The organism is Qipengyuania sp. MTN3-11 (assembly GCF_042851825.1).
Lineage (GTDB): Bacteria > Pseudomonadota > Alphaproteobacteria > Sphingomonadales > Sphingomonadaceae > Qipengyuania.
This window is the reverse complement of record NZ_BTGM01000002.1, coordinates 544644-653476: the sequence shown is the minus strand read 5'-3', so window position 1 is coordinate 653476 and position 108833 is coordinate 544644. Positions and strand designations below refer to the sequence as shown.

Below are 108833 nucleotides of genomic sequence, written 5' to 3'. Positions count from 1 at the left end.
CGACCGGTCTCCCGTCGAGGATAATCCCGATCTCGCCGCGTCCTATCGCATGGATCTCGGGGATGATGCGTCTGTTGCGACTGCTCTCGAACAGGTCAGGAACGACTTTGGATCTGAAATTGCCGCTTGCATTCACCTCGCCGCATATTTCGACGTTACTGGTGAGCCCAATCCTCTCTACGAGAAGGTCAATGTCGAGGGTTCACGCCGACTGATCACGGCGCTGCAGGCCTTCGACATCGAGCAGTTCATTTATGCAAGCTCCATGCTTGTTCACGAGCCCAAACAGCTGCCCGACGAGCGTATCGACGAATCCAGTCCGCTTGGACCGACCTGGCCTTACCCTCAATCGAAAGCCGATGCGGAACAGGTGCTGCGCGAGAACCGTGGCGACATTCCGGTTGTATTCCTGCGATTTGCCGGGGTTTACGACGACGAGGGGCACTCCGCCTTTCTCGCCGAACAGATTGCCGGTGTCTATGAGCACCGCGTGTCGGCGCATTTGTATCCGGGGATGCTGTGCGCTGCGCAGTCGGCACTGCATCTTGACGATCTGACCAAGGCGGTCGAGCAGACTATCGCTCATCGCACTGACCTGGAGGGCGAGACGCCGATACTTGTCGGAGAGCCCGAAACGCTTGGATACGCCGAGATTCAGGACATCGTTCATTGCCAGATCCACGGCGAGGAATGGACGACAGTGCGCATTCCAAAAAGCGTGGCGAAACTCGGCACGTGGATCGAGGAAGAAGTCCTCGGTCATGACGGATTCGTCAAGCAATGGATGGTCGATGACGCAAACGCTCACTACATTCTCGATATCTCCCGCGCCCGGAAACTGCTGGGGTGGGAGCCAGAGCACTCGCTCCGCGAAACGCTTCCGACAATCATCGACGCGTTGAAAGCCGACCCGCAGGACTGGTATGAAACGAACAAGCTGAACACGTCCCGCGTGGCCTGGCATCCAAAGAGTTCGGATGCAGCGAAGACCGAACCGGCGCGACTACCATCGCATGACACAGACATGGCTCATGATGGGCACCAGATGGACGGCAACATGCACGACATGGACGGCCCCCAGCGCGGTACCCGCTGGACGCAGTTCGCTGTCATCGGGCTTGGCCTGTGGCTTGCTGCAAGTCCTGGTGTTTATGACGTCGTATCCGCCGATACTGCGCGTGCTTCGGTCGTAGCGGTCACTCTCGAGCGGGGTTTGCCGTCGATCGAATGGCGGGCCAATGCTCTTGCCCTAAGCGATATGCTGAGCGGGATCGCATTGATGATCTTCGGTGCGATGTCGCTTTCGAAGCGCACTGCCTGGTTGGGGCAGTGGGCGACGGCCTTTGTCGGCATCTGGCTGCTTTTCGCGCCCTTGTTCTTCTGGAGTCCGAGCGCGGCGCAATATCTGACCAATCTCCTGGTCGGTACATTGGCGATCGCATTTTCGGTGCTGGTGCCAATGATGCCCGGCATGAGCATGGAAGGGATGATGGACGAGAAGTCCATCCCGCCCGGGTGGACCTACAGTCCCTCGACCGATGCCCAGCGATTCCCGATCGTGGCGATGGGCATCATCGGCCTTCTGATATCGCGCATGCTTACCTCCTACCAGCTTGGCCATATCGATGTGGCGTGGGAGCCGTTTTTCTCCGGATCGCTTGGCGATCCCAAGAACGGCACCGAGGAAATCATCACGTCGGATGTATCCAAGGCCTGGCCGATCCCGGATGCAGGACTAGGAGCGGTCAGCTATGTGCTCGAGATCCTGATGGCGGTCATGGGAACCCGCACGCGCTGGCGCACGATGCCGTGGATGGTTACCTTCTTCGGCATTCTGGTCATTCCGCTCGGTGTGGTCAGTATCTATTTCGTGATCATTCAGCCGATAATGATCGGGACGTGGAGTACGCCGGCTCTGATTGCTGCGCTTGCGATGCTCATCATGATCCCGTTCTCGCTCGATGAAGTCATCGCCATGGGACAGTATCTCTACTGGTCGAAAAAGGAAGGCAAATCACTCGTTCGCACCTTCTTCAAGGGCGGCGCAGTGTCGAACGGTGAAATCGACGATACCGACTATATGACCGACGCGCGTTCGATCTGGAACAACACGGTGCGCGGCGTGACCTTCCCCTGGACCCTGGTGGCCAGCACGGCTTTGGGAGCCTGGCTGATGCTGACAAGGATCACGCTTGGCAGCGAGGGGGCGATGGCCAACAGCGATCACGTGGTGGGTGCTTTGGTGATTACGGTGGCAATCATCGCGACCGCGGAAGTCGCGCGCGCCCTGCGCTTCATCAACGCTGCGTTCGGTGCCTGGCTGGTCGCAGCGCCATTCATCCTTGCGGGGGCTTCGTCTGCCGGGACGGTGGCCTCGGTTGGGGTCGGACTGCTCTTGATCGGACTGAGCCTGCCTCGCGGTAAGCGAAGCGGTGAGCATTATGCGGGCTGGGACCGGTTTGTCGTATGACCGGTTGACCCGAGCAAAGCGGCTCTGGCGTTCTTTCTTGAGGAACAGCGTCAAGCCGAGTTCGAACCCGCATTTTTCTCAGAGCATCGCTAGAAATGCGCCCTGAGTTCCCACAAGATAAGTAGGAGTAATTACATGACCCTTTCCATTGGCTCGACAGCCCCCGATTTCGCAGCCCAGACCACACAAGGAAACATTCACTTCCATGATTGGATGGGTGACAGCTGGGCAATCCTCTTTTCCCATCCCAAGGCATTTACACCGGTTTGCACGACCGAGCTTGGTTATATGGCCGGGCTTGGCGAGGAATTTGCCAAACGCGACACCAAGATTATTGGCCTTTCGGTCGACAGCAGCCAGGATAATCGCGATTGGCTTCCCGATATCGAGGAGGTGAGTGGAAATAAGGTCGACTATCCCGTGGTCGGCGACAGCGACCTTCAGGTCGCCAAGCTTTATAATATGCTGCCGGAAGATGAAGCGGGTAATGCGGAGGGGCGAACCGCAGCCGATAACGCCACCGTCCGCGCTGTCTATATCATCGGGCCAGACAAGAAAATTCGCGCCATGCTGCTTTATCCGATGAGCAGCGGGCGGAATTTCGATGAAGTGCTCCGGCTGCTGGACTCGGTGCAACTCACCGAACGCAAGGGTGTAGCGACACCGGTTAATTGGCAGAAGGGTGATGACGTGATCATTCCGCCTTCCTTGTCGGACGAAGATGCGAAAGCCAAATATCCCGATGGCTGGGACGAAAAGAAACCGTATTTGCGTGTGATCCAAGAACCGATCGACTAATTGCGCGAGCAGGTTGCCAGCAATTGCATGTCGGCGTGAACATAGCACGCTCATGCTAGGATTTGAGCGCGTCGCCACACCTGCGAGTGGATCTATCTGTTCGATATATAGATTGGCAAGAAGCGTAAGCGATTAGGTGTACGGTAAAACCAAATCCGGTCTCGATCGGTTTTCTCCTCGTTAATCGAATGGCGGCCCCACCTCCCCCTGAACCCTGCGGATCGCAGGTGTCCCGGGGCCGTTCAGGAACCCCGCGCTTGACCCAACCCTGGCGCGGGGTTCCGTCTTTCAGGTACAATAGCTGTTGAGCGCGGCTATGTTGGCCAAAGGACTGCGGTGCCCGCCGAGCTTGGACACCTCAGCTGCGTGACGGGCTTGAGGAGCTGCCAGTGTGACGCAATTGACCTCGACCTTCAATTGGTGGAGGGCTATGCCACATCGGCGAAATACAAAGAACCCTCGCGTGGGAAGCCTCTGTTCGAAAGAGTACTATGGCAGACCTATTTAACGAACTCGTATGGGTAAGGGCCGTCCGTGGTTGCTAGTCGCTTCATGGCCAAACCGACTCATGCTGTCGAACCAATAGCTTTGCACGACGGCAAGACGACCGTTGTGAGCGTCATAAGCAGTTCGGCTGCTGTTTTGGCAGCTTGCTCTTGCTGCATTCTACCGATGGTGCTGGTTGCCGCCGGGCTGAGTGCGGGCTTGAGCAGTGTTTTGGCGCCTCTGGGCTCGCTTCATTGGCCAATGACCGCGTTTTCGATGATTGCGGTGGCGGCTAGTTGGCTCATTGTTCTGCGCAAACATCGGCACACGAGTCATTGCCACTCCCAGGTCGCAGTTAGATGGCTCAAGAACCGTCAGATAATTATGCTCCTGGTTGCAACCGTGATGAGCTTCATCGCGGCCGCCTGGGGCTATTTCGAGCCAACTCTCATGAAAGCATTTATGTAATCCGAGGTTCTGAGAGAACGACACTCGGACTGGCTCCTTTTACTGCGATAGCGAAACTTTGCGGGGGCCTATAAAGCGCCACCGGACAATGAGGGTTCAGACGATCTTCTGCGCGCAACGTCCTACAGACAAATGCGCCTTGGCAATGTTCGAGGGGAAGCATTTTCGGAATCGAGCGAAAAAAAAGCGGTCTTAATTGCGACAGGTTCAAAAAAGCTCCCCAATCCCGAAGGACTCCAATTCGATTATCATCCCGATGTGGTTCTGATGATAGCCTCCCGGTTCGATCAAATGATTGGGAATGCGGATAGCGCGCAATAGCCCGCACATGGCTCCGCGGTGGCCAAGGCAATCCAACCTATCCCTGCGGTGATTTCCCGCCGAGCTCGTGCAGTCGCTCGACAGCATCTTCAGAGCAATTTCCGCATTTCAGATTGGTAGGCACGGCCACGTCGATTTTTTCAAGGTAGGGCAGGTCCAGCACGGCCCTGATCTGCTGAAATTCGAAAAAGTGAGACATCGCCATTCAAGCGGGGGTTGCGTTTGCCTGCCTGTATGATCGTCGAGACGCGCCCCCCTGCACAATCAAGCGCAGGATAGACCAGCGTGTCTTCCGGTAGGCCAAACAGCTTTCGCGGACGGCCCTGAAGGGATCGCGGGTTGGCCATTTTCGAGGTTTTCCAGCTTTTTAGCCCTGCGCGTTTGTCCATGCGCCCATGGAGCCCAGATAGACGTCGAGGTGTTTGAAGCCTTGGCTTGCGAGCCAGCCCGCTGCTACGCTCGCCCTCATGCCGCTGGCGCACATCAAGGTGTAATGACGGTCGCGATCGAGCTCTTTCCAGCGGGTGTTGAGCTCGCCGACATAGACATGTTCGGATTCATCGATGCTGCCTTGCTGCCGTTCGTCAAGGGCGCGCACGTCGAGCAAGGTCCAATCTTCGCTGTCCTCAGCGAGCCTGCGTGCGACTTCCTCGGTGTCGATCATGGCAATACTTTGCATCGCTTTGCCCTGTGCGGCGGCTGGGATCACGCCGACATAACCGCCGACAATATTATCGAGACCAATGCGCACCAAATGCGCCATAGCTTGAGCGAGCTCGTCTTGTTCGGAAGCGATTAGGGCTATCGTGTCGCCTTCGCTGATGAACCACCCGGCAAAGGCGGGTATCATTCCCACTGGAAGGCACACGGCACCCTGCATATGACCGGCGGCATAGGCGAGCGGCTCGCGTACATCGACCAGGTGATCGGCGCCGCTCTCGCCGAGGTCTTCCAGCCCCAGAAGCCTTGGCCGCATGACTCGCGGCGCGGCATTGGCGCCTTCGAGATTGAGCCGCTCCATTAGCCGAAAATAAGGTGGCTGGTAATGATGCTCTTCTACCTTCGCCTTGATGAACTCGTCGCGGTCAGCAATGCGCAGCCGCGGGTTGTTGCGCCGCTCATGGCCGATTGTCGAGAATTCCCGGTCTGCCATTCCGGACCCGCAAACCGATCCGGCACCGTGCGCCGGGTATATGATCGTCTGGTCACCCAGAGCGCAAATCTTTTGCAATGAATCGTACAGGAGGCCCGCGACCTCCCGCGCGCGCTCGGGATAGAAATCGGTGCGTCCGACGTCGCCCACGAAGAGCGCATCGCCGGTGAACACGCCGACCGGTCCTTCGGGATAATCGTCGTCGTGAAGGACGAAGGCGAGATGATCGTCGGTGTGACCGGGGGTTTCGAGCACTTCGACCCTGATCTTACCGATCTCGAAAACATCGCCCTCTCGCGCGGTGTCGGCGAACACAACCTCATCCGCAGGGTTTGGACCGTGCAGAACCCGGGCACCGGTCATTTTGGCTAGTACCGGCGATCCCGTGATGAGATCCTCATTCCTGTGCGTTTCGAAGATATGCGTGATCTCCAGCCCTTCGGCGCGGGCTCGCTCGAGATATATCTCGCAGTCGCGGCGCGGATCGATGACCGCTGCTTTGCCCTGCGAACCGATCAGATAGGAAAGGTGCGAAAGGCCGGGGGTCTTTATCTTCTCGAGCAGCATATCTTACCTCGTTGTTGGAATGTTTCCGCAAGTCCGCATCGATCTAGTCGATCCCGAGTTCGGCCTTGAGCGCCGAGACGTTCTCGAAGCGGTCTTCTTCTGGCCGGGCGATAGCGGGCTTGGCGTTGATCCAGGTGTTCTCGCAGACGAATTCGAGCATGGCTGCCGCGAGGTCGGCGTGCCTGCAGCGAAAGCAACCCTCAGCAAGGCGCTCGTCGGTAATCACGGCCTCACCCGTATAGGGTTCGTCGAGGAGCCAGCCCGGTCGCGCTGCCGTCCATTCCAGGCCTTCCGCGCGCTCCAGAAGGTCTTCCATGGCGCGCATCTGTTCGAGAATATTGTGCAAGGCTGGTCTTGCTGTGAGCTCGAACCATGCAGGAACGCTGGGCTGCGGCTCTACAAACGCCGCCGATATCACGACGATCCGGGAAATGCCGGTTGCCGACATCGCTTCCACCAGCTTGCGGGTTCCCTCCGTATAAAGCGGAGGCGGATCGATCGCCGTCGATGGACCAAACCCTATACCGAGTGCGGAAATGACCGCACGACAATCTTCGAGCTCGCTGCTGAAGTCGTCATTGAGTACGTCGCACTGGAAGTACTCGACATTGTCGACCCGGTCTGATGGTTCGGGCAAGGAATTTTCGAACGCTCGCACCGCGATGCCCTCGCGGACCGCATGTCGCAGTATTTCAGTGCCGGTCTTTCCTCCGGCACCGAAGACCGCAATGGGTGCTGTATCGTTCATTCTGAAGTCTTTCACCTCCAACAGCAAACTGTGCTGCCGGAACTCTCTTCACTCTCTGTTGAATCGGGGATGTCCGCTGTCATCGGGGGACGGCGATCGAAGCCGCCGTCCCCTTAAGGTTTTCAAGCATCGTCGCAGCGGACATAACCGCGATAGCCAAGTTCATCCTTGGCTCCGGGCGGCACCACGATGATTTCCTGTGCTTGAAGGCCGGCATTACCCTCTTCATCGATCAGCCTCGTCGTGACCAGAAGTTCCCCGCTCGTAAAGCGGTCGGGTCCATCAGCGCTTAGAGGAATTATTTTGCCATTCAATTTGATGAAAGCTTCACTGTCAGGCTGATAAACGAACGTTGGAAACCCCACTTCGGTAAGCCGATACACGCAACGACCGGCGGTTCCTCCTATGGCCTGGATGTCAGCGTCGGACATAGTTTCCGGTTTCACAATAGCCGTCGCCACATTTTGTAAGGCCTGCGATGCCGGTTCGATTGGGACCGGCGTCGGAGCGGGATCGAGCTGCGCTTCACGGTCATTTCCGATTGCAGTGTTCTGATTGCAGCCGGAAAGCGCGATAGCCACTCCGACCGCGAAGACGGACCAATTCTTCATTGCGCTTCTCCTTCGCTTGCTTGCGGTTCCGTCACATCCGACTGAGGTGCTGCGGCAGTTGGCGCCGTCAGACCATTGGGAAGCCGTTCAGTCGTTCTTACGCCGTTTTCCTCGATGTCCTCGATCAGATATTTCATCTGCGCGATCTCGCGGCGCTGGGCGAGGATGATGTCATGCGCGAGCTTGCGAACGCGTGGATCACGAATATGCGCCCGTTCGCTGGTCATGATCGCGATCGAGTGGTGCGGGATCATCGCGGCCATATATTCTTCGTCATCGATCGTCGTCTGACTGCGTACCAGCCACAGGGCGAGCGCAAATACTACCGCGGCCACGCCTAAAATTATGAAGTTTTTCATGCGGTCCTTGTACATGCCCCACATGAAGAGCAGCATGACCACCATCATCATCGCGCCCATGACGAACATCATCCAGAAGCGCGTCTCGCTCCAGAAGAAATGATCGGCATCGTATGCGTTCGCATACATGAGAAAGAACATGAGAACGGTGGAGGTCGAGACCATGGCCATAAACCGCCAGTAGTTGCCGCCCCCTCCTTTCGCATGATCGGAATGTTTGTCTTGTTGCATCTTCAATCCTCCTGCTTGCTCATGGTTTGATATACATATTGGGCGGTACAGCTGATCATGAGGAATCCGGTGAGGGCGGCAATCCCAGAGATGGCCCGCATGTGGCCGGCGGGAAGGATGTCTCCCAGCCCCACGGTTGAGATCGTGATCAGCGCGAAATAGTAATAATCCATCCAGCTATCGATGACGTCCTTCTCCAGACCGCCGAAGCCCCAAACGGATGCGAGATACATGCCGCCCGCGAAAATCCCGGCGATCACCAAATGGCTAAGAAGAACAAGGCTGGAGCCCGCAAGGAGGCGCAAGTGCCGCGGATCCCGCCCCGGCGGAGACACCGCCTTCGCGCCTCGGAGCATCCACATGTGAAGGTAGAGCGAGATCGCGAACAGCGCGAAACCGAGGAGGAGCGCCGCGATCACAGGGCTATCCAGCCCAGAGCTTTCGCGCCCATCCACAGGCCCATGCCGATCATGAACAGGTTCTCGGTCAGCGAGACGAAGCCGAGCGGCACGTTGCTGTTTCCACCGACGCAGGCGCATTTAAGCTCACGCTTGTCGACATAGACCGCCTTGAACACGCTCACCGCACCGACCGTGCCGATGAAGAGCGAGACCGGGACGGAGATGATGGGCAACGCATGTGCGACCATCAGGATGCCAGCCAAGGCCTCCCCGAATGGATAGACAAATCCGTAGCGAACCCAACGCCTGGCAAGCAGATCATAATTCAAGAACATGGTCGAGAAGCTACGCACATCCTGCAGCTTCTGGATGGCGAGCAGCGCCATCGACAGGCTGACGAACCATTCGATCGCCTGGATGGTGAAGATGCTCTCGAACACATACCAGCTGATCGCCAGACCGAGCAGGAATGCAACGCCGAAGATCGCGATCACCGGCTGGTAGCTGGTCTCGCCCTCCTTCTGCACCGACTTGCCGAGCTGCTCGCGCAGATCGTCGTAACCGCCGATCCGCTCGCCGCCGATGAAGGTCTGCGGCGTGGTCTCGACGCCATGCTCTTCCTTGAAAGCGTCGGTTTGTTCGCGTGTCTCGAGATGGTGGTCGTCGATTTCGAAGCCTTCGCGCTTCAACAGATCCACGGTCTTGAGCCCGTAGGGACAGACATGGTCGGGCATGACCATGCGATAGACGGTTGCGATCTTCGGTTTTGGTGTTCGCCTCTTCATCTTTTCGCTTTCTCGAACAGGTCGACTAGTTCGCTGAACTTCTGCTGTTGCTCGTTCTCGTCCCCGCTGGCGATCGCCTCGGCTACGCAAAGGTTCGCATGACGCTTCAAAATCTCACTTTCGGCTCGCCCCAGCGCGGCTTTGACCGCCTGAATCTGGGTCAGGATGTCCACGCAGTAACGATCATTCTCGACCATCTGGGCAACACCGCGCACCTGCCCTTCGACGCGGCGCAACCGGTTCACGATTTTCCCAACGTTATGCTGCATTAAATTCGCCTCTTTGCGGCAATCGGTTGCACGCCCTACCTATACGTTCCGGGGGTATAAATATTCGCGGCGGGGAGAGTTCCGTGAACCTTGTCCCAACCGGGTTTTCCCTTCCGCGATTTACCATTGCTCTCCAGCGAGCCGTAGACCCCGTGCAGGACCATTGCGACGCCACCGGAGAACGGCTCGTGGGTCGGTATCTTGATGTAGCTGTAAGCGGCGAGCGAAGTAACCAGTGCGCCGACTGTAAGGAAAAGCGGAAATAGCGGTCCAGCGGGTTCGGCAATCTGGCCAGTCAGTGCGAAGATACCGGCGCCGATCATGACGCCGGTTCCCATCGCGACGCCGCCCAGCAATGTTATCGAGGCCGCACTCTCGTTATGTTGATCGTCGCCATCTGTCTGCAAGTCTTTCCCCTGTCGATGTCCTCCCGTCCGAGAAACATCACGCCAGACAGTACGTTGCGTAGCGCCTCACCCCTCAAAAAGTTTCGACATGGTGCGCGCCTGCCCCAGGGGGCGGTTTGGCAAGATAGGGAGTCCGCTTTTCGCGAGGCTTCTCTCAGCACAAGGTGCGTCGATAGGAGGCGACGCGTATCGCCAGGGTGGCCCACTGTGAATTTTCTCTAGCAGGTCTCGCGAGAGGTAACTGGCCCTGTTCGATCAATCTGACGTGCCCAGCAGCCGGATTAAGCTCGACCGGGGGATCGATTGCGCAAATGTGCCTGCGCTTCGCGCACGTCGAGCTCACGCGTGCTGTTTCCGATACGTAACATCAGGCGCGCGGTACCTCCCTCCACGAGGTAGACAGGATCAGCGCTCCTTTCAGCAATGACCCGGCATACCGTCTTCTCTGTCATTTCGTGAAAACGGCAATGGACCAAAGCGCATGCGTGACCGCCGAAACCATCCTTCACGAGGTCCATCACAAGGCGCTCGAACCCATCCCGATTGGCATGTTTGAGTGTCTGCATATCGGCTTCAATGCCAGTGATGTTCCCATCGTCTCCAACCCCGATAAGCAGTGTTCCGCCCTCATGGTTGAGAAAGCCGGCAACCGTTTTGAGTACGACCTGCTGGAGTGACCGGTTGACCCGGTTCTCACGCCTGTCCCACCGCAAGGACGATTTGAATTCCAATCGCTCGCCCTCGCCGCGTGCGATAAGAAGCGGCAATTCCTCGTCGAGTTCGCGTTCGAGAAAAAGTACCTTGGACTGAGCTCGCGCCAACCGCATGTGATACATGCCAAATCCCAGACCAAGGGCGCCGCCGATCACCGCGTAGATGGCGCTCATGGGAAGCATTTCGAACGCGAAAGCACTGACCAGCCGGCCGATCATGAACTCAATGGCAGTATTGCTGCCGGTGTCATGCGACGGACCGAACTCGTACCAGAAGACGAGCGTGGTTACCGGATGGAGGATCGTGATGCCGAGGACAGCACCAACGACCGCATGGGCGGTCAGCGTTCGACCGCTCTGTGAAGGCTTTGTCCTGTAGATCGCGCATTCCCTTTTTTCGTTTTTTCAGGCTACCGGGCTAATGGCTTCGCGTGCAAAACGTCTTGTCCCGCGAAGGGCATCGGGAAATCAGACCGAATTACCAGTTCGTCTCCGGAAATACCGATAGAGCGGAACCGCGATGAGTGCGATGTACCAGCCATAGAGAAAGCTCCCCACCGCTCCGGCGAGGAACCCGCGCGGCGTTAGCCATTCGAACCATGGCAGTAAGGGAGCCCAGGCTTCGTGCATGTGAAAGCGCTCTGGTGCGAGGACTCCGAAGGCAATGCAGAGGAGATAGCTGACAAGCAGGAACACGCTGAGCGTCCAGCCCCACGCGAATATCGAGCTCTTGATTGATCCTTTTACCATCGCATTTCTCCCACTTCGTGCGTGCTTAAATCATACAATTGGACGGGTCCGGGGCGGTGGGGGCAGCCAGCCCCGGACCCTGCGAGAATTCGATAGGCTTCTTACCGCCTGTCCCGGTTTTACCGGGTTCTGTGTCGCTTCCCGCAAATAATCTTCATCACCTTCATCCCTTTCACGGTGACGCATGGTGTGGCTCCACACATTCACGGAAAGGACGCGAAGACGCTCCGTCCGGCTGAACCAAAGGCGATGACCTCATAGGGCTGGATCCGGTTTCCGGCCTCCATGCCGGGCGATCCCAGAGGCATTCCCGGAACCGCTAGACCGGCAACGCCGTCGGGCCGCTCGCGCAAAAGCTTGGCGACGGCTTCTGCAGGCACGTGACCTTCGATGATGTATCCATCGACCTCCATCGTATGGCATGACCATAACTCTTGGGGTACGCCCCGCGCGGTCTTGATCGCCGCCATGTCGTTGCTATCGACCGATGCCACCTTCGCGTTCATCCCGTCTTCGACATGGCCTGCCCAGTTGAGACAGCACCCACATCCTGGATCCCGGAACATCGTATAGGTCGCTGCCTGAGCCACGTTCGAACAGGCTGCCAGCACGAGCAAGGCCGCGCCGCTAATCGATCGCCGGAACAGGGCAGGCTTTTTCCAGATCATTGTGCAATTCCTTTCTTGTATCCGCGCCATAGCGAGATCGTCCCGGTTGCCGTCGGGAACCGGTGGAGCAGGCATGGCTCGGTGAAGACTTCGGCGAACAGTTTTTCGACTTCGCCGTCGGCGCTGGGCTGCGTGTCGCTTATGCCGTCAAGAGACTGGACGGTCGCCCGGAAGAGGCTCCGCATGAGTGGGCTCTCCTGCTTCATATAATCGGAGATCAACACGGTTCCGCCTGGCACGAGCAAGCTTTCGATGGTTTCCAGGATTGCCTGCTTCTTGCGCAAGGGAACCTGGTGAAGGACGAGGCTGCTGACGATCTTGTTCGGCTGCCACCCTGCGGGTAGCTTGAGGCTTTCGAGAAAGCCATTGTGCCATTTCACGAGATCGGCTCCCGCTCCAAACTTGCGCCGCGCAAGCGCGAGCGCCTCCGGGTCGGGTTCGACACCGATCAGACCCGCTTCCGGACAATCCGTCATCAAGGCCTTGAGAAGAGTGCCGGTTCCGCTGCCAACATCGATCACCCGGTCGCCGGGGACAAGGTGCAGCTCTTCGACAATCTTTTGGCGCCAGAGATGTTCGCGGGTGAACAGACCGATCGCCCGGTCGTAAAGCGGCGTCAGAAAGCTCTTGCCAAGAAGAGGCGTAAATTCGCCGTGATCTTCAGGTGCGATGATATTGCTCACGAAATGGCTCCCATTCATCCCGGGTTCGACCCGATTCTGACAGACCCGTCTCGATTACGTATGGTGGTGGACATTCCCTCAAAAAAAGAAGTTTAAGGGATTGTGCAGGCGAGCGCGTATAGGACACGTGCAACCCACAGGAGTTTTTCGGATGCGTGACAATCACTCTCTTGATGCGGTGCTCGGAACCCTTTCCGCCACCGCCGCCAACGAGGTCCCCGCCGACTTCATGGATGGCGTTTGGCAGCGCGCCGGACAGCTTGGCGAAATCGCCGACCGACGCCGCCGGACGGCCCTTTTCGTCGGTCTGTTCGTCGTCGGGCTTGGAGCTGGCGCCGGAACGAGCGGTTGGCCCGGCGGCTATGGCACGTCTTCCGCCTCATTTGGCGAGAGTCTTATCCTCGGCGAACAGCTGTCCCCATCGGCGCTCCTCCATGTGGAGCAATAGGGTTTGAAGACGACGCATATCGTTCTCGCGGTGCTTCTCGCAGCACTTGCAGGATGCCTCGGCGCGATTGCCGCGGATCGCTGGGCCAATCACGAGGCCGGCTCCGGCCTCCACGATTTCGTGCACGACGAACTCACCCTGACGGCCGACCAGGAGCAGCGTCTCGATGCGCTCGAGGCCCGTTTCGCTGTCGAAAGGGCACGGCTCGAAGGATCGGCGCGCGCAGCCAATGCCCGGCTCGCCCAGGCGATGGAAAATGAGCATGAGTACGGTCCCGAGGTCTCGGCCGCGATCGACGAGGTGCATGCGCGTATGGGCGATCTGCAGAAGGCAACGGTGCGGCATGTCTTCGACATGCGCGAAATTCTCGAACCCGAGCAGCAACGCCAGTTCGATCGCAAGGTCTCCGACGCCCTGACCCGCGACCCACGCGACTGAAGCGCCATGTCGGGGGCGGGCGACAATCCGGACGAGGCCCTTGTCTCGCAGGTGAGGGCCGGTAACAAGCGGGCTTTCAGCAAGCTCGTCGAGCATGAAACCGGTCGGCTTCTCGCGCTCGCGACACGCATGCTTTCCTCTCCTTCTCAGGCGGAGGACGTTGTTCAGGACAGCCTCGCTTCGGTGTGGCTGACGCGCCATCGGCTCGATCCGGACAAGCCGATCGGACCCTATCTGACAACCGTCGTCCTCAACCGCTGCCGGGACCGTTTGCGCAGGCGCAAGGTCGCAGGCTTTTTCGGACTGTCGGGCGATGCCGAACTCCATTCCATCGCCGACGATTTGCCGGGTCCTGAAACGTCGGCCGTTTCCAGGGAAGAGCTCAATCTCGTTCAGGCCGAGATCGCGCGAATGCCTGTAAGGCTGCGCGAAGCCATCGTGCTCGTGACCATCGAGGGGCGTAGCCAGGCCGAGGCGGCCGATCTTCTCGGAACGACCGAAAAGGCGATCGAAACCCGCGTATACCGCGCGCGCAACAGGCTGAAGGAGCGCTTCGAAAAACTTTGAGGGGTTGGGTGGGCGCGCGCGTAAGTAACGGTAAACGCCACGTCAGGAGCCCTTTATGATCGCCGTCAATCGACGCAAGTTTCTCGGAGCCGGAGCAGGAGGAATGGGTCTGCTCGGCCTTGCCGGGGCGATGCCTGCTTGGGCACGCGGCGCGGACATCCTCGCAGGTAACGCCCGCAAGGGGCTGGACGAGATATCCGGCCCCAATATCGACCTCACCGTTGCCCGATCGGCCTTCGCGACCGGCAACAGGCGCGGCGGCGCGATCGCCGTCAACGGCACTATCCCTGGTCCGCTGTTGCGTTTGCAGGAAGGCACGACCGTCCGGCTCAATGTCCATAACCAGCTCGAGGAAGATACTTCGATCCACTGGCACGGTCTGCTCGTGCCGTTTCAGCTCGATGGAGTGCCCGGCGTAAGCTTCCCCGGTGTCAAACCGGGAGAGACCTTCACCGCCGAGTTTCCGGTTCGCCAATCGGGCACTTACTGGTGGCACTCGCATAGCGGCCTGCAGGAACAGGCCGGGCATTACGGCGCGATCGTGGTCGATCCCGCCGGACCCGATCCGGTTCAGGCCGACCGCGAATATATCGTGGTGCTGAGCGAATTCAGCGAAATGTCGCCCCACACGATTTTCGACAAGCTCAAGAAGGGCGAAGGCTACTTCAACTACAACCAGAACACCTGGACCGACGATTACCCGCTTTCGGGCGAGGATCGCCGGATGTGGGCGAAAATGCGCATGATGCCGACGGACATCCTCGACGTGTCGAGCGCGGCTTATACCTATCTTCTGAACGGCCATGGCCCGCTCGACAATCTGGAATACCTCTTCCGCCCGGGCGAACGCGTGCGGCTGCGCTTCATCAATGCCGGCGCCATGACCTTCTTCAATATTCGCATTCCCGGCCTGCCGATGACCATCGTTCAGGCGGACGGGCAGAACGTCGAGCCGGTTGAGGTCGACGAGTTCCAGATCGGTGTGGCCGAGACATACGACGTCGTCGTGACGCCGGGCGCGCAACAGGCCTACACGCTGGTCGCGGAGTCGATGGACCGCTCGGGCATGGGTATTGCCACACTCGCGAGCGCACCCGGCGCTCGCGCAGCCATTCCGCCGCTGCGCGATCCGCCGCTTCTGACCATGGCCGACATGGGCATGAGCGGCATGGACCACGGCTCGTCTGGCGATGCCGGCATGTCGGGCATGGACCACGGAAGTGGCGGCGACATGGCGGGGATGGATCATGGTTCGTCCGGCCAATCCGAGATGGCAGGCATGGCCGGAATGTCGGGGATGCAGATGCGCGACACCTCGCTTCTGCCGCCCGATGTGAAGGTCGGTCCCGGTCTCGACATGGTCTCGATGAACCCGGTCGACCGTATGGGCGATCCCGGCATCGGTCTCGCCGATGTGCCGCATCGCACGCTCGACTATCGCAAGCTGCGCGCTCTGACGCCGCACCGCGAGGGCCGCACGCCGTCACGGCGAATGGAAATTCATCTGACCGGAAATATGGAGCGCTACATGTGGTCGTTCGACGGCAAGAAGTTCTCCGCCGTCTCCGACGAGCCGATCCGTTTCGCCTATAACGAGCGCGTGCGCGTGAAGCTCGTCAACGACACGATGATGGCGCATCCGATCCACTTGCACGGGCACTTCTTCGAGCTGGTCAATGGCGCGCCGGCCGATCGTCAACCGCTCAAGCACACGGTCATCCTGCAACCGGGTGGCAGCGCGCAGTTCGATTTGACGGCGGACGAGCCGGGCGACTGGGCCTTCCACTGTCACCTTCTCTACCACATGCATGCCGGGATGTTTCAGATCGTCACGGTCGCCAATCCCGACGGGAGCGAAGCATGAAAATTCGTATTGCCAGCCTGCTCGTATCGGTCGCAGCCGGCTCAGTTCTCGCCTTGCCCGCGGCGGCACAGCATGCCGGTCATTCGCCGGCGGAACCGCAGCAAAGCGCCGAGGCGCAGGCTGACGCGAAGACAAAGTGCGAGCAAGAAGCCGAGCGCCATCGCGCGATGGGGCATCCGGTAGCAGATGGAGCATGCGAACCGGCTGCTCAGCCTGAAGCCGCCATGGACCGCTCGCAGATGGATCATTCAACCATGGATCATGGTGCGATGACCGCTCAGGATGGTCATTCTGGCATGACAATGCCTGTGGACGCTGCCCGTCCACAGGCATCGCCCGAAAGTCATGAAGGAATGGATCACGGCTCGATGCCGCAGGGCAAGCCCGCCGAAGGCGCGATGGATCATTCGCAGATGAATCACGGCGAGATGGGTCAGGCGGAGGCCAGTTCGTCGATGGACCATGGGCAGATGGATCACAGCCAGATGAACCATGGGGAGACGCCTTCGCAGGACAGGCAGGGCATGGACCATTCGGCGATGCAGATGGGCTCGGACGATGATATCCCGCTGCTGCCGCCTCCTCCAGAAGCAGGGAGCGGCCCAGCGCGCGCGGCGGTCGCCATCTGGGGCGAGGAAGCCATGAACGAAGCGCGCCGCGAGCTTGTCCGCGAGACCGACGGAGGAATGCGCTTCTGGTTTCAGGGCGACCGGCTCGAGTACCGCGCCCGCGAGGGGAAGGATGGATATCTGTGGGACATCCAGGGATATTATGGCGGCGACATCGACAAATTCTGGTTCAAGTCCGAGGGTGAGGGCAGCTTCGGCGAACCCATAGAAGGCGCCGAGGTCCAGGCGCTCTGGAGCCGCGCCATTGCGCCCTTCTTCGATTTCCAGGCGGGTGTTCGCCAGGACCTGACCGGTCCGGAACGCACGCACGCGGTTATCGGTATCCAAGGGATCGCGCCTTACCAGTTCGAGGTCGATGCCGCGGCCTTCGTCTCCACCAAGGGCGATGTGACGGCGCGTTTTGAGGGCGAACTTGATCAGCGCATCACGCAGCGATTGATCCTTCAACCGCGTGCCGAAATCGCACTTTCCGCTCAGGATATTCCCGAACTCGGCATTGGCGCGGGCCTCGACCGGATCGAGGCAGGTCTGCGTCTTCGCTACGAGTTCGCACGCGAATTCGCGCCCTATGTCGGCGTTTCCCAGGAATGGCGCATCGGCGACAGCGCGGATTTTGCGCGGGCCGCCGGAGAGGATCCGAGCGTCACCAATTATGTCGTCGGTGTGCGATTCTGGTTCTGAAATCTCAAAAAGGATAGAACTTCCATGACCAAGACTTTGACACGCATCGCGGCGACTGCGCTTGTTGCCACGCTGATACCGCTGCCAGCCTTCGCGCAGCAGATGGACCACTCTTCCCATGCGAACCATCAGATGCACGCGATGGACGCTTCGGCGGACGATGTCGCGGGCGCTGAAGAAACCCTCAAGGCCTATCGCACCGCTCTTGAAGCGCGCGACGCGCAGGCAATGCGCGCGCTCTTCGCCGAGGACTCGGCGATCTTCGAGAATGGCAAGGCCGAAGGAAGCTTTGCCAATTACATGGAGCACCATTTGGGCCCCGAGCTCGACGCGATTGTGAGCTTCACCTTTACCGACCCCACGCTGACCGTCACCCGGATGGGGCACATGGCCCATGCCTATGAGACGTATGGCTATCGCATCGAACTTAGCGATGGCCGGGTGATCGAGCGCGACGGCGTGGCGACATCGGTGCTTGCTCACGATGCGGACGGGTGGAGAATCGTCCAGTACCATTCCTCGTCGCGCGCGCCGCGCAACTGATTACGGCTTTCGAAGAGGTAGCACCGGTTGGCAACGCCGTCGCTGAAGCTGCGCCTGCATGTGCTCGGCAGCAAGATCCACAAATGGCTGGCGATTTTCGTCGGTGTCCAGGTTCTCTTGTGGATGGGAACCGGCGCCCTCATGTCGTTTCTCGACCTGGAAGAAGTTCGCTCCGAACATGTCGTTTCGCGTGAACAAGAGGCGCTGCCCGCCGATGCCCCGCTCCCGGCCTGGGTCGCAAACGACGGTACTCTTGCAGCGGTAACGACACGTTCGCTCGACGGCGATGCCGTGACCGAGGTCCGCAAGGTTGACGGTAGCGTGAGCCTCCACGATCCGGTGACTGGGCGTAAACTCTCCCCCATCTCGGCGGCAACGGCAAAATCCATCGCCTTGCGCGCATGGACCGGGCCGCGCACGACCATCGAGGCCGCACGGATCGTCGATGACCCCATCGGAACCGAGTTTCGCGGCCCTTTTCCGGCCTGGCAGGTCACCTATGCTGACGAGGCTTCGACGCGCATCTACATCGATGCCGCCAGCGGCACGCTCGGGGCGGCGCGTAGTGATACATGGCGCCTGTTCGATTTCATCTGGGGCCTCCACATCATGGATTGGACCGAGCGCGATCGCATCAACAGTTGGTGGCTGCTCCTGTTCGGTATTGGCGGCACGATCATAGCCCTGTCGGGTTTCGTCCTGCTGGCGAACCGGATGCCGAGGCTGCGCCGCCGCGCAAAGAAGAGCAAGCTCGCCTGAGCCCATGGGGCTAATGTGCGTGGGCGAACGCCTTACCCCCGTTCGCCAGGCCGAACGGGGCCAGGAGCCGACTGCGTTCGACGATCGCGATGGTGCCGCCATCAGACGTGATACGGCGGACGCACATCTGTCGCGCCAATACCATCAAATTAATGTGAGGGGCAGGCGACTGCGGTGCGTATCAGGCACATAGGTCGCACTTTAACTGCAGGGTCGGGAGACATACGAGACATGAAAGCCCCCTCATTTCTGGCGCTGCTCGCCGCAAGCCTGCTCTTCGTCGGACCCGTTCAGGCTCATGGCGACGAAAAGCACGGCGAAGAGGCGAGCGCCGCACCTGCTGTCACCAATGGCGATGCGCCCGACCAGGCGGCCATGGCGCAGATGGGCGAGACTGCGGATGCTGGCGAATCCTCCGGCGCGCACGATCAAGCGGGCGGAGGTCATGACGATGCCGGTGGCCATGCGAATGAGGGCGAAGCCGGCGTCATGGCCGTACTGAAGAAGCTGCATCCGGCAACGATCCACTTCCCGATCGCCTTGTTTCTCATGGCTGCGGCCACCGAATTGTTCGTGATGCGCCGGAAAGGAGCGGGCCTGGAAAGTGCGGTGCGCGTGCTCATCTACGGCGGAGCGATCGGCGCGGTCGTCGCAGTTCTGTTCGGATGGATCCACACCGGCCTTTGGTTCGGCGGCGATACCGTCATGCAGGTCCATCGATGGAACGGGATGCTGATCGCGGTCCTCGGTATTGCGATGGCCTATCTCGCAAGCAGGCCAAGCCAAAGCCGTACGTGGTTGCGCGCATCTATCTTCTCCATGGCGGCACTCGTTCTCGTACAGGGCTTCCTTGGCGGCGAGCTCGCGCATGGACCGGACCATCTTGGCGTTTCGTGGCTCTGAAGGAGTTGAATAACATGCGAATTCTGAAATCGAACACCGCGATAGCATTTCTCGCGACCGCGCCATTGACGTTCGCTCTCGCCGCTTGTGACCAAGCGCAGGAGAGCACACCGGCTGCTGAGGTTTCGCCTATGGGCGGAACTGCGGTGATGCCTGGCACGGCACCCGAGGCGGGTCTTGCAGACCCGGCAACCTCTCCCTCCGAAAATGAGGCAGCGGCCGCACGTCAGGACGCTCTTTCGACAATTGGCGCCGCCACGCCTGCGTCACGGCGCGCTGTCCCGCCCGCATCACGCGCAACTGCCACACCCGCAGCGCCAGCAGCGCGCACGCAACCCGCGAGCGAAGCGACCCCGCCCGCCGATCCCCATGCGGGCCATGACATGTCCTCGATGGCCGATCACGACATGGAAGGTATGTGATCGGACGCGTTTCCCGGTGACACGGCTATTCAGGAGATACCCTCGGCAGGAAATCGCAACGAACATCGCAAGATCAGGAAAGGACGGCCCCGCCTCCCCCCGAAGCCCTGCGGGTCGCAGGTGCCCCCAAGGGGTCGTTCAGGAACCCCGCGTGAAGACCAACCCGCGCGGGGTTCCGTTTGCCCGGCTTCGCTGTCGCCGTGCCAGGCGCATCCCGGCAGGGCTTTGTGCTATGTGAGCAGCGTGCAGACGATCGCCTCGATGGTTATGAAAGGAACCGCATATGTCGGAAACGGGAAAAGCCGTTGCGCTGTCGCGCTGGGAAGACGAAGGCGGGGCACTACCCTGCGGGCCGCAGGAAGCGCTCGCTGCCGATTGCGAAAAATGGGATATTCCGCCGCTTTCCGATGCCGAGATCATCCAATTGCGCATCAGGGTGATCGCGCTCGAGAACATGGTGCTCGGCCTTCTGTCGAAGGCCAGCGCCGATCAGCTTGCAGCAATCGAAGAAATCGCGGACTTCATATCCCCGCGTGCCGATGCAAAGCCGCATCCGCTTACCTTGCACGCTGCCACGCAAATGGAGCATTTTGTGGAGCGCGCCCGCCGGTTTCGCGAGGAGTAATAGTCAAGTCTCGTCCTGGCCTTCTAATGCGTCGGGAGAACGAAGCCGCTCCGCATTCGCTTTCGGGCACCCGTACCCGGTCCGGCAGGCAACTTTCGGAACCCTCATCGTCAAGCTGTGTTGAATAATTCGACCGTTATTGATGGGTTGATTTTCGTGCTGACCGCATCGCGAGCGTTTGGCATTTGCCCGACCGTCTCGGAGGCGCTGAGTGGCACAGAGTGCTCCGGTAGACTGTTTTCGCCCCTAGGGGAAGAATGACATCAACGGATAGGTCGCGGCATTCCCTCGGGCGAATGATCCCGTTCCCGGGGAGCCGCGCCGGTCAGCCGCCGATAGCAAGAGGATGGAGATTGATGATGAACAGCTTCCAAAAAGGTCTTGGGCTCGGAACCCTAGGCACTTTGCTGCTCATCGGCGCGGTCGCGCTAATCGTCGTGCTTACGGGCGCGTATAATATCGCTGCCGATGATCGGCATTACCCGATTACGGAGTGGGCGCTTGACACCTCGATGACGAATTCTGTCGAAACCCGGGCGAGCAACCTGAACGCTCCAGAATTTACGCAAGCGATGGTCGAGGCCGGCGCGGGCGATTACAAAGCCATGTGCGCGCACTGTCACGGGGGTGTCGGCGAAGGACGAGCGCAATGGAGTTCCGGTATGCTTCCCCATCCTCCCGCGCTGGCAAACGCCGCGAAGAGTTGGTCGGACGAAGAAGTATTCTGGCTGGTAAAACACGGCGTGAAGGCGTCGGGCATGCCTGCCTTTGGAGGCACGCACGAGGATCGCGCTCTCTGGAATATCACAGCTTTCGTCAAGAACATGCCGCAAATGAGCGAAGAACGATACGCCACCCTCGGATCGGCCGACGGTCATTAGCGAGTTTTGGGGGGCGTGCCGGTATGGACTGCGCATGCGACCCCTCCCTTCCTTGTTCAAACTAGGGCTATCTCGATGCCACCCATTCATCCCGCGATCGTTCACTATCCCATCGCGCTAGGAGTGGTTTCGGTGCTTGCCGAAACGGCTGCACTGGTGTTTGGCGTACCTTCCCTCGCCCCCTTAGCCTACTGGACGATAGCAATTGCCGCCTTGGGCGCGATCCTGGCGGCGGGGGCCGGCTATTGGGACATGAACCGCGACGAACTTGCGCGCGAGACACATGAACTTGTCCATCTCCACCTCAAATCCGGCCTGATTCTGATGATAGCCCTCATCATTGCCGCCGCGTGGCGCTGGTCGCTAAGCTCACCATCGTTTTTCTATCTCCTCTTTGCTTGGGCGATTGTGGCTGGCTTAGCTGTTCAGGCCTGGCTTGGCGGCGAGATCGTCTACTCGCACGGGGGAGGGGTTGCTGCCGCGAACCAGGGAACTGCATCGCCCGAAGAGGCCAAGCGGCCATCGCGTCGGTTCTATCGATGGATAAAAGGCCGCGATTTGAAGAGCAACGGAGACGACCACGCGGCGTAGCGCAATCCTTCACTTCGAAAGTCTGTATAGGAGCTAGTAGAAGAACCGCGAGCGATGTGCGATGCTCCGATATGGTCCCATGGTTCCGCGAGCGCCTATTGCCTAGGCAGGGTAGGCCAGAGCCATGATGCAGCCATAGAGCGTCTGAGAAGCGACGGTCGCGATCGGGGTCAGCTTCCCGTAGTGCAAACCGAAAGCTCCGGGGGGCTCGAGCCGCTGTCCGGGTCCCGGAGCATCGTATTCCGTTACCATTCGCGGATGAATTATCGGCAATGTCGGTAAAAACACGGCGACCAGAAACAGTCCGTGGGCTATGCCGAGCAACGCGCCAACCCACCATTCGGATGTTGCGAGGGCGGAAAAAAGCAGCGCATAGAAGAAGGCGAACAGCCATCCGCCGACAAGATAAAGGAGATATCCGAAGATCATGGCGCGCCGCCGATCGCTCACGACAAACGTTCCGAACAGGAAAGGGAGGCTTAGCCGGGAAAAGCCGAAAAGCTGGGCCCCTTCGAGCACACTGGTCATGACTGCGGTGGCGACGAGGCCCCACGCGGCTACTACCACCCAATTGGCGGCTACCTCTTGAAGAATTTCATTCAACTGTTGCTCATCCCTGCACCATGGATTGCCCTAACAGCATGGAGAAGAGCTGCGTGGGACAAGCCCTGCGGCATATTGCCCAGCATGTGTCCGGTTTCCGGATCGTATTCCTCGGACCATAAGCCCAAATCCCCGGCGGCACCGATGAGCGTTTGCAACCTTGTTACTGCCTCTTCCATCCTGCCGGCCATGGCAAGATATTCGACGGCCCAGAAGCAACACGCCACGAAGGCACCTTCTAAAGATCCGTGACCGTCGATCGCCGGATCGTAACGCCAGACGAAGGGACCCTTTGCCAGTTCGGCATCGATCCTCTCGAATGTAGCCACCATGTGAGGATGATCCGCTTTAATTATTCCGATCTTGGGAAGGAGCAAGACGCTGGCATCGAGATGCTCGCGTCCCAAGGCACCTGTAAAAGCCTGCCGCTTCTCATTCCAACCGGAGACACAAACCACTTTCTCGAGGGCGGCGCGTTCCGCATGCACCGCGTTCCGATTGATCTCCAGGGGGCTACGGTCCGAAAGCCACAGGGCACTGTCCAAGGCCACCCAGCACATCGCTTTCGAATACAGGTGATGTAAGCGACCCTGCCGCATTTCCCAGATGCCGTTGTCAGGCTCTCTCCAACGACGACAGACTGTTTCCACGAAGCCACGCAACCGTCGCGCTTCCGAGACCCCGAACGTACCACCGTGTTCGACAAGCGAGCGCGCGGCCAGAATTACCGAGCCATAGCTATCGAGCTGAACCTGCCCACTGGCCCCATTTCCGATCCGCACCGGGCCCGAGTTCCGGTACCCTTCCAATTGGGATACTTCCTGCTCTTTGAGGTCGCTGCGACCAAAAATATCGTAGACGGGGCGCAAATCGGGCTTGTCTTGCTCGGTCGCGTGCATGAGCCAGTTGAAATAGCCCGATGCTTCGTTCTTGAAGCCATATTGAATGAACGCCGACAGCACGAAATAGGCATCGCGCATCCAGCAATAGCGGTAATCCCAATTTCGCTTTGCGCCTATCCATTCGGGCAGCGACGTCGTCGGCGCGGCCGCGACCGCCCCGGTCTCGCGGCTCGTCAGCAATCGTAGCGCCACGAGACTACGCTTGACGTCCTCGTTGAACCGGCCGCGCAACTCGGCTTGCGAAAGCCAGGCGCTCCACCAATCGTGCGCGGCGTTCTTCTTGGTTTCGCATTCTGGGCCGAGACCCGGAATTGCGCCGACATCGCGTCGGCAAAAAGAGAGCGAGAAATAACGCTTTTCACCAGCATTGAGTTGTTCGCTTCCGCATACCTGACGATCGTCGGCCTCAGAGACGGAAAAGTCGTTACGGAAGAGAATCAGATCGGCCCTGTGCTGGCATGCCCAGGCGTTTCTGCCCCGCCGTTGGAGCTGGGGGTCACGTCCAAAGCCCGGTCTGGGCTCGAAACTGAAGGCAACCTTGGGGCAACCCGATTCCACTTCCACTATGCGCAGCAATTCGCGCTCGGGTTCGATCGGACCTCCTAAGCCTTCCGTGCGCAGGGCCAGGAAGTCTGTCACGGAAAAGGAGGCGGCTTCCTGAATAAAGCGAGTCCGAAGAATGGGGGTATCGTCGAGGTATTCTTGCTCGACGGTCCAATCTCCTTCTGCCCCAATCCGGAACCGCCCGCCCCAGCGACCGAGAACGCCCGAAAACAAGGGAGGGTCGGCGATATTGGGCAGACAAAGCCAGTCAACGCTTCCCGATCTGGAAACCAGAGCGCATGCCTGCATGTCTCCGATGAGGGCATACTCACCTATGGGCGGGAAAAATGAAGGTTCGTCCGAACCCTTCATCTGGGTCGCCATAAGCCCCCGACGGCTGCCACCAGCGCCATGATACCACCGCCGATGGCAAGAGGAAGGCGGTTCTTGGTGATCCAAAGCTGGCTGCTGCTCTTCCTAGCCTTCGCGCCGAAAGACCCGTGCGCACCGTGATCTCCCTTCACGGGCTCGTAAAGATTGTCCTTGCGATCCGGTGAGACGGGTTGATCGGTTTGCTGTCCGTCGATTGCAGTTCTGGCGAGATACCGGTCCATCAGTGGCGACGCTAGCCGGTCGCCCCAGATTGCCTGAAGTGTCGGCCATCCCAGCCTGACTTCCTTTCGACCCGACGTCGAAGCGAAATGTATCGCCTCTGCGGCTATCTCGGGTTGGTAAGGAGGGCTCGCCGGTTTCGGCCGCATGGGCATGCTTGTCCTGATCCAGTCGAATTGCGGCGTATTAACTCCCGGCAACTGTACCATGCTCATCCGGACCTTCGACCCGGCATGAAAAAGCTCGGCCCGGACCGAGTCGTGAAAACCCTGGATCGCGTGCTTTGCGCCGCAATAGGCTGATTGGAGAGGAATCCCGCGATAGGCGAGCGCGCTTCCGACCAGTACGATCGAACCGCGGTTGCGCGGCATCATGCGGCGAAGGGCGGCGAAGGTTCCATGGACTTGGCCGAGATAGGTGACCCGTGTAACCCTCTCGAAGTCTTCGAGGGACATTTCGGCAAAAGGCGACAAGACGCCGGCGAACGCGGCGTTGATCCAGATGTCGATCGGACCCAGGCTTTGCTCGATCCTTTCCGCCGCTTGCTCCACGGCCTGTGCATCGGCAACATCGCATGGGCATACCAGCGCGTGCCCGCCAGCGGCTTCGACATCCTTCCGGGCACCCTCAAGTCCATCTATGCCTCGTGCGATGAGGCCGACGCTCGTCCCTTCCTGCGCGAACCGTCGGACGGTGGCCCGCCCCACGCCTGCCGAGGCGCCCGTTACGACAACAACTTTTCGTTCGTTCGGTATTTTCTTCATGTTCGACTAAAGCTCTCCCCTTGCGGCAAGTTCCGCGATCCGGTCACCCGTGCGGCAGGCAAGGGCCTGAATTGTCAGGGACGGGTTTACTCCGCCGGAAGTGGGAAAAACCGATCCGTCGCACACCCAAAGGTTGGGAATATCCCAACTGCGACAGTCCGCGTTGACCACGCTTGTGGCGGGATCCTCACCCATTCTCGCCGTGCCCATGAGGTGCGCCGTCTCCTCTTCGTTTCGCCAGCGCTCGGTCACGCCTACGGCCTCGAGCGCCCGGTCCATGAAATCTAGGGCGTGAGTACGCATCGCCCGTTCGTTGTCCCCGAAGCCGAAGGTGACGCGCGCGATCGGCAGGCCATAGCGATCGGTCTGCTCGGACAGGGACACGCGGTTCCGCTCATAGGGCAACACTTCGCCCACCATCTTGAGACCGACCGCGTGATTGTATCGGGACATTTCCTCAAGGAGGCCGGCCCCCCACTTGCCTTTCGCCGAGACGGTTCGGGCCCAGTCGGCAGGCAAGGGTCCGGGCGCCATGTAACACCAGCCGCCGTGATAGTCCTTCCCGCGATCCTCATAGTTCCAGTGCTCGGTAAGGGCCAGGCTCGGGGGCGCCTTGTAGGAGCGGATTTCATCCCCAGAGTATCCGAAAACGGATTGATTGAGGTGCACCATCAGGTTCTTGCCGACCATGCCGGAAGAGTTGGCGAGGCCGTCGGGAAATTCCGAACTGGAGGAATTAAGCAGCAGACGGGGCGTCTCGATCGTATAACCGGCAACCACCACGTTCCGGGCACACTGGAAACGCCACTGGCCGTTGCGGAAGTAATGGACACCGGTCGCGCGACCGTTCTTGGTTTCTACCCGTCCGGCCATTGCCAGATCGCGGATTTCAGCGCCTGCAGCGAGCGCCCTTGGAAGCCAGGTATTGAGCACCGATTGCTTGGCATTCGTCGTGCAGCCCGAAGCGCAGAAGCCGCGATAGACACACGGATGTGCTTTTCCCCGCGGCGCCGACAAAGTCGCAATGGGCGTCTCCGACCACGCGATACCCAGTTTCTCCGCCCCGCGGGCAAGGTATCTGGCTGGCGCGTTGAGCGGATGCGCGCGATACGGATAGCGGGGCCGGTGCGGCCCCCATGGGTAACGAACCGGACCTGAGATGCACAGCGCCTCTTCCGCCTCGCGATAGTAGCGCCACATCTCGCGCCACTCGAGCGGCCAGTCGGCACCGTAGCCCAGCTTCGTTCGGCTCTTGAACCATTCGGGACGAAAGCGCAGCGATACCATCATGTAATGAACGGTCGATCCGCCAACGGCCTTCCCCGAATTGTTCGCGCCAAGGTGGATGGGATTGTCACCGTCGACGATCCGATCGTCGGTCCAGTAGAGCTTGGTCTGCTCCTGTTCGTCAGAGGCAAAATCCTCCAGCGGTCGCCAATAGGCTCCGGCATCCATTGCTATGACCGAGAACCCTGCTTCCGCCAGCTTGCAAGCGAGCGTCCCGCCGCCCGCGCCGGTACCAACAATGACGAAATCGACTGCGTCCTCGCCATAGTCGCGCATGGGCACCCAGCCGTCATGCGTGAACACGTCGGGTGCTCTACCGTTTAACGCGCGGGGCTGCTCTTGCGGATTATCGCTCATGGTCTTGGGAAAGAGCGTGAGACGGACCTGTGGGAGCATGCTCGGTGGCTTCCCACGGATCGTGTCTGTTTTCGGTGAGCCGGACGTACCCGCGCGGCGATGCCGGTCCGCCAAATCCCATCGCGCTCCACAGCGAAGGCTGGGCCCAGTGGGAGGAGACCAGATCAGGGAGCAGACGCCACTTCCAGAACAGCTCGGGTGAAAGGTTTCCCCAGAGCACAGAACGCACCTTGCCGCTTTCAACGGCGTACAGAATCTCGTCCGCCTGGTCGGGCTCGATCCTCGCAAACCCGCAATTGAATCGCAGCCTTGCTTCGTCCTCGATCGCGTCGAGACCGCGACGCCAGCATTCCGCCGTGCGAGGCGATGTATTCGGGCGGTAGCCATCGCCTTCGTCTTCGGCGATCTTGCGCACGATCATCGCCAAAGTGTTTGTCGCAGGTCGATCTGGAGGATCCGGACAAACGCGCGCCACGATCACGCGAAGCGTTGCCAACTGGGTATCGCCGAGGACATTCTCGGCAATTGCAAGCGCGAGCCGCTTGTTGATGACGTCTCGGGTGCGCTCGTTCCAGCTCGGCGTATCGCGCTTGGCAAGCACGTCGTAGGCAGAAAATGCATCAGCCACGGGAGAACCTGTGGATCAGCAACAGGGCTCCCAACCCGGCGATCGCGAGGCCGGTGAAGGCGGGTGGCACGGCAACCGGGGGGCCGGCCAGGAGATTCTGCCTCCAGTTCTTCCAGCCGCCCATATTTCTGGACACGCCATAGGCGTGAAAAGCCGTGCCCAGCAGACCTAGCGCCGCCGTCGCTGCGAGCGAAGCGGTGGTTACCCAGTGCACGCGTCCGGTAAGTGCAGTTCGGGCCAGAGCGAGTGCGGCGATTGGAGGGATTGCAACCGGCAGCCACATCGCGGGATTGTGGTAGGCACCGCGAAAGTGCAGCAGCGCGGCCTCTCCGGCGGTTCCGGCAAGGCCCAGAGCCGTGAAACCGGCGAGCGCACGCCCTGACTGCAAGGGCACGGGGCCGAGGGCCGACGCTCCGGAACTCAGCGCGCGCGCGGCCGCACCCAGTGCGCCTACAAAAACCAAAGCTGCAGGCGCTCCGATTGGTGCCTGGTAGAAGAAATTGCCGAGGCTGAAGCCGCCCGGTTGTTTGGCGATATTGTACACGTGAAAGCCCAGGCCGGCGGCTCCGACACCCACGCTGGCGGCGTGAGCGCCGCTCGTCCATGAGCCGACTGCGCCAGTTCTGGCACCGCGCGCTGCTAGAGTGCCATCGTGAACGATGGAGAGCGCCGAAGCCCCGAGCGGCAAGAACATCGCTTTGTTGGCGAAGGAACCACGATAATGTTCGATCGCGGAATCGGACAACACCGAGCCTGCGACCAGGGTCGCGCCTCCGGCGATCCATTGCGCGGCGCGATGGGTGACATCGCCGGACATCAATCGTCCGCGAAGACCTTGCTCATCACCTGTTTGGCCGCGCCTGCGAGCATGCCGGTCTCGTTCGGATCGCCTTTCATCGCGCTGGTCATGAAAGCCTTCGCCTGCTCGAACTTGATATGCGGAGGAAGCGGCGGAACCTCAGGGTCGGTTTTCACCTCGAGCACACATGGACGTCCGGCCGACAATGCCTCTTCCCAAGCAGGGCTCAGCCTCTCGGGATCATCGACGAAAATCCCCTTCAGTCCGATCAGTTCGGCAAACTTGTGATAGGGAACGTCCGGAACGCGCTGCGTCATCTCGGCCTTGGGATTGCCTTCCATCACCCGCTGCTCCCAGGTGACCTGATTGAGATCCTCGTTGTTGAGCACGCAGACAACGAAGGTCTGGTTGGCCCATCTCTGGTGATATTTGGCGACGGTGATCAGTTCGGCCATGTTGTTCATCTGCATCGCGCCGTCGCCCACCATGGCGACCACCGGCCGGTCGGGATGGGCGAATTTGGCAGCGATCGCGTACGGTACGCCCGCGCCCATGGAGGCAAGACCGCCCGAGAGCGAGCCCATCATGCCGCGACGCATATAGAGATCGCGCGCATACCAATTCGCGCAGGAGCCGGAATCGCTTGTAAGTATGGCGCGATCGGGAAGCCGCGGCGACAACTCGGTGAAGACGCGTTGCGGGTTGACCGGGTTGGCATCAACCATCGCACGATCGTGCAGGGTTTCTTCCCAGTCCTTTTTCCAACTGGCGATATCGTCGCGCCAGTCGGTGTCGGTTTTCTGCTCGAGCAGCGGAAGCAGTACTTCGATCGTCTGAGCGACATCCCCCTGCAAGTTAACGTCGTGCGGAAAGCGAATCGAGAGCATCTCGGGCTCGATATCCACCTGAACGCCTCGCGCCTGCCCCTCTTTCGGCAGGAACTCCGAGTAGGGAAAGCCCGAACCCAGTGTCAGCAGGGTATCGCATCCCATCATCAGGTCGTAGCTCGGCTTCGTGCCGAGCAATCCGATCGATCCGGTCACCCATGGCAGGTCGTCGGGCAACACATCCTTGCCGAGCAGCGCCTTCGCCGCGCCGGCGCCAAGACGATCCGCGATGGAAATGACCTCGTCGGTCGCGCCCTTGCAGCCGGCACCCACGAGCATGGCAACTTTCTTGCCCGAATTGAGAACTTCGGCTGCACGTTGCAGATCTTCCCGCGCGGGCACGATCTTCGGCCTGGAGTACCCCACACCTGAGAAGACCGCCCCGTGCTTGCGAGGTGGATCTACCATTTCTTCTTCCTGCAGATCGTTGGGAAGCACGAGCGCGGTCACACGGTTGTTTCCCTTGGCAATCCGAACCGCGCGATCGACCAGGTGGCGCACCTGCGCCGGAACCATGGCATAGCCGGTGAACGCGCCCGCCACGTCCTTGAACATCGATGTCATGTCGAGTTCCTGCTGATAGTGCGCGCCCACCGCCGTGCGCGCCTGCTGTCCGACGATAGCCAGCACCGGCATATGGTCGAGCCGCGCATCGTAGAGACCGGTCAGAAGGTGCGAGGCGCCCGGTCCGGAAGTCGCCAGACACACCCCGAGTTCGCCGGTGAATTTCGCATGAGCCGAGGCCATGAACGCAGCCATTTCCTCATGTCTTGCCTGAACGAACTCGAATTTGTCCTTCATCGCGTCGAGTGCGCCTACGAGGCCATTGATGCCGTCCCCCGGGTAGCCGAAGATGCGGCGGACGCCCCACTCGTGAAGGCGTTCCCAGACAAAATGCGATACCGACTGTGCCATAGTTTCTCCTGAGCCAAGTGCCATCCGCCGCCTTTCGGAAACGAAACGTGTCCAATTAGAGTTCCGAGATACCGAATGTTTTCAATAACACGGGAGCAGCATTATGAACGCGATCGGTCGGAGACGCTGGGTCATCGCCGAGGGTTATATTCCTGGAACCAGCATGGTGGGTGCCGATCAGGCGCTTGTCAGCCACGAGACCGCCTGCATTCTCAATACGGGCGGCACCGCCGCTAAGATACAAGTCACCCTGTTCTTCACCGATCGCGATCCGGCAGGGCCATATCCGATCGAGGTCGGCGCCCGCCGGACACGGCACATGCGCTTCAATGACCTGACCGACCCGGAACCGGTGCCGCGCGATACGAGCTATGCCAGCGTCATCGAAAGCGACGTGCCGATCGTGGTCCAGCATACCCGACTTGACAGTCGAGCGGCCGAAATCGCGCTTCTATCGACAATGGCCTTCCCCGTCGATTAGACGCTGGTCCCGATCGGGAGACGATCTTCATGCACGAACAGGTCGGGTGAAAGCGCTTCGAGGTTCGGCACACCGTACTGGCCGAGTTCGTTCACCATCTCGGAGCGGAGCAGCTCGATTGCCCGGCTGACGCCCGCTGCTCCGTGGGCGCAAAGACCGTAAAGCATGGCGCGTCCGGACAGCACCGCGTCCGCTCCGAGCGCCCGCGCCTTGAGGATGTCGCTTCCCCGGCGAACGCCGCCGGAGATATAGAGCGCGATCCGATCTTTGGCGATCTCTTTCGCGCGCGGCAAGAGATCGAGCGGCGAAATGGCCCAATCGGCCTGCCTGCCGCCATGCCCGCCAAGGATCACCCCGTCCACGCCATGATCGATCGCGCGCGTTACATCTTCAAGGTTGAGCACCCCTTTCAGAAAAAGAGGCTTTCGCCAGCGCTCGCGGATCTTGGCAAAATCCTCCCAGCTGAGTGATTTCCGCATCCGATCGCGTATCCAGTTCGCGCTATCGAAGAAGGAGCGCTGGTCCTTCGGCACGAAGTCGATCACATTTTGGAACACCGGGAACCCGCGGGAGAATGTCGTCGCCAGCCAGCGCGGATGGCATGCAGCGTCGACAAGTGCCGAAAGATTGGGAAACCCGCCGGCTGTGCGGTTTCGCTCGTCCCATTCTCGCTGCCCGAAGATTTGCGCGTTGCTGGTGAGCACCAGAGCTTCGCAACCCGCCCGTTCCGCGCGATCCACCAGTTCCTGCCAGATCTCGTCGCCGCCGAAGACATAGAGCTGCCACCAGTGTCTCAGCCCCGGCACTGCCGCGACATTTTCCATCCTGCTGTTCGACATGGTGCTCTGGATGAAAGGAATGCCGGCATCGGCAGTCGCTTGTGCGAGCGCGATGTCAGCATTGCGCTTGAAAATTCCGTTCAGGCCGGTTGGCGCAATTGCGAGAGGAAGCGGTGCGGTACGGCCCAGAATGTTCGCGGAGACGTCGCGGCACGTCTCGTCGGCAAGCGTGAATGGCATGGCCCGCCATTGGGCAAAAGCTTGGCGCTCCCTTGCCAGCGTGGCTTCTTGTCCCGCACCGCCTTCGAGATATTCAAGGACGAACCGGGGCATGAGTTTGTGCGTTCGTGCGCGAAGATCCGCGACCGACCGGACCCGCGCCAATTTCCTGCCGGTATAATGGGTCCGCCGGGGAGACGACCCGACTTGGGCAAAGGACCCCTCTGCTTTCTTCCGATCGTTCAGGTCGATCTCCCAAGTACCTGTCCTATTGAACCCCGGAACTTTGCGTCTCGTTGTCGGAAACGCGCCAGACGGTATTGCCGACATCGTCTGCAACCAGCAGCCCGCCGCGTCCATCGAGCGCAACCCCGACAGGTCGACCGTAAGCCTCGCCATCGGCACTGAGAAACCCGGTAAGGATATCGTAGACTGGCCCGCTGGGACGTCCTTCGGCAAAGGGGACGAACACGACTTTGTAACCGCTCGGCGGCTTGCGGTTCCACGATCCGTGCTGACCAACGAAAGCGCCTTTAAGGTCGAGCGGTGCCGCGCTGGAGGGTTCTGTGAAAGCCAGACCCAACGAAGCGGTGTGGGGGCCGAGCGCGTAATCGGGAATCAAGGCCCGAGCGACAAGATCGGGACGCTGTGGTTCGACCCGTTCATCGACATGATCGCCCCAATAGGAATAGGGCCAGCCATAAAAGCCGCCATCTTGGACCGCAGTCATGTAGTCGGGAGGGACGTCGGAACCAAGCTCGTCGCGCTCGTTGACGGTAACCCATAGCCTTCCGCCGACTGGTTCGAACGCCATACCGACAGGATTGCGCAATCCACTGGCGAAAAGCCGCTCGGCCTTGGTCCGCAGATCGATCTCGCGTATTTCGGCGCGCCCCATCTCGTGTTCTTGCCCGTATTCAGCGATGTTGCTCGCCGAACCAATGGCGACATACAGTTTCGTGTCGTCGGGACTCACGGCGAGGCTGCGTGTCCAATGCTGGTTGTATCGCCCGGCGGGAAGCGCCGCGATTTGTTCGCCCTGCTTGCTGATGCTTTCGGCCCCCGTCTCATAGTCGAAACGCAAAACTGCATCGGTATTTGCGACATAGAGATTGGACCCGACGAGCGCCATCCCGAATGGCGAGTTGAGACCGGTGATGAAAGGCACCTGCATGTCGGCCACTCCGTCAGCGTCCGTGTCGCGCAGCAATGTGATGCGGTTTGCGCTTGGTACGGCCGAGCCCGCTTTTTTCATGAACAGTTTCATGAAGAAGCCTTTGATCCCCTGTCCCAGTTCCGGTTGCGGCGGGGCGGCGGATTCCGCCACGAGCACATCGCCATTGGGCAGGACGTGGAGCCAGCGGGGGTGCTCCAGACCGCGGGCAAACGCAGTGACCGAAAGCCCCTGCGCCGGAACGGGTGCAAGGCCGCGTGGCCAACCGGTCGCAGGCGCGACATCGAAAGTCGGCAGGAGGTTCTCCGCAGGTTCGGCGATCTGCGGGGTGGAACCGCTTGCTGCCTCAACTGGTAAGTCGGCCACGTGACCGCAGCCCGCAAGAGCAATCGATCCGAGGAAAGTTGCAAGAGCAGTCAGTCGCATGGAAGTTCCTTATGGGCAACGGCTTCGGATGGGCCGCGCACGGCGTGTTCGTAACCCGGACGCGCAAAAGTGAACAATCCGTAGCGCATGGCACCGGTTCGATAGGCAAGCATCAACCTGGGTAGACTGAGCGCGAAGCTTCTGTTGCGGGTCTCGCTACTGGCGACCAGGTGCCGGTAGGAACGATCGGTTGCGAGCCGCTTCAGGAGCCTCATCAGGCAGATGTCCCAGGTTCGGCGGACCTGATCGCTTAGGTCCTCAAAGGAAATTAAGCCGAAACCGGCGCGCCGGCCGAATTGTTCATACTCCTCTTGCGTCCCCATCCCGGGAAGGTGTCCTTCGCGACAGATCGGTTTGAGCAAGTGCCGGACTTCCCATTTGTGGGCGCTGCCCGATGCCAACCAGGCGCAGACCACCAGCCTGCCGCCGGGTCTGATCACGCGGAAGGCTTCGTCGAAGCATCGCTGCTTGTCCGGCATATGCTCTGTGCTCTCGATAGCATAGGCGCCATCGAAAGAGCGTTCGGTGAGATTGTTCCGTAGCCAGTCGCGTAGGATGAACCGGACACTTCCTGTCCGCTGCGCCGCGCGGGCATATTGTCGGCGCGAGATTGTCAGGCCCGTTACGTCCACGCCAAAAGACGAGGCGAGACGCTGGGCTGTCGCGCCGTAGCCGCATCCGATGTCGCACAAACGGTGCCCGGCTTCCGGAGCCAATCGCTCTGCGACCAGGTCGACCAGGGCGTTCGATGCTTCGCGCGTCGCTTCATCGCCAGAGCGCCAATAGCCGTGATGCACGTGTTCGCCCCAGATTTCGCGATAGACGCGATCGAGTTCGTCGTAGTGACCAGAGACATCGCTCAACTGTGGTCGGGAACGGGGAACTATCATCACCTGTTCCAATCCCTTGATAAGGGTACTCGTTCCTGAACTATCGAAACGGGATAAAATGGTGCCTGTAGGGCAGCGGACGCGGCGCGGAGTGGAATGGCTGAATGAGCAAGCGACTGATCACCCGTTACCTCGCCGGCATCGTCAAACGAGGCACGCTCACTGTGCGTTTCGCCGACGGTTCGAGCGAAGAATTCGGTACGCCTTGCGAAGCCTACCCCGATGTGACCATCCGCTTTCTCGACCGCAAGGTTTCGCGGGACATACTGCTCGATCCGCGGTTGGGTGCAGCGGAGGCGTTCATGGAGGGGCGTCTGGTTGTCGAGCGCAGCGGGATCATGGAACTAGTAGAACTGTTGCGGGCCAATACTCCCTGGGATCGCGGAGGATCGATCGGTACGCCAAGCCTCCTGCGGCGTTGGCGCAACCGAGCTGCCTTCGCGCTCGAGTCGGTGAATTCGCGGATCGGGTCGCGGCGCAACGTGGCGCATCATTACGATATCGGGAACAGGTTCTATCAATTGATGCTCGATGCCGAGCACATGCAGTATAGCTGCGCCTATTGGGACGATGGCGTCGAAACATTGACCGGCGCGCAGGAGGCCAAACTTGCTCATATCGCGGCGAAGCTTGTGTTGGCGCCGGGGCAAGAGGTTCTCGACATTGGCTGCGGCTGGGGCGGGATGGCGATCTATCTGGCGCAAAGAATGGATTTGCGCGTCACGGGCATCACGCTCAGCGAGGAGCAACTCGATCTCGCTCGAACCCGCGCCGAGAGCGCGGGCGTCTCCGGCCGGGTGAAGTTCGAACTGGTCGATTACCGCGACCTCGCCGCCCGGGGCGAGCGCTACGATCGGATTGTCTCGGTTGGTATGTTCGAGCATGTCGGACGTCCGCAATTCGAAACGTTCTTCCGCTGCTGCGCCAATATGCTCGCGGACGACGGGGTAATGCTGCTGCACACGATAGGTCGGATCGGGACGCCGGGTACAACCGATGCCTTCACCCGCAAATACATTTTTCCCGGCGGATACATCCCCGCACTATCCGAAACGGTCGCGGCGAGCGAAAAATACCGCCTTATCGCCAGTGACGTCGAGATGTTGCGGTTACATTATGCCAGGACCCTGCGGGCCTGGTATGCCAATTGTGAAGCCAATCGCGATCACATCGAGGCGATGTTCGACGCACGATTCTACCGCATGTGGACCTTCTATCTCGCAGGAGCCACGGCGGCCTTCGAACATGGCGGCATGTGCAATTTTCAAATTCAATATTGTCGCGACCGGAGAACTCTACCATGGACGCGCGGATACATCGGCCAAGCCGAAGAAGAATTGCGGTGCGCGCGAGGTAAGCATTCGGTGCGCGCGTAAGTGAGGCTTATGGACTTGAATTCGAAATGATGCAGGCCTGGCGGAGACAGCCGGCCTCTAATTTTCGTATCGGTGGTCATCCGGTGCCACAGTGACGGTGCAGTCTATCATCAGCCGTATCGAGCGCAAGGCACATACCAGCAAAGCGAGTTCCTCCTCGGAGCGGCAAAAATGATTCTCCGCGTTCCCGGGTTCGACGAGCATGCCGATCAGGACAGACTCATCAGCGCTTGGATAGCAGTCTGCGCCGACAATGAGGGGCCGCTTCATGGCCGCCTCGAAGATGGTCATGAGGCTATCGAAAGCCGGGGCAAGAATCTCAAGACGGTAGTCGGCTAGAGTTTGGTATAGACGAGGCTGGCGCGCCAAGCCACTCTTCTTAGCAGCTTCCCAGCACCGGATCGCCTCCACGATCATGCGTTGTGAAATCTCGAACGTTCCATCGGAACCTGCGCGAGACATACGCGAGACCTTTCAGGTTCTGGCTTGCCAATAAAAAGGAGCATACGACCGACGCCGGTTTTTCGTGCCGGACAGGTAGGCGCGCCGATCACTCGACCAGTGAACTCCTTTGGCCTTGGAAGTCGGCGTCAACCAACCTTATAAGCAGGCAGGGATTGCATCTTTCGCTTGCCTAGGACGAACTCCTTGATGGCTCAAGTGCGCCCGGCCGATAAAAGGCACGTCGAGGCTTTTGTTTAGCCTTCAATTTACCCGGCATGTACTCATGATTTTGCAACTGGGTCATATACTTCGAGATTCAGGGCATGTAATTTTATCACCAGTAAGGGGTGACGGCCCAATATTCGTAAGCGCGGGTTTGGTAATCGCGGTCGTAGACGGTGTCGCGTTCGCTGTCCTTGTAGCTCGGCGCTTCCTTCAATCGATCTTCAGTAACGTCGAGATGATAGCCACCTAGTTCGGAATCGTATTCAAACTTTTCCCAAGGCAAGCTATGCAGTTCACCGCCCATGCCGAGAAAGCTGCCGACCGAAATTTCAACATCGCGCGCCTGACCGCTACGCTTTTCGATAAGCACACGTTCGACAGTGCCAATTTTATCGCCATTCGCCCCGTAGACCGCCGTTCCTTCGACACGATCGCTGCCGATCAGAGCGCTGCTTCGAACATTTTCATTCGGCATAGTGAGAGCTCCTCTTTCTGTAACCGTTAAAGTGACTTGCGCTGAATCCTACAACGCTCGAGCCGCGGAAATAGTTTCCCCATCGTCTCGCTGATGTGGTCTTCGTCCCTGACTGGCTAGGCGGCCCATGACATGTCCTCGATGGCCGATCACGACATGGAAGGTATGTGATCGGACGCGTTTCCCGGTGACACGGCTATTCAGGAGATATCCTCGGCAGGAAATCGCAACGAACATCGCAAGATCAGGAAAGGACGGCCCCGCCTCCCCCCGAAGCCCTGCGGGTCGCAGGTGCCCCCAAGGGGTCGTTCAGGAACCCCGCGTGAAGACCAACCCGCGCGGGGTTCCGTTTGCCCGGCTTCGCTGTCGCCGTGCCAGGCGCATCCCGGTAGGGCTTTGTGTTATGTGAGCAGCGTGCAGACGATCGCCTCGTTGGTTATGAAAGGAACCGCATATGTCGGAAACGGGAAAAGCCGGGGCGCTGTCGCGCTGGGAAGACGAAGGCGGGGCATTGCCCTGCGGGCCGCAGGAAGCGCTCGCTGCCGATTGCGAGAAATGGGATATTCCGCCACTTTCCGATGCCGAGATCATCCAATTGCGCATCAGGGTGATCGCCCTTGAGAACATGGTGCTCGGCCTTCTGTCGAAGGCCAGCGCCGATCAGCTTGCAGCAATCGAAGAAATCGCGGAATTCATATCCCCGCGTGCCGATGCAAAGCCGCATCCGCTTACCCTGCATGCCGCCACCCAGATGGAGCACTTCGTCGAGCGCGCCCGGCGGCTTCGCGAGCAACCCACCGCTGATTGAGCGACGCTTGACCGGGCCACGAATGCTGGCCTTCCTCGCCGCGGCCCGACCGATGATCCGAAAAGAGTGCGATGGACCTCGATACGCTTCTCATGCGCTATTTTGGCACTGCCGATCCTGGAGCGGTTGGCGCAGAAACCTTGGCCTCGGGGATCGAGCGATGCCAGGTCGATCTCGGTCTGGAGCAGGACCGGGGAAAACGCTTTGCCCTGTGCGCCATGCTCTACCTGCTCGGGTCTGCCCCCGACCTCGACGTGGCCTTCGAGAACGAGGAAGACCGGGAAGCAGCCCGCAACTTCATGGATTTCCTGGCGGCATCGGAAGTCAATGAGGTAAGCTGATTGCAGCAGGGTCTTGGCACCTTCAGACCCGCACCCGATACCCATCCGGCTTTCTTCGCGAACAGTCCTGAACCAGGTCAGCTGAGGAGCCGCAACCCGTTCCTTTCCGGCCGTGTTGGCGGCTTCGCCGCCTGCCCGCACCACCCGTCATGAACGGGTTTCCCTTCGGCCCTTCAGGCCTGCGGTGCAGTCCTCCCATGCCCTGCTTCTTCTGAATGTTCGCAAGCCGGAGATGGTCTCCGGTTTGAGGAACTGAAGGAACTTATCTCATGACCAATATCGCAATCCTCACCGGCCGTATCGCCCGCGATCCGGACACCCGCGAAACCAAGGGCGGAACCAGCGTTACCGGGATCACTGTCGTCACCGATCGTCCCGCGCGGGACAAGGACGGCAAGACCTACAAGGACGAGAACGGCTACACCGCCAAGGACAGCGAATTCCACCGTGTGACCTGCTTCAACGGCCTTGCTAAGACCGTCGGTCAGTATTGCTCGAAAGGCCAGCTGGTCTCGGTCCAGGGCCGTATCCACTACACGCAGTGGGAAGACCAGGACGGTGTGACGCGGTATGGCTCGGAGATCCTTGCCGACAAGGTCGATTTCCTCTCGCGGGCCAATGGCGGCGACAACCAGGACGCTCCTCCGATCGACTGATCCGGCGCCATCGAACCAGCCAAAGGAGGCTCTGCCGGAAACGGCAGGGCCTCTTTCGCTGTTCACACGTCCTTCCGCTCGTTCTTCTCTCCGGGGAATAGCCAGGCGCTGCCCGGAGGGCCCGACCCATTATGGCAGCGATCATCTGAAACGGTCGTTTGAGGTGGACTGGATTGGCCTGGCTTACCGCATTTCCAGCATGATGGTCCCGCGCCGCCCGCATCAAGGACGGCAGGGGCCCCACCATTTTGTCCGCCGCCGGATTGCATCCGGCACCGGACAAAACCGTTTCCCCCTGCGCCGCTTCGCGGTCGCCCTGTCAGGCGATCCTGTGACCCGGTCTGCCCGGGCCCATCGGCCAACCTCCTGTCGTCTCGCGACAGATTTCAGGAGGATTATCATGACCTATTTCACGAAATGCACACTGCCTTCGCGCAATTATTTCGAGGCTCTGGAAACAGCTGAGCAACGGTCCTTGCACAGCTTCTTCGACCAGCATGTTATCGAGGATGACGAACTCGGATATCGCGCGGTCGACGAAGGCGATTACAACGCGCTGCCCCCGCATCTTGCGATCCGGGTCGTTCATACCGTCCATGGCGGAATGCTCGACGAATTCTGAGACATTCGGCAGGGCAGGGGCCAGCAGCGGTTCCTGCCCTTTTCTCGTGTTTCCGTAGCTGAGCGCTAGGGTCAAGATGTCGATCCAGAAGAAACCGGCGTTTCTCCGAATATCAGCCTGGCCCACGGGCCTTCGGGATATGTCGAGCGGGGCTGGGGACGCACTCTGTCCCGCGCATCTGGCGATGCGCTCCTGAGGGTGCGGCATTATGCGTTCCGGGGCCCCGCACGCACTTGCGAACCGGCAGCGGGTCGGGCGAGCGGGAAGCTACGGCCGCGACAGGCCCCGCTTGCCTTGCTTCCCACAGGCCCTTGGCCGCTGCCTCTATCGCAGGTGCGGCATCTTTTTCGGACCTTTCGGCATTGCAGCCGAAAGTCTGCCGAGCGGCGCAATAGCGTCGGGCCCTGCACGGATGCCGCCCTTCCTCGATGCTGCCGAGCTCATGATCGGTAGGGGCGACAAATCCGAACGCAGCATCGTGTCGCTCCCCCCATCGCCAAGGCATGCGCCATCACCCTCCGCAATCAGCGGCAGTTAGCCGCAGCCACCCGAGCCTCTTGGAGCTAACCCCATGCCCGCCGTTCCCGATCCGGTCCGTCCCCGCTACCTGCGCACCCCAGATGCCGCGGTGCATCTGGGGCTTTCGCCGCGCACGCTCGAAAAGCACCGATGCTATGGAACAGGGCCGGTCTACCACAAGCTCGGCGGTCGCATCGTTTATCGGCCCGAAGATCTCGACGCCTGGGCCGAGCAGGGCTTGCGCCATTCGACCAGCGATCCGGGCAAGGGCGTCGTTCATCCTGCCAAGCGGATCGACGGCTACACCGGTCCGGTCCGGCGCTGAGGCGATACCATGCGCTCCTTGAAGACATCGGACGGCGGGGCCGGACAGCTCGACCTGTTCGTCGGCGCGGGCAGCGACATCGCCGCGCGCGATGCGCAGGATCTGATGGCCTGGCCTTTCTTCAGCCTCGCCAAGACAAAACGCGTGAAGCCGATCGACTTTCGCATGGGCGAGGTCGCCATTCTGGTCGAAGCGACCGCCGAACATGGCATGGCCACCATCTGGGACGCCGATGTACTGATCTGGGTAGCGAGCCAGATCGTCGAGCCGTTCACCACTCTGCCGCAGGTCGATCCTGGCGCGCAAATCCTGCTCTCGGTGCGAAGCTGGCCAAAGGTTCGCCAGGTCTTTGCGCTGATCGATGCGATCGAGGACGTTGGCATCGATCCCTGCGATGTAGCTCCCGACCACTGGCATCATGTCCACAACAGGCTGGCAGGGGGCATGCAAGTACGTTCCTATTCCCCTGCGCGCCATCGCGACTGGCTGCGGCGGCGAAAGCTGCAATCATGAGGCGGCGCACCGCCTTTCTGGCAGGCATGGTCGCGGCAGCGACACTGGCCAGCATCGCAATCCCGCTCTCGCGACTTTTGGTCTGGAACGTGACGGCCAGCGTGCCGGTTGGACTGTACTCAATCGGCGGAAAGACCGGTCTCCAGAGGGGCGACCGCGTCGCGATCGATCCTGCTTTCAGGCTGCAGAAATACCTCGCCTCGCGCGGCTATCTTCCTGCGGGCGTTCCGCTCATCAAGGAGGTTGCGGCGCTTGGCGGGGATACGGTCTGCCGGCGCGACCTGCTCATCGAGATCAATGGGACACCTGCGGGCTCGGCGCGTCGGCGCGACAGCCTTGGACGCGAACTGCCCGTCTGGAAAGGATGCCGGACTATCGCTGCGGATGAACTGTTCGTGATGAACAGGCGCGCCCCCGGCAGCTTTGACGGGCGTTATTTCGGCCCGGTCGCACGCGCCGATGTCATCGGGCGCGCGCGGCCCGTCTGGACCAACGAAGCGGGCGACGGGGACTATGTCCTGCTCGCCTCGCCCGCCGACTTTCCCATTCCCAACGTAAATGATGGAGACGCACAATGACCTGTATCGGCACTTTTGCAGCCACACCCGACGGCTTTGAAGGGCGGCTGCAAACCCTGACCATCGACGCACCGCTGACCCTGGTCCGGGACGCTACGAAGACTGGCTTGCCGGACGGCGTTCGCTGCCACTCGAAACGCGCCGCTATGTCGCCCGGATTGCGCCGCTGTTGCAGTCCGAGCGCATGTTTGCGGCGGCGCCTCTACAAGCCGGGAATGTTCCGGCTGGCGCCTTGCAGCCTCCCGGCGCAGCGCGAAAAGAGTTGGACGAGGTGGCTATGCCCGGCCCCGCGGCGAACCCCTTCGCGCGACCGGAACAAGCCGCGCACGATCTATTCGCGCCCGTCTCGACGGCTTCCTCCCAATGAAAGCGAGCCTCGCACCTTCGCGCAGCCATGCGTTCCCTGGCGAAAGCGGGCGAAGGACGGGAGACCTTGCGGTCCTTCCGGAGACAGCACGGCTATCTCTTCTGGCGTGGAGCTTCGGGATTCCCCTGTCGCGAGATCGATGGTGGTGTATTCCGTCGCGATTGCTTCCCGCGGGATCGGGCGGGACGTGAATTGCGGCGAAATGCTCTCGTCGTAGAGGAAGCCCCGGCGCGCCTGCTGCGCGATTCCCAGCGCCGCCCGTCTTATTCCGGGCCTCGTGGCGACGACGAGCGCTTCGCCGCCGCCGAGCCAGGCGAACGCATCGACATCGTCGGGGAGGGTGGTGACTTGCCGCGCGTCCGTTCCTCCCGCGCTGTCCGCCAGCCAGACCTGGTTCGACCCTTCGATCCGTTTGAGATAGGCGATCGATTGTCCGTCTGGCGACCAGCGCGGCGTGTTGACCTTGGCCCAGCCCGCGGTGACCGACGGAAATTCGCGCAGCCGAAAATCGTCACGGAGATATTCACCGCCCCGATCGAGCTCCCGCGGTGCCTGGCTCCTGTCGAGCGGCATGACCACCAGCCGCTGGCAATAGCCGTTGGTCTCGGCATTGCCGCGCCGCACGGCGAATGCAATCTGCTTCATATCTGGCGAGAGACCGAAGGCGCTTGGCGTTTCGTTGGGATCCGCTCGCCCGATATCGGCAAGTTGCACCAGGTCTTCCGCCGTCATGCCGCGCTTGCCTCGAAGCCCCGGGCTGCTTTCGAAAGCCTCGCAGGGGTCGGCAAGCGACCGGGGCGGCTCGGCGACGGGAATGATCGAGAAGGACAGGGCAGCAGCCAGGAAACCCATCACCAGTGCCTCCTGATACCGAAGGCGATGAAGCGGCCGATTGGCGAATAATTGGTCGAATCATACGGTGTGTCGTTCGGCCCGGTAATGGCGATGACCTCGGGCTCGTCATCGAAGACGTTCTGGATGGTAAGCGAAACCTCCAGGCCCGGATCCCTGTCCGCGCCTTCGATAATCTCGTAACTGAATCCGAGATCGAGAGTTGCGCTCGGTGCAATCCGGCTTTCTTCGGCAAATCGTCGATCTCTCAAGGCTCCGGTGTAGTTGAGCGCGGCATTCGCCTTGAACGCGCCCGTTTCGTAGCGGGCGGTCCCCCGGGCGCGGATGCGAGGAGGATTGAACACTGTTCCCGAAAGCTGCACCTTGGGGAGCGCGGCGGTCAGCTGCTGGTCGCTGTCGAGCCAGCTGCCGGCGAGCTCGAGCGACATGGAATCGTCGCCGCGCAGCCTGCGGGTCCATGAGATGCGCGCATCGATGCCTTCGATCTGCTGGACCGCGACGTTGATATTCCGGTTGTCGACCAGGGCGACCACGTTGGCAGCATCGTATTGCGAGCCGGAAAAGTTCTGCAGACCCAACTGGGCTCCGGAGATGAGTCCCGCCAGCAGGTCGGCCTGCGGCGAGAAATCGATCAGGCTGGCGAAACCAGGATCGCGGAAGGCAGCGGCAATCGATCCGGCAATCGGCTGCACGACCCTGTCGCTGTAGCGAATATCGTACCATGTTGCCGAAACGAGCAGGCCGGGGACGCCGGCCGGCTCAAGCTCGACCCCGGCGGTCCAGCTGCGTGCACGTTCGGACTGGATATCCGGATTGCCGCCGCTGGTGAACAGGACGGTGTCCGGACCGGAGCCCGCGCCAAAAGCTACAGCGGGGAGCAGGAATGCCTGATAGGGCGTAAACTGCTGAAACAGCGTGGGCGCCTTGAAGGACCGCGACCAGCTTGCCCGGAAGGTCAGCCCGGCGACAGGCGAATAGATCGCACCGAGGCGCGGCGTGGCCAGCTGATCGAGGTCCGGGTAGTCCTCATAGCGCAGCGCGGCCGAGAGACTGAGCCGTTCGATCCCGGAAATATCATTGCTGCCCGAAATGATGGGGAGAAAGAGCTCCCCGTAAGCGAACCGGCTGCGCCGGGTGATATCGAAGGCCGCCGAGGGACTGGCATTGATTTCCCGCGAGAAGTCGAGACGATTGTTGCGAAATCCGGCGCCTACCGCAAGCCTGGCGGCCCCGCCGGGAAGCGTGAACAACGGACCCTCGGCACCGATCTCTCCCGAAGCGATGGCGTTGCAGAAGCAGCCTGTCGTGACCGTTTCCGCGCCATTTTGCGTGGAATTTGTCTGGAAATGCGTTCGATCGCGCCCGAACACGCCAAGCGCCGTCGCCATCCAACCCGAGCCGAGCTCGATCTCGAGCGAAGGGGCAAAAGTGATCGCTTCGACATCCGGCTCGGACACGAACCGCGCCGCCGGCGTGCCGCTGACGATTCTTGAGCTACGTGTGGAATAGAGCGCATCGAGGCGCGCGGTCACACCGGACGCGACCATCTGGTGCCCGGAAAAGATTGCCGCGTGGCGACGCTGCGAAGGATACAGCGAGGTCTCGGGATCGAGCGATGCCGCATAGGAGCGCTGGCGCGCAGCGATCCTGGAGTTGTTGGAAAAGTCGTAGGCGAGCAGGAAACCGCCACTGCTCCAGCGCGTGCCTCCGACGATGTCAGCCTGCTGGCGGAAGTAGCCCCCGTCGGTGCTCGCTCCAATCTGCCCCGAAGTGGTGATGCCTTCGAAGTCTCGCCGCAGAACGACATTGACGACCCCTCCCACGGCGTCCGAGCCGTAAATAGCCGATGCCCCGTCCGGTACGATTTCGATCCGGTCCACCGCAGGCAGGGGTATGGCGGAGATATCGACACCCTGGAGCGCCGAATCGTATGGCAGGCGGTGACCATTGAGGAGGGTCAGCGTGGCGTCTGGACCAAGGCCCCGCAAATTGGCGCTCGACGCCGAGTTGACATTGCTGTTCGCATTGCCCGCACCGAAGCCGATCCCCGGGTTTTGACCCCCTGAGAAATTCTGCGGCAGCGAGCGGATCGCTTCCCCGAGATCGACTTGACCTGCTTCCACGATGGCCTCTCCATCGAGCGAAATGACCTCGCCGACCACCCGCGCGCCGCGAATGCGGGTACCCGTGACGACTATGGTGTTTCCTTCATTCTCGCCCTGCGAGGCTTCCGTGTCGTCGGGTGCGGGGCCGGGCTGTTCGCCCGCCTGTGCACGAAGCGGCGTGGCAAATACGACGAGAGCCGTCCCCGCGAGGAGGGCTGGCAGCCCCCTTGATTTCAGCATCATCCTGATCTCCCTGTTCAATCGCGACGTGCCGCTCTGGCTTCGCCGTTGCAGGGGTTGACGCATGGATGGGCCGGCACCCTAGTTGCACATGAAATTAAATTGACCGGGACTCAGACGTCCTCGGCGGCCAGCTCGCGCCGCAGGTGAGCGAGAGCTCTCGTCATGTGGTATTCGACCGTCGACAACCCGACACCGAGTTCGAGATGAATTTCCCTGTAGGATTTCTTCTCGAAGCGGCTCATCGCGAACACCCGGGCGGTCTTCGCCGGGAGTTCGGCCAGCGCTTCCTCGAGAAGCTGTTTGGTCTCCGCCGCGTGTAACCGGTCTTCCTGGCAAGGTAGACTGGTGCCATCGCCATTCTCGGTGAGCGACAGGGTCACGATCCGGCAGCGACTCCTCCGGGCGAAGTCGATTGCCAGGTTCCTCGCGATACAATGCAGGAAACCGCCCGGATTGCGCAGTTCATTCAGTTGCGCGCTCCCAGCGGCACGCAGGAAGACCTCCTGCGCAAGATCGCTGGCGTGCTCGTGACCGACCTTGCGCTTCAGGTAAGCCAGCACTCCGGCACGCTCATCCCGGTAGAGAGCTTCGAGCAGGCGGCTGCGCGGAAGCGATGCCCGTGTGGTTTGCGGTGACGAGGGCGAGGAAAGCGATTGTGTAGCGTGGTGCCGGGATCCGGCAGCGAAATCGGTCATGCTCAGCGGGAGCAGGCGACCGCACTCGTCGGCTCGTCAGCATGAGCCGGATGCGGAGTCCAGGTCTTTGCCGCCGTTCGGGACGCCGCGACGTCCCTTGACCGGATCGGCCGCCGGGCCTTGGCCGGACCGGCGTGCATGATGTCTGGCGGAACTGTCCACGCGTCCGTTGCCAGCAATTCGGTGCGCGCCAACCAATCGTGCCCAAACGCGATTGATCATGCAAGGCGCTACTACTCCATACCGGAGGTGTCCGCAGGCAAGCTCTGCGCGTCCGACCTTCTTCGAAACGTCGTGCCCGCATCACCATTTCTGGGGAGGCGGCTGCCCGGATAGGAGAATGCCGGGCGCAAAACCGTTGCGGTAGCAGGACCATCGAAAGGAGGGGCTCCATGGTCCGCATCCCCGAATGGCAAAGGCGCTTCGACGGTTTCGATTTTTCGGACTTCGCGCAGGAATTCCTGCGGCGCAATCCGGACTATCGTGCCCAGTTCGCCCGCTTCCGCCGTGCGGGTGACGGCAAAACGCAAGCTCTCGCCAGCCGGCGAAGCGCGCGTTCATGGGGCCTCGAATTTCCTCGTGGATCCCGCATCCGGAGCCGATGTCTGTCCGGCATTATGGCGCCCCGAAGACAATCCGAGCGTCGTTGTGGTCGCATCTTCAGCCGTGTGTCGGACGGAGCTCGCGTCCGCGTTTCACATGCGATCGCTGCTGGTTGAAGCGGAAGCCGGCGCAGATCGGCACCTGGTGCTGGCGGGAAAACACACGCGCCACCGTCTCGTGGTGACCCCGCCGGCCGCTCGCGATGGCTATATCGTCCCGGCCGATCACTCGATGTCCGTTCGACTGGCGGCGCTCAGCGCGCTTCATGAGCATCCGCGCAGTCGGCAGGCCATTGCAGCTCGCGCTGCGCTGACACCCTCACCCTATCTCAGACATCGGCTGGTTCTCCTGCTCGCGATTCTCGACAGGCTCGACCCAGCTTCAGGTGAACCCGCAACGGTTCGGCAGATCGCGCGCGATCTGACCTTTCCCGGTCGGGATTACGATCGCGCGATTGAATGGAAGTCATCTTCCGACCGGCGCCAGACCCAGCGTCTTGTCGCCGAAGCGCGGCGCATGACAACGACGGGCTATCGTGATCTCCTGAGCGGCTCCACGCGGCTGGCCTCGCGCACTGAGCGCTGCGACGGAAGCGATGAGGGCCGCGATTAGCAATCGACCGGAGGCCCTTTCGAAGGGCGTGGGCATTCCCGCTACTTTCCAATCTTACTGTTTAAGCTATCGTTTTCTGCGGTGCCGGGTCTTGTGTTCGGTATCGCCACAAACCGAACCTTCAGGGGGGCGCGCAACAGCAACTGCCGGTGCCGATGGCATGGAACCATTGGTGAGGCATACAGCAGGCGATCGAGCGGCGGTGTGTTGGATTGCACCCTCGTCGGTCGAACAGGCCGGACTATGTATGCCTACTTCGCAGAGGAGTTCGCTACTGAACTCATAAATGTACAATCGGACACCGAACTGAGTGGGGCTCTTGCCGAGGTATCGCGGCGCCTCGGTTTCGACCATTTTGCCCTTAGTCTCGAATTGCGCTCGGGATCGCGCGAGGCGCCGGGCTTGCTTCTGCACGATTATCCCGATGAGTGGGCAAAGGTCTATGTGGCGTTTGATCTGGCGGGCCAGGATCCCGTCCGGCGCGCTTGCGACAAGAGTTTTATCGGCTTTGCATGGGATATGCTGGAGGAGATGATTCCGCTTACCCGCGGGGACCGGCAGATGCTCGCCGTCGGGAAGGAATGCGGAATCGGCGACGGCTATACAGTGCCACGACACCTGCCCGGGCTCGCGCGCGGAACTTGCACCTTTGCCGTGTGTCCGGACAGGGATCTGCCCCGTTGTCGCCTGGCCCTTGCCGAGATCGTCGGCACGCTCGCGCTCAGTTGCGCCCTTGCCCTTGGTCCCTCTCGTAGCACGGAAACCGTTCCCGTGCTTAGCGATCGCCAGCGCGAGTGTCTGTTGTGGACCGCGCGCGGCAAGACCGCCGCCGAGACCGCGATCATACTGGGTATCGGCACCGAAACCGTCATCCAGCATCTCAAAATGGCCCGCGAACGCTATCAGGTTCATTGCAAGCAGTCGCTCGTGGTCGCAGCTCTTTTCGATGGGCTGATCGGATTTGCCGACATTATCCGGTGGCGAGACACGGGCTGAATTCCGCCCATGCAGTTGGGACGCTTCGCAATTCCGCGGAAGCTTACATCCCCTGTTCTTGGTATGTCGAAGCGGAACCAGATCGATCAGTTGCTACCTGTCTTTTCAATCACAGGCAGCAACAATGCAGAACCATACCAGTCCCGCCGATCCGGTGCTCCGGACCATGTTCGCGGCCCGTAAGCGGGTCTTCGTCGATCTCCTCAAATGGGATGTCCCCGTGCTCGAAGGAGTCTACGAAATCGACCAGTTCGATACGAGCGAAGCGTCCTATGTCATTCTCACCGATGACAAGGACAGTCACCGCGCATCTGCGCGGCTGCTCAAGACCGACAGGGCGCATATTCTCGGCGAGCTGTTTCCATCTCTTTGCGATGGCCCCGTCCCGGTGCGCGAGGACTTTCGCGAGATCACCCGCTTCTGCATCGAGCCGACACTCTCGCGTCTGGAACGCCGGGCCGCGCGGGACGAACTTGTAACCGCGCTCGCGGATCACGCGCTGATCGCCGGAATCGCCGCGTATACCGCGGTCGCTACGCCGAACTGGTTCCGCCAGATTGCGAAATTTGGCTGGCGATGCCGTGCGCTCGGACCCGGCAGCCGAATCGGCGGTGAAAACCTTATCGCGCTCCAGATCGATATCGATGCGGGCACGCCTGCGGATCTCGCCTGCGGTGGTGTCTACCGCCAGGGATCCTATCGCGTGGCCGACTACCAGCTGGAGATCGCGGCATGACTGGGGCAGCGCATTCGCCCTGGCTCGACCAGATCAGAAAGCAGGGTTATTGCATCATCCCCAACGCTCTGCCGAGTGCAATCCTCGCAGCGCTCGATACGGACCTCCAGCAGACCTACGCAAAGACGCCTTTCGGTGATGGCGAGTTCTATGGCTACAAGACGAAGCGGTTTGGGAGTTTGCTGCGCCGCTCGCGCTGGGCGGGAGACCTGGTCCTTCAACCACTCATCCTCGCGCTTGCCCGTGAAATTCTGGGCAAAGCCTGCGAACGCATCCAGCTAAATGTCGCGCAGGCGATTGCAGTCCATCCCGGCGAGATTGAGCAGTTCCCGCATTGCGACCACGACATGTGGGCAGGGGAGAAGGGCACGCATGAATATCTGCTCAATGTCATGTGGCCCCTGACCGAATTTACGGCGTCCAACGGCGCGACGCGAATATATCCCGGCACCCACAGGCAGAAAATTGAATCGCTAGACCAGCTCGGCACGCCAATCGCGGCCGAGTGTCAGCCTGGCGATGCCATTTGCTTTCTCGGATCGACGGTGCACGGAGCGGGACCTAATCTGACCAGGCACGTGCGCCGTGCGGTGGTGATCGGTTACAGTCTTGGCTGGCTCAAGCCCTACGAGAATCTTTGGCTCGCCTATCCGCCAGAAGTCGCGCGGGAATTTCCCGCAGAACTTGCCGAGCTTGCGGGCTATTGTCAGCACCGGCCCAATCTTGGCAATTACGAAGGCCAGTGCCCATCTATCTTGCTGCGCGACGATATTGCCGAGTTTCCGCGGGCGACCGATGCGCTTCGCGACGACCAGAAAGCCGCGGTGCGCGAATTTGCCGAGGCGCAGCGCGGCGAAAAGTGAGCCCTGCCCACGTCCTTGAGCCCACCTATCAACGCCTCAAGCGTGCGCTGATGGAGGGAACCTGGGCCAATGGGGCCAAGCTCGAGGCAATGCGGCTTGCCGACGATTTCGGCGTCAGCATGACACCGGTGAGGGACAGCCTGAACCAGCTGGTTGGCGAGGGGCTGGTCGACCTCACCCCTGGCGACGGCTTTCGGGTGCCGGTTCTGACCGAACAGGGTTTGCGGGATGTCCTCCGCGTAAATGCGGTTTTGCTTGAAACAGCGAGCGATGAAGTTTGGCGAATCCCGAACGCGCGCGATCTCGAAGACTGGCCTGACGATTATGCTGGCCGCATGGCAGCGGTGTTTTTGGTACTTGCAGCCGGGTCGGGCAACCGGTGCCTGGCGGTCCTGATCGATCGGATCAGTGATCGGCTGCACCGGGTCCGGATCCATGAACCCGACGTATTGCCCGACGCTGCAGAAATCCTCGCTGAAATCGAGGCGAGTCTGCGAGGCTCGCGTAACGAACGGCTGCGCGCCTTGCGGCGTTACCATCGCAGATGCGAGGAGCGGGTTCCGCAATTGGTCAGTCGCCTGTCGGGATAGTTTTCCGAAACTCAATTCTGTGCCGCTTTCAACGTGCCCATCGAACCGAATGCACCGCCGCCCCGAGATCGTTCGTCAGAACCGAGCCATTGTAGGTTCGTCCCCATCCGAGAATGGGAAGATAGCGCGCAAGCAGGCTGGGCTCGGCCATAGCTTCGACTACTCCTGCAGCGCTTTATGACTGGGGTTCCATCAAGCGAAAGATCAGCATTCCGGCCAGCATAGCCATCACGAAGACTGCTGCCTTTGCAGGCTCGATGACGAGCGCTGCAAAGCCCGGCCCGGGACACAGGCCTGCAATCCCCCAACCGGTGCCGAACAGCGCCGCGCCGCCGATCAGGCGGGGGGTCAGGTCGGTCCGGTCGGGAAGAGCGAATGTCGTGCCAATCAAAGGCTGCGCCATGCGCGCCTGAATCCGCCAGGCGATCGCCATCACGATAACCGCGCCGCCCATCACAAACGCGAGGGTGGGGTCCCAGTCCCCGAATATGTCGAGAAAGCCGCGCACACGCGCTGGGTCGACCATGCCGCCCAGTGCCAGCCCGGCACCGAACAGGCTGCCTGACAGGAGAGCCACTAGCCACGAGCGGGTCATGACAGCACTTCCAGCCCCAATGCATTCATGATGGCGACGGTTGCGATACCAGCTGCCATGAAGGTTGCCGTGGCGACGATCGAGCGCTGCGAAAGCCGGCTGACACCGCATACGCCGTGGCCGCTGGTGCAGCCGCTGCCGATGCGCGTGCCGATGCCGACCAGGAGGCCCGCCGCCACAAGTGGAAGGTACCCGGCAAAGCTGGCCTCGATACCGCCGGTAGTCCAGGCAACCAGCAAGGCGCCGAGTGGCAGGCCTACAACAAACGCCCACGCACCGGACCGGGGCATACCGTCCCCGCTGATACCGAAGGCGCGCGCGGCGATGCCGGACACGCCGGCAATTCGTCCTGCACCCAGCAACATCAGCGCGGCGGCCAGGCCGATCAGCACTCCACCAAGCAATCCGGCGAGCGGGGCGGCATCGGGAAATCCGGGAAGCATCACAGCTTGTTGACCGGCATCTTGAGGTAAGACGTGCCGTCGCTTTCGGGCGGCGGCAGATGGCCGCCGCGCATATTCACCTGGATGGCGGGCAGGATCAGGCGCGGCATTTCCAATGTCGCATCGCGCTGGGTGCGCATCTCGACGAACTGGTCCTCATCCACATCTTCGTGAAGATGCACATTGGCTGTGCGCTGCGCGAGCATGGTGGTCTCCCATACGAATTCCGTGCGATTGGGCGCCTTGTAATCATGGCACAGGAACACCCGCGTCTTGTCCGGCAGGCGCATCAGCCGGCGGACCGAGCGGTACAGCTTGCGCGCATTGCCGCCCGGAAAATCGGCCCGGGCGGAGCCATAATCGGGCATGAACATCGTATCGCCGATAAAGGCCGCATCGCCGATGATATAGGCCATGTCCGCTGGGGTATGGCCGGGCACGTGAAGAGCGATCAGCGGAATATCGCCGATCATCAACGCGTCGCCATCTTCCATCAGCCGGTCGAATTGCGATCCGTCACGCTCGAAATCGGTGCCTTCGTTGAACACCTTGCCGAACACGCCCTGCACGGTCACAATTTCGCGGCCGATGGCCAGTTCGCCGCCCAGCTTTTCCTGCAGATAGGGCGCGGCGGAAAGGTGATCGGCATGGGCGTGAGTTTCCAGGACCCAGTCGACGGTCAGACCTGCATCGCGCGCATAGTCGATAATTTCGTCCGCCGCTTCCAGGCTGGTGCGGCCCGAAGGCTGATCGAAATCCCAGACGCTGTCGATAATGGCCGCGCGCTTGGTCTGATCGTCGCTGACCACATAGGTCGCGGTAAAGGTCGGCTCGTGGAAGAAAGCCTTGACGTGCGGTGCTCGCAGATCGCCCGCAAGCACATCGTTCACCTGTTCGATGGCCTTTTCGATATTCGTGTCGTCGCTCATAGTGTTTCTCCGGCGTCGCCGCTCGGCTGGGGGGATTGGCCAAGCTCGGGGCAAAAGATGTCGTGCAGCAATTCGAGAACCCGCTGCGCATTCGGGTCGCACACACGGTAGAACACCGATTGGGCATCCTTGCGGGTCGCGACGAGATCGTCTTCGCGCAATTTTGCGAGGTGTTGCGACAGGGCGGACTGGCTCAGCCCGACGCTCTGCGCCAGATCGCCGACGGACAGCTCGCCAGCCTCGGCAAGGAAGCAAAGAACGAGCAGGCGCGACTCGTTGGCCATCAATTTCAGCAGGCGGCTGGCCTCGCCGGCCTGCCGCGTGAAATCCGTATCTGGAGACCCATTGTGGCTCATGATTTGCTCCGTTAGTATTCACTAATTTATAATAATCTAATGTATTTTCAAGAGGGAGGGGTATCCGCCTCGCTTCGGTAGGGAAGTCATTTTCTGCAACCGACCATCTGTGTTCACGGGGGCGCTTCGTGCGACACGATTTTTCGATGGCGGCGTCGGAACCCGTAGCCACTCCAGCTTCATTGACCGGGCAGGAGAATCGATATGAACTACGATTTGATGGTAATCGGTACGGGGACGGCAGCCATGGTTTGCGCCCTGCGCGTTGCGAAGGCGGGTTGGAAAGTCGCGGTTATCGACGAGAAGCCATTCGGTGGCACCTGCGCGCTACGCGGCTGCGATCCCAAGAAAATGCTGGTGGCCGACGCAGAAGTGATCGACGCGAAACAGCGCATGACAGGTCACGGGGTGAAGGGGGATCTGCGCATCGATTGGCCCGACCTTATCCGGTTCAAACGCAGCTTTACCGACCCTGTGCCTGAAAAGCACGAGCGGCGGTATGAAGAGGCCGGCATCGTGACCTTGCATGGTACGGCAAAATTCACCGGGCCAAATCAGCTCTCCGTAGGCGACTATGAAATCGAATACCGCAAAATCCTGATCGCGTCGGGAGCCAGACCGATACCTCTAGCCATCCCAGGCGAAGAGCACCTGATCGACAATGAGGGCTTTCTCGAACTGCCTTCGCTGCCGAAGCGCATCGTTCTGGTCGGGGGCGGATATATCGCTGCCGAGTTTTCCCATATCGCTGCCCGTGCGGGAGCCGAGGTCACGATCCTTCAGCGGGGACCGCGCATGTTGACGCAGTTCGAACCCGAACTTGTGAACTGGCTCATGGATGCGTTCGACCGGATCGGTGTGCGAGTGATTACCGATACGGCGGTCGATGCCATTCGAAGATCGGGCGGAAAATATGTGGTTCATGCGAATGGCAAGGGCGGCCCGATCGAAGTCGTCGCCGATCTTGTCGTTCATGCGGCAGGACGGGCTCCCGCCATCGAGCGGCTCGATCTCGAAAAGGCCGGGATCGCAGCCGAACATGGAAAGCCGAAGCTGAACAAATTTCTGCAGAGCGTAAGCAATCCGGCCGTCTACGCTGCCGGAGATGCTGCCTCGAACGGGCCGCCACTCACCCCCGTTTCCAGCCATGATGCAAAAGTTGTCGCGGCCAATCTAGTCGAAGGCAATCACCGCGAACCCGATTACAAAGGGGCGCCGAGCGTGGCCTTCACTCTTCCGCCTATCGCCCGCGTTGGCCTCACCGAGGCAGAGGCGAATGAGGCGGGGCTGAGATTCCGGACAAAGTGCGAGCGGACCTCTCAGTGGTTCACCGCCAGGCGGGTCGCCGAACCTGTCTACGGGCACAAGACACTAATCGAAGAGGAGACAGGGACAATACTGGGCGCGCACCTCGTCGGACCCGGCGCAGACCAGGCCATCAATATTTTCGGACTGGCGATCCGCCATGGGCTCACCGCGGACGATCTGAAGACTACAATGTTCGCCTATCCAACCGGCGCGTCTGACATCGGATACATGGTCTAGGGCCGAGCGGTCTCCAGCATGTCGATGACTGCACAGTCGGGCACATGACCGCCCGAACACTGCTCGACGGTAGCGGTAAGATGCCGTTCCAGGCGAGTGAGATCGTCGATCTTGCGCCGTACTTCTTCGAGGTGATGAATTGCAATCTCGCGCACTTCGTCGCAGCATGCTTCGGCAGGACCGCCCAGGTCCAGAAGTGTCCGCACCTCCTTCGGCGCAAAGCCTAGCTCGCGCGCCCGCTTGATGAATTTGAGCGTGCGGAGGTGCCCATCGTCGAAAACCCGGTGTCCGCCTGCTGTACGATCCGGCGCACCGAGCATTCCGATCTTCTCGAAATACCGGATCGTCTCGATATGGACGCCCGTCTTGCGCGCCAATTCACCTATCGACAGGCGGCCCACGCCGAATCTCCTTGAACCTATATCTACTACAGGACGTACATACAGTTCGAATCGAGCGGAGGCAAAGATGACCGAGCAGGCTGTCCAATACGGTGAGGCGAAAAGCGTAAGCGATCGCGGGGTTGCTGGCGTTGGAATGCTGGCGAGTGCAGGGGCGCTTCTCTCTGCGGCTGCCTGCTGCGTCCTGCCGTTGGTCCTCGTTGCTGTCGGGCTCGGTGCTGGCGGGCTCGCATGGTTTGTTCCCTACCACTTGCCGCTCACAATCGCAGCCTTCCTAATCGTGGCCTTTGGGTGGTTCCTTCACGTGCGCCAACTGCGCATCTGCAGTGCTGATGGCTGTGAGAAACCTGCTCGCAGCAGCGCTGCGCGACTGACATTGCTGATTGCCACCGCGATGATCGTCCTGTCTGCGCTATGGGGCTTTATTGAACAACCGCTGATGCGTGCGCTTGGAGGAGCCTGATGCAGATTGTTTCGACGATCACGTGCCCCCATTGCCAAGCGGCCACCACCGAAACCATGCCGACCAACGCATGCTGGTTCTTTTATGAATGCCAGCATTGCCGGAAAAGACTGCAGCCATTGGCAGGAGACTGTTGTGTATTCTGCTCTTATGGCGATGCCCCATGCCCCCCGATTCAGGAAGCGTGGGAAGATGGTGACGGTGCTACCTGCTGTCTACCGCAGTAGTGGTGGTCGCATCACGCAAGACACACACGAGATGCTTGTTCCAGTCATTAAGGGCATTGCGTTTTTCGTCTTTCCAATCGTGGCGCTGGTAAACTCCCGCCACGCCCGCACGTGAACCGCTTACATGGTTCAATACCGCCTCGGTAACCTCGAACCTTACACCTAAGCGCTGGAAATTCGTTGCGAGCGTCCGCCGCAAGTCATGAAGGCGCCAGGGAGGCAAAGGTTCGCCTTCGGCTTCCTCGATGGCGCTATCCAGCTTCATCTTGCCTTTATGGTAGCCGGTGAAGCCCGCTCCACTTGCAGTCGCAAACACTCTGCCCTTGCGCGGCCATTTCCCTCCACCTGCCAACCGATCGAGCTCGATCATGGCGAGTTCGTTCAATGGAATGGTGTTGAACTCTCTGTTTTTCGTGCGCCGGCCGGGCAGGGTCCATAGTCTTTCTGCTCTGTCGAGCTCCTGCCAGTGCATCCCGCAAACCTCTTCGCGGCGCTGTCCGGTCAAAATCAATAAGCGGACAATCGGCCCGAAACAGGGATGGCATTCGGGCGTGGCATACCAGATCATGCGCAGCTCCTTGTCAGAAAGCCAGCGATCCCGCGGCCTTACCGGCGGCGGCGTCTCCATGCCCTCAATCGGACTGCGATCGAGATCGCCGCGACTGATAGCCCAGCGGAACAGACGGCGCATCACTGCAAATACGTTCCGGCGATTGGCGACCTGCTCTTCCGGCATCTGGTCGAGAACGGATACGATATCTGCCCTGGTGATCGAAGGCAGCGGCTTCTTGCGTAGAACCGGCTCAAGATGAAGCCTGACCACTCGTTCGACCAGACGTCTCCATCCCTCGCCTTTGCAGGAATGGGTGAAATGCCGCGCGTAATTGTCGAAGGCGAGATCGACGGCCTCACGGCGCCTCTGCTTTTCAGCCTCCACTGGATCGACGCCTTGGCCGACGAGCAAGAGAAGGCGTTCGGCTTCCGAGCGGGCCGTCGTAGGTGTCCACGGAGACCCATGTGCGCCGATCGTATAACGCCGTGCGATTGTCTCGCGCCCGCCCATCCTGAATTGAAGGACGTAAGAGATATTTCCTGAAGGCGTAATCTTGGCGCCAAAACCTTTGAGATCAGTGTCCCAAACGAATTGGCTCGAGCTGCTAGCCTCGAGCGCATCTATCGATTTTTTCGTGATTTTTCCTGTTGCCATCCGGAACCTCGTGTCCTTCTTCTGGCAATCACCGGGTAATCACGCAAGCGGAAAAAGGAGCGAAATGGAGGCAATGCCAGCGTAGGAGGATTCAGCTAAGTACATTGTTTTACAAGGATTTCGCACTTTAGCGTCGTCTAAATCTAAAGTACCAGACCTCGTGGCCCATCTGGGTGCGGGCCTTGTGTTCGTAGCGCGTCTCGCACCAGCCCGAGGGCCGGTTCTCCCAGCTCCCCCGCCCCTCGACCAGCCATTCGAACTCGTCCGTGAAACGCCGCATCACCATCAGCGCGTGGCGCAGATAGACGGGGTGATCGGTGCCGAATCGGAACTCGCCGCCCGGCTTCAGCTTGTCCGCGAACATCCGCACCGGCCCATCGTTCATCATCCGGCGCTTGGCGTGCTTGTTCTTGGGCCAGGGGTCGGGATGGAGAAGGTAGAGCATACTCAGCGCGCCATCGGGCACCCGCGCGAGCGCCTGCAGGGCATCGCCATGGACCAGGCGCACATTGGCCAGCCGCTGCTCTTCGATATGCGCGAGACACTGGGCGACGCCGTTGAGATAGGGCTCGGCCCCGATGAAGCCGTGATCGGGCAAGAGGTCGGCGCGATGGGCGAGGTGCTCGCCCCCGCCGAAGCCGATCTCGAAATGGAGAGGGAGGGGCCGGCCGAACAGCCGCTCGGCCGTCACCGGGCCTTCCTCGGGCACCGCTATCTGCGGCAGCAGCGCGTCCACCAGGTTCTGCTGGTGCGCGCGCAGCGGCTTGCCCTGGCTGCGCCCGTAGAGCCGGCCGAGCGTGGTCGGATCGCCTTCCTTGAATGCCGTCATGGCGCGCCCCGTAGCGCTAACCGGCGACGGCCGTCCAGATGCCGTAGAGGCTGGTGGCGGTCAGCACCACGCCCACGAGGATCAGCATGACCTTGGGGCTGAAACGCTTCGCGGCGATGGCGCCGAAGGGAGCGGCGACGATGCCGCCGATCAGGAGACCGGCGGTCGCTCCCGCGAGATCGACGATGCCGAGATGGAAAATGAAGGTCGCCGAGATCGCCACGGTCAGAAAGAACTCGACCGTGTTGACCGTGCCCACCACCTTGCGCGGTTCCGCGCCCTGGATCAGCAGATTGCTGGTCACCACCGGCCCCCATCCGCCACCGCCCGCCGCGTCTAGAAAGCCGCCGAGCAGTCCCAGCGGTGCCACGTGCTTGGCGGCGCGCAGCTTGGGCGGATAGAGCAGTCCGCGCACCAGAAGGTAGATGCCGATCCCTGTCAGATAGGCGAGAACGAAGGGCTTGACCGCCGCGGCATCGATCGAGCTCAGCAGATAAGCGCCCGTGACGCCGCCCACGACTCCCGGCACCAGCAGGCGGAAAAACAGCGCACGGTCGATATTTCCGTTCAGCAGATGGCTGATGCCCGACGTCGCGGTGGTGAAGCATTCGACCACGTGGACGCGCTGCGATGCGAGCGCCGGGGGCACCCCCAGCATGCCGACCAGCAGCGTGTTGGTGATTACCCCGAAGGCCATTCCCAGCGCACCGTCGACGATCTGCGCGGCGAAACCGACCAGAATGAAGGGGAGCAACCCCGTAAGATCGACGCCGAACACTTCCATGCCGAAAGATCGCCTTTTGCAGGTTGCCCCTCGCAAATACGGCGATTCGCTTTAGTCCGCGAGCGAAATCCGTCGCTCGCCAAAGCAGATCGCCCGGAAGCCTGTGGCCTCCGGGCGATCCTACCGGCCCCGTCCGGTGAAGATTCGGGTCAGGCGGCCTGCGCCTCCTCGCCGGGATCGCGCAGGACGTAGCCGCGGCCCCACACGGTCTCGATGTAATTCTCGCCGCCGCAGGCATGGCTCAATTTCTTGCGCAGCTTGCAGATGAACACGTCGATGATCTTGAGTTCGGGCTCATCCATCCCGCCGTAGAGGTGGTTGAGGAACATTTCCTTGGTCAGCGTGGTGCCCTTGCGGAGCGAAAGCAGCTCGAGCATCGCATATTCCTTGCCGGTCAGATGCACCCGCGCGCCATCGACCTCGACGGTCTTGGCGTCGAGGTTCACCGCCAGCTTGCCGGTGCGGATGACCGACTGGCTGTGGCCCTTGGACCGGCGCACCACCGCGTGGATGCGCGCCACCAGCTCGTCGCGGTGGAAGGGCTTGGTCACGTAGTCGTCGGCGCCGAAGCCGAAGCTGCGGATCTTGGAATCCATCTCGGCGATGCCCGACAGGATCAGCACCGGGGTCTGCACCTTGGCGACGCGCAATTTCTTGAGCACGTCGTAACCATGCATGTCCGGCAGGTTGAGATCGAGCAGGATGATATCGTAATCGTAGAGCTTGCCGAGGTCCAAACCCTCTTCGCCAAGATCGGTCGAATAGACGTTGAACCCTTCGGTGGTGAGCATGAGCTCGATCGCCTTGGCGGTGGTCGGCTCGTCTTCGATCAGCAATACGCGCATCGGTTTTCCCCTGTTGGCCCCGACAGTTACCCCCGGCAACATTCCGGTAAGGAACGTTGCGCATCATTAACCACAAGACATCTGAAGGGAAAAGGTTAACGGAGGGTAAAGCCCGCCATTGCTTTTTGCCTGTTGCAGGCGGGACTCACCTCGTTCACGCCGATACACCCGCGGCTGGCGGCGGACAGCTGGCACTGGATGGATTCACTGCCAGAATTTCGCCTCGTGATCCGCAGGGGCCTGCGACACGGCGGAGCCTTCCTCCCGCAGGGCGTATTTCAGACTGCTGCCCAGGATCAGCGCCGACAGCGCGGTGATCGCGATGGCCCAGAACCAGTGCGGCAGGAACAGCGCCTGCTCGATCGCTCCGGTGTCGGAGAGCATCGGCCGGCCGCCGATGATCGCGCTTTCGCTGAAGAGGTAATGCCAGTCGCGCAGCATGCTCAGCCCGGCCAGTACGCCGAGGAACTGCAGTGCGAACCGCGCAAACCCGTCTCTACCCCGCCAGGCGATCGCGCCGATCCCGGCGGCCACCAGCGGCAGCACGATCAGCCCCGTCGCCGATCGCACCCAGATCAGGACCGACAGGAGGATGGCCCCGGCAAGCGTGTACAGGGCAGGGCGCCACAGCCGGTGGCGGGCGGACGCGAGGATCAGCAGCGCGCCCACCACCACCGGGCCCAGCGGACCGCCGGCGCCCACCAGCGCCTGCGACAGGCGGCCGGGCTCGCCGTAGGAATGGCTTTCCGCGATGCCCGATCCGTCGGGCAGCAGGATCAGCCGCTCGAATTCCCACCCCGCCGCCATCGCTGCGACGCCGTGCCCCATCTCGTGGAACCACGTGGTCAGGATGGCGAAGGGATAGAGCAGATAATTGCCGAGCGGCAGCTGCGGCAGGAACAGCACCAGCGCCGCGGCGATGATCAGGCGGCCGACCTGTTCCGACTGGGTGGAAGGGCGCGGGACCTTCGCCATCGCTGCCGGTCAGACATCCGGACCGGAGACGCCGAGCGCCCCGGGCGATCCGCGATGGCCGACTGGGTCAGACATCGAGGTTCGCGACATTGAGAGCATTGTCCTGGATGAACTCGCGGCGCGGTTCGACCACGTCGCCCATCAGCCGGGTGAAGATCTCGTCGGTAACGTCGGCATCCTCGACCTTGACCTGCAGCAGGGCGCGATTTTCCGGATCGAGCGTGGTTTCCCACAATTGCTCGGCATTCATCTCGCCAAGGCCCTTGTAGCGCTGGATCGAGAGGCCCTTGCGACCCGCCGCCAGGACCGCGGCGAGCAACTGGGTCGGCCGGGAGATGGCGTCCTCGTCGCTTGCGGCGGGGGCATCGTCGCCCTCGGGCGTCTCGGTGTCCGCATCGGCTTCGGCGGCGGCCGAGGCCTTCACCAGCCGCGCGGGAACGGCGTAGGATTCCGCCTGTTCGGCGGCCAGGCGATGCAGCTTGCGCGCCTCTGCGCTGTCGAGGAACTTGGCCTCGATCTCGTGCACGTCGGTGACGCCGCGCCACAGCCGTTCGAACAGGACCGCCTCCGATCCGTCGTCGCGCAGCCGCGCCGACCAGCGGGCCTCCGGATCGCCGGCCTGCATCCGGCGCGCCGCCAGTTCGAGCGCTTCGAGCCGGGCGGACCGATCGAGGGCGGGGTCGAGCGCGCCCGCGAGCGCCATCTGCTCGACGATCGCGGGATCGTATTTGCGCGGCACGAAGGCGACGAGGTTGCGGATGCGCAGCGCATGCGCGACCAGTTCGCGCACCGCGCGTTCGGGCAGGCTGCCCTCGGCGCTCTCCAGCGTGCGACCCTGGAGGCCGGCATCGACGAGGTAGCGGTCGAGCGCCGCCTGGTCCTTGAGATAGACCTCGCTGCGCCCCTTGCTCACCTTGAACAGCGGCGGCTGGGCGATGAACAGGTGCCCGGCCTTGACGATCTCGGGCATCTGGCGGTGGAAGAAGGTCAGCAGCAGCGTGCGGATGTGTGCGCCGTCGACGTCGGCGTCGGTCATGATCACGATCTTGTGATAGCGCAGCTTTTCCAGGTTGAACTCGTCGCGCAGGCCCGTGCCCATCGCCTGGATCAGCGTGCCGACTTCCTTGGACGAGATGATCCGGTCGAAGCGCGCGCGCTCGACGTTGAGGATCTTGCCCTTGAGCGGAAGGATCGCCTGGATCTTGCGGTCGCGGCCCTGTTTGGCCGAACCGCCGGCGGAATCGCCCTCGACCAGGAAGAGTTCGCAATTGGCGGGGTTGCGGTCCTGGCAGTCGGCGAGCTTGCCGGGCAGCGAGGCGACGCTCATCGCCCCCTTGCGGCTCATCTCGCGCGCCCGGCGGGCCGCCTCGCGCGCTGCGGCGGCGTCGATCACCTTCTGGATGATCGCCTTGGCATCGTTGGGGTTCTCTTCCAGCCATTCGCCCATCTTCTCGCCCATCAGCGATTCGAGCGGCTGGCGAACCTCGGAACTCACCAGCTTGTCCTTGGTTTGCGATCCGAACTTGGGATCGGGCAGCTTGACCGAGACGATCGCGGTCAGGCCCTCGCGCATGTCCTCGCCCGAAAGGCTGACCTTCTCCTTCTTCATCATGCCCGAAGCCGCGGCGTAATTGTTGAGCGTCCGGGTCAGCGCGGCACGGAAGGCGGCGAGGTGCGTGCCGCCGTCGCGCTGGGGGATGTTGTTGGTGAAGGTGAGGACGTTCTCGTAATAGCTGTCGTTCCACTCGAGCGCGACGTCGATGCCGATCCCGTCCTTCTCCGCCGAGACCGAGATCGGCTCGCCGACCAGCGCCTGCTTGTTGCGGTCGAGATAGCGGACGAAGGCGGCGATCCCGCCCTCGTAGAACAGATCGTGCTCCAGGGGCTCCTCGTGCCGCTTGTCGCGCAGCAGGATGCGCACGCCCGAATTGAGGAAGGCGAGCTCGCGATAGCGGTGCTCGAGCTTGTCGAAATCGAACTCGGTGACGTTCTTGAAGGTCTCCTCGGACGCCTTGAAGGTCACCCGGGTGCCTTTCTTCAGGCCGTTATCGTCGCCGTTGGAGGCGACCGGCGGGGCATCGCCGACGACACGCAGCGATTCGACCGCATCGCCGTTCTCGAAGCGCATCCAGTGCTCCTTGCCATCGCGCCAGATCACCAGCTCCAGCCATTCGGATAGCGCGTTGACCACCGACACGCCGACCCCGTGGAGCCCGCCCGATACCTTGTAGGCGTTGTCGTCGCTGGTGTTCTCGAACTTCCCGCCCGCGTGGAGCTGGGTCATGATGACCTCGGCCGCCGACACGCCTTCTTCCTTGTGCATGTCGACCGGGATACCGCGGCCGTTGTCTTCCACCGAGACGCTGCCGTCGGGATTGAGCTCGATCAGCACCAGGTCGCAATGGCCGGCCAGCGCTTCGTCGATGGCGTTGTCGCTGACCTCGAACACCATGTGGTGGAGGCCCGAGCCGTCGTCGGTATCCCCGATGTACATGCCCGGGCGCTTGCGGACCGCGTCCAGCCCCTTGAGGACCTTGATCGAATCCGCGCCGTATTCGCCGCGCCGCTTGGTGTCGGGAGCGCCGTTTTCAGGCGTCTCGGTGCTGTTCTCGTCCATGGCGATTATATAGGGTTTCGCGGCTCGAATGCCAAAGAATCCCGCGGGTTTTTCCCCGGGGCCGAGGATCGGGCGGCTGTGCCCGCAATCGGTTGATTTCGCCGGGGATGAGGCCCATCGCCGGGCTTGCATGCTTTCGATCCTCGACATCTTCCGCATCGGCATCGGCCCGTCCTCCTCGCACACGGTCGGGCCGATGCGGATCGCCCGCACCTTCGTCCGGGCGCTGGCCAAGGGGGGCATGCTGGAGCGGACTTCGCGCATCGCGGTCGAGCTGCAGGGGTCGCTGGCGCTGACCGGGGTCGGCCACGGCACGGTGGACGCGACCATGCTCGGCCTCGCCGGCTTCCGCCCCGACCGCACCGACCCCGACGAGGCGGCGGAGGCGCTCGCGGAAATCGCCGCATCCGGACGTCTGCCGCTCGGCGGCGAGGTGCTCATCGGTTTCGATCGCGCCCGCGACATCGATCTCGCCGGACACATCATCCCCGATCTTCACCCCAACGGCATGCGGCTCGCCGCGCGCGATGCGGACGGCGAGACCCTGTTCGAGCGCACCTATTTCTCGACCGGCGGCGGCTTCGTCGCCTCCGAGGCGCAGCTTCGGCGCAAGCCCGAGAACGACAGGGTGAATGCCGGAACCCGGGTCCCGTACAATTTCGGATCGGCCGCCGAGCTGCTCTCCGCCTCGGAGCGGACCGGGCTCGCGATCGCCGATCTCGTCCTTGCCAACGAGGATGCCTTTCGCCCGCGCGAGGAAACGCTCGAAGGGATCGACCGGATCGCCGCGGCGATGGACCAGTGCATCGACCGCGGCTTGTCGCAGCGCGGCGTCCTGCCCGGTGGCCTCAAGGTCGCGCGCCGCGCCCCCGATCTGTGGGACAAGCTGTCCGCCAGCCCGCAATCGAACGAGCGCGAGCAATTGTTCGACTGGCTCAATTGCTATGCCATGGCGGTGAACGAGGAGAACGCCGCCGGCGGCCGGGTCGTCACCGCGCCCACCAACGGCGCGGCGGGGATCATCCCGGCGGTGATCCGCTTCTACTGCGTGACCGGCGAGGAAGAGGCCTGCCGCGACAAGCGCCGCACTTTCCTTCTGACGGCGGGGGCAATCGGCCTGCTCTACAAGCAGCGGGCGAGCATCTCGGGCGCGGAAATGGGCTGCCAGGGCGAGGTCGGCGTGGCCTGCTCGATGGCGGCCGGCGGGCTCGCCGCGCTGTGGGGCGCGACGAGCGTGCAGATCGCCAGCGCGGCGGAGATCGGCATGGAGCACAATCTCGGGCTCACCTGCGATCCGGTCGGCGGACTGGTCCAGGTGCCCTGCATCGAGCGCAACGCCATCGGCGCGGTCAAGGCGGTCAACGCCGCGCGCCTGGCGCTTCACCGGACCGGTGCGGAAAGCCTCGTCAGCCTCGACCAGGTGATCGAGACCATGCGCCAGACCGGGCTCGACATGAGCACCAAATACAAGGAAACCAGCCAGGGAGGATTGGCTGTGAACGTGATCGAGTGCTGATGCTGTTCGCCGTGGTGCTGGTGGTCTCGGGCGCGCTCGTCGCCGGCGCGGCCTGGGGCATCTACGGCAAGCTGCCGAAGCGTCTCGAAGGCTTCCTCGTCGCGCTCGCCGGGGGCGCCCTGCTGCTGTCGGTGACGAGCGAGCTGATCGAGCCGTCGATCCAGAAAAGCAGCGTGTTCCATGCCATGCTCGGGGTGGCGGCCGGCGCGGTTGTCTTCGCCATCGCGGATTACTGGATCGACGAGAAATGGGGTTCCGATTCGGGAGGCGGACTGCTCGCCGCGATCACGCTCGACGGGATTCCCGAAAACCTCGCGCTCGGTGTGGCACTGATCGGGGCGGGCGGGCTGGAAGTCGCAGCGCTCGCCGGCTCGATCCTGCTATCGAACCTGCCCGAAGCGGCAGGCGGTGCGCGGGCGATGGCCGAGGGCCGGCATTCGAAGGGCAAGGTAATCGCGCTTTGGGCCGGGACCGCGGCGCTGCTGTCGGCCGCCGCCATCGCCGGCAATCTCCTGCTGTCGGGAGTGGGCGAGGGGACGCTGGCGGTGATCCGCTGCTTCGCCGCCGGCGCCGTGGTCGCCAGCCTCGCGACCGAAGTCTTTCCCCAGGCCTTTCGCGAGGACAGCCACCTTGCCGGCGTCGCCACCGCGCTGGGGGTGATCCTGGCCCTGGTGCTCGGCCACCTCGGCGGCGGGTAGGGCTCGACAGAGCGGCAGGCCGCGATAGGGTGACGCGATGAACGCACCCACGCCCGCGGACCTCGCCCGGCCTTTCGGCTCCTACCACGACATCCTCGCCCGCTGGGCGCGATCGCAGCCCGATGCTCTCGCTCTGCAGGACGAAGCGGGCGCGCTGACATGGGCCGAATTCCACGACCGGATCGAGCGGATCGCCGCCCGGCTGGCCGCGGACGGGCTCGAACGCGGACAGGCGGTGGCGATCCTCGGCACCAGTTCCATCGCCTATGCGCTGGTGTTCCTCGCCGCGGTCCGCGCCGGGGGCGTCGCCGCGCCGCTGACCACCAGCGCCAGCGCGGAACAATTGGCAGCGATGGCGGCGGACAGCGGGGCGCGGCACATCTTCGTCGACCGGGCCAAACTCGCCGAACTCGGCGAGGACTGTTTTGCCGGCATGGACCGGATCGTCCTCGACGAGGCGCTGGATGACTGGATGGCACCCGCCGGCTCGCGCGCCCCGGCGCATGCGCCCGAGCCCGGCGATCCGTTCAACATCATCTATTCCTCGGGCACCACCGGCACGCCCAAGGGGATCGTCCATTCGCACCGGATGCGCTGGCGGCAGTTCGCTTTCACCGCGGCGAGCTGGCTGGAAGCGGAGCTCCCGGTGCGCTCGCTCGCCTCGACCCCGCTCTATTCGAACACCACCATGGTCGCCTTCCTCGCCCCGCTCCTCGCCGGAGGAACGGTGCGGATCATGGGCAAGTTCGATTGCGTCCGGTGGCTCGGCCATGCCGAGGCCGATCGCACGACCCTGACGATGCTGGTGCCGGTGCAGTACCAGCGGCTGATGGACGAACCGCGTTTCGATGCGTTCGACCTTTCCGCGATGCGGATCAAATACTGCACCTCGGCGCCCTTTTCGGCCGAACTCAAGCGCGAAGTGCTGGCAAGGATGCCGGGCGCGCTGGTGGAAATCTATTCGATGACCGAGGGCGGAGTGGTGTGCCTGCTCGCGGCGCACGAGTTTCCCGACAAGCTCCACACCGTCGGCCGGCCCGCGCCGGGCAGCGAATTGAAGGTGGTCGACGACGCGGACCGCGAGGTTCCGGCGGGCACGCCGGGTCATCTGATCGGCCGCAGCCAGACGATGATGAGCGGCTACCGCAACCGGCCCGACCAGACCCGCGAGGGTTACTGGACCGATCCCGAAACCGGCGAGACGTGGCAGCGGATGGGCGACATCGGGCGGATCGACGAGGATGGCTTCGTCGAGCTGGTCGGCCGGGCCAAGGACATGATCATCTCCGGCGGCTTCAACATCTACCCGGTCGATCTGGAGAATGCGCTGCTCGAGGAAGAGGATGTTCTGGAAGCCGCGGTGATCGGCGTGCCCTCCCGGCAATGGGGGGAGACCCCGCTGGGGTTCGTCCGTCTGCGCGAAGATGCGCGCTCGCCCGAGGCTGTCCTCGCCGCCGTCAATGCGCGGCTCGGCAAGACCCAGCGCCTGTCGGCGCTGTACGCCATCGAAGAAATGCCGCGCAGCCATATCGGCAAGCTGCTCAAGAGCGAGCTGCGCGAAATGGCGGCGCGGCAGGATCTTCCGGCCTGAGATATGCGCTTTCGAGACGCGGGCGCCGAGGGGATTGGGGGAGAGGTATCGGCGGCCGCGTCTCTACTCGCTGCCATATCGCCTTGCGGGCGGGCGGTTACGCGATTGCGGGGGACAGCATCAGCGTGCTGACCGCACTCGCCGCAAGGAAGGCCAGGACGTGGACTGCAAAACGCATGTCGCTTCTCCTGTTGGTTCCGGCGGTTAGGGAGGAGTGCACCGCCGGCTTGCAGAGACCCTAATAATGTTGCTCGGAAGCGAACGAAAGTGACATAACGCCAAAAGCCATTGCATAAAGCGCAACTGACTATCGGAGCGCTCGAGCGAGCCGTTCCCATCGCCGGCCGAGGGTCGCCTATTGACCCCCGGGGGCGAGCGCTTATCGCCTGCCGGCCATGACCCCGGAGCATCTTCCCGATTCCATCCTGATCGTCGATTTCGGCAGCCAGGTGACCCAGCTCATCGCTCGCCGCGTGCGCGAGGCGGGGGTCTATTCGGAGATTGCGCCCTTCACCACGGCCCAGGAGGCGTTCGAGCGGATGCAGCCCAAGGGCATCATCCTGTCGGGTTCCCCCGCCAGCGTCCCCGACGCGGACAGCCCGCGCGCGCCGCAATGCCTGTTCGACAGCGGGCTGCCGATCCTCGGGATCTGCTACGGCCAGCAGGTGATGACGCATCAGCTCGGCGGGGAGGTCCGCCCCGGACACGAGACCGGGGAGGGGGGCGAATTCGGCCGGGCCTTCCTCACCGTAACCAAGAGCTGCGCCTTGTTCGACGGCTTGTGGCAGGAGGGCGAGCGGCACCAGGTGTGGATGAGCCACGGCGACAAGGTCACGCGTTTTGCCGAAGGGTTCGAGATCGTCGCCACCAGCGACGGAGCGCCCTTCGCCGTCATCGCCGACGAGACGCGCAAATATTACGGCACTCAGTTCCACCCCGAGGTCGTCCACACCCCCGACGGGGCGAAGCTGATCGCCAATTTCGCACGCCATGTCTGCGGGCTCGCGGGCGACTGGACGATGGCCGAATTCCGCGCGACCAAGATCGCCGAGATCCGCGATCAAGTGGGTGATCGCAAGGTGATCTGCGGGCTTTCCGGCGGCGTCGATTCCGCCGTCGCCGCGGTGCTGATCCACGAGGCGATCGGCGAACAGCTCACCTGCGTCTTCGTCGACCACGGGCTGATGCGAATGAACGAGGCCGAACAGGTCGTCACCCTGTTCCGCGATCACTACAACATCCCGCTGGTCCATGTGGATGCCGAGGAGCAATTCCTCTCCGGCCTCGCGGGCGAAACCGACCCTGAAAAGAAACGGAAATTCATCGGCAAGACCTTCATCGACGTGTTCGAAGCGGAAGCGAAGAAGATCGGCGGGGCGGACTTCCTGGCGCAAGGGACCCTCTATCCCGACGTGATCGAGAGCGTCAGCTTCACCGGCGGGCCCTCGGTGACGATCAAGAGCCACCACAATGTCGGCGGCCTTCCCGAACGGATGAACATGAAGCTGGTCGAGCCGCTGCGTGAGCTGTTCAAGGACGAGGTCCGCGAACTGGGAAGAGAGCTCGGCCTCCCCGAAGTGTTCGTCGGCCGGCATCCTTTCCCCGGCCCCGGCCTCGCCATCCGCATCCCCGGCGAGGTCACCAAGGAACGCTGCGACATCCTGCGCAAGGCCGACGCCATCTATCTCGACGAGATCCGCAAGGCCGGGCTCTACGACGCGATCTGGCAGGCCTTCGCCGTGCTGCTGCCCGTCAAGACCGTCGGCGTGATGGGCGACTATCGCACCTACGACAGCGTCTGCGGCTTGCGCGCGGTGACCAGCACCGACGGGATGACGGCGGACGTCTATCCGTTCGATGCGGCCTTCCTCACCGGCTGCGCCACCCGCATCGTCAACGAGGTCAAAGGCATCAACCGCGTCGTCTACGACTACACCAGCAAGCCGCCGGGCACGATCGAGTGGGAATGAGCGGGCTCCGCATTCGTCCGATTGCCAATGGCGATTATTCGACCGTGGCGACGCTGTTTCAAAGCATAGGGTTCGATTCGGACAGCACCGCGATCGCTCATAGATTGAAGTGCGGCGAGAAGGGCGGCGATATGACGCTGGTCGCGCAATTGCAGGGAGGCGTGGCGGGCTGCATGGGGCTCGCCCGCATGCATCCCGCCCACCGCGAACACCCCATAGGCCGGATTACCGTTCTGGTGGTTGCGGAAGACCAGAGGGGGCTGGGAATCGGGAAGGCCCTGGTCGGCGCGGCGATGGAGCTTTTCACTACGCAAGATTGCACGCTGATCGAGGTAACCAGTCGTTTCGAACTGGAACAGGCGCACGGGTTTTACGAAGCACTGGGCTTCGAAAAGACCAGTGTCAGGTTGGCGCGACATCTGTGAGCCAACTCGCTCTCGGTGCCGACCCCCGGACCGATACCCTCCGCCGCCTCCAGCCGCTGCTGATCCAACGATTCGGGCGGATCGAGCGCGCGGCGGCGAGCTGGCGGCGGCCCGAGTGGGTGTTGGTGCAGGGGGTGATCGGCGCGCGGACCAAGTCGCCGGTCTCCAACGCCGCGACCGACCGGCTGTTGACGCGTTGGGGAAGCTGGGAGGCGGTGGCCGGAGTACCGCTCGCCGAACTGCAGGCCGAGCTTGCCACCCAGACCTATCCGAACATGGCGGCGGAGCGGCTCAAGGCTTGCCTCACGGACTTGATCGCCCGACGCGGGGCGGTCGATCTGACGCATCTCGAAGCGATGGAGACCGGCGAGGCGATGCGTTGGCTGGAACAGCTTCCCGGCATCGGCCGCAAGATCGCCGCCGGGGTGATGAACGCCAGCACGCTCGACCGCCGCGCGCTGGTGCTCGACGGGCACCACACCCGCATCCTGCGGCGCATGGGCCTGGTGCCGGCGAAAGCCGACACCGCGCGCGCCTTCGATGCGATCATGCCCGCCATGCCGCCCGAGTGGAGCGCGGCCGATTTCGACGAGCATCACCTGCTGATGAAGAAGGTCGGCCAGACCACCTGCCGGCCCGCCACGACCGACTGCCCGGCCTGCCCCGCGCAGGCGCTGTGCGCGACCGGCCGGAGCCGCGCCGCCTAGCGGCCCGCCATGGTCCGCGCGCTGAGAATCTCGATCCAGTAGCCGTCGGGGTCCTTGATGAAGGCGATGTGCTTCATCATCCCGTCCTCGGGCCGTTTCTGGAACGCGACCCCATGCGCGTCGAAATGCGATACCGCGGCATCGAGATCGGGAACGTCGAGCGCGATGTGGCCGAAACCGCGCGGTTCGGAATTGCCGTCGTGATAGACCGGTCCGTCCTCGTCCTCCGTTCCCCAATTGTGCGTGAGCTCGAGCACGCCCTGACGCGAGAAGACATATTCGGTCGCCGCGGCATCGCCGGCCGGCACCTCGTCTTCGGCGGTAGTGAAACCGAGGAAATAGAGCGAGAACTCGCCCGCTTCGACATCCACCTTGCGCAGCAAGGTCATGCCCAGCACCCCGCAATAGAATTCCAGGCTCCTTTCGGGATCCTTGATCCGCAGCATCGTGTGGTTGAGCGTGAAGCCGTGGGGATTGGCGGACATGGAACCTGCCTCCTTGTAGGTTGACCGCTTGTCGCCAAAGCGGCGGCTTCCTTCAAGTACCGAATGGCCGGGCCGAGCGACGGTGGCGATTGACGGTGGCGGGCTACCCGGCGCAGGAGAGCCGGCGATGACCCGCCTCGGTTCCATCCTTCTCTGGTCCGCCATTGCCGCTGCCTTCATCGGCCCGGGAACGGTGACTGCATCGGCCAGCGCGGGCGCGGGCTTCGGCCTGTCGCTCCTGTGGGCGGTGCTTTTTTCGGGCTTTGCAACCTACGTGTTGCAGGAATTCGCCGCCCGGCTGGCGATCGCGTCGGGTCGCGACCTCGCCGAGGTGCTGCGCCATCGCTATGCCCGCGGTTGGCGCCGCGCGGCGTGCGTGGTGCTGATCGGTGGTGCCATCCTGCTCGGCTGCGCCGCCTACGAGGCTGGAAACATCCTCGGCGGGGCTGCCGGCGCGATGCTGGCGATCGATCTGCCGCAGCCGACCGTCGCACTCGCCATCGGCGTGGCGGCGGCGGTGCTGCTGGCCACGGGCTCGCCGCGCCGGATCGCCTCGATCATGGCGTTGTTCGTCGCCCTGATGGGCATCGGTTTCCTGCTCGCTGCGGTATCGATCCTGTTCGCCGGCGGATTGGTGTGGGGCGCGCGCGGCGCCGGAACCGATCCGCTGGTCCCGATCCTCGCGCTGATCGGGACCACCGTCGTGCCCTACAACCTGTTTCTCGGCGCGGCGCTGGCGTGCGGTCAGGGCGTGGCGGAAATGCGTATCGGCCTCGCGGTGTCCGTGGCTCTTGGCGTGCTGATAACAGCCGGAGTGCTGGTGGTGGGAACCACACTGACGGGTGAATTCTCCTTCGAAGCGCTGGGCGATGCCCTGGCCCTGTCCCTCGGCGAATGGGCGCGCACGGGTTTCGCGCTGGGGCTTTTCGCGGCAGGGATATCCTCGGCGATAACCGCTCCGCTGGCCGCGGCGCTCACTGCGCGGGGGCTGTTCGGCTGGGGAGAGCGAAGCGCGGGCTATCACGCGGTCTGGGCGGCGGTACTCCTCGCCGGACTCGGCTTCGGGGTCGCCGACATACGCCCGGTCCCCGCGATCATTGCCGCGCAGGCCTTCAATGGCATGATCCTCCCGCTGGTGGCGCTGTTCCTGCTATGGGCGATGAACGACCGCAGGCTGCTTGGCGAGGCGGTGAACGGGCGGGTGGCCAATCTGGTCGGAGCGCTGGTGGTCGCCATCGCCGGCCTGCTCGGCACGATGGGGATCGTCCGCGCGGCGAGCGCGACGCTCGGGAGCGAACCGCCGTCTCCCGGAACGCTGCTTGCTGCCGGACTCGTCGGCGGGGTGGGTTTGGCGATTGCGGGATTGCGGACGACCAGGGGATGACGCTGCGGCCGGGCGCTTGCCCGATTACCAGTCGAATCCCGCGGCGACGGCGCGTTCCTCGGCCTGCGTGCTGTCTCGCCCGAGGACGTTATTGCGATGCGGAAAGCGGCCGAAACGCGCGATCATGCGGTGGTGGCTGCGCGCGAAGGGCAGCGAAGCGGGGGCGTATCGCGCGAAGAGAGCGAGGGAGAGCCGCTGATCTGCGATGGTCTCGCTATGCATCAAGGGCATAAGGACGAACTGGGCTTCCTGTGCATACAGCCCGCGGTGCCACCCGCGTCGGATCGCCCCTCGCGAAAGCGCGACCGCTTGCCGGTCCCAGCCAAAGGCGCGCGGATCGTCGCGAAAGAGATTGCGGGGGAGCTGATCGAACAGAAGGATCGCGGCGCGCGCGGTTGGCCGGTCGGTAAGGAATTCATCGGGCGGGCGATGTCCGAACGGGACCAGCCATCGTCCGAACCGTCGCCGAAGAAGGGCGTCGACGCTCTCGCTCGCGCCGAACCAATCGGCAGGATCGAGCTTATGGAACCAGCAATGGAGAAGGTCGCGCGCCCATGGCCTCACCCTTGGCGGCTCCGCCTATCCGATCAGCCTTCGACTTCCCGATACGGCACGAAATCGCCAAGGAAAAGCACCCCGGAGAAGAACCCGTTGTAGCGGTCGCGCAGGGTCACCTGGTCCGTATGGCACAATTGCGATCCGCTGAAGCGCTCGATCACGAGAATGTCGTCATCGTCGATCGATTGCGGATTACGGGTGGTGTTGACCCATAGCGTATCGCCCCGGCGGTAGACCAATGCGGTGTCGTCGATGATGGTGAAACTGCGCGAGGGGAAGGTCTGGATGCACCGCTCGGGCTCGCCGGCCACGCGGCCCTCGAGCATCTTGGCGAGCTTCGCCTGTCCTTCGGACAATTCGGCCGTCGTGTCGCTCTCCTGCGCCTGGGTGGCGGGAGTGGCCAGCAGGGCCACGGCGGCGGCGGTTGCGATTGCAGCGAGTGTCTTCATCGTTCGGCTCCTTCGACTCACCTTTTACCACGAACGGCTGAACCTTCGCTGAGTTTCCTCAGCCCGTTCCGCCAACGGTGAGGCCATCGATCAGCAAGGTCGGCTGGCCGACGCCGGCGGGAACCCCCTGGCCGGCCTTGCCGCAGACCCCGATGCCTTCGTCGAGGGCGAGGTCGTTGCCGATGCCGCTCACCCTGGTCAGCACGCTCGGTCCGTCGCCGATCAGCGTCGCGCCCTTGATCGGTGCAACGATCCTGCCGTTCTCGACCTTGTAGGCCTCGGTACAGGCGAAGACGAACTTGCCGCTGGTGATGTCGACCTGTCCGCCGCCGAAGCTGGTGGCGTAGATCCCGTCCTTGACGCGGCTAAGGAGCTCGACCGGGTCGTCATCGCCGCTGCGCATGAAAGTGTTGGTCATCCGCGGCATCGGCGCATGTTCGTAGGACTGGCGGCGGCCGTTGCCGGTGGGCGCCACGCCCATCAGCCGGGCGTTGAGCCGGTCCTGCATATATCCTTTCAGGATACCGTCCTCGATCAGCACCGTCTCTCCGGTCGGCGTGCCCTCGTCGTCGATCGACAACGATCCCCTGCGTTCGGCAATGCTGCCGTCGTCCACCACCGTCACGCCCGGCGCGGCGACGCGCTCGCCGATCCGCCCCGAAAAGGCGCTGGTGCCCTTGCGGTTGAAATCGCCCTCGAGCCCGTGGCCGACCGCCTCGTGGAGCAGCACGCCCGGCCACCCGGGGCCGAGCAGCACCGTCTGTTCGCCGGCGGGCGCGGCGACGCTGTCGAGATTCACCAGGGCCTGGCGCACGGCTTCGTCGACACCGCGCAGCCATTGCCCCTCATCGAACAGCCGGTCGTAGAGGTAACGCCCGCCGAAGCCGAAACTGCCGCGCTCGCGCCTCCCGTTCTGTTCGGCGACGATGCCGATGTTGAGCCGCACCAGCGGGCGCAGATCGCGCGCGACGAAGCCGTCGGCGCGGACGATCTCGACCACGCTCCAGCTCGCCAGCAGGCTGGCGGTGACCTGCGCCACGCGCGGGTCCTTGGCGCGGGCGACGGCGTCGATCTTCTCGAGCAGCGCGACCTTGTCCTCGAACGGCACGAGGTCGAGCGGGCTTTCGTCGGTGTACATGAAGCGGTTGGTGCGCTTGGGGGGCGGCGCGGGGGTGCCCTTGGAGGGGTCGAGCAGCTGGAGCGTCTCGCCGGCGCGCGCGATGGCGGCGGCGCTGATCTCGTTGGCGTGCGCGAAGCCGGTGGTCTCTCCGGATACGCCGCGCAGGCCGAAACCCGAATCGCGCGAATAGTCGGCGGTCTTGAGCTTGCCGTCGTCGAAGGCGAAGCTCTCGCTGGCGACGAACTGCAGGTAGAGCTCGCCATCGTCGCTGTCGGCCAGCAACCGCGCGGTCAGGCGCCGGGCTTCCTCGGGGTCGAGCTGGCCGGGTTTGTAAAGCAGGCTGGTGGCGTCGGTCGCATCTGTCATGCCGCCCGATGTAGGCGTTCGACAGGCTTCGCGCTAGCGGTGTCCGGGATCGGCGCCTTCGGAGATGTCCGGCAGCTGCGACTGGTCGGCACCGTCGGCAGGGCCGCCCTCAAGCACGAAGCGCCGATCGCAATAGCCGCAGTCGACATAGCCATGCTCGTCGATCTGCAGGTAGATCTTGGGATGGCCCAGCGCGATCGGCTTGTAGTTCTCGCCGCTGCGGATGTCGGTCGCGCCGTCGCACCACACGCGGGCGTCGAGGACCTTGGTGACTTCGGGCGGGGGCAGGCTCATGGCCCGGGCCGATACTGGGTTTTGCTGTCGCTCTCAATCCCCTAGAGCCGCCCCATGACGACACCGCCCGCCATCCGCATCGACAATCTCGTGAAGCGCTACGCCGCGACCGGGGGCGACGAGGGCAAGCTGGCCCTGAAAGGCGTCAGCTTCGACGTGCCCGAGGGCGGGGTCTTCGGCCTGCTCGGGCCCAATGGCGCGGGCAAGTCGACGCTGATCAACATCCTCGCCGGGCTGGTCGTCAAGAGCTCGGGCACCGCGGAGGTCTGGGGCTTCGACATCGATGCCCATCCGCGCAACGCCAAGCGGTCGATCGGGATCGTGCCGCAGGAAATCGTTTTCGATCCCTTCTTCACGCCCTTCGAGGTGCTCGAGAACCAGGGCGGGTTCTACGGACTGCCCAAGGCCGAACGGCGCAGCGAGGAACTGCTGCGGGCGGTGCATCTGTGGGACAAGCGCGATGCCTATGCCCGCACGCTGTCGGGCGGGATGAAGCGCCGGCTGCTCATCGCCAAGGCGATGGTCCATTCGCCGCCGATCCTGGTCCTCGACGAACCGACCGCCGGGGTCGATGTCGAATTGCGGCGGCAGCTGTGGGAGCTGGTGACCGATCTCAACCGCGAGGGGGTGACGGTGGTGCTGACCACCCATTACCTCGAGGAAGCCGAGCAATTGTGCGACCGGATCGCGATCATCGACCACGGCGAGCTGATCGCCGACAAGCCGACCCGCGAACTGGTCGGCATGGCGCGCGAGAAGATCGTCGCCATCACGGTGGACAAGGACATCGCCGGCCCGCCGATGGAGGAAGCCTTCGTCAAGGCCGAGGTGGTCGAGCCGCGCCGGATCGAGATCACCTACGACCGCGACCGGACCAGCGCCGGGCAGGTCCTGGCGCTGATCCAGCAGCACGGTTACGCGATCGAGGACGTGACGACGCGCGAGGCCGATCTGGAGGACGTCTTCGTCCAGCTAACCGGCGCCGGATGAGCCGCTTCAGGCCGGCGGCAGGCCCCTAGCCGTAGAAGCGCCGCCCCAGCCCGGCATCGTGGACCTTCTGCGCTTCCCACACGAACGGCGTCACCTCCTCGAGCGCGGTGGCGCAGTGCCGGCAGCGGCCCACCTTGCCGCCGTGGACGGCACGCGTGGTGGTGAGATCGACCCGGTGTCTGCCGAGCGCGCAAGCGAGATATGCCAGTTTCATTGGCTGCAACCCTCCCGATTCTGTTCCGCCCCCGGAAATTCCGGCTATCGGGGAAGCGACGGGCTTCCAAGCGGCGATAGGCGAAGCGTGTCATGGGCGCGACACAATTGCGCTTGTGGGCCGCGATGCCCTTCGCCATGAGAACCGGCATGGCGGATTCCAGCCACGACGTCCTCATCATCGGCTCCGGCGCGGCGGGCCTCACCGCGGCGCTGGCGCTGGCCGAGACACGCAAGGTTTGCGTGCTGGCCAAGGGATCTCTGACCGGGGGCAGCACCGCCTGGGCACAGGGCGGGATTGCCGCCGTGCTCGATGCCGGCGACACGTTCGAGAACCACGTCCGCGACACGATGGTGGCAGGCGCCGGGCTGAACGATCGCGAGGTGGTGGAGTTCGTCATCGAGCGCGCGCCCGAAAGCATCGAGCGACTGCGCAAGCTCGGCGTGCCGTTCAATGCCGAGGGCGCCGATCTCCACCTCACCCGCGAGGGCGGGCACAGCCACCGGCGGATCGTCCATGTCGACGATGCCACCGGCTGGGCGGTGCAGGATGCGCTGCTCAAGGCGGCGCGGGCCAATCCCAACATCACCCTGATCCCCGGACAGAGCTGCATCGATCTCGTCACCGGGCACAACCAGGTCGAGTTTTCCGGTTCGGGCAGGGTCTGGGGCGCCTATGCGCTCGACGAGGCAAGCGGGGCGGTGGTCAGGCACGTCGCCCGCGCCACCGTGCTGGCTGCGGGCGGAGCGGGGCGTGTCTACCAGTTTTCGACCGCGCCGCGCGGCGCGACCGGCGACGGGATCGCCATGGCCTACCGCGCCGGCGCGCGCGTTTCCAACATGGAGATGATGCAGTTCCACCCGACCTGCCTCTACAATCTCGAGGTCAAGAACTTCCTCATCACCGAGGCGGTCCGGGGCGAGGGCGGGCAGCTGATCAATCCGCGCACCGCCAAGCGCTTCATGACCTATTACGATGCCGAGCGGATGGAACTCGCCCCGCGCGACGTCGTCGCCCGCGCGATCGATTCCGAGATCAAGCGGTTCGGGCTCGACTATGTCCATCTCGACATCAGCCATCAGCCGGCCGACTTCATCCGCGGCCATTTCCCGACCATTCACGAGAAGCTGCTCGGCCTCGGGATCGACATGACCAGCCAGCCGATCCCGGTCGTCCCGGCGCAGCACTACACCTGCGGCGGGGTGGTGATCGGTCTCGATGCGCGCACCGACCTTCCGGGCCTGTGGGCGGCGGGGGAATGCACCGAGAGCGGCTTGCACGGTGCCAACCGTCTGGCCTCGAATTCGCTGCTCGAATGCTTCGTCTTCGGCGAAGCGGCGGCGAAGGACATCCTCGCCAACTGGGACCGGTTCGAGGCACCGCCCGAAATTCTCGAATGGGACGAAAGCCGGGTGACCGATTCCGACGAGGAGGTGGTGATCAAGCAGAACTGGACCGAGATCCGCCGGTTCATGTGGAACTATGTCGGCATCGTACGGACCACCAAGCGGCTGGAACGCGCCGCCAACCGCATCGAGATGCTGGGCAAGGAAATCCAGGACTATTACGGCAGCTTCCGCGTCACCACCGACCTCATCGAGCTGCGCAACCTCCACCAGGCCGCCGACCTGATCGTCAGGAGCGCGCTGCGGCGACACGAGAGCCGGGGGCTGCACTTCACCATGGACTATCCCGAAACCGATCCGGTCGCGCGCGACACGGTGCTGGTTCCGTAAGAAGGAGGCGGACGATATGCCCGAGACCCAGGCGAACGGGATTACTCTCCATTACGACGAACATGGCGATCCCGGCGATCCGCCCATGCTGCTGGTGATGGGGCTGGGCGCGCAGATGACGCTGTGGCCGATCGAGCTGGTGGAGGCGCTGGCGGGTCGCGGTTTCCGCGTGATCCGCTACGACAACCGCGACATCGGGCTCAGCCAGAAGATGGAGGGGGCGAAGGCACCGGGCGTGGTGCGGCACATGATCATGCGGCGGTTCGGCCTGCGGCCTTCCGTGCCCTATACGCTGTCGGACATGGCGGCCGACGGGATCGGCCTGCTCGATGCGCTCGGCATCGACTGCGCGCATGTCGTCGGGGCGAGCATGGGCGGGATGATCGCCCAGCTTATGGCGGTGAACCATCCCGAGCGGCTGCTGTCGCTCACCTCGATCATGTCCTCGACCGGCAATCCCCGGCTTCCGCAAGCCGAGAAACACGCGATGAAGGCGCTGACAACGCGCCCCGCCTCGACCGAGGAAGAGGTGCTGATCGCGCACGGCATCATGGTCGGCAACGCCATCGGAAGCCCCGGCTACCGGCCCGATCCCGAACGCCAGCGCGCGCGGGTGGCGGAGAATGTCCGCCGGTCGGTCTATCCGGAGGGGATGCGGCGTCAGATGGCGGCGATCATCGACGATGGCGACCGCCGGTCACGGCTGGCGAAGGTCGCCGTGCCCACACTGGTGCTCCACGGCGAGGACGATCCGCTGGTCAAGGTGGACGCCGGGCGCGACACCGCCGCCTCGATTCCCGGGGCGAAACTGCGCACGATTCCCGGCTGGGGCCACGACCTGCCGGCGGAACTCGTCGACGACCTCGCCGATGCGATCACAGGTCATGCGAGGTCTGTCGGGTAGATTTTCCGATTCGAAAATTTCGCGTCCGGATTCGATCGGTTCACAACCGCCGGGCGGTGCTTTTGCCCGCCAAAATTTTTTCACGGATTCATTTTCCGGCTTGCGCATCCGCCGAGCCCAGCTTGGTCCACGCGTCGCTGCGTGGCATCGGTGTAACACAGGGGCCTTCGGCATGGCCTCCGGGCCGTAAATCGCCATTCACCCTCTTGCGCGGAATCCGCGACTGATTCAGTATCTAGTGGTCTGGTTCTTGGGGGTACCCACTAGACCTAGCGTCGATCGGTTCGCGTCCCCATATGGAGATCGTCGGACGGGGCGTGCGGCTGTGGGGAAAAAGGGGAAAAGTTTACCCCCGGCCGGGCCAGCGAAATGCTAGAGCGGGGATCGCCCGTTCGAATCGAACACAAGCGGAACATTGGCGCGCGGCGCCGGTTCGGCACAACAGGCGGAACGGGGACGACATGGATTTCAGGACTGGGGACGATGCGGCGATGGATCTCGATGGCGAGACACAGGAACTCGAGTCCGAGGCGACGTCCGAGGCGCCCGCAGGAAAGCCGGGGAAGGCAATGAGCATGGAAGCACAGGACCGGGAGAGCGAGGCGCTCACCACCGCGACCGCATCAGCAATGGCCGAAGCGGCGAAGGCGGTAGCCGGCACGCTCGCGCCCGACAGCAAGCCAACTCCCGACAGCAAGAAGGTACTCGACCGCCGTTTCGACGTGACCACCGACGACGCGCGCGATGCCAACCTCACCGAATTCGGCAAGGAAACGCTGACCGATCGCTACCTGCTCCCGGGTGAGAGCTATCAGGATCTCTTCGCCCGTGTCGCCGATGCCTATGCCGACGATCAGGAGCACGCACAGCGGCTCTACGACTACATTTCCAAGCTGTGGTTCATGCCGGCGACCCCGGTGTTGTCGAACGGCGGTACCACCCGCGGCCTGCCGATCAGCTGCTATCTCAACAGTGTCGAGGACAGCCTCGACGGCATCGTTGGCACCTGGAACGAGAACGTCTGGCTCGCCAGCAAGGGCGGCGGCATCGGCACCTATTGGGGCAATGTCCGCGGCATCGGCGAACCGGTGGGCCTCAACGGCAAGACCAGCGGCATCATCCCCTTCGTCCGCGTCATGGATTCGCTGACGCTGGCGATCAGCCAGGGTTCGCTGCGGCGCGGTTCGGCCGCCTGCTATCTCGACGTCAGCCACCCGGAGATCGAGGAGTTTCTCGAGATCCGGAAGCCCAGCGGCGACTTCAATCGCAAGGCCTTGAACCTGCACCACGGCGTGCTGCTCACCGATGCCTTCATGGAAGCGGTGCGCGAAGGCGCGGAATTCGACCTCGTCAGCCCCAAGGACGGGTCGGTCCGCAAGACGGTCGATGCGCGCAGCCTGTTCCAGAAGCTGGTCGAGACGCGGCTGGCCACCGGCGAGCCCTACATCGTCTTCTCCGACACCGTGAACCGGATGATGCCCAAGCATCACCGCGAGCTGGGCCTCAAGGTCTCGACCTCGAACCTGTGCAGCGAGATCACCCTGCCGACCGGCATCGACCACCTCGGCAACGACCGTACCGCGGTTTGCTGCCTGTCCTCGCTCAACCTGGAAAAATGGGAAGAGTGGGAAGGGGACAAGCGCTTCGTCGAGGACGTCATGCGCTTCCTCGACAACGTGCTGCAGGATTATATCGACCGCGCGCCGGACGAGATGGCCCGCGCCAAATACTCCGCCGCGCGCGAACGCAGCGTCGGCATGGGCGTGATGGGCTTCCACTCCTTCCTCCAGAAGAAGAACATCGGCTTCGAAAGCCCGATGGCGAAGGTGTGGAACCTGAAAATGTTCAAACACATCGCCGCGAAGGCGGAAGAGGCCAGCATGGTCCTCGCCAACGAGCGCGGGCCGTGTCCGGATGCCGAGGAAACCGGCGCGATGGAGCGGTTCAGCTGCAAGATGGCGATCGCGCCGACCGCGTCGATCTCGATCATCTGCGGCGGCACCAGCGCCTGCATCGAGCCGATCCCGGCCAATATCTACACCCACAAGACGCTCTCGGGCAGCTTCGTGGTCAAGAACCCGTATCTCGAGAAACTGCTCGACAAGAAGAGCAAGAACTCGGTCGCGGTGTGGAATTCGATCCTCGAGCGCGGCGGCAGCGTCCAGCATCTCGATTTCCTCACGCCGGAAGAGAAGGCGACCTTCAAGACCAGCTTCGAGATCGACCAGCGCTGGCTGCTCGAATTCGCCGCCGACCGCACGCCCTTCATCGACCAGGCGCAGTCGCTCAACCTGTTCATCCCGGCCGATGTCGACAAGTGGGACCTGATGATGCTTCACTTCCAGGCGTGGGAGCGGGGCATCAAGTCGCTCTATTACCTGCGCTCCAAGAGCGTGCAGCGCGCCGGTTTCGCGGGCGGCGTCGAGGCGGACAACACCGCCGACGCCGCGAAATACGAGCTGATGGCGGGTACCGGCGAGCAGACCGATTACGAGGAATGCCTCGCCTGCCAGTGAGGCGGGGCGCGCCCATCGATAAGAGTCGATAAGACGAGCGAACTTCCGGTGCGGCGATGCGTTGTGTCTCCCTGAAAGGAGATCACGCATGAACGACGATCGCATCTGGGAATTCGAGCGCGAGCTGTGGCTCGGCGGCGGGGACGTCTACCGCGAGAAGGTGGCGGAAGATTGCGTCATGGCGCTGCCGGCCGAACCCTTCCTCTACGACCACGGCGCCGCGACCGAGGCGGTCGAGGGCACGCCCCGGTGGGAGACGGTGGACTTCGCCGACACAAGGGTGACGCGGCCCGAGGAAGGGCTGATCGTCATCGGCTATCGTGCCCATGCGCGGCGGGGCGAGAACGACTATCATGCGCTGTGCACCAGTACGCTGCGCCGGATCGCGCACGAGGACTGGGTGGTGGTCCAGCACCAGCAGACGCCTTTCGGTGTCGAGGTGAAGGACCCGGACGCCGCCTAGATCGGCCGGACACGAAAAGCCCCGCCGGGCAATGTGCCGGGCGGGGCCTTCGCTGAATGGGAGAGGTCGAACTCAGACGTTCGCGCCGGCTCCCTGGGGGATGGCGACACCGGCCTTGAGATAGACGCGGTTGTCGTCGATCTTCTCGACATCGTCGAGCCGGACCATGTGGTGCATGCCATCCGAACTGTCGGACTTGGTCAGCTTGATCGTGTCGTCCTTGACCTCATCGACGGTCCCGACGTGCTGTCCGCTGGCGTCGGCGACTTCCATGTGTTCCTTGATCCTGATCTTCTCGAACATGTAATTTCCCTTCGAATTGCGTTGGTTATGCCTTCACAACGGGCGGGCGGGCCGCTCGTTCCACGGCTGGTCGACGCTCGCGCTCGCCTCGTGGCACGGGCCCGGAATGCCCCGATCAGAGCGGTCGCTGCGCATCCGCCCTGGCGCGTTCGGCCGGGTCGGAGGAGGTCTCGCCGACATAGCCGTCGCCCGCGCCGTCGGCCTGTTCGGCCTGCTGGCGGCGTTTGTCGCGTTCGGGATCGGCCTGCTGGTCCTCTCTCGTGCCGCTTTCGTCGCGGGCGTTGCCATAGCCGCCCTGCGCCTCGCCAGCAGGCGCGTCGGGCGCAGCTTGCTCCTGACCGCCCGGAGATTGTGACTGCGATTGCGACTGCGATTGCGATTGGCCGGCCTGACGCCGCGCCTCGTCCTCACGCGGGCCGGTGCGCTCGATGCCGCCCGGCTCGTGGCCCGGCTTGAGCGTGACGTCGCGGCTGTCGTTCGGTTCGTATTGTCCCATGGGGAACTCCTTTCCCCTGTCGAACGGCCGGCCGTGCCCGCCCGTTCCGCGGCCCGCCGCAAACGCTCCCCCGCTTATCCCCGAACCGATCCCCGGCCACCCTTCGAAAACGGCGTCGAAACCCCTATATGATTCGTTCGCGCGTCCGCACGGAGACACAAGATGTTGTTGCCCTTGCCCCGCAACACCCACTAGGTTTCCGCGACGCACCCAGTTCGCATCCAGCCGGAGTCATCCATGTCCCTTCTCGAAGCCCGCAAGACCTACAAGCCCTTCGAATATCCCTGGGCCTACGACTTCTGGAAGCGGCAGCAGCAGATCCACTGGATGCCCGAGGAAGTGCCGCTGGGCGAGGATTGCCGCGACTGGGCGCAGAAGATCTCCGAGCACGAGCGCAATCTGCTCACCCAGATTTTCCGCTTCTTCACCCAGGCCGATGTCGAGGTGCAGGATTGCTACCACGACAAATACGGCCGCGTGTTCAAGCCCACCGAGGTCAAGATGATGCTCACCGCCTTCTCCAACATGGAGACGGTGCACATCGCCGCCTATTCGCACCTGCTCGACACGATCGGCATGCCGGAATCCGAATATTCCGCCTTCATGGAATACGAGGAGATGAAGGACAAGCACGACTATCTGCAGCAGTTCGGCGTCGATTCCGACGAGGACATCGCCCGCACGCTCGCGGCCTTCGGCGGCTTCACCGAAGGGCTCCAGCTCTTCGCCAGCTTCGCCATGCTGATGAACTTCCCGCGCTTCAACAAGATGAAGGGCATGGGCCAGATCGTCAGCTGGTCGGTCCGCGACGAGAGCCTGCATTGCGAGGGCATCACCCGGCTGTTCCACGAATTCGTGCGCGAGCGCGACTGCCTGACCAAGAGCGTCAAGGAAGACATCGTCGACATCTGCCAGAAGACCGTGCGGCTGGAGGATGCCTTCATCGACCTCGCCTTCGAAATGGGGCCGGTGCCGGGGATGACGGCGAAGGAGATCAAGAAATATATCCGCTACATCGCCGACTGGCGGCTGGGCCAGCTCGGCCTCCAGCCGATCTACATGGTCGACGACCACCCGCTGCCGTGGCTGACCCCGCTGCTCAACGGGGTGGAGCACGCCAACTTCTTCGAAACCCGCGCGACCGAATATTCCAAGGGCGCGACCCGCGGCAATTGGAACGACGTCTGGTCGAGCTTCGACAAGCGCAACAAGGCCAAGGCCGCGAACGAGGAAGACGCGGGCGAGGATGAGGGGCCGGGGCTGTTCGGGGATGAGGCTGGTGCGAGTGCCGGGAGCGTGGCGGCGGAGTAATCAGCCAAGCGACAAATTTAAAATTCGGTTGGTGAACGCTGCTTGGCTAACAGCAAACAATTTCGCCAACCGATAAACGGCTCTGTCGTCCTCAAGATCTAACGATCTTGGACACATCTCTCGCACCAAGTTTTCCGGCATGAGGACACTGGCTGCAAAAGCGTTTGCCGCGATTTCCATCTCGTCAATCCCGTCGGAGGAGAAGTTGTCGCGGCGCAAAGTACCTTTGTCTACGTGAACGGATGTGCGAAGTACTGTTGCATCCATTAAATGATGACCAAGCTCGTGAGCAATCGTAAACCTCTGACGATTAATATGATGCAATGCGTTGTAAACGATATGCTTTTGACCTTCTTTTATGAAGGCCATTCCTGACAAATCGTCTTCTAATGCAGCGGACCTGATCGCGCACCCCTCCGATATTGCAATCTCCTTTATTGGTATAGGAAGAGCGATACTTCCAATCCTATCCAATAGTAGCGCTGCTACTCTCTCGCCTTTAGCTCTTGCTTTCGTGATCCGTGGATAAGTCACATTAAGAGCTCGCCACGATCCGAGCGATTTTCGCCGCTTCGGTTTTGGATAGATGCGAGCCCGACAAGTTGAGCTTTAGGCCTCTTGGACCCTTTTTCGTCGGTTGCAGAAGATCGACGGGAAGCAAATCCGTTACAGAATGAAGGTTCAACGCTTCGGCCAAAATTATCGCCTGATGAAGCACGATTCTCTGACGTCCGGCCTCGATGTTGGCGATCGATGCCCGACTTAGGCCGGCCCTCTCACCGAGCTTCGATTGGGTAAGCTCGGCCTTCTCTCGCGCTTCAGCAACGCGACGTCCGAAGAGAGAATATATTTGGGATGGTTCCACGGGCAGCGACGCTAATCCACAGAGCCGCCATCTGTCAATCAGCAGCAAACGTTTGTGATACAAACATACGACATCAGGAGCATCGATAAGACATTGACGCTGGTTGTACTTCCTGTACGGTAATCCTACCGATTCGATCGGCGGAAAGGAGGTGAGTAGCAATGGCAAAGGAGACCAAGTCTTTTCAGATTGGTCGCAATGCTGAGACCGGTCGGCTGACGACGGTCGAGCGGGCGCGGCGTTTTCCGAAGTCCCATGTGGTGGAGCGGATGCCCAAACCCGGGCGCGGCGATAGCAATTAACGAGAGGGGTCAGCGTCAGCTGACCCCTCCAAGGACGAGGAAAGGCAATGCCGAATTTCATCGTAAATACGAACGTGCAGCCGAATGGCGACCACGAAGTCCATAACATCACGAAGGGCTGTGCTTACATGCCTGCCGCGAGCAATCAGAAAAGCCTTGGTTGGCACTCAGATTGCAACGGGGCCGTAATTGAAGCCAAGAACACTTACTCCCGGTCCAATGGGTGTTACTATTGCTGCAACGCCTGTCACAACAACTAAGGCGGTCACGGCTAGGAGCGGATCCGCGGTCACAACGCCGGAATCATTACTATGCATTATTTTAACTCGACCGCGATCAATGCCGCTCGCTACGAGATGGCAACCGGCAACCTGACCATCTGGTTCACCAGTTCGGGGCAGGGTTACGACTATCCCGGCGTGCCGTCATACATTTGGAATGGACTGTTGAGCGCCGCCTCGGCTGGCACTTACTTCAACCTTCACATTCGCGACCAATACGCGGCCTAAAGCGGAAATCACCCGCTAACCATCGCCGTGTTATCCGCTGGCGATGGACCTGCTCTTCCCCCTCTTCACCCCGCTCAACATCGCGCTGTGGCTGATCGCCATCAACTTCGCCGCCTTCGCCGCCTTCGGAATCGACAAGGCGCGGGCGGAGGCTGCCGGGCCGCGGCGGGGAAAGCGGCGGACCAGCGAGGCGGACCTGCTGGCGCTGGCGCTGCTCGGCGGCACGCCGGGGGCCTATGCCGGGCGCAAGCTATTCCGGCACAAGACCCGCAAGCAGCCCTTCTCCAGCCAGCTTCACACCATCGCCATTCTCCAGATCGCCGCGCTGGCGGGGCTCGGCGTGTTCCTGATGCCCTGACCCCGGCGCGGGGCCGGCGCTTCTCCTACTCCGCGCACCCCTTGCCCGTCTCCGCGCAGAGGGCGGCGAGGGTTTCGCCCTTGAAATCTATGGATCCTACCGCCTGCATCGTCCCGGCGATGGTGTAGGGCAGCGCCGCCTGCATCTTCTGCGCCGCGGGGGTGCGGGCGAAGGCAGCGAGCGCGCGCATCTCTTCCGCGCTCAGCCGCATCGCGTATTGCCGCCCCAGCGCGTCCAGCAGCCGGCCGCGCCCCGCAGCGGCGGTTGCGGCGGCGATGGCGCGCAGCCGGTCCTGCTCCGCCGGGGTGAGGTCGGGAAGGTCCGCCAGCATCTGCTCGGTCTCCTGACCCGTCATCAGCGGGGCCAGAGCGGCGAGCGTGCCGGTCTCCGCCAGTGCGCGGCCCAGCGCCACCTCCTCGGCACTGGGCGAGGGGTTGGTGATCGCATCGCCCGGCAGCATTTGCGGCGTCTCGGCCTGTTGCGCGATGGCGGGGGCGGGCGCGAGCGCGGCGGCGGCGATCGCGAGCGCGGCGAGGGCGGGCTTGCACATGGGCGCGGATTCCTCCTGTAGATGGGGCCCCCGTGTTCATGCGCCCGTCGCGCGGGTCCACCAAGCGGGAAAGGCGCGCACCCTTCTCCCGGCCCGCCCCCTTTCTCCCGGCCGGCCCCGACCATCGCGCGGTTGATCGCCGCGCCGCAGTTCCCATCTTCGCGCCCACGAACAACGAGAGGAATTCCATGCGTACCGAAGCCCAGGTTGCCGCCATGCCGTGCCCCGTCTGCCAGGTCCCGCTCGCCATGAGCGACCGGCAGGGGATCGAGATCGACTATTGCCCGCAATGCCGCGGCATCTGGCTCGATCGCGGCGAGCTCGACAAGATCGTCGAGCGCAGCGCCGCGCAGGCGCCCGCTCCGCGCGGCCGCCCGCAGCCGAGCTACGCCCAGCACGGCGGCCATGGCCATGCCGGCTACGGCCACGGATACGGGAAACCGCACAAGCGGAAGAAGAGCTTCCTCGAAGAACTGTTCGACTGAGCCGGCGCGCGCGGCCGGCGTGCCGCGGGCTTTCCTACAGCGGCACGGCGGGCGTAACGCGGGCGCGATGATCAAGCGCGCCCCCGCCCCTGCCGAAACGGCTGTTGGAAGATGCCCCGCGAGCCCGCGGTTTTTCTTGTTCTGGACCGTGTAACACCCGGTCCATGTCCTACATCCCCGGCGGTCCATGCCGACCCGCCGCCGACGCCCCAGGCGCGCTCGCCTGCAAAGACTATTGAAAAGATTACGGAACACTCGGCCTCCCCGACCGCTCCTTTAACGGGGGCACTCTTGCCCTCGGCCCGATCAATCGAACAGGAGGACGGTATTCATGGCCGAAATACCAGTAGAGAAGAAATCGAGCCTGGCGTGGCTGTGGTGGCTGCTGCTGCTCGCCGGCATCATCGCGCTTTTGTGGTTCCTTTTCGCCAACGGGGACGACGAGCCCGAGGCGCTGGAAGACGATGTCGTGGTGGAAACCATGGACACCGGCACCACAGGCGATGACGCCATGATGGCCGCCGGGGGCACCGTGGTGGCGGTGGAGGCGCTGTCCTCGCTCGGCGACCGGATCGGCGAAGACGTCAATCTCGACAATGTCGCTGTCAACCGCGTCATCGGGGACATGGGCTTCACCGTCGGCGAAGGCGCCAACGAGACGCTCGTGCGCTTCGACGAGGTCCAGACGCCCGACACCGCGCGCGAGGGACTGATCGACGTCAATCCCGGCTCGACCGTCTCGCTCGCCGGCAATGTCCAGGAACTCGAACTGTCCGACATGCCGCAAACGATCCAGACCGATCTTGCGGGCGCAAACGATGCCTATATCCGCGCCGCGCGGGTCGACGTCCAAGGTGGAGGAGTAAATCCGCGATGAAACATGACGACCGATTCAACGAATTGCACAGCCTGTCCAAGTGGCAGCTCGAGAACGAGGACCAGGATATCCGGGGCTACCCCGTCCGTTCGCTGACCGGCGAAAGCTACGGCAAGATCGAAGACATGCTGGTCGACAAGGACAAGGAGCATGTCGCCGCCGTTCGCATGGAGGATGGCCGGCTGGTCGGCGTGGACCACCTCGACATCCGCGACGATCACGTGATCTACGTGGACGATCGCGCCGCATCCCCGGTGACCTATGCGAGCGTGCGCCCCCACCGGGCCTGATCGCATCGCCGTATCGTGAAGAGGGGCCGGGAGACCGGCCCCTTTTCCTGTCGCGCATGCGGCTTGCGGAACGGGCGCGGATGCGATCCATTGATTGCCTGCAACAACAGGAGAGCCGAACGATGAACGATCCCCTTCCCGAAGAGGGCCCCTCCGGCACCAAGTGGCTGTGGGTGGCGGTGCTGGTGCTGCTGGCGGTCGCCGCGGTGATCTTCTTCCTCAATGCCGATGGCGACGAGGAGCTCGAGACCATCCCCGACGAAGCGGTGACCACCACCGAGGAACGGCTCAACACCGATATCGCGCCGCCCGACACCGCGGACCTTCCGCCGGTCACCGGCGCCGAGCCGACGGCGATCGAGACCCCGGAAACCGAGTAGGCCGGAGCCGGCCAGCGCCGGTTAGCCCTTGCGGCGCGGGTGGCAGCCGCTAAGCGCCGTCGCGATGACGGACGCACCGATGGACATGGACACCATCCGCACCAAGGCGGAGACGCTGATCGAGGCGCTGCCCTATCTGCGGCGCTACGCCGGGCGCACCTTCGTGGTAAAATACGGCGGCCACGCCATGGGCGACGAACGCGCGGCGCGCGAATTCGCCGAGGACGTGGTGCTGCTGAAGGCGGTCGGCATCAACCCCGTCGTGGTCCACGGCGGCGGCCCGCAGATCGGCGCGATGCTGAAGAGGCTCGGGGTCGAGAGCCGCTTCGTCGACGGCCTGCGCGTGACCGACAAGGCCACCGCCGAGATCGCCGAAATGGTGCTATCGGGCGCGATCAACAAGCAGCTGGTCGGCTGGATCGCCCGCGCCGGCGGCAAGGCGCTGGGCCTCTCCGGCAAGGATGGCGGGCTGGTCACCGCCGCCAAGGTCCAGCGGACGCAGAAGGACCCCGACAGCAACATCGAGCAGGCACTCGATCTCGGCTTCGTCGGCGAGCCCGCGCATGTCGACACCGCGGTCATCGAGACTGCGACCGCCGCCGGGCTGATCCCGGTGGTCGCGCCGATCGGGGCGGGGGAGGACGGCCACACTTACAACATCAATGCCGACACGATGGCCGGCGCGCTGGCCGCGGCGCTGGGCGCGGCGCGGCTGTTCCTGTTGACCGACGTTGCCGGCGTGCTCGACAAGCAGGGGGATCTCCTGACCGACCTCACGCCCGCCGACATCGCCGCGCTGCGCGCCGACGGCACGATCGGCGGCGGGATGATCCCCAAGCTCGAGACCTGCGTCCACGCGGTCGAGGGCGGCTGCGATGCGGCGGTGGTGCTCGACGGGCGGGTGCCGCACGCGATGTTGCTCGAGTTCTTCACCGAACAGGGCGCGGGCACGCTGATCCGCGCGTCCGAACCGCCCCGCTAGGCCTTTCCTAGCCGCCGTCCCGCCTGTAAGCGGGCGGACGAACCATTCGCAAAAACACGGCGGGAACCGAATGCAGGCCCTGGCAACCATCTACGAAATCGTTTCCATGCTCACCAACGTGCTGGTGATGCTGATCATCATCCAGTTCATCATCGGGCTGCTGTTCGCCTTCAACGTGGTGAACAGCAGCAACGAGTTTCTCTCGAGTTTCTACATGGCGATCAACCGCCTGCTCGATCCGCTCCTGCGCCCGATCCGAAACATCATGCCCAACACCGGCGCGATCGATTTCTCGCCGCTGGTGCTGATCATCCTGCTCAACATCGTCCTGATCGTGCTGAGCGGGATCATCTACAGCTGATGGCTGCCGAGCGGATCGACGGAAAGGCCTTCGCCGAGAAGCTGCGTGCCCGTGTCGGGGAGGCCGCCGCGCGATTCGAACAGGCGGCAGGGCGCAAGGCCGGCCTTGCCGTGGTCCTGGTGGGCGAGGATCCGGCGAGCGACGTCTATGTCCGCGCCAAGGGCAAGGCGACGCATGCAGCCGGGATGAACGGGTTCGAGCATCGGCTGCCCGCGGACGTATCGCAGGACGAACTGCTGGCGCTGGTGGATCGTCTCAACGCCGATGGCGCGGTCGACGGCATTCTCGTGCAACTTCCCTTACCCGGCCACCTCGACGATCAGGCGGTGATCGCGGCGATCGATCCGGACAAGGACGTCGATGGATTCCACGTCACCAACGCCGGACGACTTGCGGTCGGGCAGGGCGGCTTCGTGCCCTGCACGCCGCTCGGCTGCATGATGCTGCTGACCGACCGGCTCGGAGATCTGTCCGGTCTCGAAGCAGTGGTGATCGGCCGTTCGAACATCGTCGGCAAACCGATGGCGCAGTTGCTACTCGACGCGAACGCCACCGTCACCATCGCCCACAGCCGGACGAAGGACTTGGCGGGAGTGGTCCGACGGGCGGACATCGTCGTCGCTGCGGTCGGCCGGGCGGAAATGGTCAAGGCCGACTGGCTCAAACCCGGCGCCACCGTGATCGACGTCGGCATCAATCGCCTGCCCCCGGCAGAGGGGGAGGCGAAGGGCCGGCTGGTCGGCGACGTCGACTACGGCCCCGCCAGCGGCGTCGCCTCCGCGATCACGCCGGTGCCCGGCGGTGTCGGGCCGATGACCATCGCCGTCCTGCTGCGCAACACGCTGGTCGCGGCGCATCGCAACGCCGGGCTCGCTCCGCCGGAAGGGCTTTGATCGTGAGCGTGCATTTCACGCGATCGGCGATCGTCCTGGCGATGGCAGCCCTTCTAGCCGGCTGCGCGACCGATCCGAACGGGCTGACCTCGCGCCAGGCGGCGCGGATCGACCGGGTGCTCGCCACCGCGCCCGGGGCGGCACAGCCTTCCACCATCGTCGCCACCGAGGTCGCCTTCGCCCGAATGGCACGCGACGAGGGCCAGTGGACCGCTTTCCGCCATTTCGCCACCGAGGATGCGGTGATGCATGGGCCCTCGGGACCGTTTCCGGCGCAGGCATGGCTCGCCAACCGGGGCGACCCCGCGGCGGCCGTCCAGTGGGCACCGCGCACCGTCTGGGTAAGCTGCGACGCGACGCTCGCGGTGAGCATGGGGCGCTATCGCGATCCGGCGGGGGCTGTCGGCAGTTTCGTCACCGTCTGGCGGCGGCAGGACGACGGCACCTATCGCTGGGTCTACGACGGCGGGGCCGACGACGACCCCCAGCCCGCGCCGCGCACCGATAGCGAACCGGGTCCCGACGAAATCGTCGTGACCGCCTTCGACACGATCAAGGGCGAGGTCGCCGATTGTCCGAAGCCGGGCGAAGCGGTTGCCGCACCGCGCTGGGATCCCGTGGTTTCCGGCGCCGAGGTCGGCGGTGGCCGCTCCGACGACGGTTCGCTGGTGTGGCAATGGCGCCAGGGCGCGGACGGCACGCGCCGCATCTCCTCCTTCATCTGGCAGGACGGCGCGTGGCGCGAAGCCGCGTACTTCGACTTTGCATCGCCGGACCTGGGGACATGACCGAACTCTTCGTCTCCGCCTTCATCACCCTGTTCGTGGTGATCGACCCGCCCGGCTGCGCCCCGATCTACGCCGGGCTGACCAAGGGCGCGACCCAGGCGCAGCGGCGCAACATGGCGCTGCGCGCCTGCGCCATCGCCAGCGCCATCCTGCTGTTCTTCGCCTTCTTCGGCGAGGATCTGCTCGGTGCGCTGCACATCGAGCTCGACGCCTTCCGCATCGCCGGCGGGCTGATGCTGTTCTTCATTGCCTTCGAGATGGTGTTCGAGAAGCGCACGCAGCGGCGCGAGGAACGCGCCGAAAAGCTCGCCGCCGATCCGGAAGTGGAAGACGTCTCGGTCTTTCCCATGGCCATGCCGATGCTCGCGGGACCGGGCGCGATCGCGGCGGTGATGCTGCTGATGAACGAGGTCGATTCGAACGAGGACACGGTCGCGGTATTCGCCGCGCTGGCCACGGTAATGCTGCTGACCGCAGCGGCGCTGGTCGCAGCCGGGCCGTTGCTGCGCGTTCTCGGCGACAAGGTCGAGGCGGTGATCACGCGTCTGCTCGGCGTGCTCCTGGCGGCCCTCGCTGCGCAATATGTCATCGACGGGCTGCGGGGCAGCTTCGGGGTCTAGCGCCTATTGCAGGGTGGCGCGGTCGTCGCCGCCGTCGCGCAGCGCGAAGAACTGCATCAGCTGGATCATCAGTTCGCAGCGCGCCGAGAGGTCCGGTGCCTCGAGCAGAGCCTGCTTGGCCGCGACATCGAATGGGGCGATCTGCGAGACGCCGTTGATGAGCGAGAGATCGTCGAGCCGTTCGACCGAATCCCAGTCGACGCTGTAACCCTGCATGTCGGCGAATATCCGCGCTTCCTGCTCGAAAGCCGCGCGTTCGACGCTGGAGAGGATTTCGTTCTCCGGCTCGTCGATCGGCTCGCCCTCGACCTGCCGGAAAGGCGTCGCCACGTCGAGTTCGCGCAGGAGACGGAACCGGCTCTCACCCTCCAGGATGAGGTTGTAGCGCCCGTCCTCCAGCGCTTCGACATCGCCGATCCTGCCGATGCAGCCGACGGTGTAGAGCGGCGCATCGTCGCCGCCGCGTTGCGGCTGGATCATCGCGATCCGCCGGTCTCGCGCCAGCGCGTCGGAGGTCAAGGCGCGGTAACGGCTCTCGAATATGTGCAGCGGCAATTGCAGGCCGGGGAACAGGATCGCGCCGGGAAGGGGGAAGATCGACAGCCGCAAGAATTTATCCGAACAGGATCCGCGACAGACGTCGGCGAGAAGCGACGACCCACGGATCCTCCAGCCCGACCGCCTCGAACATCTGCAGCAGCTTGGCCTTGGCAGCGCCCTCGCTCCACCCGCCGTCCTGCTCGACCATCGCCAGCAATTCGTCGGCGGCCTCGTCGCGCCGTCCGGCCGCGAAGGCGGCTTCGGCGAATGCGAGGCGGGCGTCCATGTCGCTGCGATCCTGTGCCTTGTCGCGCAGTGCGGCGAGTTCGCTCTCATCGGGAGCATTGCCCGCGAGTTCCAGCGCACTCTTGGCCGTCGCGAGCTGCGGATCGCCGACCAGCGCCGGGACCTGCTCCGCCGCGGCGAGTGCTTCGCGAGCTTCTTCGACACGACTGGCCTCGACCAGTGCGCGGACCAGACCGGCCTGCGCCGGGCCATTGTCGGGCGCCATCTCGACAACCTGGCCGAAAATACCGGCCGCGCGCTCGGCATCGCCATCGGCCAGCACCTGCTCGGCCATGGTCACGAACTGCGCGATGTCCTCCTTCGACGGGCCGGCTGCCGAATCCCCGGCTCCCGCCTCGATCGGCAATTGCTCCAGAAGCTGGTCGAGCACCTGCTTGAGCTGGCTTTCGCTACGGGCATTGGTCAGTTCGGCGACCGGCTGGCCCTGGAACAGGGCGTAGACGGTGGGGATCGATCGGACCTGGAACTGGCTGGCGATGAATTGTTCCTCGTCGACATTCACCTTGGCGAGCACCACGCCCTTGTCTGCATAGTCTGCCGCCACCTTCTCCAGCACCGGCGTCAGCGCCTTGCACGGGCCGCACCATTCCGCCCAGAAATCGAGAATCACGAGTTTGGACATCGACGGCTCGACGACATCGGTCCGGAATTTGTCGACCGCTTTCTGTTCCTCGACTGTCAGTCCCTGCGTGGCCACGCCGTCATCCTTCTTCCGCTCTGGGTTCGCCCGCTATATGGGCCTTGTCGGCGTGCTTTGAAGGCCGGATGGATCGAGGGCAAGGGGGCGAAAATTCTCCTTGCGGCTTTGCGGACCCGTTGCTAATCGCGCGCCTCCCCAGCGATGACCAGTTCATCGCGAGCGCCAGTGAGCGGGCGTAGCTCAGGGGTAGAGCACAACCTTGCCAAGGTTGGGGTCGGGCGTTCGAATCGCCTCGCCCGCTCCATTTTCTCGATTTCGGTTCCTGTCCGGCTTCACGTCGTTAGGTGTGAGCGGGACGCTGCTCGTCGAGAGCAGCGCCGGGTCGGCCAAAATGGCGGTTGCGTTCCGGCGGCTTTGCTGACATGCGCGAGTTATGTTGTATCATAATCACTTCACGCGGTTCAATCTGCGCGCCTCCGCCCTTGTTCTCGCCACCTCACTTCTCGCCGCTCCCCTCGCGGCGCAGGATGGAACCCAGACGCAGGGGGACGACCTCCACGATCGCCGCGTCGATTCGGACGGTGTCATTGTCGTCACCGGACCGGGCCTCGAGCAGCTCGACGTGCTGACCGGCACCTCGATCGTCGAGGGCGAAGAGCTCCAGCGCGAGCTCGACGGCCAGATCGGCGAAGTCCTCGCCAAACAGCCCGGCGTATCCGCGACCAGTTTCTCGCCGGGCGCGTCGCGTCCGGTGCTGCGCGGCTTCGATGGCGAGCGCGTTCGGGTGCTGGTCGACGGGATCGGGACCATCGATGTTTCCAACACCTCGGCCGATCATGCGGTGACTGTCGAACCTTTGACCGTGGAGCGGGTCGAGATCCTGCGCGGGCCGGCGGTCCTGCTCTACGGCAGCCAGGCCATCGGCGGCGCGGTGAACATCATCGACAAGCGCATCCCCACGCGCCGCCTGCGCGAACCGTTCCACCTCGATGTTCTGGCAGAAGGCGACACCGCGCGCGATCTGCGCAGCGGCGCGGCATCGCTGGACCTTCCTGTTGGCGCCAACTTGGTGCTCCATGCGGATGGCTCCTATCGCAACACCGACGATCTCGAGATACCGGGCCTCTCGATCGCGCCCGATCTGCGGGCGGACCTCCTCGCCGATGCCGCCGAGGAGGAGGCCGAAGGGGAGTTCGAGGAAGCCGACGAATTGCGCGAGGCGGCGAATCAGCGCGGCGTCCTGCCCAACAGCTATACCGAAACCTGGTCGGCCAACGCCGGCGCGGCGATCTTCGCCGGGGAATCCAATCTCGGCGTCTCCATCGGCTGGTACGACACGCTCTACGGCGTTCCCGGACGCCCGGGTGCCGGACACCATCACGGCGAGGAAGAAGGGGGCGATGAGGCGGCCGAGGAAGAGGAAGGCGAGGAGCGTGTCTCGATCGACATGCGCCAGTTCCGCGCCGACATGCGCGGCGAACTGGCGCTCGGCGACGGCTTCTTCTCCACTCTGCGCACCCGGGTGGGCTACAGCGACTACGTCCATACCGAGTTCGAGGGCGAGGAGGTCGGCACCGTCTTCGACGTCGAGGGGATCGAGGGGCGTGCCGAGCTGATCCAGAACCGCCGCGGCGCTCTCGGTGGTTCGATCGGGGTGCAATACTACTATCGCGACTTCGAAGCGATCGGGGCCGAGGCCTTCGTCGCGCCCAACCTCACCAATCAGTTCGCTGTTTTCGCGCTTCAGGAAGTCGATCTCGGCGGCTTTCAGATCGAGGGCGCGGCGCGTTACGAGACGGTTGACATTTCCTCTGACGCGCTGGGCGTCGATCGCGACTTCGGACTGTTCTCGGGTGCGCTCTCGCTGATCGTCGAGCCGGGCGAGGGCGATCTGCGTTTCGGCGTGACCGGATCACGCGTCGAACGCGCGCCGGGCGGCGAGGAATTGTTCGCCAACGGGCCTCACATTGCGACTCAGGCTTTCGAGATCGGCGACCCGTCGCTGACCAAGGAAAGCGCCCTGGGCGTCGAGGGCTTCGTGCGCGGCTCGCTCGGTCCGGCCACGGTGTCTTTCTCGATCTACCAGAACTGGTTCGACGACTATATCTACCTTCAGGGCACTGGCCTGGAAGAGGACGATCTACCCGTGTTTCAGTATCTTCAGGGCGACGCGGATTACTTCGGCCTGGAGGGCGAGGTGAGCTTCCCGATCATCGAGAACCAAGGCTTCACGCTCTCCGGCGATGTGCGCGGCGATTATGTGAAGGCCGAGCTCGACGACGGCACGCCGCTCCCGCGCATTCCTCCGCTCAGTCTGCTCGGCGCGCTCGAGGCCGATGTCGGCGCCTTCGGGGGGCGGGTCGAGGTGCAATATTTCGCCGAGCAGGACGATATCGCGCCGTTCGAAACGCCGACCGACGATTTCACCTTCGTCAACGCCTCGCTGTCGTTCACCCCGATACGCGGCAACGATACGGTGCGGGTGCTGCTGCGGGCGGACAACATCTTCGATGTCACCGGGCGCCGCCACGCGAGCTTTACCAAGGATTTCGTCCCCTTGTCGGGCAGGAATTTCAAGGTCAGCTTGCTCGGAAGCTTTTGAGGAGCGCCCTTCCGCGACCTCATCGCTGATCCGTCTCCTATCAGCGGCGGGGCCGTGGTAGGCTCGGCGAGATCCGCCTCAGCCTTCGAGTTCGAAGGTCATCTCGGCCCGGTCGCGCAGCCGCCGAACAAGGCTCTCGCCGAGGAAGGAGCCGGGCGTTCCGACCCCGCCCTCGGCTTCGCTCGCGAGCAGCGCCATCGCGGTTTCGGCGATCATCCGGCTGGTCGAGCCGTAGCCGGGATCGTAGCGGCCCTTGACCGCGTAGCGCAGCGTCTCGCCATCGGGAAATTCGCCGACGAAGAGAATGTCGTAATGGCCGTTCTCGCGCTCTTCTGCACTCGGCCCCTCGCCGGGTTTGGGCGGCTTGGCACCGAAGGGGTTCTTCATCAGTTCGACCGCGGCTTCGGCCATCTTGCGGCCTGCGTCGCCGGGGCTGGTCAGCATCATCTCGTCGTAGCGAAAATCCTCGCCATAGGGGTGACCGAGAAGGAAATTGGTACGATGGACGTTCTTGGTGTTGATCGGCGCCATCACGAATGGCGCAGCCCATTTGTCGAGGTCGGCCTCGTAATGCGGGACCATGCCGCTCGGCTGGTCGGGGCCTTCGAAGCCGGGAGTCAGCGCGAAGGGGTCGCGCAGCAGGCCGATGACCTTCGGGTTCTTCGCCGCCGCCTTCATCGTCGCGCCGAGGCTGGCGGCGGTGCCCCCCGAGAACGTCCCTTTCATGGATCGTACCCGCCCGCGCACACGCGGGGCGGGTCTCCCGAACCCTTCCACCGCATGCTTCTGGAGCATCAGCACGCCGAGGTCGAAGGGGATCGAATCGAAGCCCGAGGAAAAGCAGATGCGCGCGCCGCTTGCCGTGGCGAGATCGTGGTGCCGGTCGATCTGCTCGCGCATCCAGGCGGGCTCGCCGCACAGATCGGCGTAATCGGTGCCGACCCGGGCGCAGGTCTCGACCAGCGCATCGCCGTAGAGCTGGTAGGGGCCGACCGTGGTGATGACGGCGCGAGCGCTCTCGCACATGGAATCGAGGCTCGCCGGATCGTCGGCATCGGCGACGATCAGCGGCGTATGGTCGGGCGCGCCGATCAGGGTGCGGACGTCTTCCAGCTTGGACCGGTTGCGCCCGGCCATCGCCCATCTGGGTGCGTCCGGCCTGCCGCCGTATTCGCGTACGAAATGCTCGGCGACGAGCCGTCCGGTATAGCCGGTCGCTCCGTAGACGACGATATCGTGTTCGCGTTTCGCCTTGTCCGCCACGTCTCTCTCTCCTTTTCGAGAAGGCATGCGCGCGGCGGGCCGATGAGTCAAAGCCGGGGGAGAGTGACGCCCTTTTGACCCATGTATTTCCCCGCGCGATCGGCATAGGTCACCTCGGGCCGCTCGTTGCCCTTGAGGAAGAGGAACTGGCACGCGCCCTCGTTGGCGTAGATCCTGGCCGGGAGCGGGGTGGTGTTGGAGAATTCGAGCGTCACGTGGCCTTCCCAGCCGGGCTCGAGCGGAGTGACGTTCACGATGATCCCGCAGCGGGCATAGGTGCTCTTGCCCAGGCAGATCACCAGCACATCCTCGGGCACGCGGAAATATTCGACCGTGCGGGCCAGAGCGAAGCTGTTGGGCGGGATCACGCAGACATCGGTCTTGCGGTCGACGAAGCTGTTGGCGGCGAAATCCTTGGGATCGACCACCGCGGAATCGACATTGGTGAAAATCTTGAACTCGTCCGCCACCCTGGCGTCGTAGCCGTAGCTCGACAGGCCGTAGGAGATGCAGCCCTCGCGCCGCTGCGCCTCGACGAAGGGCTCGATCATGCCGTCGTTCTGCGCGCGCTCGCGGATCCATTTGTCGGAAAGAATCGCCATGAGCCGACCCTTCCCCAGCAGCGTCCGGCCCGCAAGCGGGGCCGGGCGATTATCCGCTAGTCAATCTGCCGCGCACCCAGCCGGGGGTTGAGCGTGGCGATGTGGTTCAGCCATTCCTTGGGCCGGCGCAGCATGTTGTCGGGATAGTCGATCCTGAGCCCGGCGATCCGGCCGATCTCGCCGACAAAATGAATGCAGTTGCGTTTTTCCAGGTCGTAATAGGCGCCCGGCTGATCCCGCCAGTTCGCCACCATCGCCTTGATCCTGCGGTACTGATCGTCGCTCAACCTAACCGAGAAATGGCGATTGGTCTTGCCGATCATCCTGGGCTTCTCGACCAGGATCATGTGTTCGACCGGACGGCTGAGGACGGCGGGCGTAACCCGCTTCGCCGACCAGCCGAAATTTTCCTCGACCCGCTGGCCGCTGGCTTCGAGTGTCCCTTCCAGCACCACGAAGGTGTGCGGATACCGACCGAACAGCACCGAGCCGTTGAAGCTGTGGAAATGCATGGTCACCGCCGCCGACGCAACGGAGGTCCAGGCAAGCGTGAGGGCGGCGAAGAGCAGGTAGAGGAGGCGACGCATGGCCGCCTCCTATCAATTCAAGCCACTGAACTGAACCCGAATGTTCTAGAAGCGGACGGTCCCGGTCACGAACACCTGGCGCGGGTTGCCGTAGAATGCCGTCAGCGTGCCCTCGGGTCCCAATGTGGGAACGGGAAAACCGTTGACGCCGAGCGGGATCGCTCCCGTGACCGGGTCGGTGGCGACGAAGGTGTAGCCGGAGGTCTTGTATTCCTTGTCGAACAGGTTGCGCCCGTGCAGCCCGATGCTGAACCGGTCGCCCGGGGCGGTGTAGACGAGGTTCGCATCGAACAGGGCGAAGCCTTCCTGGTCGATGTAGGGGTTGGGTATCTCGAACTGGAAGACTTTGGAACGGTAGGACACGGTCGTGGTGAGGGCGAGGTCGCCATCGCCGACCGGGGTCGAGTAGCCGAGCGTCGCGCTGCCGGTGAATTCGGGCGTGTTCTGGACTTCGCGGAAATCCGCGACATCGGTCGGCACGCCGCCGATATTGGCGATGTATTCCTTGTATTCGGCACTGATGTAGCCTGCCGAACCGGCCAGCGTGAGCCGGTCGCCGGCAGCCAGAAGGTCGCGACCCAGCTTGGCGTTGGCTTCGAGTTCGAGGCCGTAGAATTCGGCCTTGCCCGCGTTCGAGACGATTCCGCAGAAGCTGGGGAGGCCAGCCACGGTACAGGCGACCGAGCCCGGGATCTGGACGTTGGTGTAATCGGCATAGAAGCCGGCGGCGGCGACGAACAGATTGCCGTTCAGCAGGTCGCCCTTGTAACCGATCTCGTAGCTGTCGACCTCCTCGGGCTCGAAGCTCAGGAAATCGGCCACCTCCGCATCGGACCGCACGCCGTCGCCGTTGAGGTCGGGCGCGTTGGCCCCGACCCCGCGCGGATCGAAGCCACCGCCCTTGAAGCCCTTGGAATAGCTCGCGTAGAAATTGTGCTCGGGCGTCGGCATGAAGCTGATCGAGGCGCGTGGCGTGAACTTTTCGAAATCTGCGCTGCCGGCGAAATCGGTGCCGGGGGCACCCAGCGGAATACCCGCACCGCCGAAGAAGGGCGAGCCGCCGCCCAGATAGCTCTGCCGGAAGATATCCGCCTGGCGCTCGTCCCAGGTGTAGCGGCCGCCCAGCGACAGCGAGAGCCGGTCCGATATGTCGTAGGTGAAGTCGGCGAACACCGCGTAGGTCTCGGTATCGACCGCGGCGTTCGTGAACGCGGTCAGGCCCGCCAGAGTGGTGAAGATGCGCGTGTCGAACAGCGTGTCGGCCTCGGCATCGAGATAGTAGAAGCCGAGCAGGCCCGAGAGCGGGCCGCTGTCGTAGAGGACCTGGAATTCCTGGCTGATCTGCTCGTTGAGATAGACGCCGGGGACGTCGAGATCGACTGCCGGCAGGGCGTCGAAATCGATCGGGGTGAAGGTGTCGTCCTTGCGCCAGGCGCTGATCGAGCGCAGCGTGAACGCATCGCCCAGTTCCACACTGACGTTCATCGCCAGCCCATAGGCCTCGATATTCTGCTCGGGCTCGTTGAGTCCGCCGCGCGTATCGAACACGTCGTCCAGGACCGGCGCGCCGGAGCGAAGCCCGGGGATGAGGCGATGGCCGCCGCGCGGATTGCTTTCATCCTTGGTGTAATCGCCGGTGATCCGGATCAGGACCGGCTCCGAATTGCCCCCGATCTCCAGAGTGGCGCGGCCGCCCCAGACGTCCTTGTCATAATTGTCGAGGCCCGTGGTGAGGTTTTCGCCGAAACCGTCGCGGGTCAGCCGGGCCACGGCACCGCCGACCCGGATCATGTCGGTGATGGGGGCGGACACGGTGAGAACGCCGTCGAGCTGGTCGTAGGTGCCGTAGGTGGCGCGCGCGGTCAGCGAGAATTCCTGAGGGAGATCGCGTGTGACGTATTTGACCGCCCCGCCGATCGTGTTCCGGCCGTACAGCGTGCCCTGCGGCCCGCGGAGGACCTCGATCCGCTCGACGTCGTAGATGTCGAGCACCGCGGCCTGGGGCCGGTTGAGATAGACGTCGTCCAGATAGATGCCGACCCCCTGTTCGAAGCCGGAGACGGGGTCCTGCTGGCCGACGCCGCGGATGAAGGCGCTGAGCGTCGAATTCGTGCCGCGCGAGGCTTCGAGCGTGGTGTTCGGCGTGGTCTGCGCGATATCGGTGATGTCGATCGCGCCCGCCTGCTGAAGCGCTTCGCCGCTGTATGCGGTGACCGCAATGGGAACCTCGACCAGGTTCTCGTCGCGGCGGCGGGCGGTGACGATGATCACTCCGTCGTCGGCCTCGTCGCCGTCCACGGCCGCATCGCCGGCCTGATTGGCGACATCCTGCGCCGCAGCCGGTTGGGCCGAACACAGAAGGCCGATGGCGATTGCGGCGCTGCTGGTGACGATGGACAATGCAGATTTCATGGCTCTCTCCTCCCGCGCCTTATCAGAGGCGCCTGTGCAGCCCGGATAATGAAACATGAACCAACTTTCAACTTAGGAATTGCGCGCTCGGGGCGATGGCCTTACGCATGTGTCGAAACGGCCACGGGGCGCGGGTGTTCGGGGACAAGGGAATGTCGGCAAGTCCGGGAAAGGAGCCACGCACTTCGCGCGGGCGTGCGACGTTGCGGCGGTTGCTCGACGCGGCGGCGAAGGAATTCGGCGAGCGCGGTTTCCACGAGGCCTCGATCAGCGGTATTACCCGCGAGGCGGGGACGGCACTCGGCAGCTTCTACACCTATTTCGACAGCAAGGAGGCGATCTTCTCGGCCTTGGTCAAGGACATGAGCCAGCAGGTCGCCAGCGCCGCGGCCGCGGGCATGAAGGCAGAGAGCACGGGCACGGTGCGCGAGCGCGAGGCGCTGGCAGCATTTCTCGCCTTCGCCCGCGAACACAAGGAAATCTACCGGATCGTCGACGAGGCCGAATTCGCCGATCCCGAAAGCTATCGTGCGCATTACGGCGGCACCGCCAGCCGCATCGCCGCCCGGCTTCAGGAAGGCGTACAGGCTGGGGTAATCGCGCCGGGAGACAACGAGGTCCGCGCCTGGGCGATGATGGGAATGAACGTGTTCCTCGGCCTGCGGTTCGGGGTCTGGGACGACAGCCGGCCGATCGAGGCGATCGCCTCCGAAGTCGAGGCCATGCTGCGCGACGGTATCGCGAACTAGCCCGCCAGCAGGCTCGCGTTGCCGCCTGCGGCCGTGGTGTCGATGCAGACGACCCGTTCGGTGGCGAAGCGCATGACGTAGTTCGGCCCGCCGGCCTTCGGCCCGGTCCCCGACAGACCTTCTCCGCCGAAGGGTTGGCTTTCGACCACGGCGCCGATCTGGTTGCGGTTGACGTAGAAATTGCCCACCCGCGCCCGGCTTTCGACCAGCCGACGCGTGGTGTCGATGCGACTGTGAAGCCCCAGCGTCAGCCCGTAGCCGGTGGTGTTGATATCCTCGACCACCTGCTCGAGCCGGTTTCCGGCGAAGCGCGCGACGTGCAGCACCGGGCCGAAATTCTCGCGCCTGAGGTCGAGGATCGAATCCATCTCGATGATCGTCGGGGCGACGAAGCAGCCTCCGGCGAGACCGGGCGGCAGATCCCGATGCCATACCGGCCGGCCGTTCTTCTTGCGCCGGGCGACGTGACGCTCGAGCGCAGCCTTCGCATCGGGATCGATGACCGGCCCGACATCGGTGGAAAGGTCTTCCGGATCGCCGACATGCAGCGCGTCGAAGGCACCGCGGATCATCGCCAGCATCTCGTCCGCGACGACGTCCTGGATGTAGAGCATGCGGAGGGCGGAACAGCGTTGCCCGGCGCTCTGGAAGGCGCTCGCGACGACATCGCGCGTCACCTGTTCGGGGAGGGCCGAGCTGTCGACGATCATCGCGTTCTGCCCGCCGGTTTCGGCGATGAAGGTGGCGATAGTTCCGTCGCGCGCGGCAAGCGAGCGATTGATCGCCCGCGCGGTATCCGTCGAACCGGTGAAGGCGACCCCGGCGATGCGAGGGTCGGAAGTGATGAACTGGCCGACCTCGCCCGCTCCCGGGAGCAATTGGAACACCTCTTCGGGAATACCGGCGTCGTGGCAGAGCTTCACCGCCAGCGCGGCGATCAGCGGGGTCTGCTCGGCGGGCTTGGCCACGACGGTATTGCCTGCCGCCAGCGCGGCCGCGGCCGGGCCGATGAAGATCGCCAGCGGGAAGTTCCACGGGGAGATGGTGGCGAAGACGCCGCGCCCGTTGAAGGTCAGGCGGTTCTCCTCGCCGGTCGGGCCGGGGAGCGGGAAGGGCGCGGTGAAGAGGCGGCGTGCCTCACCCGCATAGAAGCGAAGGAAATCGACCGCCTCTCGCAGTTCGAGCACCGCGTCGGGCAGGGTCTTGCCAGCCTCGCGCTGGCACAGCGAAAGAATCTCGTCGGTATGCGCTTCGAAGGCATCGGCCGCCGCTTCGAGCAGCAGAGCGCGCTTCTCTCCGCCAAGCGCGTTCCAGCCGGGCTGGATCGCCGAGGCCCGGCCGATCGCATGTTCCACTTCGGCCTCGGTGGCATCGCGCCGCGTGCCGACCTCGTGAGCCAGGTCCTGCGGCTGGGTGATCGGCGCCATCTCGCCGGGCTCGCCGAACGGCAGAGTCGGCTCGGCGATCCAATGGCGATCGCGCAAGGTCGCCAGTCGCTCCAGCAGGGGTTCGCGCACCAGGGGATCGGCAAGGTCGACCCCGGCCGAATTCGAGCGGTTGGGAAATATGTCGCCGGGAAGCGGAATGTCGGGATTGCGCTTGGGTTCGAGCGCGGCAAGCTCTGCGACCGGATCGGTCGCCAGCGCGCTGGCGGGGACATCGGCATCCGCCATGCGGTTGACGAAGCTCGAATTTGCGCCGTTTTCCAGCAGCCGGCGCACGAGATATGCGAGCAAATCCTTGTGCGTGCCGACGGGCGCGTAGATGCGCACCGGCGTGCGCGCGTTGCCCTCGATCTGGGCGAGCGCATCGTAGATGTCCTCGCCCATTCCGTGCAGCCGCTGGAACTCGAACACCGTCTTGTTCCGCTCCGCCAGCGCCTTGATCGCACCGACCGTATAGGCGTTGTGCGTCGCGAAGGCGGGATAGATGGCATCCCCGGCTTCCAGCAGCCGCGCGGCGCAGGCGAGATAGGAAACGTCGGTGGCGAGCTTGCGGGTGAAGACCGGAAAGTCGGTATAGCCGCCTACCTGGCTGAGCTTGATCTCGGTGTCCCAATAGGCGCCCTTGACCAGCCGGACGAACAGGCGCCGGCCATGCCGGCGGGCGAGCTTCGCGACCCAGTCGCACAGCGGCACGGCGCGCTTCTGGTAGGCCTGGATGGCCATGCCGAAGCCGGTCCAGCCGGTGGCGGTCCCGTTGGCGAACAATTCGTCGTCGGCGACCAGCGCCTCGATGATGTCCATCGAGGGCTCGAGCCGTTCGGCTTCCTCGGCATCGATAGTGAAGTGGATGTCGGCGTCGCGCGCCTTGATCGCGAGGTCGCGCAGCGTCGGCACCAGCGCCTCCACCGCCTCGCGCTGATGCAGAAACGTGTACTGCGGATGCAGCGCGGAAAGCTTGACCGAAATGCCCGGCGATTGCGCCACGCCGCCTTTCGCCTCGCGCGCCAGCCGCTCGATCGCGCGTTCGTAGGCGAGGCGGTAGCGTTCGGCGTCGCCGAAGGTCATCGCCGCTTCGCCCAGCATGTCGAAACTGTGGGTGAGGCCGCGGGCCCGTTCGGGCGCGGCGCGTTTCAGCGCCTCGTCCATCGTCCGCCCGAAGACGAACTGACCACCGAGGATGCGCATCGCCTGGAGCGTCGCCTTCCTCACGACCGGCTCGCCGAGGCGGTTCAGCGTGCCCTTCAGCGTGCGTTCGAGCGGGCGGCGATTGGGGCCGGGGCGCTCGAGCACTTCGCCCGTGAGCATCAGCGAGAATGTCGCGGCGTTGACGAAGGTCGAGGAGCTTTCGCCCAGATGCTCCGACCAGTCGATATCGGCCAGCTTGTCGCGGATCAGGGCGTCCGCGGTGCGGCTGTCGGGCACGCGCAGCAGCGCCTCGGCGAGGCACATCAGGGCGATGCCCTCCTCGGTCGCGAGGCCGAATTGCTGGAGAAAGGCGTCGAGCCCGCTCGCCTTGCGCTTGCGGGCACCTTCGACCAGCCGCACCGCCAGCTTCGAGGCGTCGCCGTGGACGCGAGACGCCGGTTTCGCCTGCGTCAGCCGTTCGGCGACACAGGCGTCTTCCTCCTGCCGGTAGGCGAGCCGAACCGCCAGGCGATCGAGGGTGGCGGATGCTGGGCGGTAATCGGAACGGACGCCGGAAATCTGGGTGGCCATGGCCTGCGCCTTGGACCCCTATTCCGCTCCGTTCAAGCGTTACGCGCCATCCACTCCTTCACCCTTTCCCGCACTTCGGATGGCAGGTGCAGACCGAGTTTGCTTCGCCGCCAAAGTACATCCTCGCCCGTGCGCGCGAACTCCTCGCGAACCAGATATTCGAGTTCCGCCCGGTAGAGATCGCCGCCGAAATGCTCGCCGAGGTCGTCGAGCGAGCCGGCCTGTCCGACTATCGCGTCGATGCGCGTGCCATAGGCGCGGGCAAGACGCAGCAGCATCTCGCCCGGCATCCAGGCAAATCGTTTGGAAGCCTCCCAAAGGAATTGCGCGAAATCCGCCATGGCGCCGCCCGGAAGCGCGGCGTCCCGCGTCCATTCGCCGCCCATCGGTAGATGGCGGGAAAGCTTGGCCAGCGCATGTTCGGCGAGCTTGCGGTAGGTGGTGATCTTGCCGCCGTAGACGGACAGGATCGGGGCTCCGCCGCTGGCGTCGAGCTCGAAGGCGTAATCCCTGGTGACCGTGGAATTGCGGGTGGAATTGTCCTCGTAGAGCGGACGCACGCCGCTGTAGCTGTGAACGATTTCGTCTTCGCTGATTCCGCTCCTGAAATAGCGCGCCGCGGCGTCGCGCAGATAGCTGCGTTCGTCGCCGGAGATCGCTACCGAACCGGGATCGCCCTCGAACCGCCGATCGGTGGTGCCGATCAGGGTGAAATGCCGCTCGTAGGGCAAGGCGAAGACGATGCGCCCGTCGCGTTGCTGGAAAATGTAGGCGTGCTCGCCCGGAAACTTACGCGGCACCACGATATGGCTGCCCTTGACGAGCCTGAGGCGAGTGGGCGTGCCGCTGCCCAGCGCCAGTCTGGCGAGCCGGTCCACCCACGGGCCGGCGGCATTCACGACCGCGCGCGCTTCGACCACGCGCTCGCCCCTGTTGTCGCGCAACCGGGCGCGCCAGCTCGCCTCCATGCGCTCCAGTCCTACGCATTCGGTGCCGGTGCAGATTTCCGCGCCGCGCTCGCGCGCATCGATGGCGTTGAGGACCACAAGCCGCGCATCCTCCACCCAGCAGTCCGAATATTCGAACCCGCGCTTGAGGCGATTGCGCAGCACCCCGCGATGCGGCGGCTCGTCCAATGCGACCGTGCGGGTGCCCGGCAGCGACGACTTGCCACCGATTGTGTCGTAGATCGCCAGTCCGGCGCGCAGTATCCATGCCGGGCGCATGCCCTTGTCGATCGGCAGCACGAAGCGCAGCGGCCAGATGATGTGCGGCGCGGCGCGAAGCAGCACCTCGCGCTCGCGCAGGGATTCGCGCACCAGCCGGAACTCGAACTGTTCGAGATAGCGCAACCCGCCGTGGATCAGCTTGGTGCTGGCCGAAGAGGTGTGCGCGGCGAGATCGTCTTTTTCGCACAGCGTCACCCGCAGTCCTCGGCCCGCGGCGTCGCGGGCGATCCCGGCGCCGTTGATGCCGCCGCCGATGACCAGAAGGTCGATCACCTCAGCCGTCTGATGCCCGTGCAAACAGCCGCCCGGCGACCGCGCCGAGCCGGGCCACCAGCTCGGGGTCGAACTTGTCGGGATTGGTGATCACCGCATCGTCGAGCGCGGTGTCGATGGGGGAGGGCTCGCGTTTTTCCGGAAGGGCATTGCAGAACAGCTCCACCGCCTTGCGCGCAAGTTCGGCGTTGGCCTGCATCTGGGCGATGATCTCGCCGACATCGACCGCTGCCTCCCCCTCGCGCCAGCTGTCCCAGTCGGTGACCATCGCCAGCAGCGCGTAGGGCAGTTCCGCCTCGCGGGCGAGCTTGGCCTCGGGCATGCCGGTCATGCCGATCACATGGGCTCCCCATTGCCGGTAGAGCCGGCTTTCGGCGCGGGTGGAGAATTGCGGGCCCTCCATCGCCAGATAGGTCGCCCCTTCGCTGACTTCCCCGCCCGCCCTCGCCACCGCCGCAGCGGCGAAGTTCGACAGGCGCGGGCAGACCGGATCGCCCATCGAGACATGGGCGACGAACCCGTTGTCGAAGAAGGTCGAAGCGCGGCCCCTGGTGTTGTCGATGAACTGGTCGACCGTGACGAAGTGCCCCGGCGGCAGGTCCTCGGCGAGCGATCCGACCGCGCTGATCGCCAGGATGTCGGTCGCGCCGGCGCGTTTCAACGCATCGATGTTGGCGCGCGCGTTCAGCCGCCCGGGCAGGACCCGGTGGCCGCGTCCGTGGCGAGGGAGGAAGCGGACCTGGACGGGGCCGATGCGCCCGCACAGGATCTCGTCGGAGGGTTCGCCCCAGGGGGATTTGACCGCGATCCATTGCGCATCCTCGAGCGCGTCGATGGCGTAGAGCCCCGACCCGCCGATGATCCCGATCACCCATGCCTCGCCGTTCATGGCGCCAGCTCCTGCCAATTCGTGCGCCCGGCGGGGTGGTGGCTGGGGCGGCGGGTGTAAAGACCTATCTTTCGATCACGTCGCCGGACATGGGCGCGAGCTTGGCGAGGAAGCGGTTCTGCGCGGCGAAGGGAACGCCTTCCTCGCGCATGGCGATCTGGAGGTTTTCGACCAGCGCGTTGAGATCGGCCTTCCGCGTGCCGAGCCCCTCGTGCGAACTGCGCATGTCGCGGCCGGTGTAGTCGCACCCGGCGTTGAGGATGTAGCAGAACTGTTCGAACAGCGTCCGGCGCAGGCGCACCATGTCGTGGCCGGCGAAGATCGCCGCGATCCGCGGGTCGGCCCGGTTGAGGTTGACGAAGCGATCGGCGACGCGGCGGATACCCGGCTGGCCGTTGAAATGCCCGGCCATGCCGTCCCCGTCGAACGGCTGGGCCCCGGCATTGGCATTGCTCTGTTCGTAGGGATCGACCGGCAGCTCGCCGGTGACCGGATCGCGTTCTTCGGCCTCGATCCCGAATTCGGCGTCCCAGTCGACATCGTCGGCGGGGGCCTGTTGCAGAAAGAGGAGCGCGGCGGTGGCGGCGATGAGCATGTCGAATTGTCCTTCAGAATGCGAGCTGGGCCTGGAGAAAGGCACCGCGCTGGTCCTCGAATGTCGCGATCGACCCGAGATCGGCATAGGCTGCGGTCAGGGTGAGGAAATCGGTCGGGGCGTAGGCGGCGAAGATGTCCATCCAATCGTCTTCGCCGAGCCCGAGATTGTCCGGCTTGCTCCGGAATTCTCCACCCACGGCAAACCGGCGCGAGATTTGATAGGCGAGCGATCCTTCGAACTGGAGCGAATAATCGTCGCTCGCAGCGCTGCCGAAACCGAGCAGGCCATTCTGGTTTGCTTTGGTCAGCCGCAGGGTGCCGTTGACGAGCAGGCTGTGTGCCAGCAGCAGTTTGGTCGCGGAGAGGGTGAAATCGGTGCCGTTGGATGCGGCGGCTCCCAGCGCGGCGACGATGGCGTCGTTGCGGCTGCGCTTGTGCTGGACGCCGAGGCTGATCTGCGGAAGCAGCGGCTCGCCGTAAACCACGTCCCCGACCAAGCGCAGTTTCGCACCGAAGACATCCTGGCCGAACGTATATCCCTGGCCGAGGCCGAGCGCGGCACCGGCGTCGCCGGTGTCGAAATTCTGGCGCGCGTAGCTCAGCTCGATGCGATTGCCCCAGCTCGCCGCCGCGCCGTAGCTCCGCCAGTCGAAATCGGGGAGCAGCACGAGCGTCCCGTGGCCCGAAACGCCGAGACCGCGCTCCTTCATTCCCGACAGCGTGGCCCAGCTCGCGATGCCGCCGCCGCTGGTCCCCTCGATCGTGGTCACGCCATTCGTCAGCAGCAGTTTGCCGCCGTAGTCGATCGCAGGCGGGACGGGCACATCGAGGGCTGTCTGGACCGGATGTGCCATCGTGGGCCGGTCGGCCACGGCCGGCGCGTCCTGCAACATATCCGGTTCGGCGAATTCGTAACCGATATGGGGCGCTTCGGCCGCTGCGGGCGCCACGAGGACCAGGGCACCCAACACCGATGCCACCGAGAAACGAGATGTTTTCATAGGGAGAAACTGCAGGGGAAGGGTTAGAATCGGATTAACCGCAGCCAGACACTTTCTTAACCCGACCGCGGGTAACAGGACGCATGCCGAAAACCGTCCTGCTCGCCCTTGCCGCCGCCTGCACTGCCGTGTGCCTGCCTATCGCCGCCGCTTGGAGCGCAGCGCCCGCCGATGTCCGCATCCAGGTGGTCGACGAGCGCGGCGTGCCGGTGCGCGATGCCGTGGTCGAGATCGACGCGGCGGGAGCCCGGCCGGGGCGCATCACCTTTCCCTGGCGCATGGCGATGGCGCAGCGCAACGAACAGTTCGTGCCCGGCACTCTGGTGATCGCGCGTGGCAGCACGGTCGCCTTCCCCAATCTCGACCGGGTTCGCCACTCGGTCTACAGCTTCTCCAAGCCGGCGCGGTTCGAGATCGATCTTTACGGCCGCGATCAGACGCGCACGCATCAGTTCCCGATCGCCGGAACCGTGGCGCTGGGTTGCAACATCCATGACGGCATGCGGGGCTATATCCGCGTCGTGTCCACGCCCTACGCCGCCAAGACAGACCAGAACGGCCTCGCCGTCATAGGCAAGGTGCCGCGGGGCGGGGCCAAGGTGACGGTTTGGCACCCGCGGCTGCGCGCGCCGGGCGGCGAACTCACCCGGACGACGAATTTCACTGGCGCCAGCGAGCGATCGCGCATCGCGGTCAGACTGCGCTGAGAATGAAACGGGTCATGCGTTCCTGGTGGCGTTTCGGGTCGCTGCGGCTGCGCATAGCGGTGCTTTACACCGTGCTGTTTGCCGCGGTTCTCGCAACCGTGATGGCGATCGTCAGCGCGGGCATCGAGCGCTTCGGCGAAGACGCAGCGTCGCGCGATCTGGCGGCCAACGCCAGGGTGTTCGACGAGATCATCGAGCTGCGTGCCAGCCAGATGCGCGGGTCGGCGGAAGTGCTGTCGCGCGATTTCGGCTTC

General features: G+C 63.2%; 122 protein-coding genes, 1 tRNA gene and 1 pseudogene (2 of these 124 cut by a window edge). 62 read left to right on the top strand and 62 right to left on the bottom strand.

Going from position 1 to position 108833, the window contains the following annotated elements; translation table 11 throughout:
* From ACGHN1_RS10490 to ACGHN1_RS10480, 3 genes are all read left to right on the top strand, one after another.
* Window positions 1-2470, top strand: the 3' portion of a protein-coding gene (locus tag ACGHN1_RS10490) for an NAD-dependent epimerase/dehydratase family protein (protein ID WP_390550844.1). 95 nt of this gene lie to the left of the window's left edge; only the last 2470 of its 2565 coding nucleotides appear in the window; its start codon lies off the left edge, out of view; the stop codon is at window positions 2468-2470.
* A gap of 135 nt (window positions 2471-2605) precedes the next feature.
* The gene (locus ACGHN1_RS10485; RefSeq protein WP_390550843.1) at window positions 2606-3268 is read left to right on the top strand and encodes a peroxiredoxin; all 663 of its coding nucleotides are present in this window, start codon (window positions 2606-2608) and stop codon (window positions 3266-3268) included.
* A gap of 552 nt (window positions 3269-3820) precedes the next feature.
* Window positions 3821-4222 (top strand): hypothetical protein, encoded by a 402-nt coding sequence (locus ACGHN1_RS10480; RefSeq protein WP_390550842.1) that lies wholly within the window; start codon window positions 3821-3823, stop codon window positions 4220-4222.
* Window positions 4223-4580: 358 nt separating this feature from the next.
* On the opposite strand, the gene ACGHN1_RS10475 is transcribed toward ACGHN1_RS10480, so the two are convergent.
* From ACGHN1_RS10475 to ACGHN1_RS10415, 13 genes and pseudogenes are all read right to left on the bottom strand, one after another.
* On the bottom strand, window positions 4581-4748 hold the full coding sequence (locus ACGHN1_RS10475) for a hypothetical protein (RefSeq protein WP_182849628.1): 168 nt from the start codon (window positions 4746-4748) through the stop codon (window positions 4581-4583).
* Window positions 4749-4910: 162 nt separating this feature from the next.
* Window positions 4911-6263 (bottom strand): rhodanese-like domain-containing protein, encoded by a 1353-nt coding sequence (locus ACGHN1_RS10470; protein ID WP_390550841.1) that lies wholly within the window; start codon window positions 6261-6263, stop codon window positions 4911-4913.
* 43 nt (window positions 6264-6306) lie between these two features.
* Complete coding sequence (locus tag ACGHN1_RS10465; protein ID WP_251104413.1) at window positions 6307-7011, bottom strand: NAD(P)-dependent oxidoreductase; 705 nt, start codon at window positions 7009-7011, stop codon at window positions 6307-6309.
* Window positions 7012-7133: 122 nt separating this feature from the next.
* Window positions 7134-7622 (bottom strand): DUF6692 family protein, encoded by a 489-nt coding sequence (locus ACGHN1_RS10460; protein WP_251104412.1) that lies wholly within the window; start codon window positions 7620-7622, stop codon window positions 7134-7136.
* Window positions 7619-8212 (bottom strand): DUF305 domain-containing protein, encoded by a 594-nt coding sequence (locus ACGHN1_RS10455; RefSeq protein ID WP_251104411.1) that lies wholly within the window; start codon window positions 8210-8212, stop codon window positions 7619-7621. The genes ACGHN1_RS10460 and ACGHN1_RS10455 overlap by 4 nt, the downstream gene beginning before the upstream one ends.
* Window positions 8213-8214: 2 nt before the next feature.
* Window positions 8215-8631, bottom strand: a complete 417-nt coding sequence (locus ACGHN1_RS10450; protein ID WP_251104410.1) for a potassium channel family protein — start codon at window positions 8629-8631, stop codon at window positions 8215-8217.
* Window positions 8628-9353, bottom strand: coding sequence for a glutaredoxin (locus ACGHN1_RS10445; protein ID WP_251106015.1), 726 nt, complete (start codon window positions 9351-9353; stop codon window positions 8628-8630). Before ACGHN1_RS10445 ends, ACGHN1_RS10450 begins: the two co-directional genes overlap by 4 nt.
* Before the next feature lie 41 nt (window positions 9354-9394).
* On the bottom strand, window positions 9395-9667 hold the full coding sequence (locus tag ACGHN1_RS10440; RefSeq protein ID WP_251104409.1) for a metal-sensitive transcriptional regulator: 273 nt from the start codon (window positions 9665-9667) through the stop codon (window positions 9395-9397).
* A gap of 140 nt (window positions 9668-9807) precedes the next feature.
* Window positions 9808-10005, bottom strand: a pseudogene (locus ACGHN1_RS10435) (amino acid permease); the annotation flags it as partial.
* Window positions 10006-10355: 350 nt separating this feature from the next.
* Window positions 10356-11006: a helix-turn-helix domain-containing protein gene (locus ACGHN1_RS10430; RefSeq protein WP_251104408.1), complete on the bottom strand. Its 651-nt coding sequence runs from the start codon at window positions 11004-11006 to the stop codon at window positions 10356-10358.
* 249 nt (window positions 11007-11255) lie between these two features.
* Window positions 11256-11537, bottom strand: coding sequence for a DUF5676 family membrane protein (locus ACGHN1_RS10425; protein WP_054527892.1), 282 nt, complete (start codon window positions 11535-11537; stop codon window positions 11256-11258).
* Between the two features lie 203 nt (window positions 11538-11740).
* The gene (locus ACGHN1_RS10420) at window positions 11741-12205 is read right to left on the bottom strand and encodes a DUF411 domain-containing protein (RefSeq protein ID WP_390550840.1); all 465 of its coding nucleotides are present in this window, start codon (window positions 12203-12205) and stop codon (window positions 11741-11743) included.
* A complete protein-coding gene (locus tag ACGHN1_RS10415) occupies window positions 12202-12906 on the bottom strand; it encodes a class I SAM-dependent methyltransferase (protein ID WP_390550839.1) in 705 nt (234 codons plus the stop codon). Before ACGHN1_RS10415 ends, ACGHN1_RS10420 begins: the two co-directional genes overlap by 4 nt.
* 133 nt (window positions 12907-13039) lie before the next feature.
* On the opposite strand from ACGHN1_RS10415, the gene ACGHN1_RS10410 reads away from it, so the two are divergent.
* The 11 genes from ACGHN1_RS10410 (at window position 13040) to ACGHN1_RS10360 (ending at window position 22239) form a co-directional block, all read left to right on the top strand.
* Window positions 13040-13336, top strand: a complete 297-nt coding sequence (locus ACGHN1_RS10410; protein WP_300397077.1) for a hypothetical protein — start codon at window positions 13040-13042, stop codon at window positions 13334-13336.
* Between the two features lie 3 nt (window positions 13337-13339).
* Window positions 13340-13774, top strand: coding sequence for a Spy/CpxP family protein refolding chaperone (locus tag ACGHN1_RS10405; RefSeq protein WP_008603940.1), 435 nt, complete (start codon window positions 13340-13342; stop codon window positions 13772-13774).
* A gap of 6 nt (window positions 13775-13780) precedes the next feature.
* Window positions 13781-14341: an RNA polymerase sigma factor gene (locus tag ACGHN1_RS10400; RefSeq protein ID WP_039388614.1), complete on the top strand. Its 561-nt coding sequence runs from the start codon at window positions 13781-13783 to the stop codon at window positions 14339-14341.
* Between the two features lie 55 nt (window positions 14342-14396).
* Entirely contained in the window at window positions 14397-16205 is a 1809-nt protein-coding gene (locus ACGHN1_RS10395; RefSeq protein WP_054522842.1) for a copper resistance system multicopper oxidase, read from the top strand.
* A 167-nt stretch (window positions 16206-16372) separates the two neighbouring features.
* Entirely contained in the window at window positions 16373-17515 is a 1143-nt protein-coding gene (locus ACGHN1_RS10390; protein ID WP_390550923.1) for a copper resistance protein B, read from the top strand.
* Between the two features lie 24 nt (window positions 17516-17539).
* Entirely contained in the window at window positions 17540-18058 is a 519-nt protein-coding gene (locus tag ACGHN1_RS10385) for a nuclear transport factor 2 family protein (protein ID WP_009823989.1), read from the top strand.
* Between the two features lie 27 nt (window positions 18059-18085).
* Entirely contained in the window at window positions 18086-18817 is a 732-nt protein-coding gene (locus tag ACGHN1_RS10380; RefSeq protein WP_009823988.1) for a PepSY domain-containing protein, read from the top strand.
* 231 nt (window positions 18818-19048) lie between these two features.
* Window positions 19049-19720 (top strand): DUF2231 domain-containing protein, encoded by a 672-nt coding sequence (locus ACGHN1_RS10375; RefSeq protein ID WP_251104402.1) that lies wholly within the window; start codon window positions 19049-19051, stop codon window positions 19718-19720.
* A gap of 705 nt (window positions 19721-20425) precedes the next feature.
* Window positions 20426-20767: a hypothetical protein gene (locus ACGHN1_RS10370; protein WP_251104401.1), complete on the top strand. Its 342-nt coding sequence runs from the start codon at window positions 20426-20428 to the stop codon at window positions 20765-20767.
* 356 nt (window positions 20768-21123) lie between these two features.
* Window positions 21124-21648, top strand: a complete 525-nt coding sequence (locus ACGHN1_RS10365; protein ID WP_390550838.1) for a c-type cytochrome — start codon at window positions 21124-21126, stop codon at window positions 21646-21648.
* Window positions 21649-21723: 75 nt separating this feature from the next.
* Window positions 21724-22239, top strand: a complete 516-nt coding sequence (locus tag ACGHN1_RS10360; protein ID WP_390550837.1) for a DUF2231 domain-containing protein — start codon at window positions 21724-21726, stop codon at window positions 22237-22239.
* 102 nt (window positions 22240-22341) lie between these two features.
* On the opposite strand, the gene ACGHN1_RS10355 is transcribed toward ACGHN1_RS10360, so the two are convergent.
* Genes ACGHN1_RS10355 through ACGHN1_RS10325 form a run of 7 tightly spaced genes read right to left on the bottom strand, consistent with a single transcriptional unit; the run spans window position 22342 to window position 30536 of the window.
* Entirely contained in the window at window positions 22342-22842 is a 501-nt protein-coding gene (locus ACGHN1_RS10355) for a hypothetical protein (RefSeq protein ID WP_251104398.1), read from the bottom strand.
* Window positions 22839-24671, bottom strand: coding sequence for a glycoside hydrolase family 15 protein (locus ACGHN1_RS10350; RefSeq protein WP_390550836.1), 1833 nt, complete (start codon window positions 24669-24671; stop codon window positions 22839-22841). Before ACGHN1_RS10350 ends, ACGHN1_RS10355 begins: the two co-directional genes overlap by 4 nt.
* Window positions 24656-25663: an SDR family oxidoreductase gene (locus ACGHN1_RS10345; protein WP_251104396.1), complete on the bottom strand. Its 1008-nt coding sequence runs from the start codon at window positions 25661-25663 to the stop codon at window positions 24656-24658. Before ACGHN1_RS10345 ends, ACGHN1_RS10350 begins: the two co-directional genes overlap by 16 nt.
* Window positions 25664-25669: 6 nt before the next feature.
* Window positions 25670-27307: a GMC family oxidoreductase gene (locus ACGHN1_RS10340; RefSeq protein WP_251104395.1), complete on the bottom strand. Its 1638-nt coding sequence runs from the start codon at window positions 27305-27307 to the stop codon at window positions 25670-25672.
* Window positions 27297-27935, bottom strand: a complete 639-nt coding sequence (locus tag ACGHN1_RS10335; RefSeq protein WP_251104394.1) for a gluconate 2-dehydrogenase subunit 3 family protein — start codon at window positions 27933-27935, stop codon at window positions 27297-27299. Before ACGHN1_RS10335 ends, ACGHN1_RS10340 begins: the two co-directional genes overlap by 11 nt.
* Entirely contained in the window at window positions 27928-28752 is an 825-nt protein-coding gene (locus ACGHN1_RS10330; protein WP_251104393.1) for a hypothetical protein, read from the bottom strand. Before ACGHN1_RS10330 ends, ACGHN1_RS10335 begins: the two co-directional genes overlap by 8 nt.
* The gene (locus tag ACGHN1_RS10325) at window positions 28752-30536 is read right to left on the bottom strand and encodes a thiamine pyrophosphate-requiring protein (protein WP_251104392.1); all 1785 of its coding nucleotides are present in this window, start codon (window positions 30534-30536) and stop codon (window positions 28752-28754) included. Before ACGHN1_RS10325 ends, ACGHN1_RS10330 begins: the two co-directional genes overlap by 1 nt.
* A gap of 103 nt (window positions 30537-30639) precedes the next feature.
* On the opposite strand from ACGHN1_RS10325, the gene ACGHN1_RS10320 reads away from it, so the two are divergent.
* Window positions 30640-31017: a sensory rhodopsin transducer gene (locus ACGHN1_RS10320; RefSeq protein ID WP_251104391.1), complete on the top strand. Its 378-nt coding sequence runs from the start codon at window positions 30640-30642 to the stop codon at window positions 31015-31017.
* On the opposite strand, the gene ACGHN1_RS10315 is transcribed toward ACGHN1_RS10320, so the two are convergent.
* Genes ACGHN1_RS10315 through ACGHN1_RS10305 form a run of 3 tightly spaced genes read right to left on the bottom strand, consistent with a single transcriptional unit; the run spans window position 31014 to window position 34478 of the window.
* Window positions 31014-32345, bottom strand: a complete 1332-nt coding sequence (locus ACGHN1_RS10315) for an alpha-hydroxy-acid oxidizing protein (RefSeq protein ID WP_390550835.1) — start codon at window positions 32343-32345, stop codon at window positions 31014-31016. The genes ACGHN1_RS10320 and ACGHN1_RS10315 overlap by 4 nt on opposite strands.
* Entirely contained in the window at window positions 32284-33615 is a 1332-nt protein-coding gene (locus ACGHN1_RS10310) for a PQQ-dependent sugar dehydrogenase (RefSeq protein ID WP_390550834.1), read from the bottom strand. Before ACGHN1_RS10310 ends, ACGHN1_RS10315 begins: the two co-directional genes overlap by 62 nt.
* The gene (locus ACGHN1_RS10305; RefSeq protein WP_390550833.1) at window positions 33606-34478 is read right to left on the bottom strand and encodes an SAM-dependent methyltransferase; all 873 of its coding nucleotides are present in this window, start codon (window positions 34476-34478) and stop codon (window positions 33606-33608) included. The genes ACGHN1_RS10310 and ACGHN1_RS10305 overlap by 10 nt, the downstream gene beginning before the upstream one ends.
* Before the next feature lie 131 nt (window positions 34479-34609).
* Here ACGHN1_RS10305 and ACGHN1_RS10300 point away from each other — a divergent pair, with 131 nt between their 5' ends.
* Window positions 34610-35881 (top strand): cyclopropane-fatty-acyl-phospholipid synthase family protein, encoded by a 1272-nt coding sequence (locus ACGHN1_RS10300; RefSeq protein WP_251104387.1) that lies wholly within the window; start codon window positions 34610-34612, stop codon window positions 35879-35881.
* A 57-nt stretch (window positions 35882-35938) separates the two neighbouring features.
* On the opposite strand, the gene ACGHN1_RS10295 is transcribed toward ACGHN1_RS10300, so the two are convergent.
* Complete coding sequence (locus tag ACGHN1_RS10295; protein ID WP_390550832.1) at window positions 35939-36298, bottom strand: hypothetical protein; 360 nt, start codon at window positions 36296-36298, stop codon at window positions 35939-35941.
* Window positions 36299-36659: 361 nt separating this feature from the next.
* The gene (locus ACGHN1_RS10290) at window positions 36660-37025 is read right to left on the bottom strand and encodes a PRC-barrel domain-containing protein (protein ID WP_119587676.1); all 366 of its coding nucleotides are present in this window, start codon (window positions 37023-37025) and stop codon (window positions 36660-36662) included.
* A 454-nt stretch (window positions 37026-37479) separates the two neighbouring features.
* Here ACGHN1_RS10290 and ACGHN1_RS10285 point away from each other — a divergent pair, with 454 nt between their 5' ends.
* The 7 genes from ACGHN1_RS10285 to ACGHN1_RS10255 all read left to right on the top strand — a co-directional run bounded on the left by ACGHN1_RS10285 (window position 37480) and on the right by ACGHN1_RS10255 (window position 41387).
* Entirely contained in the window at window positions 37480-37833 is a 354-nt protein-coding gene (locus tag ACGHN1_RS10285) for a hypothetical protein (RefSeq protein WP_010240464.1), read from the top strand.
* A gap of 71 nt (window positions 37834-37904) precedes the next feature.
* Window positions 37905-38174, top strand: a complete 270-nt coding sequence (locus ACGHN1_RS10280) for a hypothetical protein (RefSeq protein WP_251104385.1) — start codon at window positions 37905-37907, stop codon at window positions 38172-38174.
* A 269-nt stretch (window positions 38175-38443) separates the two neighbouring features.
* Window positions 38444-38830, top strand: coding sequence for a single-stranded DNA-binding protein (locus tag ACGHN1_RS10275; RefSeq protein ID WP_054522840.1), 387 nt, complete (start codon window positions 38444-38446; stop codon window positions 38828-38830).
* A 400-nt stretch (window positions 38831-39230) separates the two neighbouring features.
* A complete protein-coding gene (locus ACGHN1_RS10270; protein ID WP_390550831.1) occupies window positions 39231-39452 on the top strand; it encodes a hypothetical protein in 222 nt (73 codons plus the stop codon).
* Between the two features lie 571 nt (window positions 39453-40023).
* On the top strand, window positions 40024-40296 hold the full coding sequence (locus tag ACGHN1_RS10265) for an AlpA family transcriptional regulator (protein ID WP_251104384.1): 273 nt from the start codon (window positions 40024-40026) through the stop codon (window positions 40294-40296).
* A gap of 9 nt (window positions 40297-40305) precedes the next feature.
* Window positions 40306-40809 (top strand): DUF2840 domain-containing protein, encoded by a 504-nt coding sequence (locus ACGHN1_RS10260; RefSeq protein WP_390550830.1) that lies wholly within the window; start codon window positions 40306-40308, stop codon window positions 40807-40809.
* Window positions 40806-41387 (top strand): S26 family signal peptidase, encoded by a 582-nt coding sequence (locus ACGHN1_RS10255; protein ID WP_047822804.1) that lies wholly within the window; start codon window positions 40806-40808, stop codon window positions 41385-41387. Before ACGHN1_RS10260 ends, ACGHN1_RS10255 begins: the two co-directional genes overlap by 4 nt.
* Window positions 41388-41718: 331 nt before the next feature.
* Here ACGHN1_RS10255 and ACGHN1_RS10250 read toward each other — a convergent pair whose 3' ends face one another.
* The 3 genes from ACGHN1_RS10250 to ACGHN1_RS10240 form a co-directional block, all read right to left on the bottom strand.
* A complete protein-coding gene (locus ACGHN1_RS10250; RefSeq protein WP_390550829.1) occupies window positions 41719-42606 on the bottom strand; it encodes a hypothetical protein in 888 nt (295 codons plus the stop codon).
* Window positions 42606-44954: a TonB-dependent receptor plug domain-containing protein gene (locus tag ACGHN1_RS10245; RefSeq protein WP_390550828.1), complete on the bottom strand. Its 2349-nt coding sequence runs from the start codon at window positions 44952-44954 to the stop codon at window positions 42606-42608. Before ACGHN1_RS10245 ends, ACGHN1_RS10250 begins: the two co-directional genes overlap by 1 nt.
* 110 nt (window positions 44955-45064) lie before the next feature.
* Entirely contained in the window at window positions 45065-45649 is a 585-nt protein-coding gene (locus tag ACGHN1_RS10240) for a sigma-70 family RNA polymerase sigma factor (protein ID WP_082836098.1), read from the bottom strand.
* 392 nt (window positions 45650-46041) lie between these two features.
* On the opposite strand from ACGHN1_RS10240, the gene ACGHN1_RS10235 reads away from it, so the two are divergent.
* From ACGHN1_RS10235 to ACGHN1_RS10210, 6 genes are all read left to right on the top strand, one after another.
* Window positions 46042-46368, top strand: coding sequence for a transcriptional regulator domain-containing protein (locus tag ACGHN1_RS10235; RefSeq protein ID WP_202389122.1), 327 nt, complete (start codon window positions 46042-46044; stop codon window positions 46366-46368).
* Window positions 46349-46864 carry a DNA -binding domain-containing protein gene (locus ACGHN1_RS10230; protein ID WP_066558423.1) on the top strand — a complete coding sequence of 172 codons (516 nt, stop codon included), beginning with the start codon at window positions 46349-46351 and terminating at the stop codon, window positions 46862-46864. The genes ACGHN1_RS10235 and ACGHN1_RS10230 overlap by 20 nt, the downstream gene beginning before the upstream one ends.
* 243 nt (window positions 46865-47107) lie before the next feature.
* On the top strand, window positions 47108-47860 hold the full coding sequence (locus tag ACGHN1_RS10225; RefSeq protein ID WP_066558421.1) for a LuxR family transcriptional regulator: 753 nt from the start codon (window positions 47108-47110) through the stop codon (window positions 47858-47860).
* 124 nt (window positions 47861-47984) lie between these two features.
* Window positions 47985-48596, top strand: coding sequence for an acyl-homoserine-lactone synthase (locus ACGHN1_RS10220; protein WP_066558415.1), 612 nt, complete (start codon window positions 47985-47987; stop codon window positions 48594-48596).
* Window positions 48593-49459 (top strand): phytanoyl-CoA dioxygenase family protein, encoded by an 867-nt coding sequence (locus tag ACGHN1_RS10215; RefSeq protein WP_066558412.1) that lies wholly within the window; start codon window positions 48593-48595, stop codon window positions 49457-49459. Before ACGHN1_RS10220 ends, ACGHN1_RS10215 begins: the two co-directional genes overlap by 4 nt.
* The gene (locus tag ACGHN1_RS10210; RefSeq protein ID WP_066558410.1) at window positions 49456-50049 is read left to right on the top strand and encodes a GntR family transcriptional regulator; all 594 of its coding nucleotides are present in this window, start codon (window positions 49456-49458) and stop codon (window positions 50047-50049) included. Before ACGHN1_RS10215 ends, ACGHN1_RS10210 begins: the two co-directional genes overlap by 4 nt.
* Before the next feature lie 28 nt (window positions 50050-50077).
* Here ACGHN1_RS10210 and ACGHN1_RS10205 read toward each other — a convergent pair whose 3' ends face one another.
* Genes ACGHN1_RS10205 through ACGHN1_RS10185 form a run of 5 tightly spaced genes read right to left on the bottom strand, consistent with a single transcriptional unit; the run spans window position 50078 to window position 52372 of the window.
* Entirely contained in the window at window positions 50078-50200 is a 123-nt protein-coding gene (locus tag ACGHN1_RS10205) for a hypothetical protein (protein WP_267463441.1), read from the bottom strand.
* A 24-nt stretch (window positions 50201-50224) separates the two neighbouring features.
* A complete protein-coding gene (locus tag ACGHN1_RS10200; protein WP_066558407.1) occupies window positions 50225-50644 on the bottom strand; it encodes a DUF6691 family protein in 420 nt (139 codons plus the stop codon).
* Entirely contained in the window at window positions 50641-51087 is a 447-nt protein-coding gene (locus ACGHN1_RS10195; protein WP_066558405.1) for a YeeE/YedE family protein, read from the bottom strand. Before ACGHN1_RS10195 ends, ACGHN1_RS10200 begins: the two co-directional genes overlap by 4 nt.
* Window positions 51087-52016 carry an MBL fold metallo-hydrolase gene (locus ACGHN1_RS10190; protein ID WP_066558403.1) on the bottom strand — a complete coding sequence of 310 codons (930 nt, stop codon included), beginning with the start codon at window positions 52014-52016 and terminating at the stop codon, window positions 51087-51089. Before ACGHN1_RS10190 ends, ACGHN1_RS10195 begins: the two co-directional genes overlap by 1 nt.
* Window positions 52013-52372, bottom strand: coding sequence for a helix-turn-helix transcriptional regulator (locus ACGHN1_RS10185; RefSeq protein WP_066558399.1), 360 nt, complete (start codon window positions 52370-52372; stop codon window positions 52013-52015). Before ACGHN1_RS10185 ends, ACGHN1_RS10190 begins: the two co-directional genes overlap by 4 nt.
* Before the next feature lie 204 nt (window positions 52373-52576).
* Between ACGHN1_RS10185 and ACGHN1_RS10180 the strand changes: the two genes are divergently transcribed.
* Complete coding sequence (locus ACGHN1_RS10180; RefSeq protein ID WP_066558396.1) at window positions 52577-53917, top strand: NAD(P)/FAD-dependent oxidoreductase; 1341 nt, start codon at window positions 52577-52579, stop codon at window positions 53915-53917.
* On the opposite strand, the gene ACGHN1_RS10175 is transcribed toward ACGHN1_RS10180, so the two are convergent.
* Window positions 53914-54318, bottom strand: a complete 405-nt coding sequence (locus ACGHN1_RS10175) for a helix-turn-helix domain-containing protein (protein ID WP_066558394.1) — start codon at window positions 54316-54318, stop codon at window positions 53914-53916. The two genes, ACGHN1_RS10180 and ACGHN1_RS10175, sit on opposite strands and share 4 nt — an antisense overlap.
* Before the next feature lie 67 nt (window positions 54319-54385).
* Here ACGHN1_RS10175 and ACGHN1_RS10170 point away from each other — a divergent pair, with 67 nt between their 5' ends.
* Both ACGHN1_RS10170 and ACGHN1_RS10165 read left to right on the top strand, forming a co-directional pair.
* Window positions 54386-54781 carry a hypothetical protein gene (locus ACGHN1_RS10170; protein ID WP_066558392.1) on the top strand — a complete coding sequence of 132 codons (396 nt, stop codon included), beginning with the start codon at window positions 54386-54388 and terminating at the stop codon, window positions 54779-54781.
* The gene (locus ACGHN1_RS10165; protein ID WP_272916381.1) at window positions 54781-55008 is read left to right on the top strand and encodes a GDCCVxC domain-containing (seleno)protein; all 228 of its coding nucleotides are present in this window, start codon (window positions 54781-54783) and stop codon (window positions 55006-55008) included. Before ACGHN1_RS10170 ends, ACGHN1_RS10165 begins: the two co-directional genes overlap by 1 nt.
* Here the strand turns inward: ACGHN1_RS10165 and ACGHN1_RS10160 are convergent.
* The 6 genes from ACGHN1_RS10160 to gyrB form a co-directional block, all read right to left on the bottom strand.
* On the bottom strand, window positions 54986-56215 hold the full coding sequence (locus ACGHN1_RS10160) for a site-specific integrase (protein WP_066558389.1): 1230 nt from the start codon (window positions 56213-56215) through the stop codon (window positions 54986-54988). The genes ACGHN1_RS10165 and ACGHN1_RS10160 overlap by 23 nt on opposite strands.
* A gap of 127 nt (window positions 56216-56342) precedes the next feature.
* Window positions 56343-57044: a tRNA (guanine(46)-N(7))-methyltransferase TrmB gene (locus tag ACGHN1_RS10155; RefSeq protein ID WP_390550827.1), complete on the bottom strand. Its 702-nt coding sequence runs from the start codon at window positions 57042-57044 to the stop codon at window positions 56343-56345.
* 16 nt (window positions 57045-57060) lie between these two features.
* Complete coding sequence (locus tag ACGHN1_RS10150) at window positions 57061-57828, bottom strand: sulfite exporter TauE/SafE family protein (RefSeq protein WP_390550826.1); 768 nt, start codon at window positions 57826-57828, stop codon at window positions 57061-57063.
* A 149-nt stretch (window positions 57829-57977) separates the two neighbouring features.
* The gene (gene ctrA / locus ACGHN1_RS10145) at window positions 57978-58673 is read right to left on the bottom strand and encodes a response regulator transcription factor CtrA (RefSeq protein ID WP_390550825.1); all 696 of its coding nucleotides are present in this window, start codon (window positions 58671-58673) and stop codon (window positions 57978-57980) included.
* A gap of 204 nt (window positions 58674-58877) precedes the next feature.
* Window positions 58878-59648 (bottom strand): M50 family metallopeptidase, encoded by a 771-nt coding sequence (locus tag ACGHN1_RS10140; RefSeq protein ID WP_390550824.1) that lies wholly within the window; start codon window positions 59646-59648, stop codon window positions 58878-58880.
* A 67-nt stretch (window positions 59649-59715) separates the two neighbouring features.
* The gene (gyrB, locus tag ACGHN1_RS10135) at window positions 59716-62265 is read right to left on the bottom strand and encodes a DNA topoisomerase (ATP-hydrolyzing) subunit B (RefSeq protein WP_390550823.1); all 2550 of its coding nucleotides are present in this window, start codon (window positions 62263-62265) and stop codon (window positions 59716-59718) included.
* A gap of 130 nt (window positions 62266-62395) precedes the next feature.
* Between gyrB and ACGHN1_RS10130 the strand changes: the two genes are divergently transcribed.
* The 6 genes from ACGHN1_RS10130 (at window position 62396) to nth (ending at window position 69172) form a co-directional block, all read left to right on the top strand.
* A complete protein-coding gene (locus ACGHN1_RS10130; protein WP_390550822.1) occupies window positions 62396-63781 on the top strand; it encodes an L-serine ammonia-lyase in 1386 nt (461 codons plus the stop codon).
* Window positions 63781-64479 carry a ZIP family metal transporter gene (locus tag ACGHN1_RS10125; RefSeq protein ID WP_390550821.1) on the top strand — a complete coding sequence of 233 codons (699 nt, stop codon included), beginning with the start codon at window positions 63781-63783 and terminating at the stop codon, window positions 64477-64479. The genes ACGHN1_RS10130 and ACGHN1_RS10125 overlap by 1 nt, the downstream gene beginning before the upstream one ends.
* A gap of 37 nt (window positions 64480-64516) precedes the next feature.
* Complete coding sequence (locus tag ACGHN1_RS10120) at window positions 64517-66070, top strand: class I adenylate-forming enzyme family protein (RefSeq protein WP_390550820.1); 1554 nt, start codon at window positions 64517-64519, stop codon at window positions 66068-66070.
* A 395-nt stretch (window positions 66071-66465) separates the two neighbouring features.
* Complete coding sequence (gene guaA, locus ACGHN1_RS10115; RefSeq protein ID WP_390550819.1) at window positions 66466-68040, top strand: glutamine-hydrolyzing GMP synthase; 1575 nt, start codon at window positions 66466-66468, stop codon at window positions 68038-68040.
* The gene (locus tag ACGHN1_RS10110) at window positions 68037-68465 is read left to right on the top strand and encodes a GNAT family N-acetyltransferase (protein WP_390550818.1); all 429 of its coding nucleotides are present in this window, start codon (window positions 68037-68039) and stop codon (window positions 68463-68465) included. Before guaA ends, ACGHN1_RS10110 begins: the two co-directional genes overlap by 4 nt.
* Window positions 68462-69172: an endonuclease III domain-containing protein gene (gene nth / locus ACGHN1_RS10105; protein ID WP_390550817.1), complete on the top strand. Its 711-nt coding sequence runs from the start codon at window positions 68462-68464 to the stop codon at window positions 69170-69172. Before ACGHN1_RS10110 ends, nth begins: the two co-directional genes overlap by 4 nt.
* Here nth and gloA read toward each other — a convergent pair.
* Window positions 69169-69657 (bottom strand): lactoylglutathione lyase, encoded by a 489-nt coding sequence (gene gloA, locus ACGHN1_RS10100; protein ID WP_390550815.1) that lies wholly within the window; start codon window positions 69655-69657, stop codon window positions 69169-69171. The genes nth and gloA overlap by 4 nt on opposite strands.
* A gap of 127 nt (window positions 69658-69784) precedes the next feature.
* Between gloA and ACGHN1_RS10095 the strand changes: the two genes are divergently transcribed.
* Entirely contained in the window at window positions 69785-71041 is a 1257-nt protein-coding gene (locus ACGHN1_RS10095; protein WP_390550814.1) for an NRAMP family divalent metal transporter, read from the top strand.
* A gap of 24 nt (window positions 71042-71065) precedes the next feature.
* On the opposite strand, the gene ACGHN1_RS10090 is transcribed toward ACGHN1_RS10095, so the two are convergent.
* From ACGHN1_RS10090 to ACGHN1_RS10075, 4 genes are read right to left on the bottom strand one after another with little or no spacing between them, the layout of a single operon-like run.
* Window positions 71066-71605 (bottom strand): DUF924 family protein, encoded by a 540-nt coding sequence (locus ACGHN1_RS10090; RefSeq protein ID WP_390550813.1) that lies wholly within the window; start codon window positions 71603-71605, stop codon window positions 71066-71068.
* Window positions 71606-71628: 23 nt separating this feature from the next.
* Window positions 71629-72048 carry a hypothetical protein gene (locus tag ACGHN1_RS10085; protein ID WP_390550812.1) on the bottom strand — a complete coding sequence of 140 codons (420 nt, stop codon included), beginning with the start codon at window positions 72046-72048 and terminating at the stop codon, window positions 71629-71631.
* 58 nt (window positions 72049-72106) lie between these two features.
* Window positions 72107-73534 (bottom strand): metalloprotease TldD, encoded by a 1428-nt coding sequence (gene tldD, locus ACGHN1_RS10080; protein WP_390550811.1) that lies wholly within the window; start codon window positions 73532-73534, stop codon window positions 72107-72109.
* A 33-nt stretch (window positions 73535-73567) separates the two neighbouring features.
* Entirely contained in the window at window positions 73568-73828 is a 261-nt protein-coding gene (locus ACGHN1_RS10075) for a zinc-finger domain-containing protein (RefSeq protein WP_390550810.1), read from the bottom strand.
* A gap of 54 nt (window positions 73829-73882) precedes the next feature.
* Here ACGHN1_RS10075 and ACGHN1_RS10070 point away from each other — a divergent pair, with 54 nt between their 5' ends.
* Window positions 73883-74818 carry an ABC transporter ATP-binding protein gene (locus tag ACGHN1_RS10070; RefSeq protein WP_390550809.1) on the top strand — a complete coding sequence of 312 codons (936 nt, stop codon included), beginning with the start codon at window positions 73883-73885 and terminating at the stop codon, window positions 74816-74818.
* A 25-nt stretch (window positions 74819-74843) separates the two neighbouring features.
* Here ACGHN1_RS10070 and ACGHN1_RS10065 read toward each other — a convergent pair whose 3' ends face one another.
* A complete protein-coding gene (locus ACGHN1_RS10065) occupies window positions 74844-75032 on the bottom strand; it encodes a hypothetical protein (protein ID WP_390550808.1) in 189 nt (62 codons plus the stop codon).
* 149 nt (window positions 75033-75181) lie between these two features.
* Here ACGHN1_RS10065 and nadB point away from each other — a divergent pair, with 149 nt between their 5' ends.
* The 4 genes from nadB (at window position 75182) to ACGHN1_RS10045 (ending at window position 80651) form a co-directional block, all read left to right on the top strand.
* Window positions 75182-76768, top strand: coding sequence for an L-aspartate oxidase (gene nadB / locus ACGHN1_RS10060; RefSeq protein ID WP_390550807.1), 1587 nt, complete (start codon window positions 75182-75184; stop codon window positions 76766-76768).
* 16 nt (window positions 76769-76784) lie between these two features.
* Complete coding sequence (locus tag ACGHN1_RS10055) at window positions 76785-77672, top strand: alpha/beta fold hydrolase (RefSeq protein ID WP_390550806.1); 888 nt, start codon at window positions 76785-76787, stop codon at window positions 77670-77672.
* Window positions 77673-78133: 461 nt separating this feature from the next.
* Window positions 78134-80188 (top strand): ribonucleoside-diphosphate reductase subunit alpha, encoded by a 2055-nt coding sequence (locus tag ACGHN1_RS10050; protein ID WP_390550805.1) that lies wholly within the window; start codon window positions 78134-78136, stop codon window positions 80186-80188.
* Window positions 80189-80276: 88 nt separating this feature from the next.
* Window positions 80277-80651: a DUF4440 domain-containing protein gene (locus tag ACGHN1_RS10045; protein WP_390550804.1), complete on the top strand. Its 375-nt coding sequence runs from the start codon at window positions 80277-80279 to the stop codon at window positions 80649-80651.
* 72 nt (window positions 80652-80723) lie between these two features.
* Here ACGHN1_RS10045 and ACGHN1_RS10040 read toward each other — a convergent pair whose 3' ends face one another.
* Window positions 80724-80954, bottom strand: a complete 231-nt coding sequence (locus ACGHN1_RS10040; RefSeq protein WP_390550803.1) for a DUF2171 domain-containing protein — start codon at window positions 80952-80954, stop codon at window positions 80724-80726.
* 115 nt (window positions 80955-81069) lie between these two features.
* A complete protein-coding gene (locus tag ACGHN1_RS10035; protein WP_390550802.1) occupies window positions 81070-81450 on the bottom strand; it encodes a hypothetical protein in 381 nt (126 codons plus the stop codon).
* Between the two features lie 237 nt (window positions 81451-81687).
* On the opposite strand from ACGHN1_RS10035, the gene ACGHN1_RS10030 reads away from it, so the two are divergent.
* Window positions 81688-82761 (top strand): ribonucleotide-diphosphate reductase subunit beta, encoded by a 1074-nt coding sequence (locus ACGHN1_RS10030; protein ID WP_390550801.1) that lies wholly within the window; start codon window positions 81688-81690, stop codon window positions 82759-82761.
* On the opposite strand, the gene ACGHN1_RS10025 is transcribed toward ACGHN1_RS10030, so the two are convergent.
* Both ACGHN1_RS10025 and ACGHN1_RS10020 read right to left on the bottom strand, forming a co-directional pair.
* Window positions 82762-83295, bottom strand: a complete 534-nt coding sequence (locus tag ACGHN1_RS10025; protein ID WP_390550800.1) for an ImmA/IrrE family metallo-endopeptidase — start codon at window positions 83293-83295, stop codon at window positions 82762-82764.
* Between the two features lies 1 nt (window position 83296).
* The gene (locus ACGHN1_RS10020) at window positions 83297-83626 is read right to left on the bottom strand and encodes a helix-turn-helix transcriptional regulator (protein ID WP_390550922.1); all 330 of its coding nucleotides are present in this window, start codon (window positions 83624-83626) and stop codon (window positions 83297-83299) included.
* A 161-nt stretch (window positions 83627-83787) separates the two neighbouring features.
* Between ACGHN1_RS10020 and ACGHN1_RS10015 the strand changes: the two genes are divergently transcribed.
* The 3 genes from ACGHN1_RS10015 to ACGHN1_RS10005 all read left to right on the top strand — a co-directional run bounded on the left by ACGHN1_RS10015 (window position 83788) and on the right by ACGHN1_RS10005 (window position 84795).
* Window positions 83788-83928, top strand: coding sequence for a hypothetical protein (locus ACGHN1_RS10015; protein ID WP_390550799.1), 141 nt, complete (start codon window positions 83788-83790; stop codon window positions 83926-83928).
* Between the two features lie 311 nt (window positions 83929-84239).
* The gene (locus tag ACGHN1_RS10010) at window positions 84240-84437 is read left to right on the top strand and encodes a KTSC domain-containing protein (RefSeq protein ID WP_390550798.1); all 198 of its coding nucleotides are present in this window, start codon (window positions 84240-84242) and stop codon (window positions 84435-84437) included.
* Between the two features lie 43 nt (window positions 84438-84480).
* Window positions 84481-84795 (top strand): DUF1294 domain-containing protein, encoded by a 315-nt coding sequence (locus ACGHN1_RS10005; protein WP_390550797.1) that lies wholly within the window; start codon window positions 84481-84483, stop codon window positions 84793-84795.
* A gap of 25 nt (window positions 84796-84820) precedes the next feature.
* Here ACGHN1_RS10005 and ACGHN1_RS10000 read toward each other — a convergent pair whose 3' ends face one another.
* Complete coding sequence (locus tag ACGHN1_RS10000; RefSeq protein ID WP_390550796.1) at window positions 84821-85345, bottom strand: hypothetical protein; 525 nt, start codon at window positions 85343-85345, stop codon at window positions 84821-84823.
* A 188-nt stretch (window positions 85346-85533) separates the two neighbouring features.
* Here ACGHN1_RS10000 and ACGHN1_RS09995 point away from each other — a divergent pair, with 188 nt between their 5' ends.
* The 9 genes from ACGHN1_RS09995 to ACGHN1_RS09955 all read left to right on the top strand — a co-directional run bounded on the left by ACGHN1_RS09995 (window position 85534) and on the right by ACGHN1_RS09955 (window position 91021).
* Window positions 85534-85830, top strand: a complete 297-nt coding sequence (locus ACGHN1_RS09995; RefSeq protein WP_390550795.1) for a zf-TFIIB domain-containing protein — start codon at window positions 85534-85536, stop codon at window positions 85828-85830.
* Between the two features lie 331 nt (window positions 85831-86161).
* Window positions 86162-86707 carry a hypothetical protein gene (locus tag ACGHN1_RS09990; RefSeq protein ID WP_390550794.1) on the top strand — a complete coding sequence of 182 codons (546 nt, stop codon included), beginning with the start codon at window positions 86162-86164 and terminating at the stop codon, window positions 86705-86707.
* Complete coding sequence (locus ACGHN1_RS09985) at window positions 86704-86997, top strand: PRC-barrel domain-containing protein (RefSeq protein WP_390550793.1); 294 nt, start codon at window positions 86704-86706, stop codon at window positions 86995-86997. The genes ACGHN1_RS09990 and ACGHN1_RS09985 overlap by 4 nt, the downstream gene beginning before the upstream one ends.
* A 122-nt stretch (window positions 86998-87119) precedes the next feature.
* On the top strand, window positions 87120-87377 hold the full coding sequence (locus tag ACGHN1_RS09980) for a hypothetical protein (RefSeq protein ID WP_390550792.1): 258 nt from the start codon (window positions 87120-87122) through the stop codon (window positions 87375-87377).
* A 64-nt stretch (window positions 87378-87441) separates the two neighbouring features.
* Window positions 87442-88359, top strand: coding sequence for an acetylglutamate kinase (gene argB, locus ACGHN1_RS09975; protein WP_390550791.1), 918 nt, complete (start codon window positions 87442-87444; stop codon window positions 88357-88359).
* A 70-nt stretch (window positions 88360-88429) separates the two neighbouring features.
* Complete coding sequence (locus ACGHN1_RS09970; protein WP_390550790.1) at window positions 88430-88720, top strand: YggT family protein; 291 nt, start codon at window positions 88430-88432, stop codon at window positions 88718-88720.
* Complete coding sequence (gene folD / locus ACGHN1_RS09965) at window positions 88720-89613, top strand: bifunctional methylenetetrahydrofolate dehydrogenase/methenyltetrahydrofolate cyclohydrolase FolD (RefSeq protein WP_390550789.1); 894 nt, start codon at window positions 88720-88722, stop codon at window positions 89611-89613. The genes ACGHN1_RS09970 and folD overlap by 1 nt, the downstream gene beginning before the upstream one ends.
* A gap of 2 nt (window positions 89614-89615) precedes the next feature.
* On the top strand, window positions 89616-90401 hold the full coding sequence (locus ACGHN1_RS09960; RefSeq protein ID WP_390550788.1) for a hypothetical protein: 786 nt from the start codon (window positions 89616-89618) through the stop codon (window positions 90399-90401).
* On the top strand, window positions 90398-91021 hold the full coding sequence (locus tag ACGHN1_RS09955) for a MarC family protein (protein WP_390550787.1): 624 nt from the start codon (window positions 90398-90400) through the stop codon (window positions 91019-91021). The genes ACGHN1_RS09960 and ACGHN1_RS09955 overlap by 4 nt, the downstream gene beginning before the upstream one ends.
* Before the next feature lie 3 nt (window positions 91022-91024).
* Here the strand turns inward: ACGHN1_RS09955 and ACGHN1_RS09950 are convergent, their stop codons facing one another.
* Window positions 91025-91630, bottom strand: coding sequence for an LON peptidase substrate-binding domain-containing protein (locus tag ACGHN1_RS09950; RefSeq protein WP_390550786.1), 606 nt, complete (start codon window positions 91628-91630; stop codon window positions 91025-91027).
* A gap of 4 nt (window positions 91631-91634) precedes the next feature.
* Window positions 91635-92564: a tetratricopeptide repeat protein gene (locus tag ACGHN1_RS09945; RefSeq protein WP_390550785.1), complete on the bottom strand. Its 930-nt coding sequence runs from the start codon at window positions 92562-92564 to the stop codon at window positions 91635-91637.
* 172 nt (window positions 92565-92736) lie between these two features.
* Between ACGHN1_RS09945 and ACGHN1_RS09940 the strand changes: the two genes are divergently transcribed.
* Both ACGHN1_RS09940 and ACGHN1_RS09935 read left to right on the top strand, forming a co-directional pair.
* Window positions 92737-92811, top strand: a tRNA-Gly gene (locus ACGHN1_RS09940).
* 129 nt (window positions 92812-92940) lie between these two features.
* On the top strand, window positions 92941-95109 hold the full coding sequence (locus tag ACGHN1_RS09935; protein ID WP_390550784.1) for a TonB-dependent receptor: 2169 nt from the start codon (window positions 92941-92943) through the stop codon (window positions 95107-95109).
* Window positions 95110-95187: 78 nt separating this feature from the next.
* Here the strand turns inward: ACGHN1_RS09935 and ACGHN1_RS09930 are convergent, their stop codons facing one another.
* The 4 genes from ACGHN1_RS09930 to ACGHN1_RS09915 are packed head-to-tail and all read right to left on the bottom strand — an operon-like array spanning window position 95188 to window position 99973.
* Window positions 95188-96372 carry a saccharopine dehydrogenase family protein gene (locus tag ACGHN1_RS09930; protein ID WP_390550783.1) on the bottom strand — a complete coding sequence of 395 codons (1185 nt, stop codon included), beginning with the start codon at window positions 96370-96372 and terminating at the stop codon, window positions 95188-95190.
* A 47-nt stretch (window positions 96373-96419) separates the two neighbouring features.
* Entirely contained in the window at window positions 96420-96974 is a 555-nt protein-coding gene (gene dcd, locus ACGHN1_RS09925) for a dCTP deaminase (protein ID WP_390550782.1), read from the bottom strand.
* Window positions 96975-97030: 56 nt separating this feature from the next.
* A complete protein-coding gene (locus ACGHN1_RS09920) occupies window positions 97031-97561 on the bottom strand; it encodes a hypothetical protein (RefSeq protein ID WP_390550781.1) in 531 nt (176 codons plus the stop codon).
* 45 nt (window positions 97562-97606) lie between these two features.
* On the bottom strand, window positions 97607-99973 hold the full coding sequence (locus ACGHN1_RS09915; protein ID WP_390550780.1) for a TonB-dependent receptor: 2367 nt from the start codon (window positions 99971-99973) through the stop codon (window positions 97607-97609).
* A gap of 152 nt (window positions 99974-100125) precedes the next feature.
* Here ACGHN1_RS09915 and ACGHN1_RS09910 point away from each other — a divergent pair, with 152 nt between their 5' ends.
* Window positions 100126-100722: a TetR/AcrR family transcriptional regulator gene (locus tag ACGHN1_RS09910; RefSeq protein ID WP_390550779.1), complete on the top strand. Its 597-nt coding sequence runs from the start codon at window positions 100126-100128 to the stop codon at window positions 100720-100722.
* On the opposite strand, the gene putA is transcribed toward ACGHN1_RS09910, so the two are convergent.
* From putA to ACGHN1_RS09885, 5 genes are all read right to left on the bottom strand, one after another.
* On the bottom strand, window positions 100719-103883 hold the full coding sequence (putA, locus tag ACGHN1_RS09905) for a bifunctional proline dehydrogenase/L-glutamate gamma-semialdehyde dehydrogenase PutA (protein WP_390550778.1): 3165 nt from the start codon (window positions 103881-103883) through the stop codon (window positions 100719-100721). The genes ACGHN1_RS09910 and putA overlap by 4 nt on opposite strands.
* A gap of 32 nt (window positions 103884-103915) precedes the next feature.
* A complete protein-coding gene (gene glpD / locus ACGHN1_RS09900; RefSeq protein WP_390550777.1) occupies window positions 103916-105385 on the bottom strand; it encodes a glycerol-3-phosphate dehydrogenase in 1470 nt (489 codons plus the stop codon).
* A gap of 1 nt (window position 105386) precedes the next feature.
* Window positions 105387-106274 (bottom strand): S-methyl-5'-thioadenosine phosphorylase, encoded by an 888-nt coding sequence (mtnP, locus tag ACGHN1_RS09895; protein WP_390550776.1) that lies wholly within the window; start codon window positions 106272-106274, stop codon window positions 105387-105389.
* Between the two features lie 64 nt (window positions 106275-106338).
* Complete coding sequence (locus tag ACGHN1_RS09890; protein WP_390550775.1) at window positions 106339-106869, bottom strand: group 1 truncated hemoglobin; 531 nt, start codon at window positions 106867-106869, stop codon at window positions 106339-106341.
* A gap of 13 nt (window positions 106870-106882) precedes the next feature.
* Window positions 106883-107872 (bottom strand): DUF3034 family protein, encoded by a 990-nt coding sequence (locus ACGHN1_RS09885; RefSeq protein ID WP_390550774.1) that lies wholly within the window; start codon window positions 107870-107872, stop codon window positions 106883-106885.
* 83 nt (window positions 107873-107955) lie between these two features.
* Between ACGHN1_RS09885 and ACGHN1_RS09880 the strand changes: the two genes are divergently transcribed.
* The gene (locus tag ACGHN1_RS09880; RefSeq protein ID WP_390550773.1) at window positions 107956-108579 is read left to right on the top strand and encodes a methylamine utilization protein; all 624 of its coding nucleotides are present in this window, start codon (window positions 107956-107958) and stop codon (window positions 108577-108579) included.
* Window positions 108580-108581: 2 nt separating this feature from the next.
* Window positions 108582-108833, top strand: partial view of a putative bifunctional diguanylate cyclase/phosphodiesterase gene (locus ACGHN1_RS09875; RefSeq protein ID WP_390550772.1) — the beginning only. It continues 2058 nt past the right edge of the window; 252 of the gene's 2310 nt are visible here — the first part of the coding sequence; its start codon is at window positions 108582-108584; its stop codon lies beyond the right edge, outside the window.

Coding starts and splice junctions, on each gene's coding strand:
- ACGHN1_RS10205 (WP_267463441.1), bottom strand. CDS start 50,200: ATGGCCGAGCCCAGCCTGCTTGCGCGCTATCTTCCCATTCTCGGATGG.
- ACGHN1_RS10485 (WP_390550843.1), top strand. CDS start 2,606: ATGACCCTTTCCATTGGCTCGACAGCCCCCGATTTCGCAGCCCAGACC.
- nadB (WP_390550807.1), top strand. CDS start 75,182: ATGGCGGATTCCAGCCACGACGTCCTCATCATCGGCTCCGGCGCGGCG.
- ACGHN1_RS10240 (WP_082836098.1), bottom strand. CDS start 45,649: ATGACCGATTTCGCTGCCGGATCCCGGCACCACGCTACACAATCGCTT.
- ACGHN1_RS10215 (WP_066558412.1), top strand. CDS start 48,593: ATGACTGGGGCAGCGCATTCGCCCTGGCTCGACCAGATCAGAAAGCAG.
- ACGHN1_RS10055 (WP_390550806.1), top strand. CDS start 76,785: ATGCCCGAGACCCAGGCGAACGGGATTACTCTCCATTACGACGAACAT.
- ACGHN1_RS10345 (WP_251104396.1), bottom strand. CDS start 25,663: ATGAAGAAAATACCGAACGAACGAAAAGTTGTTGTCGTAACGGGCGCC.
- ACGHN1_RS10420 (WP_390550840.1), bottom strand. CDS start 12,205: ATGATCTGGAAAAAGCCTGCCCTGTTCCGGCGATCGATTAGCGGCGCG.
- ACGHN1_RS10120 (WP_390550820.1), top strand. CDS start 64,517: ATGAACGCACCCACGCCCGCGGACCTCGCCCGGCCTTTCGGCTCCTAC.
- ACGHN1_RS09915 (WP_390550780.1), bottom strand. CDS start 99,973: ATGAAATCTGCATTGTCCATCGTCACCAGCAGCGCCGCAATCGCCATC.
- ACGHN1_RS10220 (WP_066558415.1), top strand. CDS start 47,985: ATGCAGAACCATACCAGTCCCGCCGATCCGGTGCTCCGGACCATGTTC.
- ACGHN1_RS09910 (WP_390550779.1), top strand. CDS start 100,126: ATGTCGGCAAGTCCGGGAAAGGAGCCACGCACTTCGCGCGGGCGTGCG.
- ACGHN1_RS10155 (WP_390550827.1), bottom strand. CDS start 57,044: ATGACGGCATTCAAGGAAGGCGATCCGACCACGCTCGGCCGGCTCTAC.
- ACGHN1_RS10095 (WP_390550814.1), top strand. CDS start 69,785: ATGACCCGCCTCGGTTCCATCCTTCTCTGGTCCGCCATTGCCGCTGCC.
- ACGHN1_RS10295 (WP_390550832.1), bottom strand. CDS start 36,298: ATGATCGTGGAGGCGATCCGGTGCTGGGAAGCTGCTAAGAAGAGTGGC.
- ACGHN1_RS09885 (WP_390550774.1), bottom strand. CDS start 107,872: ATGAAAACATCTCGTTTCTCGGTGGCATCGGTGTTGGGTGCCCTGGTC.
- ctrA (WP_390550825.1), bottom strand. CDS start 58,673: ATGCGCGTATTGCTGATCGAAGACGAGCCGACCACCGCCAAGGCGATC.
- ACGHN1_RS10285 (WP_010240464.1), top strand. CDS start 37,480: ATGTCGGAAACGGGAAAAGCCGGGGCGCTGTCGCGCTGGGAAGACGAA.
- ACGHN1_RS09985 (WP_390550793.1), top strand. CDS start 86,704: ATGAAACATGACGACCGATTCAACGAATTGCACAGCCTGTCCAAGTGG.
- ACGHN1_RS10150 (WP_390550826.1), bottom strand. CDS start 57,828: ATGGAAGTGTTCGGCGTCGATCTTACGGGGTTGCTCCCCTTCATTCTG.
- ACGHN1_RS10225 (WP_066558421.1), top strand. CDS start 47,108: ATGTATGCCTACTTCGCAGAGGAGTTCGCTACTGAACTCATAAATGTA.
- ACGHN1_RS10010 (WP_390550798.1), top strand. CDS start 84,240: ATGCATTATTTTAACTCGACCGCGATCAATGCCGCTCGCTACGAGATG.
- ACGHN1_RS10035 (WP_390550802.1), bottom strand. CDS start 81,450: ATGGGACAATACGAACCGAACGACAGCCGCGACGTCACGCTCAAGCCG.
- ACGHN1_RS10415 (WP_390550839.1), bottom strand. CDS start 12,906: ATGAATGGGAGCCATTTCGTGAGCAATATCATCGCACCTGAAGATCAC.
- ACGHN1_RS09880 (WP_390550773.1), top strand. CDS start 107,956: ATGCCGAAAACCGTCCTGCTCGCCCTTGCCGCCGCCTGCACTGCCGTG.
- ACGHN1_RS10425 (WP_054527892.1), bottom strand. CDS start 11,537: ATGGTAAAAGGATCAATCAAGAGCTCGATATTCGCGTGGGGCTGGACG.
- ACGHN1_RS10045 (WP_390550804.1), top strand. CDS start 80,277: ATGAACGACGATCGCATCTGGGAATTCGAGCGCGAGCTGTGGCTCGGC.
- gyrB (WP_390550823.1), bottom strand. CDS start 62,265: ATGGACGAGAACAGCACCGAGACGCCTGAAAACGGCGCTCCCGACACC.
- ACGHN1_RS10230 (WP_066558423.1), top strand. CDS start 46,349: ATGCGATCGCTGCTGGTTGAAGCGGAAGCCGGCGCAGATCGGCACCTG.
- dcd (WP_390550782.1), bottom strand. CDS start 96,974: ATGGCGATTCTTTCCGACAAATGGATCCGCGAGCGCGCGCAGAACGAC.
- ACGHN1_RS10065 (WP_390550808.1), bottom strand. CDS start 75,032: ATGAAACTGGCATATCTCGCTTGCGCGCTCGGCAGACACCGGGTCGAT.
- ACGHN1_RS10480 (WP_390550842.1), top strand. CDS start 3,821: ATGGCCAAACCGACTCATGCTGTCGAACCAATAGCTTTGCACGACGGC.
- ACGHN1_RS10110 (WP_390550818.1), top strand. CDS start 68,037: ATGAGCGGGCTCCGCATTCGTCCGATTGCCAATGGCGATTATTCGACC.
- ACGHN1_RS10000 (WP_390550796.1), bottom strand. CDS start 85,345: ATGTGCAAGCCCGCCCTCGCCGCGCTCGCGATCGCCGCCGCCGCGCTC.
- ACGHN1_RS10265 (WP_251104384.1), top strand. CDS start 40,024: ATGCCCGCCGTTCCCGATCCGGTCCGTCCCCGCTACCTGCGCACCCCA.
- ACGHN1_RS10340 (WP_251104395.1), bottom strand. CDS start 27,307: ATGAGCGATAATCCGCAAGAGCAGCCCCGCGCGTTAAACGGTAGAGCA.
- ACGHN1_RS10325 (WP_251104392.1), bottom strand. CDS start 30,536: ATGGCACAGTCGGTATCGCATTTTGTCTGGGAACGCCTTCACGAGTGG.
- ACGHN1_RS10160 (WP_066558389.1), bottom strand. CDS start 56,215: ATGGCAACAGGAAAAATCACGAAAAAATCGATAGATGCGCTCGAGGCT.
- ACGHN1_RS10395 (WP_054522842.1), top strand. CDS start 14,397: ATGATCGCCGTCAATCGACGCAAGTTTCTCGGAGCCGGAGCAGGAGGA.
- ACGHN1_RS10360 (WP_390550837.1), top strand. CDS start 21,724: ATGCCACCCATTCATCCCGCGATCGTTCACTATCCCATCGCGCTAGGA.
- ACGHN1_RS10315 (WP_390550835.1), bottom strand. CDS start 32,345: ATGTCGGCAATACCGTCTGGCGCGTTTCCGACAACGAGACGCAAAGTT.
- ACGHN1_RS10430 (WP_251104408.1), bottom strand. CDS start 11,006: ATGATCGGCCGGCTGGTCAGTGCTTTCGCGTTCGAAATGCTTCCCATG.
- ACGHN1_RS10270 (WP_390550831.1), top strand. CDS start 39,231: ATGACCTATTTCACGAAATGCACACTGCCTTCGCGCAATTATTTCGAG.
- ACGHN1_RS10475 (WP_182849628.1), bottom strand. CDS start 4,748: ATGGCGATGTCTCACTTTTTCGAATTTCAGCAGATCAGGGCCGTGCTG.
- ACGHN1_RS10470 (WP_390550841.1), bottom strand. CDS start 6,263: ATGCTGCTCGAGAAGATAAAGACCCCCGGCCTTTCGCACCTTTCCTAT.
- ACGHN1_RS10410 (WP_300397077.1), top strand. CDS start 13,040: ATGCGTGACAATCACTCTCTTGATGCGGTGCTCGGAACCCTTTCCGCC.
- ACGHN1_RS10245 (WP_390550828.1), bottom strand. CDS start 44,954: ATGATGCTGAAATCAAGGGGGCTGCCAGCCCTCCTCGCGGGGACGGCT.
- mtnP (WP_390550776.1), bottom strand. CDS start 106,274: ATGAACGGCGAGGCATGGGTGATCGGGATCATCGGCGGGTCGGGGCTC.
- ACGHN1_RS10385 (WP_009823989.1), top strand. CDS start 17,540: ATGACCAAGACTTTGACACGCATCGCGGCGACTGCGCTTGTTGCCACG.
- ACGHN1_RS10125 (WP_390550821.1), top strand. CDS start 63,781: ATGCTGTTCGCCGTGGTGCTGGTGGTCTCGGGCGCGCTCGTCGCCGGC.
- ACGHN1_RS10370 (WP_251104401.1), top strand. CDS start 20,426: ATGTCGGAAACGGGAAAAGCCGTTGCGCTGTCGCGCTGGGAAGACGAA.
- ACGHN1_RS10460 (WP_251104412.1), bottom strand. CDS start 7,622: ATGAAGAATTGGTCCGTCTTCGCGGTCGGAGTGGCTATCGCGCTTTCC.
- ACGHN1_RS10390 (WP_390550923.1), top strand. CDS start 16,373: ATGGGGCATCCGGTAGCAGATGGAGCATGCGAACCGGCTGCTCAGCCT.
- ACGHN1_RS10330 (WP_251104393.1), bottom strand. CDS start 28,752: ATGTCCGGCGATGTCACCCATCGCGCCGCGCAATGGATCGCCGGAGGC.
- ACGHN1_RS10180 (WP_066558396.1), top strand. CDS start 52,577: ATGAACTACGATTTGATGGTAATCGGTACGGGGACGGCAGCCATGGTT.
- ACGHN1_RS09995 (WP_390550795.1), top strand. CDS start 85,534: ATGCGTACCGAAGCCCAGGTTGCCGCCATGCCGTGCCCCGTCTGCCAG.
- ACGHN1_RS10085 (WP_390550812.1), bottom strand. CDS start 72,048: ATGAAGACACTCGCTGCAATCGCAACCGCCGCCGCCGTGGCCCTGCTG.
- ACGHN1_RS10005 (WP_390550797.1), top strand. CDS start 84,481: ATGGACCTGCTCTTCCCCCTCTTCACCCCGCTCAACATCGCGCTGTGG.
- ACGHN1_RS10400 (WP_039388614.1), top strand. CDS start 13,781: ATGTCGGGGGCGGGCGACAATCCGGACGAGGCCCTTGTCTCGCAGGTG.
- ACGHN1_RS10185 (WP_066558399.1), bottom strand. CDS start 52,372: ATGAGCCACAATGGGTCTCCAGATACGGATTTCACGCGGCAGGCCGGC.
- ACGHN1_RS09970 (WP_390550790.1), top strand. CDS start 88,430: ATGCAGGCCCTGGCAACCATCTACGAAATCGTTTCCATGCTCACCAAC.
- ACGHN1_RS10040 (WP_390550803.1), bottom strand. CDS start 80,954: ATGTTCGAGAAGATCAGGATCAAGGAACACATGGAAGTCGCCGACGCC.
- argB (WP_390550791.1), top strand. CDS start 87,442: ATGACGGACGCACCGATGGACATGGACACCATCCGCACCAAGGCGGAG.
- ACGHN1_RS10250 (WP_390550829.1), bottom strand. CDS start 42,606: ATGGGTTTCCTGGCTGCTGCCCTGTCCTTCTCGATCATTCCCGTCGCC.
- ACGHN1_RS10015 (WP_390550799.1), top strand. CDS start 83,788: ATGGCAAAGGAGACCAAGTCTTTTCAGATTGGTCGCAATGCTGAGACC.
- ACGHN1_RS10190 (WP_066558403.1), bottom strand. CDS start 52,016: ATGAGCGACGACACGAATATCGAAAAGGCCATCGAACAGGTGAACGAT.
- ACGHN1_RS09920 (WP_390550781.1), bottom strand. CDS start 97,561: ATGCGTCGCCTCCTCTACCTGCTCTTCGCCGCCCTCACGCTTGCCTGG.
- ACGHN1_RS09955 (WP_390550787.1), top strand. CDS start 90,398: ATGACCGAACTCTTCGTCTCCGCCTTCATCACCCTGTTCGTGGTGATC.
- ACGHN1_RS10455 (WP_251104411.1), bottom strand. CDS start 8,212: ATGCAACAAGACAAACATTCCGATCATGCGAAAGGAGGGGGCGGCAAC.
- ACGHN1_RS10170 (WP_066558392.1), top strand. CDS start 54,386: ATGACCGAGCAGGCTGTCCAATACGGTGAGGCGAAAAGCGTAAGCGAT.
- ACGHN1_RS10050 (WP_390550805.1), top strand. CDS start 78,134: ATGGATTTCAGGACTGGGGACGATGCGGCGATGGATCTCGATGGCGAG.
- ACGHN1_RS10320 (WP_251104391.1), top strand. CDS start 30,640: ATGAACGCGATCGGTCGGAGACGCTGGGTCATCGCCGAGGGTTATATT.
- ACGHN1_RS10365 (WP_390550838.1), top strand. CDS start 21,124: ATGATGAACAGCTTCCAAAAAGGTCTTGGGCTCGGAACCCTAGGCACT.
- ACGHN1_RS09990 (WP_390550794.1), top strand. CDS start 86,162: ATGGCCGAAATACCAGTAGAGAAGAAATCGAGCCTGGCGTGGCTGTGG.
- ACGHN1_RS10235 (WP_202389122.1), top strand. CDS start 46,042: ATGGTCCGCATCCCCGAATGGCAAAGGCGCTTCGACGGTTTCGATTTT.
- ACGHN1_RS10195 (WP_066558405.1), bottom strand. CDS start 51,087: ATGCTTCCCGGATTTCCCGATGCCGCCCCGCTCGCCGGATTGCTTGGT.
- tldD (WP_390550811.1), bottom strand. CDS start 73,534: ATGACAGATGCGACCGACGCCACCAGCCTGCTTTACAAACCCGGCCAG.
- ACGHN1_RS10140 (WP_390550824.1), bottom strand. CDS start 59,648: ATGGCGAAGGTCCCGCGCCCTTCCACCCAGTCGGAACAGGTCGGCCGC.
- ACGHN1_RS10445 (WP_251106015.1), bottom strand. CDS start 9,353: ATGGTCATGCCCGACCATGTCTGTCCCTACGGGCTCAAGACCGTGGAT.
- ACGHN1_RS10075 (WP_390550810.1), bottom strand. CDS start 73,828: ATGAGCCTGCCCCCGCCCGAAGTCACCAAGGTCCTCGACGCCCGCGTG.
- ACGHN1_RS10275 (WP_054522840.1), top strand. CDS start 38,444: ATGACCAATATCGCAATCCTCACCGGCCGTATCGCCCGCGATCCGGAC.
- putA (WP_390550778.1), bottom strand. CDS start 103,883: ATGGCCACCCAGATTTCCGGCGTCCGTTCCGATTACCGCCCAGCATCC.
- ACGHN1_RS10350 (WP_390550836.1), bottom strand. CDS start 24,671: ATGGCGACCCAGATGAAGGGTTCGGACGAACCTTCATTTTTCCCGCCC.
- ACGHN1_RS10290 (WP_119587676.1), bottom strand. CDS start 37,025: ATGCCGAATGAAAATGTTCGAAGCAGCGCTCTGATCGGCAGCGATCGT.
- ACGHN1_RS10375 (WP_251104402.1), top strand. CDS start 19,049: ATGAAAGCCCCCTCATTTCTGGCGCTGCTCGCCGCAAGCCTGCTCTTC.
- ACGHN1_RS10310 (WP_390550834.1), bottom strand. CDS start 33,615: ATGCGACTGACTGCTCTTGCAACTTTCCTCGGATCGATTGCTCTTGCG.
- gloA (WP_390550815.1), bottom strand. CDS start 69,657: ATGTCCGCCAATCCCCACGGCTTCACGCTCAACCACACGATGCTGCGG.
- ACGHN1_RS10030 (WP_390550801.1), top strand. CDS start 81,688: ATGTCCCTTCTCGAAGCCCGCAAGACCTACAAGCCCTTCGAATATCCC.
- ACGHN1_RS10465 (WP_251104413.1), bottom strand. CDS start 7,011: ATGAACGATACAGCACCCATTGCGGTCTTCGGTGCCGGAGGAAAGACC.
- folD (WP_390550789.1), top strand. CDS start 88,720: ATGGCTGCCGAGCGGATCGACGGAAAGGCCTTCGCCGAGAAGCTGCGT.
- ACGHN1_RS09890 (WP_390550775.1), bottom strand. CDS start 106,869: ATGCTCATCGCCGCCACCGCCGCGCTCCTCTTTCTGCAACAGGCCCCC.
- ACGHN1_RS10280 (WP_251104385.1), top strand. CDS start 37,905: ATGGACCTCGATACGCTTCTCATGCGCTATTTTGGCACTGCCGATCCT.
- ACGHN1_RS09935 (WP_390550784.1), top strand. CDS start 92,941: ATGTTGTATCATAATCACTTCACGCGGTTCAATCTGCGCGCCTCCGCC.
- ACGHN1_RS10165 (WP_272916381.1), top strand. CDS start 54,781: ATGCAGATTGTTTCGACGATCACGTGCCCCCATTGCCAAGCGGCCACC.
- ACGHN1_RS10130 (WP_390550822.1), top strand. CDS start 62,396: ATGCTTTCGATCCTCGACATCTTCCGCATCGGCATCGGCCCGTCCTCC.
- ACGHN1_RS10255 (WP_047822804.1), top strand. CDS start 40,806: ATGAGGCGGCGCACCGCCTTTCTGGCAGGCATGGTCGCGGCAGCGACA.
- ACGHN1_RS10200 (WP_066558407.1), bottom strand. CDS start 50,644: ATGACCCGCTCGTGGCTAGTGGCTCTCCTGTCAGGCAGCCTGTTCGGT.
- ACGHN1_RS10440 (WP_251104409.1), bottom strand. CDS start 9,667: ATGCAGCATAACGTTGGGAAAATCGTGAACCGGTTGCGCCGCGTCGAA.
- ACGHN1_RS10300 (WP_251104387.1), top strand. CDS start 34,610: ATGAGCAAGCGACTGATCACCCGTTACCTCGCCGGCATCGTCAAACGA.
- ACGHN1_RS10260 (WP_390550830.1), top strand. CDS start 40,306: ATGCGCTCCTTGAAGACATCGGACGGCGGGGCCGGACAGCTCGACCTG.
- ACGHN1_RS10070 (WP_390550809.1), top strand. CDS start 73,883: ATGACGACACCGCCCGCCATCCGCATCGACAATCTCGTGAAGCGCTAC.
- ACGHN1_RS09980 (WP_390550792.1), top strand. CDS start 87,120: ATGAACGATCCCCTTCCCGAAGAGGGCCCCTCCGGCACCAAGTGGCTG.
- guaA (WP_390550819.1), top strand. CDS start 66,466: ATGACCCCGGAGCATCTTCCCGATTCCATCCTGATCGTCGATTTCGGC.